101 protein-coding genes, 1 pseudogene and 1 other annotated feature (1 of these 103 running past the window's edge) are annotated in these 115,343 nt (G+C 55.1%); of the genes and pseudogenes, 29 read left to right on the top strand and 73 right to left on the bottom strand.

The features are described from left to right. The 3 genes from csm5 to WMO44_RS05805 all read left to right on the top strand — a co-directional run. A protein-coding gene (gene csm5 / locus WMO44_RS05815; RefSeq protein ID WP_349152040.1) for a type III-A CRISPR-associated RAMP protein Csm5 crosses the window boundary here: on the top strand, positions 1-673 show its 3' portion. 428 nt of this gene lie to the left of the window's left edge; the window shows 673 of its 1,101 coding nt (coding positions 429-1,101); the start codon falls outside the window, past its left edge; the stop codon is at positions 671-673. Next, entirely contained in the window at positions 670-1,422 is a 753-nt protein-coding gene (gene cas6 / locus WMO44_RS05810; protein ID WP_349152039.1) for a CRISPR-associated endoribonuclease Cas6, read from the top strand. Before csm5 ends, cas6 begins: the two co-directional genes overlap by 4 nt. 200 nt (positions 1,423-1,622) lie before the next feature. Continuing rightward, positions 1,623-1,882: a binding site (T-box leader), on the top strand. A 108-nt stretch (positions 1,883-1,990) separates the two neighbouring features. Next, positions 1,991-2,935, top strand: a complete 945-nt coding sequence (locus WMO44_RS05805; RefSeq protein ID WP_349152038.1) for a bile acid:sodium symporter family protein — start codon at positions 1,991-1,993, stop codon at positions 2,933-2,935. Positions 2,936-3,017: 82 nt separating this feature from the next. Here the strand turns inward: WMO44_RS05805 and WMO44_RS05800 are convergent, their stop codons facing one another. From WMO44_RS05800 to WMO44_RS05780, 5 genes are all read right to left on the bottom strand, one after another. Next, positions 3,018-4,583, bottom strand: coding sequence for an MFS transporter (locus WMO44_RS05800; protein WP_349152037.1), 1,566 nt, complete (start codon positions 4,581-4,583; stop codon positions 3,018-3,020). Positions 4,584-4,675: 92 nt separating this feature from the next. Further along, positions 4,676-7,702: a beta-glucosidase gene (locus tag WMO44_RS05795; protein ID WP_349152036.1), complete on the bottom strand. Its 3,027-nt coding sequence runs from the start codon at positions 7,700-7,702 to the stop codon at positions 4,676-4,678. A 112-nt stretch (positions 7,703-7,814) separates the two neighbouring features. After that, positions 7,815-9,734 carry a glycoside hydrolase family 2 protein gene (locus WMO44_RS05790; protein WP_349152035.1) on the bottom strand — a complete coding sequence of 640 codons (1,920 nt, stop codon included), beginning with the start codon at positions 9,732-9,734 and terminating at the stop codon, positions 7,815-7,817. A 263-nt stretch (positions 9,735-9,997) separates the two neighbouring features. Then, positions 9,998-11,281, bottom strand: a complete 1,284-nt coding sequence (locus tag WMO44_RS05785) for a GHKL domain-containing protein (protein WP_349152034.1) — start codon at positions 11,279-11,281, stop codon at positions 9,998-10,000. Beyond that, the gene (locus tag WMO44_RS05780) at positions 11,278-11,988 is read right to left on the bottom strand and encodes a LytR/AlgR family response regulator transcription factor (RefSeq protein WP_349152033.1); all 711 of its coding nucleotides are present in this window, start codon (positions 11,986-11,988) and stop codon (positions 11,278-11,280) included. The genes WMO44_RS05785 and WMO44_RS05780 overlap by 4 nt, the downstream gene beginning before the upstream one ends. A 618-nt stretch (positions 11,989-12,606) precedes the next feature. Between WMO44_RS05780 and WMO44_RS05775 the strand changes: the two genes are divergently transcribed. Further along, positions 12,607-13,413 (top strand): AIM24 family protein, encoded by an 807-nt coding sequence (locus WMO44_RS05775; RefSeq protein ID WP_349152032.1) that lies wholly within the window; start codon positions 12,607-12,609, stop codon positions 13,411-13,413. A gap of 85 nt (positions 13,414-13,498) precedes the next feature. Here the strand turns inward: WMO44_RS05775 and WMO44_RS05770 are convergent, their stop codons facing one another. Beyond that, positions 13,499-13,786, bottom strand: coding sequence for a putative endonuclease domain-containing protein (locus tag WMO44_RS05770; RefSeq protein ID WP_055185439.1), 288 nt, complete (start codon positions 13,784-13,786; stop codon positions 13,499-13,501). A gap of 17 nt (positions 13,787-13,803) precedes the next feature. Continuing rightward, on the bottom strand, positions 13,804-13,953 hold the full coding sequence (locus WMO44_RS05765; RefSeq protein WP_349152031.1) for a hypothetical protein: 150 nt from the start codon (positions 13,951-13,953) through the stop codon (positions 13,804-13,806). 13 nt (positions 13,954-13,966) lie between these two features. On the opposite strand from WMO44_RS05765, the pseudogene WMO44_RS05760 reads away from it, so the two are divergent. Further along, positions 13,967-15,680 (top strand): annotated as a pseudogene (locus WMO44_RS05760) (DUF3427 domain-containing protein); the annotation flags it as partial. Between the two features lie 191 nt (positions 15,681-15,871). Beyond that, positions 15,872-17,545 carry an AAA family ATPase gene (locus WMO44_RS05755; protein WP_349152030.1) on the top strand — a complete coding sequence of 558 codons (1,674 nt, stop codon included), beginning with the start codon at positions 15,872-15,874 and terminating at the stop codon, positions 17,543-17,545. Between the two features lie 340 nt (positions 17,546-17,885). Here the strand turns inward: WMO44_RS05755 and WMO44_RS05750 are convergent, their stop codons facing one another. The 21 genes from WMO44_RS05750 to WMO44_RS05650 all read right to left on the bottom strand — a co-directional run bounded on the left by WMO44_RS05750 (position 17,886) and on the right by WMO44_RS05650 (position 42,980). Further along, positions 17,886-19,430, bottom strand: coding sequence for a hypothetical protein (locus tag WMO44_RS05750; protein WP_349152029.1), 1,545 nt, complete (start codon positions 19,428-19,430; stop codon positions 17,886-17,888). A gap of 263 nt (positions 19,431-19,693) precedes the next feature. Continuing rightward, a complete protein-coding gene (locus WMO44_RS05745; RefSeq protein ID WP_348816665.1) occupies positions 19,694-20,056 on the bottom strand; it encodes a helix-turn-helix domain-containing protein in 363 nt (120 codons plus the stop codon). 114 nt (positions 20,057-20,170) lie between these two features. After that, complete coding sequence (locus WMO44_RS05740; RefSeq protein ID WP_349152028.1) at positions 20,171-21,580, bottom strand: hypothetical protein; 1,410 nt, start codon at positions 21,578-21,580, stop codon at positions 20,171-20,173. A 9-nt stretch (positions 21,581-21,589) separates the two neighbouring features. Continuing rightward, entirely contained in the window at positions 21,590-23,038 is a 1,449-nt protein-coding gene (locus WMO44_RS05735) for a hypothetical protein (RefSeq protein ID WP_349152027.1), read from the bottom strand. A 29-nt stretch (positions 23,039-23,067) separates the two neighbouring features. Continuing rightward, a complete protein-coding gene (locus WMO44_RS05730; RefSeq protein WP_349152026.1) occupies positions 23,068-23,997 on the bottom strand; it encodes a helix-turn-helix transcriptional regulator in 930 nt (309 codons plus the stop codon). Between the two features lie 177 nt (positions 23,998-24,174). Then, on the bottom strand, positions 24,175-24,339 hold the full coding sequence (locus WMO44_RS05725; protein WP_015537467.1) for a hypothetical protein: 165 nt from the start codon (positions 24,337-24,339) through the stop codon (positions 24,175-24,177). Positions 24,340-24,635: 296 nt separating this feature from the next. Continuing rightward, positions 24,636-26,111, bottom strand: a complete 1,476-nt coding sequence (locus tag WMO44_RS05720) for a potassium channel family protein (RefSeq protein ID WP_349152025.1) — start codon at positions 26,109-26,111, stop codon at positions 24,636-24,638. Position 26,112: 1 nt separating this feature from the next. Continuing rightward, on the bottom strand, positions 26,113-27,075 hold the full coding sequence (locus tag WMO44_RS05715) for a translation initiation factor 2 (RefSeq protein WP_349152024.1): 963 nt from the start codon (positions 27,073-27,075) through the stop codon (positions 26,113-26,115). A gap of 14 nt (positions 27,076-27,089) precedes the next feature. Beyond that, on the bottom strand, positions 27,090-27,527 hold the full coding sequence (locus tag WMO44_RS05710; RefSeq protein ID WP_349152023.1) for a DUF4869 domain-containing protein: 438 nt from the start codon (positions 27,525-27,527) through the stop codon (positions 27,090-27,092). 245 nt (positions 27,528-27,772) lie between these two features. Then, positions 27,773-29,011: a Wadjet anti-phage system protein JetD domain-containing protein gene (locus tag WMO44_RS05705; RefSeq protein ID WP_349152022.1), complete on the bottom strand. Its 1,239-nt coding sequence runs from the start codon at positions 29,009-29,011 to the stop codon at positions 27,773-27,775. Continuing rightward, a complete protein-coding gene (locus WMO44_RS05700; protein WP_349152021.1) occupies positions 28,971-32,354 on the bottom strand; it encodes an ATP-binding protein in 3,384 nt (1,127 codons plus the stop codon). Before WMO44_RS05700 ends, WMO44_RS05705 begins: the two co-directional genes overlap by 41 nt. Then, positions 32,305-32,952 carry a DUF4194 domain-containing protein gene (locus WMO44_RS05695; protein ID WP_129872673.1) on the bottom strand — a complete coding sequence of 216 codons (648 nt, stop codon included), beginning with the start codon at positions 32,950-32,952 and terminating at the stop codon, positions 32,305-32,307. Before WMO44_RS05695 ends, WMO44_RS05700 begins: the two co-directional genes overlap by 50 nt. Then, a complete protein-coding gene (locus WMO44_RS05690) occupies positions 32,949-34,349 on the bottom strand; it encodes a Wadjet anti-phage system protein JetA family protein (protein WP_015537460.1) in 1,401 nt (466 codons plus the stop codon). The genes WMO44_RS05695 and WMO44_RS05690 overlap by 4 nt, the downstream gene beginning before the upstream one ends. A 232-nt stretch (positions 34,350-34,581) precedes the next feature. Then, on the bottom strand, positions 34,582-35,439 hold the full coding sequence (locus tag WMO44_RS05685; RefSeq protein ID WP_316540442.1) for a YitT family protein: 858 nt from the start codon (positions 35,437-35,439) through the stop codon (positions 34,582-34,584). Then, the gene (locus WMO44_RS05680) at positions 35,432-36,859 is read right to left on the bottom strand and encodes a glycoside hydrolase family 1 protein (protein WP_113620791.1); all 1,428 of its coding nucleotides are present in this window, start codon (positions 36,857-36,859) and stop codon (positions 35,432-35,434) included. Before WMO44_RS05680 ends, WMO44_RS05685 begins: the two co-directional genes overlap by 8 nt. Before the next feature lie 56 nt (positions 36,860-36,915). Beyond that, complete coding sequence (locus tag WMO44_RS05675) at positions 36,916-38,514, bottom strand: PTS transporter subunit EIIC (RefSeq protein ID WP_349152020.1); 1,599 nt, start codon at positions 38,512-38,514, stop codon at positions 36,916-36,918. Positions 38,515-38,708: 194 nt separating this feature from the next. Then, a complete protein-coding gene (locus WMO44_RS05670; RefSeq protein WP_005920859.1) occupies positions 38,709-39,536 on the bottom strand; it encodes a PRD domain-containing protein in 828 nt (275 codons plus the stop codon). Positions 39,537-40,098: 562 nt separating this feature from the next. Beyond that, complete coding sequence (locus WMO44_RS05665) at positions 40,099-40,794, bottom strand: HNH endonuclease family protein (RefSeq protein ID WP_055185450.1); 696 nt, start codon at positions 40,792-40,794, stop codon at positions 40,099-40,101. Continuing rightward, positions 40,791-42,089, bottom strand: coding sequence for an AAA family ATPase (locus tag WMO44_RS05660; RefSeq protein WP_055185451.1), 1,299 nt, complete (start codon positions 42,087-42,089; stop codon positions 40,791-40,793). The genes WMO44_RS05665 and WMO44_RS05660 overlap by 4 nt, the downstream gene beginning before the upstream one ends. A gap of 109 nt (positions 42,090-42,198) precedes the next feature. Beyond that, positions 42,199-42,471: a hypothetical protein gene (locus tag WMO44_RS05655; protein WP_207642866.1), complete on the bottom strand. Its 273-nt coding sequence runs from the start codon at positions 42,469-42,471 to the stop codon at positions 42,199-42,201. A 65-nt stretch (positions 42,472-42,536) separates the two neighbouring features. Continuing rightward, positions 42,537-42,980 (bottom strand): DUF4869 domain-containing protein, encoded by a 444-nt coding sequence (locus tag WMO44_RS05650; protein ID WP_055185452.1) that lies wholly within the window; start codon positions 42,978-42,980, stop codon positions 42,537-42,539. A gap of 409 nt (positions 42,981-43,389) precedes the next feature. Between WMO44_RS05650 and WMO44_RS05645 the strand changes: the two genes are divergently transcribed. Together WMO44_RS05645 and WMO44_RS05640 are read left to right on the top strand one after the other, a co-directional pair. After that, the gene (locus tag WMO44_RS05645) at positions 43,390-44,493 is read left to right on the top strand and encodes a hypothetical protein (protein ID WP_349152019.1); all 1,104 of its coding nucleotides are present in this window, start codon (positions 43,390-43,392) and stop codon (positions 44,491-44,493) included. Positions 44,494-44,564: 71 nt separating this feature from the next. Then, on the top strand, positions 44,565-44,741 hold the full coding sequence (locus WMO44_RS05640) for a helix-turn-helix domain-containing protein (protein WP_005920908.1): 177 nt from the start codon (positions 44,565-44,567) through the stop codon (positions 44,739-44,741). A gap of 129 nt (positions 44,742-44,870) precedes the next feature. Here the strand turns inward: WMO44_RS05640 and WMO44_RS05635 are convergent, their stop codons facing one another. After that, positions 44,871-46,643 (bottom strand): hypothetical protein, encoded by a 1,773-nt coding sequence (locus WMO44_RS05635; RefSeq protein WP_349152018.1) that lies wholly within the window; start codon positions 46,641-46,643, stop codon positions 44,871-44,873. 257 nt (positions 46,644-46,900) lie between these two features. Here WMO44_RS05635 and WMO44_RS05630 point away from each other — a divergent pair, with 257 nt between their 5' ends. Beyond that, entirely contained in the window at positions 46,901-47,233 is a 333-nt protein-coding gene (locus tag WMO44_RS05630; protein ID WP_055185455.1) for a helix-turn-helix domain-containing protein, read from the top strand. A 63-nt stretch (positions 47,234-47,296) separates the two neighbouring features. Here WMO44_RS05630 and WMO44_RS05625 read toward each other — a convergent pair whose 3' ends face one another. From WMO44_RS05625 to ppdK, 13 genes are all read right to left on the bottom strand, one after another. Then, complete coding sequence (locus WMO44_RS05625) at positions 47,297-47,437, bottom strand: hypothetical protein (RefSeq protein WP_172679778.1); 141 nt, start codon at positions 47,435-47,437, stop codon at positions 47,297-47,299. Next, complete coding sequence (locus tag WMO44_RS05620) at positions 47,409-48,149, bottom strand: recombinase family protein (RefSeq protein WP_349152017.1); 741 nt, start codon at positions 48,147-48,149, stop codon at positions 47,409-47,411. Before WMO44_RS05620 ends, WMO44_RS05625 begins: the two co-directional genes overlap by 29 nt. 141 nt (positions 48,150-48,290) lie before the next feature. Further along, a complete protein-coding gene (locus WMO44_RS05615) occupies positions 48,291-48,644 on the bottom strand; it encodes an LPD28 domain-containing protein (RefSeq protein WP_349152016.1) in 354 nt (117 codons plus the stop codon). Positions 48,645-48,657: 13 nt separating this feature from the next. Next, positions 48,658-48,996, bottom strand: a complete 339-nt coding sequence (locus WMO44_RS05610; protein WP_055185458.1) for a DUF3846 domain-containing protein — start codon at positions 48,994-48,996, stop codon at positions 48,658-48,660. An 18-nt stretch (positions 48,997-49,014) separates the two neighbouring features. Then, a complete protein-coding gene (locus WMO44_RS05605; RefSeq protein WP_249236511.1) occupies positions 49,015-49,731 on the bottom strand; it encodes a Sak single strand annealing protein in 717 nt (238 codons plus the stop codon). A 55-nt stretch (positions 49,732-49,786) separates the two neighbouring features. Continuing rightward, complete coding sequence (locus WMO44_RS05600) at positions 49,787-50,719, bottom strand: YqaJ viral recombinase family nuclease (protein WP_349152015.1); 933 nt, start codon at positions 50,717-50,719, stop codon at positions 49,787-49,789. Then, the gene (locus WMO44_RS05595; RefSeq protein WP_112149172.1) at positions 50,716-51,054 is read right to left on the bottom strand and encodes a DUF3848 domain-containing protein; all 339 of its coding nucleotides are present in this window, start codon (positions 51,052-51,054) and stop codon (positions 50,716-50,718) included. Before WMO44_RS05595 ends, WMO44_RS05600 begins: the two co-directional genes overlap by 4 nt. A 10-nt stretch (positions 51,055-51,064) precedes the next feature. Further along, positions 51,065-52,000, bottom strand: a complete 936-nt coding sequence (locus WMO44_RS05590; protein ID WP_349152014.1) for a DUF932 domain-containing protein — start codon at positions 51,998-52,000, stop codon at positions 51,065-51,067. A 399-nt stretch (positions 52,001-52,399) separates the two neighbouring features. Continuing rightward, complete coding sequence (locus tag WMO44_RS05585) at positions 52,400-53,080, bottom strand: hypothetical protein (protein ID WP_349152013.1); 681 nt, start codon at positions 53,078-53,080, stop codon at positions 52,400-52,402. A 100-nt stretch (positions 53,081-53,180) separates the two neighbouring features. Further along, positions 53,181-53,693: a restriction endonuclease subunit S gene (locus WMO44_RS05580; RefSeq protein WP_349152012.1), complete on the bottom strand. Its 513-nt coding sequence runs from the start codon at positions 53,691-53,693 to the stop codon at positions 53,181-53,183. After that, entirely contained in the window at positions 53,690-54,238 is a 549-nt protein-coding gene (locus tag WMO44_RS05575; protein ID WP_349152011.1) for a restriction endonuclease subunit S, read from the bottom strand. Before WMO44_RS05575 ends, WMO44_RS05580 begins: the two co-directional genes overlap by 4 nt. Then, the gene (locus WMO44_RS05570) at positions 54,231-56,162 is read right to left on the bottom strand and encodes an HsdM family class I SAM-dependent methyltransferase (RefSeq protein WP_349152010.1); all 1,932 of its coding nucleotides are present in this window, start codon (positions 56,160-56,162) and stop codon (positions 54,231-54,233) included. Before WMO44_RS05570 ends, WMO44_RS05575 begins: the two co-directional genes overlap by 8 nt. Before the next feature lie 289 nt (positions 56,163-56,451). Further along, entirely contained in the window at positions 56,452-59,118 is a 2,667-nt protein-coding gene (ppdK, locus tag WMO44_RS05565; protein WP_349152009.1) for a pyruvate, phosphate dikinase, read from the bottom strand. Between the two features lie 417 nt (positions 59,119-59,535). On the opposite strand from ppdK, the gene WMO44_RS05560 reads away from it, so the two are divergent. The 5 genes from WMO44_RS05560 (at position 59,536) to WMO44_RS05540 (ending at position 66,554) form a co-directional block, all read left to right on the top strand. After that, on the top strand, positions 59,536-60,294 hold the full coding sequence (locus WMO44_RS05560) for a DapH/DapD/GlmU-related protein (protein ID WP_249253315.1): 759 nt from the start codon (positions 59,536-59,538) through the stop codon (positions 60,292-60,294). Between the two features lie 24 nt (positions 60,295-60,318). Then, the gene (locus WMO44_RS05555; protein ID WP_349152008.1) at positions 60,319-60,840 is read left to right on the top strand and encodes a hypothetical protein; all 522 of its coding nucleotides are present in this window, start codon (positions 60,319-60,321) and stop codon (positions 60,838-60,840) included. A gap of 145 nt (positions 60,841-60,985) precedes the next feature. Beyond that, a complete protein-coding gene (gene pth / locus WMO44_RS05550) occupies positions 60,986-61,564 on the top strand; it encodes an aminoacyl-tRNA hydrolase (protein ID WP_349152007.1) in 579 nt (192 codons plus the stop codon). Between the two features lie 320 nt (positions 61,565-61,884). Then, complete coding sequence (gene mfd / locus WMO44_RS05545) at positions 61,885-65,400, top strand: transcription-repair coupling factor (RefSeq protein ID WP_349152006.1); 3,516 nt, start codon at positions 61,885-61,887, stop codon at positions 65,398-65,400. A gap of 35 nt (positions 65,401-65,435) precedes the next feature. Then, positions 65,436-66,554, top strand: coding sequence for a foldase (locus WMO44_RS05540; RefSeq protein ID WP_349152005.1), 1,119 nt, complete (start codon positions 65,436-65,438; stop codon positions 66,552-66,554). A gap of 73 nt (positions 66,555-66,627) precedes the next feature. On the opposite strand, the gene WMO44_RS05535 is transcribed toward WMO44_RS05540, so the two are convergent. Beyond that, on the bottom strand, positions 66,628-68,397 hold the full coding sequence (locus tag WMO44_RS05535) for a glycoside hydrolase family 2 protein (RefSeq protein WP_349152004.1): 1,770 nt from the start codon (positions 68,395-68,397) through the stop codon (positions 66,628-66,630). Between the two features lie 187 nt (positions 68,398-68,584). On the opposite strand from WMO44_RS05535, the gene WMO44_RS05530 reads away from it, so the two are divergent. After that, a complete protein-coding gene (locus WMO44_RS05530; protein WP_118657849.1) occupies positions 68,585-68,974 on the top strand; it encodes a hypothetical protein in 390 nt (129 codons plus the stop codon). Between the two features lie 273 nt (positions 68,975-69,247). Here the strand turns inward: WMO44_RS05530 and WMO44_RS05525 are convergent, their stop codons facing one another. The 4 genes from WMO44_RS05525 to WMO44_RS05510 all read right to left on the bottom strand — a co-directional run bounded on the left by WMO44_RS05525 (position 69,248) and on the right by WMO44_RS05510 (position 74,573). Beyond that, the gene (locus WMO44_RS05525) at positions 69,248-71,167 is read right to left on the bottom strand and encodes an ABC transporter ATP-binding protein (RefSeq protein ID WP_348816675.1); all 1,920 of its coding nucleotides are present in this window, start codon (positions 71,165-71,167) and stop codon (positions 69,248-69,250) included. Then, positions 71,167-72,918 (bottom strand): ABC transporter ATP-binding protein, encoded by a 1,752-nt coding sequence (locus WMO44_RS05520; protein WP_349152003.1) that lies wholly within the window; start codon positions 72,916-72,918, stop codon positions 71,167-71,169. Before WMO44_RS05520 ends, WMO44_RS05525 begins: the two co-directional genes overlap by 1 nt. Positions 72,919-73,058: 140 nt before the next feature. Beyond that, positions 73,059-73,541: a MarR family winged helix-turn-helix transcriptional regulator gene (locus WMO44_RS05515; protein WP_118657852.1), complete on the bottom strand. Its 483-nt coding sequence runs from the start codon at positions 73,539-73,541 to the stop codon at positions 73,059-73,061. Between the two features lie 162 nt (positions 73,542-73,703). After that, positions 73,704-74,573 carry a phosphoribosylaminoimidazolesuccinocarboxamide synthase gene (locus WMO44_RS05510; protein WP_044959632.1) on the bottom strand — a complete coding sequence of 290 codons (870 nt, stop codon included), beginning with the start codon at positions 74,571-74,573 and terminating at the stop codon, positions 73,704-73,706. Between the two features lie 318 nt (positions 74,574-74,891). Between WMO44_RS05510 and WMO44_RS05505 the strand changes: the two genes are divergently transcribed. Both WMO44_RS05505 and WMO44_RS05500 read left to right on the top strand, forming a co-directional pair. Beyond that, positions 74,892-76,331: a 6-phospho-beta-glucosidase gene (locus tag WMO44_RS05505; protein WP_349152002.1), complete on the top strand. Its 1,440-nt coding sequence runs from the start codon at positions 74,892-74,894 to the stop codon at positions 76,329-76,331. An 80-nt stretch (positions 76,332-76,411) separates the two neighbouring features. Then, a complete protein-coding gene (locus WMO44_RS05500; protein ID WP_349152001.1) occupies positions 76,412-77,458 on the top strand; it encodes a glycerophosphodiester phosphodiesterase in 1,047 nt (348 codons plus the stop codon). An 87-nt stretch (positions 77,459-77,545) separates the two neighbouring features. Here WMO44_RS05500 and fabZ read toward each other — a convergent pair whose 3' ends face one another. The 22 genes from fabZ to rsmD form a co-directional block, all read right to left on the bottom strand. Beyond that, complete coding sequence (gene fabZ / locus WMO44_RS05495) at positions 77,546-78,016, bottom strand: 3-hydroxyacyl-ACP dehydratase FabZ (RefSeq protein WP_005921009.1); 471 nt, start codon at positions 78,014-78,016, stop codon at positions 77,546-77,548. Positions 78,017-78,019: 3 nt separating this feature from the next. Continuing rightward, positions 78,020-79,258, bottom strand: a complete 1,239-nt coding sequence (gene fabF / locus WMO44_RS05490) for a beta-ketoacyl-ACP synthase II (RefSeq protein ID WP_249253265.1) — start codon at positions 79,256-79,258, stop codon at positions 78,020-78,022. 12 nt (positions 79,259-79,270) lie between these two features. After that, positions 79,271-80,020 carry a 3-oxoacyl-[acyl-carrier-protein] reductase gene (fabG, locus tag WMO44_RS05485; RefSeq protein ID WP_349152000.1) on the bottom strand — a complete coding sequence of 250 codons (750 nt, stop codon included), beginning with the start codon at positions 80,018-80,020 and terminating at the stop codon, positions 79,271-79,273. After that, positions 80,017-80,949 (bottom strand): ACP S-malonyltransferase, encoded by a 933-nt coding sequence (gene fabD, locus WMO44_RS05480; RefSeq protein ID WP_349151999.1) that lies wholly within the window; start codon positions 80,947-80,949, stop codon positions 80,017-80,019. The genes fabG and fabD overlap by 4 nt, the downstream gene beginning before the upstream one ends. Then, positions 80,946-82,013 carry an NAD(P)H-dependent flavin oxidoreductase gene (locus WMO44_RS05475; RefSeq protein ID WP_349151998.1) on the bottom strand — a complete coding sequence of 356 codons (1,068 nt, stop codon included), beginning with the start codon at positions 82,011-82,013 and terminating at the stop codon, positions 80,946-80,948. The genes fabD and WMO44_RS05475 overlap by 4 nt, the downstream gene beginning before the upstream one ends. Next, positions 82,007-82,942 (bottom strand): nitronate monooxygenase, encoded by a 936-nt coding sequence (locus WMO44_RS05470; RefSeq protein ID WP_015537414.1) that lies wholly within the window; start codon positions 82,940-82,942, stop codon positions 82,007-82,009. The genes WMO44_RS05475 and WMO44_RS05470 overlap by 7 nt, the downstream gene beginning before the upstream one ends. 5 nt (positions 82,943-82,947) lie before the next feature. Further along, on the bottom strand, positions 82,948-83,898 hold the full coding sequence (locus WMO44_RS05465) for a beta-ketoacyl-ACP synthase 3 (protein ID WP_349151997.1): 951 nt from the start codon (positions 83,896-83,898) through the stop codon (positions 82,948-82,950). Beyond that, entirely contained in the window at positions 83,895-84,854 is a 960-nt protein-coding gene (locus tag WMO44_RS05460; RefSeq protein WP_118657862.1) for an acetyl-CoA carboxylase carboxyltransferase subunit alpha, read from the bottom strand. The genes WMO44_RS05465 and WMO44_RS05460 overlap by 4 nt, the downstream gene beginning before the upstream one ends. 14 nt (positions 84,855-84,868) lie before the next feature. After that, a complete protein-coding gene (accD, locus tag WMO44_RS05455) occupies positions 84,869-85,726 on the bottom strand; it encodes an acetyl-CoA carboxylase, carboxyltransferase subunit beta (RefSeq protein WP_097778494.1) in 858 nt (285 codons plus the stop codon). Positions 85,727-85,747: 21 nt separating this feature from the next. Beyond that, the gene (acpP, locus tag WMO44_RS05450) at positions 85,748-85,975 is read right to left on the bottom strand and encodes an acyl carrier protein (RefSeq protein WP_015537410.1); all 228 of its coding nucleotides are present in this window, start codon (positions 85,973-85,975) and stop codon (positions 85,748-85,750) included. Positions 85,976-86,218: 243 nt separating this feature from the next. Further along, positions 86,219-87,697: a UDP-N-acetylmuramoyl-L-alanyl-D-glutamate--2,6-diaminopimelate ligase gene (locus WMO44_RS05445; protein ID WP_097778493.1), complete on the bottom strand. Its 1,479-nt coding sequence runs from the start codon at positions 87,695-87,697 to the stop codon at positions 86,219-86,221. Between the two features lie 23 nt (positions 87,698-87,720). Then, complete coding sequence (locus tag WMO44_RS05440; protein ID WP_349151996.1) at positions 87,721-89,295, bottom strand: cell division protein FtsQ/DivIB; 1,575 nt, start codon at positions 89,293-89,295, stop codon at positions 87,721-87,723. Between the two features lie 34 nt (positions 89,296-89,329). After that, positions 89,330-90,457: an undecaprenyldiphospho-muramoylpentapeptide beta-N-acetylglucosaminyltransferase gene (gene murG / locus WMO44_RS05435; RefSeq protein WP_349151995.1), complete on the bottom strand. Its 1,128-nt coding sequence runs from the start codon at positions 90,455-90,457 to the stop codon at positions 89,330-89,332. Positions 90,458-90,512: 55 nt separating this feature from the next. Continuing rightward, positions 90,513-91,826, bottom strand: coding sequence for an FtsW/RodA/SpoVE family cell cycle protein (locus tag WMO44_RS05430; RefSeq protein WP_349151994.1), 1,314 nt, complete (start codon positions 91,824-91,826; stop codon positions 90,513-90,515). 28 nt (positions 91,827-91,854) lie between these two features. Next, positions 91,855-92,850, bottom strand: coding sequence for a glycosyl transferase family 4 (locus WMO44_RS05425; RefSeq protein WP_349151993.1), 996 nt, complete (start codon positions 92,848-92,850; stop codon positions 91,855-91,857). 28 nt (positions 92,851-92,878) lie between these two features. Next, entirely contained in the window at positions 92,879-94,261 is a 1,383-nt protein-coding gene (locus WMO44_RS05420) for a UDP-N-acetylmuramoyl-tripeptide--D-alanyl-D-alanine ligase (RefSeq protein ID WP_349151992.1), read from the bottom strand. A 106-nt stretch (positions 94,262-94,367) separates the two neighbouring features. After that, the gene (locus WMO44_RS05415) at positions 94,368-96,845 is read right to left on the bottom strand and encodes a penicillin-binding transpeptidase domain-containing protein (protein ID WP_349151991.1); all 2,478 of its coding nucleotides are present in this window, start codon (positions 96,843-96,845) and stop codon (positions 94,368-94,370) included. A gap of 114 nt (positions 96,846-96,959) precedes the next feature. Continuing rightward, positions 96,960-97,439, bottom strand: coding sequence for a cell division protein FtsL (locus WMO44_RS05410; RefSeq protein ID WP_349151990.1), 480 nt, complete (start codon positions 97,437-97,439; stop codon positions 96,960-96,962). 39 nt (positions 97,440-97,478) lie between these two features. Next, a complete protein-coding gene (rsmH, locus tag WMO44_RS05405; protein ID WP_055185495.1) occupies positions 97,479-98,444 on the bottom strand; it encodes a 16S rRNA (cytosine(1402)-N(4))-methyltransferase RsmH in 966 nt (321 codons plus the stop codon). Between the two features lie 37 nt (positions 98,445-98,481). Beyond that, the gene (gene mraZ, locus WMO44_RS05400; protein ID WP_112120925.1) at positions 98,482-98,901 is read right to left on the bottom strand and encodes a division/cell wall cluster transcriptional repressor MraZ; all 420 of its coding nucleotides are present in this window, start codon (positions 98,899-98,901) and stop codon (positions 98,482-98,484) included. A gap of 228 nt (positions 98,902-99,129) precedes the next feature. Further along, positions 99,130-99,591 carry an ATP synthase subunit B family protein gene (locus WMO44_RS05395; protein ID WP_349151989.1) on the bottom strand — a complete coding sequence of 154 codons (462 nt, stop codon included), beginning with the start codon at positions 99,589-99,591 and terminating at the stop codon, positions 99,130-99,132. Then, positions 99,588-100,163 carry a 16S rRNA (guanine(966)-N(2))-methyltransferase RsmD gene (rsmD, locus tag WMO44_RS05390; protein WP_097778484.1) on the bottom strand — a complete coding sequence of 192 codons (576 nt, stop codon included), beginning with the start codon at positions 100,161-100,163 and terminating at the stop codon, positions 99,588-99,590. The genes WMO44_RS05395 and rsmD overlap by 4 nt, the downstream gene beginning before the upstream one ends. Positions 100,164-100,351: 188 nt before the next feature. On the opposite strand from rsmD, the gene WMO44_RS05385 reads away from it, so the two are divergent. The 5 genes from WMO44_RS05385 to WMO44_RS05365 all read left to right on the top strand — a co-directional run bounded on the left by WMO44_RS05385 (position 100,352) and on the right by WMO44_RS05365 (position 105,824). Further along, positions 100,352-100,972, top strand: coding sequence for a flavodoxin family protein (locus tag WMO44_RS05385; RefSeq protein ID WP_349151988.1), 621 nt, complete (start codon positions 100,352-100,354; stop codon positions 100,970-100,972). 231 nt (positions 100,973-101,203) lie between these two features. After that, a complete protein-coding gene (locus tag WMO44_RS05380; protein ID WP_349151987.1) occupies positions 101,204-103,594 on the top strand; it encodes a glycoside hydrolase family 2 protein in 2,391 nt (796 codons plus the stop codon). A 157-nt stretch (positions 103,595-103,751) separates the two neighbouring features. Then, the gene (locus WMO44_RS05375; protein ID WP_055185500.1) at positions 103,752-104,147 is read left to right on the top strand and encodes a hypothetical protein; all 396 of its coding nucleotides are present in this window, start codon (positions 103,752-103,754) and stop codon (positions 104,145-104,147) included. A gap of 6 nt (positions 104,148-104,153) precedes the next feature. After that, the gene (locus tag WMO44_RS05370; protein WP_349151986.1) at positions 104,154-104,999 is read left to right on the top strand and encodes a DUF5685 family protein; all 846 of its coding nucleotides are present in this window, start codon (positions 104,154-104,156) and stop codon (positions 104,997-104,999) included. A gap of 87 nt (positions 105,000-105,086) precedes the next feature. Continuing rightward, entirely contained in the window at positions 105,087-105,824 is a 738-nt protein-coding gene (locus WMO44_RS05365) for a J domain-containing protein (protein WP_097778480.1), read from the top strand. 102 nt (positions 105,825-105,926) lie between these two features. Here WMO44_RS05365 and WMO44_RS05360 read toward each other — a convergent pair whose 3' ends face one another. Further along, positions 105,927-106,211: a hypothetical protein gene (locus WMO44_RS05360; protein ID WP_349151985.1), complete on the bottom strand. Its 285-nt coding sequence runs from the start codon at positions 106,209-106,211 to the stop codon at positions 105,927-105,929. Positions 106,212-106,255: 44 nt separating this feature from the next. Further along, positions 106,256-106,747, bottom strand: coding sequence for a cytochrome C (locus tag WMO44_RS05355; protein WP_349151984.1), 492 nt, complete (start codon positions 106,745-106,747; stop codon positions 106,256-106,258). A 342-nt stretch (positions 106,748-107,089) separates the two neighbouring features. Here WMO44_RS05355 and WMO44_RS05350 point away from each other — a divergent pair, with 342 nt between their 5' ends. Both WMO44_RS05350 and WMO44_RS05345 read left to right on the top strand, forming a co-directional pair. Further along, positions 107,090-107,647 carry a TetR/AcrR family transcriptional regulator gene (locus tag WMO44_RS05350; RefSeq protein ID WP_349151983.1) on the top strand — a complete coding sequence of 186 codons (558 nt, stop codon included), beginning with the start codon at positions 107,090-107,092 and terminating at the stop codon, positions 107,645-107,647. A gap of 192 nt (positions 107,648-107,839) precedes the next feature. Then, a complete protein-coding gene (locus WMO44_RS05345) occupies positions 107,840-108,514 on the top strand; it encodes a hypothetical protein (protein ID WP_349151982.1) in 675 nt (224 codons plus the stop codon). 115 nt (positions 108,515-108,629) lie between these two features. Here the strand turns inward: WMO44_RS05345 and WMO44_RS05340 are convergent, their stop codons facing one another. Both WMO44_RS05340 and WMO44_RS05335 read right to left on the bottom strand, forming a co-directional pair. After that, positions 108,630-109,304, bottom strand: a complete 675-nt coding sequence (locus WMO44_RS05340) for a GntR family transcriptional regulator (RefSeq protein ID WP_349151981.1) — start codon at positions 109,302-109,304, stop codon at positions 108,630-108,632. Between the two features lie 123 nt (positions 109,305-109,427). After that, positions 109,428-110,069: a phosphatase PAP2 family protein gene (locus WMO44_RS05335; protein WP_349151980.1), complete on the bottom strand. Its 642-nt coding sequence runs from the start codon at positions 110,067-110,069 to the stop codon at positions 109,428-109,430. A 123-nt stretch (positions 110,070-110,192) separates the two neighbouring features. Between WMO44_RS05335 and WMO44_RS05330 the strand changes: the two genes are divergently transcribed. From WMO44_RS05330 to WMO44_RS05310, 5 genes are all read left to right on the top strand, one after another. Next, on the top strand, positions 110,193-111,101 hold the full coding sequence (locus tag WMO44_RS05330; RefSeq protein WP_349151979.1) for a Cof-type HAD-IIB family hydrolase: 909 nt from the start codon (positions 110,193-110,195) through the stop codon (positions 111,099-111,101). Between the two features lie 237 nt (positions 111,102-111,338). Next, positions 111,339-112,301, top strand: a complete 963-nt coding sequence (gene eda / locus WMO44_RS05325; protein ID WP_097778473.1) for a bifunctional 4-hydroxy-2-oxoglutarate aldolase/2-dehydro-3-deoxy-phosphogluconate aldolase — start codon at positions 111,339-111,341, stop codon at positions 112,299-112,301. A 93-nt stretch (positions 112,302-112,394) separates the two neighbouring features. Continuing rightward, a complete protein-coding gene (locus tag WMO44_RS05320; protein WP_055185510.1) occupies positions 112,395-113,420 on the top strand; it encodes a sugar kinase in 1,026 nt (341 codons plus the stop codon). A 19-nt stretch (positions 113,421-113,439) separates the two neighbouring features. Further along, the gene (gene kduI, locus WMO44_RS05315) at positions 113,440-114,288 is read left to right on the top strand and encodes a 5-dehydro-4-deoxy-D-glucuronate isomerase (RefSeq protein WP_005921078.1); all 849 of its coding nucleotides are present in this window, start codon (positions 113,440-113,442) and stop codon (positions 114,286-114,288) included. 89 nt (positions 114,289-114,377) lie between these two features. Next, positions 114,378-115,178 carry a gluconate 5-dehydrogenase gene (locus WMO44_RS05310; RefSeq protein ID WP_349151978.1) on the top strand — a complete coding sequence of 267 codons (801 nt, stop codon included), beginning with the start codon at positions 114,378-114,380 and terminating at the stop codon, positions 115,176-115,178. Positions 115,179-115,343: the final 165 nt, after the last annotated feature.

Below are 115,343 nucleotides of genomic sequence, written 5' to 3'. Positions count from 1 at the left end.
CGATCAGAGCACTGGGCACAGCCTTGCGTCAGACGATAACGCCGCATTCCCGGAGGAACAATACGTCAATCAGCTGCATCTGCGCCTACAGAAGGACGGCAGCATCGCTTCCGATGCGGTCAACAGTCTATTCCGGGGGGTTCAGGTCTCCGACAGTAAGCCCATCCCGAATGAGCGGATGGCTCTTTGCGGAAAATTCGATGTACTTCCGGACGGTTCCTTTCCAAAGAACAGCAAGAAAGGCATTCCCCTGTTCCGGGAATGCGCGATTCCCGGCGCTGCGGTTCGTTTTAAGCTGACGCTGGATCAATCGGTGCTGAAGGGGCGTATCACCAAAGAGTCCCTTATAGATGCCATCCAGCAGTTTGACACTTATTACAAGCAGACATACCGCGCGCGCTTCAAAGCGCCAAGCGGTGCCGTCAACCTGCCGCAGCAGCCGCACCTGATCCTTGGCGGCGGCTCCGGCTTTTTTGCCAAGTCGCTGGCGTACCCCTATCTGGGCGAAGAAAAGGGGCTGCGCTGGACGGCAGAACAGATGACGCAAATGTTCTCCAACCACAAGCATCAGGATGACGTGAAGCCGTATGGCATCTCCCCGCACACCATGAAATACGCCCGCTTTCGCGGCCAGTTCTATCCCTATGGGTATTGCGAGGTGAGTATCCTATGATCCAGCAGTTTCAGCTTGTTTTAGCCCCGCCCACGGGGGTACGCGTCCCGCAGGCATGGGCCTACCGCCTGTATGGCTGGCTGATGGCACAGCTTCCGGCAGACGTTGGCGATGCCCTGCATCTGCAAGGGGAGCACCCCATTGCGCATTTCCTGCATTTTTCGCCGGAAAAGCAGGCGCTGATCTGGACGGTCAATCTGCTGAACGAAACCGTCCGGCAGAGCGTCTCTCCCCTTCTGACGTCCGTAAAGGAGATCCCGCTGCACGAATCGCCCCTGCCGGTCACAGAAGTCCGTGTTTCCCCGGCAGTCTCCGCCGCCGAGCTGATCCGCTTTGGTCGTTCCTACGGTGAAAGCCGCGCAAAGCTTGTTTTTCTGTCGCCCTGCGCCTTCAAGCAGTCCGGCCGCTATGCTATTTTTCCGCAGGAAACGCTGCTTTTGCAAAGCCTGACCGCGCATTGGAACGCCGCTTTCCCGGAATACGCCCTTACGGATGATGATGCGCTACTGGCTTTGCAGCAGGGGCTGCATATCGTGGACTACAACCTGCGCACCACACGTTATCCGTTGAAGGAAACGCGCATTCCGTCCTTTCAGGGCAGCGTAACGGTCGAAGCGCATCTTGCGCCGCCGCTTCTGGAGCTTTGGAACGCGTTGCTTTCTTTCGCGCCCTACGGCGGGGTCGGCATCAAAACGACCCTCGGTATGGGCGGCACAGTCTGCTCCATCGGGCGCACCGGTGCGCCATAAAAGCACGGTTTACCGCAAACAAAAAAGGTGAAGTGACCCACGGTCACTTCACCTTTTTTGCAGGAGCCATGCCCGGCAAAGCCAGCCGGACAGGCCTTGCCTGAACTGCTTTCACTCATGATATGAACCAGATGAAAAAACAGACGGGTCATATCCCTTGACTTCAGTCCCCGGGGGGAGTATACTCCGTGGCAGTGAAATATTCGGCTATGACGAGAAAGAGTACCCGGAAAGAATGTTACAGAGAGCTGCCGGCTGGTGCAAGGCAGTACAGGGCGTCCGCGGGAAGATCCTCTCCGAGCTTTCCGGCTGAATGGGCGGTGTCTACGCCCCAGTAAGCGGGAACGGCAGGCCCCCGTTATCACGGGCCGCGCATTGTTGGATGCGCACTGAGGGGCCGGGCTTTGCACCGGCAATAAGAGTGGTACCGCAGAGGAGTTTATACGCCTTTGTCTCTTACGAACCGTAAGGGGCAAAGGCGTTTTTGTTTGCGGGAAAGCCATTTCCCGGATGTTTCATTGCCTTTACATCCGCAAAGAATATTGTTCAGGAAAAAGGAGAGTTTATCATGAAAACATTGGAAAAAGTAAGCGACTTTGTGGGCAAGTACATGGCCGCCATCGTCATTGTGGTGGCGGCGCTGGCGCTGCTGTTCCCCGGCACCTTCAGCGTGGTAAAGACCGCATGGGTCAACACCTTGCTGGGCATCGTCATGTTCGGCATGGGTCTTACCCTGAAGCCGGAGGACTTCAAGGTGGTGTTCAGCCGCCCGAAAGACGTGATCATTGGCTGCATTGCGCAGTTCACCCTGATGCCCTTCCTTGCATGGGCGCTGACGCAGCTGTTCCACCTGCCCACCGAGCTGGCTATCGGTGTCATCCTTGTGGGTACCTGCCCCGGCGGCACCTCCTCTAACGTGATGACCTATCTGTCCAAGGGTGACGTTGCACTGTCCGTCGGTATGACTGCCGTTTCCACCGTGCTGGCACCCTTCCTGACTCCCCTGCTGACCCTGCTGTATGCCGGTCAGCGCGTGGATGTGAACCCTGTAAATATGTTCCTGTCCATCGTCAAAGTAGTGCTGGTGCCCATCGCACTGGGCTTTGTGGTCAACCACTTCTTCCACGCCTTCACTCAGAATGCTGTCCGCGTGCTGCCGCTGGTCTCCACCGCCGCCATCGTGCTCATCATCTGCGCCGTTGTTTCTGCAAACTCCGCCAAGATCATGACCAGCGGCCTGCTGATCCTTGCCGTGGTCATCCTGCACAACCTGCTGGGCTACCTCACCGGTTTTGGCGTGGGCAAGCTGCTGAAGCTGGATACCACCAAGTGCCGCGCGATCTCCATCGAGGTCGGCATGCAGAACTCCGGTCTGGCCACCTCGCTGGCCGCTGCTCACTTTGCACAGTATCCGCTGGCAACTATCCCCGGCGCTGTGTTCTCGGTGTGGCATAACATTTCCGGTGCTGTCCTTGCCAACTTCTTTGCCCGCACCGCAGAGAAGAAGGACTGATCTTATACAATCAATAAGGGGCTGCTGCACAAGGTTTCTTCCCTGTGCAGCAGCCCCTGTTTTGTTTATTGCAGGTAGCGTCTCAGCTCCGGTATTCCGTCGGCAGCTGCTCTATGGTCTGCCACTTGTCCATGGCATCTTCCAGCTTCATGCCCTTGGCCACTGCGTCGCGGCGGCAGGCGTTGACAGCCTGAATTTCCTTCATCTTGGCACCGGTCAGGGTGTAGCCCTTCATGGCGATGAGGGTAGCCGCCCAAGCCACCATGGGGATGATGCAGAACAACACGATGACCACCCAGTTCATGCCCGGGGTGTAGGGGTCATACTGAGTGGGCAGGCTCTGCAGACCCACAAAGCTGACCGCAATACCCACAACGGTAGCGGACAGGCTGGACACCAGCTTGTCCACCAAACTGAACAGGGTGCCCATGATGCCGGGGATATAGTTGCCGCTGCGGTAGGTCTCGTAGTCGGAGCAGTCGGCAACCATGGGGATGGGCATATCGGCGGTGGCGTAGTACGCGCCGTAGCCGATGCCAAAGAAGGCGATGAACAGGATGGTGTACAGGTTCAGGGACAGGCCGTTCTCCCCCAGAATGGACAGGGTAAAGGCATCGCCGCGGCCCCAGAGCAGCAGCAGCACAAGCACGCCCACATAGCACACCAGTGCCACGGTGACGTACTTCATCAGGCTGGCCTTCTGACCCTCCTTCTGGCTGGTGCGGACGGTGAGCAGGAAGAAGGGCACGCTGCACACATAGCCCAGCACCATCATGGGCAGGTACAGGCCGTCGTAGTTGCCCATCATGCAGCCGTACAGCATACACAGCACGGTGGTGTTGGTGGCGATGGAAAGTGCCAGCTTGCAGCCTGCACCGGCCACCATCAGTCGCTGCATGGGGTTATTGTTTTTGATGATCTGGAGGTACTCGCGCAGCTTGACCTTCTCGGCCTTGCTGCCGCTGACGCCGAAGTACTTAGGCTGATCCTTTTCCCAGATGCCGATAACGGCCAGCAGGGTGAGCAGAATGGAGATGACGATGCCCACGGGCGCCAGCGTGCGGAAGAACCCGGCAGAAGCGTAGCCGCCCTCATAGTTCTTGGCAAGGATGGGGGCAAAGAACTGCATAGCACCCATGCCCAGCAGGCTGCCCACGGTATTGAAGATGGTGAACAGCGGACGCTGCTTGGGATCATTGGTCAAAACGGTCTGGCCGGAGCGGGTGCAGCTGGTCTGGAAGGTGTAGCCGATGACCCACACGGCGTACAGTCCCACAAAGGCGGCGTAGCGCAGCCCTATGGCACTGGCGGGGATGAGCGGGGTGAGACAGTACAGCGCCAGTACACTGGCCGCCATGATGAGGTTGCCGATGACCATAAAAGGCCGAAACTTGCCGAACTTGCCGTTGGTGCGGTCCATGAGGGCACCGATGATGGGGTCGGTGATAGCGTCAAACAGACGCATACCGGTGACCATCACCGAAGCAAACAGCATACTCAGCGCCAGCACCTTGCTGCCGAAAGTGGCGATGTAGGAAAGCACCAGCACATAGTACACGTTCGTTGCGCCGTTGTTCAGCGGAAACAGCACCAGCTGGTAGGTTTTGGCGCGGTTCACACTCGACGCCGTTGTTTTTTGTTCGCCCATTGCGGTCTCTCCTTTTGAAAAAAAGAAGGGCAGCCCACCCCGCCTTCGGGGCAGGCTGCCGCTTGCGAAAGTCTGATTTTTCGGAGGGTTGATTATTCCTGATCTTCCGCCGGGGCAGTCAGAGCCTTTGCGGCCTTGCGTGCCTTGATGCGCTTGACCAGCATAAAGATGCTGACAGCCACCAGAATGCCCAGCACCACATCAACGCAGATCAGAGCAGTCTTCCACCACGGGGTCACCCCCACGATCTTGGTATCTGCGGTAAAGCCATTCATGGCATTGGAGTTGGCCACAGTGTACAGAATACGGTGGGTAGCCTCCCGCATGGCCTGGGTGATATCGGGGTCACCCTGATAGGTCTTGATCAGTTCGCTGGTCCACTGCTGTGCACTGGAATCCCAGCTGTCGGTGCCTGCCAGCAGACCCTGTGCCACGTCGAAGCTCTTCATGGTGATGCCGTAGTTTGCAAAGGCGGCATTGCCAGAGAAGTCGGTCAGGTTAAAGCCGGTCAGACCCCACTCGCCGCGCAGGATGTTGGTCTGCAGGCCCTTGTGTGCGCCGGACCAGATGCCTCCGATGCGGGCGAATGCGTTCATGACGCATTTGGCACCGCCCTCAGTGACAGCGGTCTCAAAGCTCTTCAGGTAGACTTCGCGGATGGCCTGCTCGCTGGTGAAGGTTGCAATGCAGCGGCACTTGGATTCCGTATCGTTCAGGGCAAAGTGCTTGATGTAGACATACACGCCCTTGGACTGGATGCCCTCCACCTCGGCGGCTGCAATCTTGCCGGAGAGGAACGGATCCTCGGAGTAATACTCAAAGTTGCGGCCGGAGTAAGCAGTGCGGTGGATGTTCATAGCAGGGCCGTACAGGCCGGAAGCGCCCAGATCCAGCATATCGTTGCCGATGCAGATGCCCACTTCCTTCATCAGGTCCACATTGAAGGTGGCGGCCATGATGTTTTCGTCGCTGTAAGCAGCATGACAGGTGGCTACACCGGTCAGGGTCTGGGTAAAGCCCTGCGGGCCGTTATCATCGGTAGTGGCAGGCTTGGAAACGCTCTGCACCATAGCGGTGTTGTGATATCCCTTGCCCACCAGTTCGGCCATTTCCTCATAGGTGACCTGATCCAGCAGCTTGTCCCAATCCGGATCATCGTAATCCTTGCCGATCATCATGCCCAGCGTCATGCCGTTGTCGGCACCCATAGTGGGCATCTCGGTGGTAGAGCCATCAATGCCCTTGTAGCTCTGATACGGGTTGATATCCACCAGCAAGGCATCGTTGGCCTCAATGGCGATCTTCTCCGGCCAGGTGCCGGTCCAGTTGGCACGGGTGAGCATATTCATCTCGTCATAACCGTAGTAGGTCATGTCGGCAGAATCCAGCTGGTTGGTGATCTTCTCGCCGGTCACAGCAGAGATGGAGTAGGTCTCGGTATCGGTCACACCGTTGGTGTAGGTGTAAGTGAAAGCGGCATCGCCGTTGGCGGTCATGCCGTTGGCAGTGGTGTAGCCCTTGGCAGCCAGAACATTGTTCACAGCATCGTGGGCATTGTGTGCGGCGGTCAGGTAGTAATCACCGGCCTCCAGAATATAGGTCTGTGCCACATTCTCGTCGTAGCAGGCCAGCTCACTGCGGGGCACGTTGATGGTAACAGTCTCGCTTTCGCCGGGGGCCAGCAGCTGGGTCTTGCCAAAGCCGCACAGCTCCACAGAAGCCTTCTCGATGCCGTTTGCCTTATCGTACTCGGTATAGGGGGACTGGAAGTAAGCCTGCACCACTTCCTTACCTGCCACAGAGCCGGTGTTCTTCACATCCACGCTGATGTTGAAGCTGTCGGTAGCGGCATCGTAGGAGGACTGGAAGTTGGACCAGTCAAAGGTGGTGTAGCTCATGCCGTAGCCAAAGGGATAGGCCACGGTGGAGGCGTAGTCGTACTCGCCCACGTTCTGGGTGCCCATGACCACATCCTCGTAGCGGGTCTCGTAGTAACGGTAGCCCACATAGATGCCTTCCTGATAGGTGGTGTAGTAACCGTTGCCGTCCAGACCGCCGTTTGCAACAGAATACCACTTGCTGGTATCCTTCTCGTCATAGTTGGTGTACTGGTTTGCATAGTAGTCCACCAGACCGGGTGCGGTGGTGTTGTCGTAGCAGTAGGTGTCCACCAGATGGCCGCTGGGGTTCACATTGCCGGCCAGAATATCTGCCACGGCATTCAGGCCGTAAGAGCCGGTGTAGCCGATCCACAGAGCGGCGTCCACGCCGTACTCGGGATCATTGAGGAAATCGCACTCCATGGCGTTGGTGGAGTTGATCAGCACGATGGTGCGTGCAAACTCCTCCTTGGCCATCTTCAGCATATCCTTTTCTTCGTTGGTCAGGGACAGCACATTGGTGCCATCCACAAAATCGCCGTACTCCAGATCAGCACCCTCACCGGCCACACGGGAGAGCATTACGATGGCGGCATCGCCGTAGGAGGCAAAGCTGGAGCGCACATCGGCGATGTTTGCACCGGCTGCCGCATCCGCAGCCTTGACGTTCGTGCTGTACAGGGAGACAGGCACTTCGTTGATGTGCCATGCAGAGCGGTCACCCAAACTGGTACCCTTGCTGGGAGAGCGGACATAGTCCTTGCCTGCACCGTTGGTGTAGAAGTCCCACAGCACCGGGTTCACGTCAAAGCCCACATCCTCCAGAGCCTGCTTCCAGGTGGGAGCCTTGGAGGTGTCGATATCGGCAGAGCCGGTACCGCAGGTCACAACGTCCACGCTGGAATGGCTGAGCGTAGACACCTTGCTGCCCGCAGCCAGAGGCAGGGTGTTGTTATCGTTCTTCAGCAGCACAGCACCCTCACCGGTAAGCTGCTCTGCAATTTCCTTATCGTGTGCTTCCAGCTCTTCCACACTGCTGAAATCACTCTCGTAATACACGGCACTGTCGTCCTTGCCCACGGTCTTGTGGGTGGGGGTCTTCAGTGCAATGTTCACGGCCTGTGCACTGGCAAATGCCAGATTGGAACCGATGCAGGCACCGGCGAATAGTACCGTAAAAAGCACCGTAAGGATGCTCCACAGTACAACGCCAGAGCCTTTCTTCTTGCCCTTCTTCATGTTGTTCTCCTTTTCTTGTGTGTGTCAGCGATCGCCGCAGGCTTTTTTATGGCCGCTGTGGCGCAGCCATTTTCCAAAGTGCGGCAATTTATTCCAAGGTGTGGACCGGTACTCAGACCCAGTTCGCACTCTTCGACTTGGTTTTTACCAGCTTGTAGCTGGGGTTCGGGGCCGCCACGCTGCGGAAGCAGGCGGTGTCGATGCAGTCGCCTGCAACGGCTTTCAGCTCCACCTTTCCGTGCAGCGGCACGCGGAACTTAAAGATATGCTCCCCGGTCTGCTCTGCCAGCTTTTTGCCGTCCGCATACAGGGTAACGGATTTCTGGTTGGAGTAGACCTTGACCTCGATCTCCTTCTCGGTGCGGTCGGTGAACCGCTTGGAGCAGATATGAACGAAGTTCTCCTCGCTCCACCACGCTTTATAGAGGTAAAAGCTGTCCTTTTTGGTCTTTCGGTCAAAGGTGACCAAACCCTTGTGGTTCATGCCCGGCTCGCCGCCCTGATCCCGGGCGTCTGCTGCAAAGTCGAACATATTCCAGACGTGGGTCGCCCACAGCCACGGGTGGCGGTCAAAGCACTTCAGCATGTACTCGTGGTACTTGGCCTGATACTCCTCGGTGTGGTCGCCCCGGCGGGGGTGGGCACTGTGGAGATTGGGCATACCCTCGGCACCGTACTCGGAAAAGCCCAGCGGACGGTTGGGGTATACCAGATGGAAAAAGCCCATCCACAGGTCATTCAAAAACAGCCCCGGCACATACCAGCCCAGATACAGGTTCCAGCTGACCAGATCGGTGATGTGCGCCACCGGGTTGAAGGGGCCGCACATGGCGTAGCAGGCCAAGGTGGTCAGGCGGGTGGGGTCCATCTTGTGGCACAGCTCGTTGAGCACCCGATGGTTATCCAGCATATCCGCCTTGTCCTTGGTGGAGATGGTGATCTCGTTGGACACACCCCAGCAGACGATGGAGGGGTGGTTGTAGTTCTGGTGGATCAGCTCTTTCATCTGGCTGATGGTATTTTCCCGGCCGTTAGGCAGATGCTCGGAGATATAGGGGATCTCTGCCCAGACCACCATGCCGTACTTGTCGCACAGGTCGTAGAAATACTGGTCGTGCTGGTAGTGTGCCAGACGGACGGTGTTTGCGCCCAGCTCCCGGATCAGCGCCATGTCCTCGTCGTGCATCTCCCGGGTGATGGCATTGCCCAGACCCTTGCGGTCCTGATGGCGGGAAACACCGTGGAGAGGGTAGGGTTTACCGTTGAGGAAAAAGCCTTTTTTTGCATCCACCGAGAAGCTGCGCAGGCCCACCCGGGTGGTCACTTCGTCCACCGGCTTGCCGTCCTGCATCAAACGGACGATACAGGTGTACAGGTAGGGGTCCTTCACGCCGTTCCACAGGTGGGGAGCATCCAGATGGAGGGAAGCCTTTGCGCCTTCACTCCGGGCAACCGAGTTGCCCTCGGCATCCAGCAGTTCCACCACAACCGTGCCCTCGCCTTCCACCAGTGTTTCCACCTGAATGTCGGCGCTGCCCTCTTTCAGATCGGGGGTGATTTTCACGCCGGTGTCGCCAAAGTGACCCAGTGCAATGTGGTTTTTGTTCACCACCAGCAGGCTCACATCCCGGTAGATGCCGCCGTAGAAGGTAAAGTCTGCTTTCTGAGGATAAACGCGGTCGTTGACGCTGTTGTCCACCCGCACCGTGAGCTGGTTTTCTGCCTGCAGCAGCTCCGTGATCTCTGCCCGGAAGGTGGAGTAGCCGCCGTCATGGGTGCAGAGCTGCTGACCGTTCAGCAGCACGGCAGCGCTGGAATTGACGCCCTCAAACTGCAGCCAGACCTGCTGCTGTGCCGGGTCAAAGGCCGGTGCTGCAAAGCTGGTGCGGTAGATGCAGGTGCCCCGCCAGTAATCGTTACCGCCGTCCTGTCCGTCCACGGCGTTCCAAGTATGGGGCAGTGCTACGGCAGCGGTCACGCCGTCCGGGCCGGTGAACTGCCAGTCCTTCATAAGCTTTGCAATACTACGCATCCGATTCCTCCTGTTTTTTTGCTGTGCTCCGGTAATTTTTCCGTACATTTTTCTTTCGTTGTTATTTTATCAAAGCAACCGCATTTCGCAAGATGCCCGCGAAAATCGGTCGTTTTGCGTGCGCATTCGGTTTTCGGCTCCCAAATGTGAACCGACATATTTGTATATTTTTCACAAACAGATGTATCCAACAACCTACAAAAAGAAAGCCGCCGCAGGACTTCCGTTTTCGGAAATTCTGCGGCGGCTGCCGTTTCCTTAACTTATTTTTGCAGCGGAAAGATGATCTTTTCCGCAAAGAATTCGCCCTGCTCTTCCAAAGTCAGCGTGCCTTTATATTTCTGTACGATACGCCGGATCACCTTCAGCTCATACTGTGCAGAACGGTTTGCCTGCTTTTCCGGCGGGCGCAGCGGACTGATGATATTCACCACCACAAAGCCCTGCCGCACACAGACCAGCAGGTCGATGACCCGGCACTCCGGGCGGGCGGTCTGCACTGCGCTTTCCACGGCATGGTCCAGCGCATTGGCAAACAGCGCGTACAGATCCCCTGCCTCGATAAAGCCAAGACAACTGCCGTTTGCCACGGCATTCAGTTGGATCCCCCGGGACTCGCACAGCAGGCTCTTCTCGGTCAGCACCACATCCAGCACCTCGTTGCCGGTGTTGCGGTTCGCATCATAAAGGCGGGCTGCGCGCTCGGCCTCCTCGATGCGTTCCTGCGGCACCGCTTCAGGCGACAGCTTGCGGAGATTGGCGATCTGCACCTTCAGTTCATGGCCGCGCTTATTGATGATCTGCACATTCTGCCGGGCGACCTGATACTGCTGGCGCTGGCGCTCGTACAGCAGGTTCAGGGCATTCATCTCTTTTTCCATGGCAGATTTCTTGAACAGCTCACTTTGAAAATACAGCAGGGTGATAAAATAGAACTGCCCGATCAGAATGGTGGCTATAACGCTCCGCGGAAACTGTTCCGCGCGGAAATTGTCCAGCACCGCTGCCTGCACCATAAACAGGATGCCGATAAAAAATGCGCTGAATAGCTGCCGGGGACCGATATGATACTCTCCTTTATAAGGCAGCTGCCGTGCCAGCAGGATGTACACTGCCGCAAAGAATACCGCCCCGGACAGCAATTGTACCAGAACCGCCCAAGGGGAAGCCATGTTCAGCGGGTGTCCATACCGGGCAAATTGCAGCTCTAGAAAGCACCAGCCCTCGTAGGCGCACTGCGCGATGAGCAAACTCCACACCGCACAGTACATGGCCCCTTTTTTATTGATATCCGTGCACAGGTAGATCATCCCACCCAGCAGCGCAAAAAAGGAAACATAAAGCACCAGCAGCAGAAGTTGCTGCTGCCACAGTGTTGTGGACTGCGCCAGCGGGTCCAGCAGCTGCGCCAGCAAAAGCAGCGGAAACAGCATCCCGCAGGCGCGCGCCCAGAAATGGGAGCGATGCCGCAAGGGCAGACAAAAGACCAGTGCTGCACCCCAGCGCAGCAGCGCCCGGAGCAGGCTGTTCAGCAGGGATGTGGTCACAGCACACCTCCCATGTAGGACGCCACCGCAGTAAGAAAGGCCGTGCGCTGCCGCCGGCTGATCTCCAGCCGGTCGTCTTTCACAAGGGCAAAGTCGCTTTCAATGCCCTTGACGTAGGCCAAGTTAACCAGATAGCACTGGTTGCAGCGGACAAAATGGTACTCTGCAAGCTGCTTTTCAGCGCTTTGCAGGCTGGCGCGCACCGCAAACTCCCCCTTAGAGGTGTGGTAGTACAGCATCCGGCTGTGGGTCTCCAGATAATAGATATCCGCCGTGTCCAGCAGCTGGATGCCGCCGCCCGCCAGCTGCAACACCACCTGCCCGCCTCTGCGCCGCTGTACCCGCTGAATGGCGCGGGAGAGCTTTGTGCAGAACTGATAATAATTCACCGGCTTCAGCACATAATCCAGTGCGTCCACCTCGTACCCTCGGATGGCATACTGCGCCATGTTGGTCACAAAGACCAGCACCACCTCCGCATCCACTGCCCGGATGGCTTCGGCAGCGCCAAAGCCGTCCAGCCTGGGCATCTCCACATCCATAAAAATGATGTCGAACCCCGGCGTATAGTGCTCTGCGATCTCAGAACCGTCTGCAATAAGGCTGATCTCCACCTGTACTCCCTGCTCCTCGGCATATTGCCGGACGAACCGGTTCAGGCATTCCCGTGTTTCATCCTGATCCTCCACGATCGCGATCCTGAACATCCTGCCCCCACCTTCTCTCTGCGTCTGATTGCCGTATCACTCTTTTTATTGAAACACACTTTTCCGTGAAATGCAATGGAAAACCTTGTTTGAAACAAGGCTGTTTTTAGACGCCTGTCTTGCAGGAAGCGGTCAGGCCCGCACAACGAAAGCTTCCTTCTGCAAAGCAAAAAGGCAGGATACCATCGCCGTGATGATGCCCTGCCTTTGATCGTTTACCGCTCCGTTGCGTAAACGCAAACCTCCGTAAACAAAAACGTACCCGAACCCCAGACCCCTGCGTGTGATGCATGATGACTTTTCGATTTTTAGAACGTTGATTCGTTAAATAGGCTCGATTTGCTACAGATCTGCTACAAACGGCAGTTTTTCGACTTGCATCAGTAACCTGTTTTTTTATATTCTCACTGGCCAAACTTTCAACTCCTATACTCTCCCCTCGCCAAAAAAGTCTCAAATGTTTTGTGTGGTTTGATGATAGTATTTTCAGTTGACGTATGATACACTGAATTTTAAGGAGTTATTCAGTTGTACTGTGACTACTTATCTAAGCATTTTTACGGACACCAAATCTTGCATACAAAAATGCGAAATCTGCTTTGAATGGGGTATTTGCTTATGTTTAAAATCAACAATCTGGCAAATCAGACAAGTCACATCGTCACCGAACAGAAGGGTATCTTTTCCATTGTTGAGCACAATGTCGATTTCTCCGTAGCGCCTTGCAATGCAATGGAAGAATACTATATGAGCCAGATGAATGTCAAACGGAAACAGGCCATTGCCAATCTCAACGGAAAAGTTGGGCTTGTTCTCCAAGCGGGCGCAATGCAGTACATTGTTGGCAACGTGCAAGCAACCACCGGGTTGAAGGGTGTTGGTGACTTCTTAGGCAAAATGGTAAAAAGTTCCGTCACAAAAGAAAGCGCAATCAAGCCGGAGTACGTCGGAACGGGTGTGCTCGTGACCGAACCCACCTATAAATATCTTCTGACCGAAAATGTCGGTGACTGGACAGGCGGTCTTGTAATGGAAGACGGCATGTTCCTGGCCTGTGAATCCACTGTCAAGTACGAGATTCAGGCACGCTCCTCGCTTTCTTCTGCAGCACTCGGAAATGAAGGACTCTTCAATCTACGGCTTGCTGGCAATGGTGTATGTGTACTGGAAAGCAATGTTCCCCGTTCGGAAATCGTAGAAATCGACCTTCAAGACGACGTTTTAAAAATTGATGGCAGCTTTGCGATTTGCTGGTCCGGCAGTCTCAGCTTTACGGTTGAACGTTCCGGAAAAACCTTGCTTGGTTCTGCCGCATCCGGTGAGGGTCTGGTAAATGTTTATAAGGGAACTGGCAAAGTATGGCTTGCTCCATTAACGCCTTCTCAATCACTGGTTAGCGCAACGCATGCAAAAAGTGCAAAGTAATTGAACACCTGTTCTTCTTGCTTTCACTGTTTTACTTCTTTACAGCATCATCTTTGCAAAAAGCTCTTGGCCTTTAATATAGAGGTCAAGAGCTTTTTTGCTTGCCGCTGAACTTCTGTTTCAGGAGGTCATCAGCATATTTGTTTTCGGACACCTTGCTGGGGTTGTGGTAGGTCTCGCCGTCAATTTCGATTGCGATTTTGGACTCAGGAGATTCCAACGCAAAGTCGATATAGCGATGCCGTCCATAGATGTCCACGCAGGGGTACTGGACCTGCAAATTTTCGGTCTTTTCTGGGCCAAAAGCCTCACAGAAAAGCTGTACAAACAGCTCCTCTGCACGGCTGTTGACACCGGTTGCTTTTGGCTCCATGATGGTCGCCTGTTATTTTAACCCTTATCACCTTTTAGAGGTTCTGACAATCTATAATAAATCACTTTTATTTTACTCCTGCAACCAACCGAAAGCCATGCAGATACAGTATATTTTCTGAGAACAAAAACTTCTTTTTCAATCAGATGCGGTTTATTCTCGATCATTGAATATTCTTCTCAGAAGCTGCTGGAATATTATCAACCGAAGGTCCTTCTGGGGCTGACTGCTACCCCGGAACGTATGGACGGCAAAAGCGTTCTGGACTATTTCGGCGGGCGCATTGCCGCCGAGATCCGTCTGCCGGAGGCCATCGACCGGAAACTGCTCTGTCCCTTCCAATATTTCGGCGTCACCGACGCCGCAGATCTGAGCAGCCTGAAATGGCGTACCGGCGGCTACGATAAAAACGAGTTATCTAACCTGTACACCCTCAGCGGCATGGTGGCGGAGCGCCGCGCTGACCTTGTGGTGAACTCCATCCTGAAATATGTCACCGATATCGACGAAGTGAAGGGTCTGGGCTTCTGCGTTTCCATCGCCCATGCCCAATTTATGGCGCGCTACTTTAATACCCACGGCATTCCATCTATGGCACTGACCGGCGATTCTCCTGACGAGGAGCGCAACGCTGCAAAGCAGCGGCTGGTTTCCGGGAAACTCCGTTTTCTCTTTGTGGTGGACATTTACAACGAGGGCGTGGATATCCCCGAGGTGAACACGGTGCTGTTCCTGCGTCCTACCGAGTCGCTGACCGTGTTTTTGCAGCAGTTGGGGCGCGGCTTACGTCTGGCAGAAAACAAGGATTGCCTGACCGTTCTGGATTTCATCGGACAGGCCAACAAAAAGTATAATTTCGAGGAGAAATTCGCAGCACTGCTCTCCAACACCACCCGCAGCGTCAGCCGGGAGCTCAAAGAGGGCTTTGTCTCTGCACCCAAAGGCTGCTATATTCAGCTGGAAAAAATTGCCGCAAAGTATGTGCTGGATAATATCAGCGCCTCCTATGGCCGCACCTCCGGGCTTGTGGCGCGGGCGGCTGCCTTCACAGAGGATACTGGTCTGTCCCTGACACTTGGGAACTTCCTCGACTACTATCATCTTGACCCGCGTGCGATTTACAGCAAAAAGGTCTGCTTCAGCAGGCTGTGCGTCCGCGCCGGGGCGGCATCCGATTTTGCAGAGCCTTTGGAAGAGACCATGACCAAAGCCCTTGCACGCTTTGCGGTCATTGATTCCCGCAGGTGGATACGGTTTTTGCTAGAGCTTCTGCCGAAATTGGATAACACCGACTTTGCAGCCCTGCCGCCGATAGAGCAGCGGATGCTGCAAATGTTTTATATGACCCTCTGGGGCAAGACCGCAGAAAGCTGGGAGGATGAGGAAGTTCTCGATAACCTGTATGCTCTCTCAGACAGTCCCGTTTTGCTGGGGGGAGCTGCAGGCACTTTTGCAGTATCAATATGACCGCATTGATTTTATTGACGAACCGGTGGATGTGGGCTTTGACTGCCCGCTGGACCTGCACTGCACCTATACCCGCGACCAGCTGCTGGTAGCACTGGACTTTTTGAAGCCTGCCACTGTCCGCGAGGGCGTGAAGTGGCTGCCGGAAAAGCAGCTGGACGTATTCTTTGTGACCCTGAACAAAGCGGATAAGGATTACTCCCCCACCACCATGTACAAGGACTATTCCATCAACGAAAGCCTGTTCCACTGGCAGAGCCAGAGCACCACCGCCGAAAACTCTGCCACCGGGCAGCGCTACATCCATCACCGGGAAAAAGGAAGCCGGGTGCTGCTGTTCATGCGCGAGTTCAAGGCAGATGCCCGTTTTGGCGGTGCAGGAGCGTATACCTATCTGCGCCCGGTGCAACCAGCCCATCAAGAGGGTCAAGCTGAAGGATGGCTCCATCATGCAGGCGGCAGAGTTTGCAGCCACCCATGAGGGAATGTGCGCAGACTGCTATAAGGCAACCAGATTGAACGTAGCATAATAACAGCTTCAATAATTCTTGGTACTTGTGCGGATTTGCACATTATGTTACATTTACAATAGTGAGTTTTCTTAGAAGGGAGCAGTACATGAGAAAGTTGAAATATCCGATTGGCATCTCGGATTTTGCCGAGATGCGCAACAACGGATACTATTATATCGACAAAACAAATCTGATCGTTGACCTCCTTGATAAAGGGCCGGTTGAAGTAACTCAAATTACTCGCCCTCGCCGCTTCGGAAAATCACTTGGTATGAGCACTCTCGCAAATTTTCTGGACATCACCAAAGACAGCAAGCAGATGTTTGAGGGATTGGCGATTTTCCAAAACACAGAACTTTGCAAAAAATGGATGAACCAGTGTCCTGTGGTATTTTTCTCTTTCAAGGACACGGACGGTCTGACCTTTGAAAGTGCCTATGGAATGCTGTGCATGAAACTGGCATTTGCATTTCAGGATTATCAGTTTCTTCTGGATGACGCTGCTATTTCCGACGATGACAAAGGCATCTTTAAGCGGATTCTGGGATGCACTGCATCCATGGATGAAACCAAAAGCTGCTTTTTGCTGTTGACCCGGATGCTGGAAATCCATTTCAAAAAGTCGGCGGTCGTCATTCTGGATGAGTATGATGTTCCCATTGCAAAAGCCAGCAGCAACGGATATTATTCGCAGATGCTGGACGTGATGCGGGCTATGATGAGCACCACGCTCAAAGACAATATCTCCCTCGACTTTGCTGTTGTTACCGGCTGTCTGAAAATTGCTAAAGAAAGCATTTTTACCGGGACGAACAATTTTGTTTCGGACACGATTCTTTCTCCCCGGTTGAGCGAATCCTTTGGTTTCACACAGACAGATGTAGATCAAATGCTGAAAGATGCTGGTCTTGAATCGCAGTCTGCTGAAATCAAGGCATGGTACGACGGTTATCATTTTGGCGATGCAGACATTTATTGTCCGTGGGACGTAATCAGTTATCTGCGAGATTTCCAGTATGGTGTAGCACAGAAGCCGAAAAGCTATTGGAAAAACACCAGTGATAACGCCATCATCCGTTCTTTCATCGACTATGCAGGCGACAATATCACCACAAAGCTTGAAACTCTGATGGCTGGCGGCTCTATTGTTCAGCATATTGAAGAAAACCTGACCTACGATTATCTGCACTCCTCTGAGGAAAATCTTTGGAGTGTGCTGTATCTGACAGGCTATCTGACCAAGGTGCGGGATAAGGATCTGACGGATTCGCTGCCGGATGGCTGCTCTGCGCTGATGATTCCCAATGCAGAGATTCGGGAAATTTTTGAAACCACTGTAAGCAAATGGTTTGATGACAGTGCAAAGGCATGGAACCGCAGCCCGTTGTTTGATGCAGTCTGGAGCGGAAACAGCGAAGCTTTGACAAAGGAAATGACCAAGCTGCTGCGCATGACCATCAGCTACCATGACTATCGGGAGGATTTTTACCACGCTTTCCTTGCAGGCATCTTTACTGGTGCTGGCTATGTGGTGGAATCCAACAAAGAGCATGGCGAAGGACGCAGCGATGTTATTGTAAAGGATATCCGCAATGGCCGTGTGGCAATTTTTGAAGCCAAGTATGCCAGAACTCTGGATGCTCTGCCGGATGCCTGTGATACTGCCATTCAGCAGATCAATGACCGGATGTATGCAGCGGACTTCCGGGATGACTATGATGACATCCTCTGTTATGGCATCGCATTCTTCAAAAAACGTTGCATGGTAAGAAAAAAATAATTATCTACTGGGGAGTATCTTCGGATGCTCCCTTTCACTTTTTACAGGACAATCCATTTGGATTGTCCTGTTTTTATTTGGAGGCACACAATGAAAGAAGAAAAAATCAAAGTCCTTGCGCTCCTGCCAATGGAACTGCCAAAGGAGATCGAGCTGGACAACACCCTTGAAGCCATGCAGAACTTTGTATGAGCCAATGTCAGTAAACCATATCCTTCGTTTAGGGCAAAAAGAATCCCGTTGGACTCCGCAGCAGGAATCCAGCGGGATTTAATCTTATTAATTTTTAATGCGTTCGTCCGACAAATTTCAAGAAGAACTTTTACGTCTTGCACTTACATCAAAACTGTATTCGGGCACCGTTGTTTGCTGCGATTTTCACTACTTCATCGACATAAGGCTCCGCTTCATCGTCCGTTTCCGCATAAACCGGCCCATTCATATAGACATCATAATAGTCCGAATAACCCGAAACCTTGTCAGTATCACCATCAATATGCGCATAGAAACAAATATAATTCACGAACCGATTCCACGCCCGTGCATAATCTGCCTGACTGGTGCATTCGTATATATCCGTATACATCGCATCCTGCCAAGCAATGGCAAGTTCATTTTTGTCAAGGCTTTGGAATCTTGTACGCTCGGACGCTGGCAGCACATCATTCTCGTAATATTCACGAGCTGCCGTCATAATCTCCTCTGTCAAAGCGGCACTTTCATTGCCTTCCGAATAGACTTCGTTCACCGATGCAGCCACAGGCTCTTCTGTCACGCTCTCCGGATCAGATACAGCACCGGGAACATCGTTTAGAGCATTATCAATCGCATTGCTGCTGGCAATACCATGATCTTTGCAATAGCTATCACCGATCTCAGAAAGTACTTCGTTCTGCTTTAATAAGTTCATCGTTTCGCCGTTCCAGGTCATTCGGTCAATTTCAAAAGAGGAATCATCATTCAACTTGAAATAGATACCAACGATGACTTTTTCTCCCGTTTGTGTGCTGACGCACTCACCGCTGTAGTGGACAAAAGTCACTCCGTCTTGTTCATAGTTTTCCCACTTGCCGTTTGCAAAAAAATCGTCCAGTACTTCATCTACCGTTGCCCCTGCTGGGAAAGTACTCAAGTATCCGTCCGAAATTCCTTTGGATCGGGCATTGTCTGAGTAAAGCGCAGGATATAACATATATACCGCAAACGCAACAAACGCCGCCGTAATCGCCAGCTCAATGACCAGAGGCATCTTGTGTGCGCCGAACAGCTTCCGGACTGCTGCCTTTTCTTCTTCCACCTGCTCCGCAGAAATTTTTTCAGGGTACAGGATGGCGATCACCTGCGACAGCAAAACGCTGCTGAACACCGCATATAAGTATTCTTTTTTGCTGCTTTTGGATGGTTTGGTCAGGATGGTCATTTTCAGGCCGTCGGCTGTGTTTTTCAGCTGATAGGTACCATGCTTTTTGCTGTAAAAGGTCATGGCATCCGCAGTATCCGTAACCTGTTCAACGTCCGGGTTGGCAAATCCGCGCCGGATGCGGTCTACGGCTTCTTCCCAGCTCATTCCTTCCGGCAAAGGCAGCTGGCCTCTGTCATGCTCCGGGCCATAGACTTTTTTATAGACATCATCCCGGAAGCCAAAATAGATCACTGCGGCGATCAGAAGTCCCAAAAGGACCGACACTGCTCCGGCACCGGTTGCAACACCTGTCACCACGCCCACAACGAACCCCAGCAGCAGCCAGATCTTTAAGGAATCCAGCGCGATGCTTCTGCGGGCAGATGCGGTAAACAGCGGATGAAAGCCGCTCAGATTTTTGGATTTTCCTTTGGCTTTTTTAGCTTCTGCACTGCCATCATAGATTTCAAATAGCTCTTTCATGTTTTTTCCTCCCATCTCAATGGATGCGTAACCTTTTCCGTTCGGAATGATTCCAATGAATCATTTTGATGCTTTTATTGTAAAGCGTTGATTGGACACCAATATTGTCCATCCGGCAAACTTCCATTCGGATTTTTCTATATAGCTTTGCATAGAAAAACCGCCCCGGCTTCCTGCTATGGAAACCGAGGCGGTTCGTTTACTTTATGGGTGCTTTTTCAGGCGCTCAACACCTACCAACTAGCGTTCCGTTTTTTGAAGTTTTAGTCATATCTGTATTTAGAGGACTTTCCATACACCTTCCGGAGCGATTTTTTCAGGTTGACCACCGTTTCTTTGATGATCTTTGCCTCATCGGCAGAGCAATCCGCAAGCTGTTCGGTCATCCAGCTGTCGAACACCGGCTTTGCTTTTTTGATTTCGATGCACAGCAGCTCGTCCGCCGAACAGTCCAGTGCGTTGATGATGTCGATCAGCGTTTTCAGGCTGGGCACGGAGTTTCCTGTTTCGATATGGCTGATGTGCGTGACCACCACGCCGACCTCATTGGCCAGCTGCTCCTGCGTCATGCCCTTTGCAAGGCGGCAGGCACGGATGCGTTTTCCGATGTCGGCGTAGTCCACCATAGTACAAGTACCCTCCGTTTTGTGAAGTGATACTTGTATTGTATGTGCAATCGACCGGGATTGTAATAATCCGAAAGTATAGTAGACTTTTAAGTTCAAGTCAGTTTTTGTAATTTAGAGAAACTCTTCCAAACACACAAAGAGAATCATCGCTCCGATCATCATAAGGATACGCTTCCAGACAGGCCGTTCCGGAGCCACTTTCGGACACAGAACGACCGTCCATACCACATAGCATATCGTCTCCCAGATTGGTGCGCCATACGCAATCATTAAAATTGTAGTCAGTCCCATCCACACACAGAAAATCCAGAGTATGATGTTTCGTACCTTGCGTATTATCCCCTGCGACTGTGCAGGGGTACCAGACGCAGGTTTTTTTGCGCTCCTTGTACGTCTCTTTCCCAAAGCATCTTTGACGAGATACAGCGGATCTTTTTCCTCCCCCTCAAGTAATACTTTCTGCGAGCCATAACCACCCTCTGGCTCTGCCGCCTCAACAATGCTAACTTTCTCTTTGAATGCAGGAAGTTGAGCTTTCATATCTTCAAACCCGCTTTCAGCTTCTTCTGTTAGCCCACTGGAGCCGTCATTTTTCAGCATGGGAGTATCGATGGCCGCTTTCATGGCTTTAGCAAGTGCGCCAGTAACAGCCATCAGACGCTTTTCATCCTTCGTAAAGTCTTTGCTTTGCAGTTTCTTATTTTTGTATTTCCGACGTTTAGATTCGCGCCGATCAACCATCTGCTCCATCATGCGGCTACATTCATCGAACATTTCGTTCAGTTGGTTAATTAGGCCATTAAACATTTTTGCCTTTTCGGTGATGCTCTCGCACAGAATGCGCGATGTTTCCATCTTGTCCACAGCCTCTTCTGCCTGCGACATCATTACCTGTGCCTTCTCCAGATTTTCGTCAGCCTTCATACTGGCAGTAAAGCCCGTAAACAACACAACCGGAGCAGCCACAGCCGCTAGCGGCGCAAAGGCAGCACCAACAGCACTGCCAGCAATGCTGGCCGCTGTGCCAACCTCACCGATTGAAAGCATGGTACCTGCTAAAGATGCGCCCTCTGCCAGAACTGGTAGCGATCCACCCGCCGCTAACAGAAGTGCTGCACCTGCGGCGGTATCCACAGCGTCAGTGGAAATTGCACTGGTATAAGCACTGTCCAGTTTCTGGATTTCCATAGCATCATCTGAACTGAACCGGAAATTTTCCAGCTCATCAATGCCATCCGAAAGTTCCATCTGTATTTCTTTAGTTTTTTCAAAGCTACGGATAAACCGCTCCATCGAGTTTTCCAGCACGGTCTGCTTGGTCGTACCCAGATTAACAAGAGCTTCTTGGGTTTCCTCACGGGTATGATCCAGCAGGTCTTTTGCGGCATCATAATAACTCTGCGCCATCTGCCGCGTTTTTTCCGCCTCCTCGTTCTTATCCTGCGCATCCAGATGTCCGCCTACACCAAGTACACCGGCTGCAAGAGCGGCTGCACCGCCCAGTAATGTTAAAAGCGGCATATTTCCTCCTCAGAGCACAAATGGCTCATCACTATCCAAAAAATCTTCAAATTCATCCACCGTTTCGTACTGGACCTTACCGCCCAGTTTTTCTGTAATTTTGTTAGCTGCGTGAATTACGCCATCTGCGTCACCGGTCTCATAGGCAAAGTGCATAGTAGAAAGAGTAGTATCGAAAAATTCGTGGCACTCTGCAAAATACTGATCACGATACTGCCGCAATTGCTCGTTAAACTGTCGAGTCTCTTCCGCCGCCTGCTCCGATTCAGCAATCAGACGCATCCGCTCCTGATGTTCTACTTCGCGGTCTTTCAGGATATGGATCAGTTCCTGATAATAGCCGCTGGTCAATGTAGAGCCTACCATAGCACCAATGGCACCACCCACAATGGGGATTGGAATCGCCGCTTGTCCAATGGCCATAAAATAGCCCATGGTTGCCATGTTCAGACCCTTATCACCCAACTCTATCATGCACTCCTGTGTAGTGATCTCACCGCTGCCCCACTTTGCCAGTGTGTCACCAGTGACCATGACCGCCGTGACCACCTTACCCGGAACATTTGCATCTGCCAAATTGCGGATAAATTTAGAAGACGAGCTAGACATCTGATGACCCAGAACAGTCAAACTGCTGCTCATCACATAACCGTCCACAGCAGCCTTTCCAGACTGCGCAACGGTATCCGCAATGGCTTCCTCTGCCGATTTTTCGCCGTTAAGAAGTGCTGTTACGTTGTTGATGCCAGACATGGTTAGTCCAGTTACACCAGCATACTCCGCGCCTGCCATACCCGCATTGTGACCAGTGCGGACTACATTTTCAATTCTGTCACTGCCAAGCTGCTTACCAATAGACTGCCTTGCGTATTCTTCATCTTCAATGGCGCGCCTCTTTCCTTCCTCCGTCATTTCAACGCCAGTTCTGTTGAGATACTCGTCATTTTCTACAAATTCTCTATTTGTCCTGCTTCGCTTAGCGTTATTGAAACTTCTGGACGTGACACGAAGATTGTCCTCACTGTTAGCAGCGTTTCGGACATTCTCGGTCTTGAGCCATGGATCATTGTGCGTTTGATTAAAAATTTCTTCCAGAGAAAACGCATGGTCAGTTTCTGCAAGGTGTTTTGTCCAATCTGCGCCATACTTAGCCTTGGCTGCTTTCTTGGTCAGCTCCAATTCAGCACCTGTATATGGGTCTATAGGTTTTTGTCCATTTGCAAATGCCTGCATTTTTGCATTTCGCTTAGCTGCACCGCTGTCAAACAAATTTCGATTGCCGGTGTATTGGCTTGGTTTTGCAAATGTCTGTGCAGCCTTCTGCATTTGAATCTGCGTTGCCTGATTGGAAGCCGTGCGTGCTGCAATATCCGCTGCACCATTATCGCTGCCGGTGTGCTCATCTTTTTCGATCAACGCCTCTGTTTGCTGCTTTTTCTTTTTGAATAAGCCAAACATACTAGTTCACTCTTTCTTCATTTTAGTCTCTATAATACTTTTACATAGTCGCCCTGACTACGTATCCACATCTGGATTCCTGTGCCAAATACCTCAGCCTCTATGAGCCAACCCTTTTCCGTCACCTGCAAAACCTTTGCAGTGGGCAGTCGGTCAAGCACCGATTCCAGACTTGGCCCGGTATACTCGAACCGAATGGTCTGCAGCTCGCCGCCGTACATAAACTGGATGCGCTTGCGCATCTCGTCCTCCTGAAAGCGGTCTGTGTACCGCTGGGCAAAGTGCCGGTCGAGCGTCTTATAGTTCTGGATGCGGTCGATGCGGTAAATCGTCGGGGAGTTATCCTGCGGATTCCGGAAGTGCTTGTCCTTGTCGATGCCCTCGATGAACGCTGCCAGATAGAAATAATACTCACTGAACAGGATGCCCACCGGCTCAATGGTGCGCACACGGGTCTCGCCGTCATGGGTGCGGCAGTAGGTAATCTCCATAACATTGTGATTTTCTACTGCCGTGCCGATCTCCCACAGGCTCTCGATGAACTTCCGGCCGTGCTGCGGCTCAACGTAATGGAAGCGCTCATTGCTGATGAGGTCTTTGACCTGATTCAACCGATCCAGCGGGGTGCACACCTGCACCAGCTTGTCCAGAATGGGGAACATTTCCTCCTTGACCATGGAACGGCTTTCCAGCAAAATCTTGCATACCGCCAGAATCTCGCTGCTGGTGAGGAAGCGTGAAAGCGTGTCATCCAGCAAATAGCCGCCCTTTGCGGAGTTGTATAAGATTTCCCGGCGCGGCTCGCTGTCTGCAAAATGATTGCGCAGGGTGTCAAGGTCACGCTGGATGGTTTTCTCACTGACACCGAAGCGATCAGCCGTTTGCTGTTTGTTCAGCACACCGCCCTGTACCAGCACCTGTTGGATATAGAGTATACGGTCCAATCTACTATTACGCACAGTTCATTCTCCTTCTCTGCTCATTGTAACACAGTGCAACAGCAGTCGCAATTCTTTGTGTGATTTTTGTCGTTTTACAGAATTACAAAAAAATTTTTGTCTCTTTTGCACAACTCCAGTATACAAAAAAAGATGGACAGCTTATCTGTCCATCCTCCAAAAAGCCAAGTGCTTTTCTCACAAATTCCATCTGCGGTTCAGCCGGTAGATCACATCCCATACATCATCCTTAAAAGTGTACATTACCTGACGCGGTGATGCACTTCTGCTTGCCATGCAGACAACCAGAAACAGTTCGGCAGCAAATGCCGCGCCCAGCAGAAACATCCATATTTTTTTCATTGTGCACTCTCCTTTGATGGCGTTTATGCCCTTTTGTCTGTCTATTATAACGATTCTGTTGAACAGTTTGCTTGTCCTTCCGTACAAAAAAGGATGTTTCGACTATTTCCGCTTTTCCCTGCAAGTTACAATGCAAAAACCGCCCCGGCTTCCTGTTACGGAAACCGGGGCGGTTCGTTTGTTTTATTGGTGCTTTTTCAAGCACTCACGCAATTACTTGCGGGGGTTCTTGATCGCAGCCTGGGCGGGTGCCAAAATTACAGAGCGTTCATTTTACTCCACCATGACATTAATCATTATCGAATGACCTTTCTCGAAAGAAGCACCAAGAAATAGCTTGTCATTGTCACTCCAGAGAACGCCTCTACCAATGAAACCATCTTCGTTGCAAGTGTAGCAGGAAAAAGATCGCCATAGCCTACTGCAAAAAAAGTAATGGCACTTGCATAAATGCACTCTAGCCATCCACTTACTCCTTGATATTGTAAACATGGTATTACATAATATGCCGTTCCGAATATTAAAATCAGAAGAATTATAGTTAAAAATGTTCGGCACGGTTTGGTTCCATATCCGCTAATCCAATCCAGCAGCCTGCGTAATCCTCTTATATAATATCTTTTTTCTTCTTTCGTTTTCGCTTTTTGATAATGAAGATGACAAATATCTTCATTATCATATTCCCCGAGCTGTCTAAAATTTTCCTTTAGCATCAAGAGTTGTTCATTCTTTTTTTCGGTAATCTTTTCAACTAGTTTAGGGAAGTCTTTAAAATAAATTCTCCCACTATTGATTGCATCCTCAAATGATACTTCTTCTGTATCTTCTAATGCAATCCTTAAAATATTTGTATTTATGCAATCATTAAATAGAAATCTTTTTATGCTTCCACTAAGATTACTTTTACCCAAAATTTCACAACGCAGCAATTCCAAGCAATCAAATCTTGCTTCTCTAATGTCTAATTCTTTTATTGACGCATTAGACAACTTCACTTGAGAAATATTTGATTTCACAAAACACAAATTTTCAAAAGTCTTCGGCAGCGGATCCAAGCAAACCTCTGTTTCTTCTGTTTTGGCACATAAAAAATCCAAACTTAAAGATTGCGTCATTAGCATCGTTAAAATTTTCGATTTGCGGGCTTTTATGTAACGAAATGATACTTCTGGTGTAAAATATCTACTTCCGCCACACTCAATTCCTCCTAATGAAATCTCCGTTTCTATAATATGAGCATCGCTAAATTCAACATTTCCATTTACAAGGGTAATATCGCCTATATCAAGATTTAGATTATAAAATCCTGCATATGAAAAATCCAAATCTTCACTTTGAATCTTTAACTGCATAAGATGAATCAGTTTTGGCTCTTCAGAATAAAAAATCGCTGCCCTAGCTGTTATTTTTTCATATTCTCTATAAGGATTTCCTTCTACTTCATAAGGTGCTTTATCTCCAAGCCACTCAAATTCATCTATATACGTATAATCCAAACATATCTCTTTTTCTTGCCAATAATACTCCTCCAATTTTTTATAATCTGGAATTTCTAGTTGTGCAATCTGTTCTTCCTTGCCACTCTCGCTTAGTTGGTATACCGCAACGCTTTTCCCGGATCCTACGTTCGTTGTATTATGAGGGTAAATTCGCCCATCTTGTTTATTTGTGATTTTTTCATCCCAAATCCAGAATTTTTTCTCAGGATTTGAAACTTCTTTCGTTATAAGTTTCATATTTTGCCTCGCACCTTTTTCATGTGCATCTTCCAATTTACTCCGGTTTCCCTTTCATCATCTGACCCAGAATCGCATTCTTCGTGCTATCACTCAAATAGGCCTTGTTTAGCGTTTTCTTAGTATAATTCAGATATGTCCCAGCCGATTTCTCTATCAAAAGTGCCGTAAAGTAGCGCTCCCAGCTAAAATATTCCTTGCTGTCGATGTAGTCAGACGGTGTCTGCAAAATCTGTGCAACCTCCGTATCTTTCAGGATCCCAGAAGAAAGTACTAACCATTCAAAAGATTCTGGCAAATAGAGTGCCAGATTCTCTCTTGTCAGCACCAACTGCAACACCCTATCCATTTCCGGACCAAAGGCAGCGCCATCTGCAATCACCAGAATCTTTTCATCCTTATGCGCCTTCAAATAGGAAAACACATTTGACTTTCCATTTGCAGTATCACACTGCATTTGATGCTCTGCACAGACCGCGTCAAAAAACTGATAACCCGAATTGCTGTCCTCGGTCAGAATTTTCTCCGGCTTAATATTCTCAGTCGTACTATCCGGGTAAATTCGATAGAACGAATGATAACTCTGTTTCAGTGCCCCATACTTTCCAGAGGTTCGGATACCATACACTTCTTCCACACTGTATGGCAAGGCAGACAACCCCTCTCTGGTCACGATAACGTAATAGTTGTCGGTCTGCTGAATCGCACGTGCAAAATCTTTGGTCTTGACAAACTCGTTTCCTTCGTCGATAAAAACAATGCTGTCCTGAATATTGTCAAGTTGTCCCTTCCAAAGATTCCCTTCTACCACATAGCAGTCTTTATCACAATTTAGCGTGACCGGCCCGCTTTCTCCATCGTTCATATGCGTACGAATCATATCCACGAGGGTCGTTTTACCCGTTGCGCTATCCCCGCGAATGATGGTTAAGTTGCGCCGCAGTTCAAACTCATATTTCAGGTACTTTGTGCCAACGACCACTTTATGAATGCCTTTCATTTCTGTCAGCCCCTTTACACAAACTCACCTGCGGACAAGATCAGTTCTTCCATACTGTGAACGATTTGATTCGTATTCAGCACTTTTATTGTAAACGGCTTTTTGCCAAAATCCATCAGGTGACGCAAATTCACCGTGCGATCCTCCTGCTCTGCAATTTTGAGCAGCCACTTTGCACAGTTGTCGCCACAAGTCGATACATTGAACACTTTCTCCGGCTCAAACTTTACCAAAATCAGGGTCTTTACGCCACCAGACAAACCAATCGGCGGAATTTTGCCCAAGACCGGGCTGTCAATGATACCACTGTCGATAACGGTAGACTTATCCACATCCTGAATCATTTCCTTGACCATCGGGTCAACGATCCAGCCCTCCTCGTAATCATATTTGAAATAAGAAGCCGTATTGTACACCGCTTCCTTCATATCACCGTAAAAAATGTTCAGCATCTTATCACCTCATCGATGTGCGTACTTCTGCTATCATTGTACCCTCTTTCAGCTTACAAAACAAGATGCAAAAAGCTCTTGGCCTCCATTACAGAAGCCAAGAGCTTTTATCTTCTTTGTCCTACCAGATTTTATTTCCGGAGAGACTTAATTGCAGCCTGAGCGGATGTCAAAATTGCAGAGCGTTGGAAAGAATAATAGTACGTTTTTATGGGGCAACAAGCGTTTTTATCTTCGCACGAATTCTACTCCAGAAATGTTTCTTGTTCGATTGTGACCCCATATTGCAAAATCTTATCAATTGCATCAACAAACAGCGCATGTCTTCCCGCATTCCGCTCTTCCTTCAGCTTCTTCAGATACTGCTCCGGCCGCTTCAGGCCATTTTTGTGGTACTGTTCCACAAAGCGCCCTTCCATACGCATGGGTTCAAGCTGTGGAAACACCGTTTGCAGGTTTTCAAACATACAAAAACCGCCCAGATCAATATCTGCCCAGAATCGAATTTGCATGGTTTCCCCTGCCGCAGCAGCCAGTTTTTCAAAAAGTTTTTTCTTCCGCGGGCTCAGAAAGCCGCCGTGATAAACAACAAGTTCTTCCGGCTGTTTTTCCGCCAGCAAATATTCATCATAGTTCGTTTTATTTTCGATAAAGGTAATGCAGCAGATGTTTTTCAGTTCAATGTCCACAATCTCTGACACAAGTGTACTGGGCAAAGCCAATCCATAAGGTTCTGCTGCGCTGAGCCGTAGTTCTCCCTTCTTCAAGCAGATTGCGCAATCGCCCGAGAGTTCGTAAAGCTCCGGGCGGGCATAGATTCCCAGAACTGCAAGCTGATCCCGCGCACCAAGTTCCGCTTCTGTACAGGCCGCCGCCAGTTGGGTATTGTACTTTCGTGCAATGGTAAGAAACAGCTCCCGTACATTTCGCTCAAAATACTTGGTATCGTGAAAACACTGGCTGCTGAATGCACGCATCGTCACACTGCCGGACAGCTCCGCATATCGTTGAAACGTGAGCAAAAGCTCCTGCAGCAGACCGTCGTTTCCCCTGCAATACGTCGGCACTTTCATGCTGTTCCGCACCTGAGCACATACAGCATCCCTCCATGCCGCGATCCATGGAACGGGATTGTCTGCCAGCTTCTGCATGATGATGTTTGCAACCTCTTCTGCCTTTTTTCGCGGATGCACTCTGTCGGCGCATTCATAGCACTGTGCGACCCGTTCCAGATCTAGCACAATGCAGGAGAGAACGCTCTGCTTTCTCGCCCATTCCAGACGCACCAAAGCCTGCTGCTCCAGCTCCCGCGCTGCAATATTGTAAGCATCCCGAACCACCGCATCTTCGTATTGATACTCCGGCAACTCCCTTTTATCAATGCGCAGCATTACCCAACGTCTGGATGTGTTGGGTTCAGAAAGATGCTTACTGTTTTCAAACTTATCCAGCAGACGATTCAGGATCACCTGTGCTTCCTTCATTCTGCATCTCCTTTCCAAATGGAATGATATGCATCCGGTATCCGGATTTGTCCACTAATAATGTGCGGTCTGCAATGGGCATAATGTCCGAGATCTTATCCGGCGGCGTACAGATGATCGCCTGCAGCCCCATCTTTCGGAGAAGGAGTACACTCTCCGTGATCCGGTCACTATCCATTTTATTGAAAGCTTCATCGAACACCACCAGACGCACCGTATTACCAAAACGGGTAGCATCGTTGACGCGGTACAGCTGGGCAAACGAGGCCAGCACCGCAATATAGAATGGCGTTTGTGTTTCGCCACCGGACTTCATATTCAGTGTTTGAGAAAGCAGCTGCTTGGAACCGTTCTGATCGGTCGTTTCCAAATCAAACTTCAGATACGTCCGGAAGTCTGTATAGCGGACGATATTCTCCTGCAGTTCGCTCTGTTTGCGGACATTGAGCTGCGTATCGTCTGCCATTGTGATCTGGCTGAACAGTTTTTCGATCAATGGGCCGTATTTTTGCTGAAAGGGCAGTGCGAATAGACCGGATTCGCCTTCCATCAGTTCATCTGCCGTGATCATGTTATAGTAATCCAGATAATCCGGGTTTGGCCCTACGCGGAATTGGTACTTGTCTGTGCCAAATTGTGCCTGGCGCAGGGCCTTGTTCAGATTGTGCACCTGGTCTTGCACCTGGTCGATGCTGGATTTCAGTTTGGCAAGGAAATCGTTCTGGAATTGCTCCATTGCGCTTTCCCGTGCCGCCCGGATCTTTTCTTTGTATCGGGGCAGCTCGCTTTCCTGCAGAGTACGCCGTTCTTCCTCGTATTCGGTGTTATCCATCACCTCGATCTGGAATGCACAGGGTTTGAACCGTTCTGCATATTCTCTGCGTGCTGCAAGCAGTTTCTTCTGAGCCCCGTCCATCGCCTTTGTGCTCTGCGCCAAACTGTCGCCGAAGTTCTTGCGGATGACATCTGCCTTTTTCAAGCGGACAAGCTCCTGCCGATAGCGGGGAACGCCGATGGTTTCTCGGTATTCCTTCGTGAACTCCTCGTTCAAAACATCTTCGATGGCCTCATACCGTTGGTATTTTTCCGGCAAGATCTCATATTCCATCTGATGGATGCGGTCTTCCAACTTCCCTTTTTGCACATTTTTCGCATCTTTTTCCTTATTGAATGCAAGGATTTCTTCTTTCAACTGTTCAATGATGCGTCGCTGCTCATCCAACCAGAACAGATTCAACTGGGAAAGCTGATTTTTGACTTCTGCGATTTCCTTGATGATCGTCTGGACGCGCTGGTAGTCCTCCTGCTTTTGCGCCACATCGATTCGGACGAATCTTTGGGTAAAAAGCGGCTCCTGCAGGCCGGTCAGCTGCTTCTGGAGCGGCTGCCAATGCCGCAGCTCTTCCTGCAGACAGGCCAGTTCCTTTTCCAGATGGTCGATGCGGAGCTGCACCGCACGCCGCCCGATGAAGGCGTCTTCCATCCAGCCCTTCCGAAGTGCGCGGGCCACATAGCCCTGATACAGCATTCCCTCTGCCGTAATTGCCGTCTTATAGCAGCGCAACTGTTCTGCCGTGTCGCAGCATATCACCCGACCCAGAAGATAGTCCACATAGCTGCGTGCCAGCTTGTTTTCTGTCTCCACCTTTTCTGCCAGACTGCCGGGCAGCGGTCGAAGTGTTTCTTTTTCCCGCAGTTTTCCGATATCTACCAGACCAAACGCACGGTACTCTGCTTCCTGCTTCAGCCGGTCGTAAATGTTAAGTGCATCCTGATAACGTCCCGGCTCCACCAGCAGATAATATTTCTGGTTATTTAGGTAGCCTTCTACCGCTCCACGCCAGCGCTCATCTGCCATTTCCAGCACATCAGCCAGAATATAAACGGGAACCGCATGCCCCGTTTTATCCGCCAGATCCTTTTCCAGCCGGTCTTTGAACAGCAGAAGCCCATGGGGATAATCTTTGATGTTCCTGCGCAGATTTGCAAGCACCGCACTTTTCTGGTCGGCTTGCTTCTTCAGCTCTACAATACGATCCTCTGTTTTATGAGCCGCACTGCGGACAGCATCCGACAATTCGGCCGCTGCCTGCTGCCCCGTTTCAAACAACTCCACAGGCCGGGCAAACAATCCCTTCTCGTCCCCAGTAAATACAGCATATGCTTTCTGCACAGTGTTCGCCGCTTCCTGCACCGGTATGAGAAGTTCTTCCGGTTCCAGTTCTTGTATCTCCCCACAGAATCTCTGCAAATGCCGTGCTTCCCGCTTAATCTCCACTTCAAGATTTTGCAGACCCTGTTCCAGCTTTTTCTGCTCATCTCTCAGAGCCTTTTCCGTGTTGAGCAGACGCTCTTCCTCCTGGAAAACGTTGCTCTGCCTACAGGCCAGCTCCAGCTCACTGCGGCGCGTTTCTTTCTGTTCGATCTGCCGCTCAAGCTCCTCCAGTTGCTCATTCACATTTGCAAGGTTCTCCTTGCATTCAGTTCGTTCCAATTCCCTCTGGTCGATCTCTGTCTGCGCAGCTTCTTTTTCGGCCCACCGTACCAGAAACTTCTGGATCTGGCAGCGGTCTATGGCTTGGTTCATCTCCTGATACAGCCTGCTGATTTGCTGCAGCGCATCCAGCTTTTCCTGCTGACGCTGCGCCAGCAATTCGTGCCGTTTATAATCCCGGATGTTTTGCTGCATCAGCTCAATATTGGGTTTATCCGGAATATCGCAGATGTTCTCCGTAATAAATTTTTGGATATCGACAATTGGCCGGAACGAAACAGCCTTCTTCATCATCCGTAAGACCTGCTCGTTGTGGACGTTCCACTTTGCAAGCATGTTGCGGCGATACTCTTTTTGAGTATCGTAAAATTCTGCCCGTGCATAGTTCTGCTTCAAAAAACGGCGAAGTGCAGAAGTCTCCATTGCCTCACCCTGCTCAATAAAGCAATTTTCCGGCAGTGTCCCCGTGTAAATAAAGAATGTATCACGGTAACTTCCATCGCTGCGGCAGTCAAAGGTAACACCCGTCACAAAGCTGCTGCCCTCCATCTCATCCTGAAATTCGCAGACAATATAGGTGGAAAAGTCCTTACCACGACGGGAATACGGGCTGTTATCATCCATGTCGGCGCGCAGATAGCCTTCCAGTGTGCGCTGCGATTTTTCGTTGGCCGCCTGATTAAAGTTGCGGGCGTTGGTCTCGCCCAGCAGTACGATCTGCAGTGCATCGATGACCGTTGACTTTCCGGCGCCGTTCTTGCCTGTCAGAAAATTGATGTCGCCCACTTCAATCAGTTCCTTACTGAAATAGAGCCAGTTGATCAGCAGGATCTTCTTCAGCTTCTTCATCTGTTTCCTCCTTTTTCAAAACAGACACCACCAAGTTCAGCTTTTCGCTGGAGACCGCAGAGAGAATGGTGGGCAATATTGCGATCCTGCAGCTGCCCTGGTTGAATTTTCCTTCCAGTCTTTGAATCACAGAATGGTTTTCCAGTACCGTAAACGCGCGTTTGACCTCTTCCATATTCGGCTTAGCCGGAAAAACGGGATAGTCGGTCACCACTTTTTCCAGCACATCCCGCACAGTACACACGGCATCCTGCTCCAAACCCAAACGCTCCATATTTTCTTCGTAGATCAGCCGTAATGCCAGCAAAATCGCCGTTTCTTTTTTATTGAGGTTGCAACGGTTAGCCTCGTCTGTGTTCAACACATAAAAGTATCCGTTCAGTTCATCCCTGCGCAAATCCCAGTCCAGCAGGCTCAGGTACTCCTGTACAGCCTCATAGTGCCGTGATAGAAAAAGATAGTCTGGGTTATCCACCCTGCCTTTTCCCAGCTGGTAGATGGTTCGCACAATGTATGTGCGGCTGAGCAGCTGATTGCAGACAGATTTGAACTGTTCCAGTTCTTTTGCCGTTGCATTGGTAACAAAATCAAAATTCACGGCTTCTTCTCCTTCCTCCGGATCTGCATTTGCGGGATCGAATAGACATTTTTGCAAAAAATGCCATCGAGTTCCTGGACCACATAACCGGCAGATGCATCCTTGCTTCCAAGGATTGCCAGTAAACTCATGATATAATCCTTGTCCTCTTCAAGCGAGAGCTCCTCCGAGCAACGAATGTCAGCGTCTCCCAGCCATCCCTGCACGTAAGCATTTACTGCTGCCCGGCCATATTTCGATTGCAGTAACTGTGCCGCTCTGACCTGTTCTTCCGTATTCGGTGCCTGATCATCTTGTATCAGCACCGACGCGGTTTTTGTCCGTTTTTCGGGGCGCTTACGGTACCACAGACTTTTTTCTGACAAAAAAGACTGCTCATACAATTGAAATGCCGGTTGTATCTGGTCCACCAGCTCAGACGCCCTGCGGTTTCTGGACAGTGCCGTCAGCAAAACATTCAAATTGCCGCGCACGCTTTGATCTCGGTTCGTCAGGTTCTCGATTTTCTGTGTTGCTGCCCTGGTATAGCGCCGGACCTGCGTATCAATTTCCTCAAGATAGTCCTTCTCTAAATTGTCATAGCGTTCTTCGATCCAGAAAATTTTCCTCAGCAGATCGGCACGGCAGTCTTCCAATGTCTTGCCCCGCTTATCACGCAATGCTTCATTTGCCATCGCCATCAGCAAGGTATCATCCTCTTCCCAGCGCCTAAGCACAGACTGAATGGGCACACGATACTTCGGCACTGAATCTTTGATTTTCAGCGGACGGATATATGCCTCCACAACCTTTTGTCCGAAGTCGTTAAAGTGTGCAGCCAGCACCTGGTTGACATCCTGCATATCGATCTGCGTCTGAAAATAATGCTTCACATTATGATAGACCATTTGCAACAAGCTAATCAGCGCCGTTGTGTTATCGTAGGCACTATAGAGAGCCGTCATTTTATCGTAAGCATTGTTGCTGTCGTCGGCGGTCTTTAAGACTGAGAAAGTTCCGAACACATAGGAATATCCACGAGCCGGGCTATCATCGCAGAGTTGGTGGAATAATTCCAGCAAACGGCTGCTGTAATTAGGAATCGTGATATACTCTTCAAAGTCGTCCCCGCGTTCTTTCTCAAACCACCCCTTACTACACAGCTTGCGGATCAAAAAACGAGCGCGGCCAGAGATATCCCTCAGTTCCTCTTCGTCAATGTCTTCATCTTCAAACGTAGCATCCGCCAGTTCCTGCTCCAGCCTGCCGCGCAGCATGGAATACAAGACATCTTCCCGTATTTTCAGGTTTTCTTGGTATGCTGCGTACAGTACGTCCAGTGCATCCGCATATAAAATACGGTTGGGCGAAGCCAGCGGCGAGAAAAGTTCGCTTGGAACCGCTTCAAAAAACTTCATAGGCCTACCACCTTATTCGACTGATATACGCTTTCTTTTCTATTATTGTAACCTCTTTCCTCTTACAAAACAAGATGCAAAAAGCTCTTGGCCTCCATTACAGAAGCCAAGAGCTTTTTGCATCTTTGTCCTATCAGATTTTATTTCCGGGGAGACTTAATCGCAGCCTGAGCGGGTGCCAAAATTGCAGAGCGTTCTTCGCTTCATTTGTTCTATGCGATTACCCTCAATCTCATAGCCTTTTTTCAAATCCGCCATGGATCAGAGGACCTACAAAGAATGTGACGAAGGCATTGGGATCCTGCTCGTGAATAATTTCCTGCAGCTCCCCGATTTCATACTTGTTCACGGCACAGAAAAGGATCTTCTTAGGGTGGTTGGTGTACGCACCGTATCCGTTCCAGAAGGTGACGCCGCGTCCCATCTTCTGCAGGATTTCAGTCTGCACAGTGGAAACATCCGTAAATATCAGGGCCGCCACATTGATGTTCTGGTCGTGAAATCTATCTGCCACCGTATACAGGATTGCCACAAAGATGATGGAGTACATCGTAGTTTCCAAATCAAAAAGGAATAGGCAGACCGAAAAGAGAACCGCATTGACATAAATAGAAAGCCGTCCGCTTTTAAAATCCGGGTATTTCTTTACCAGACACATGCATGCAATGTCCATGCCGCCGCAGCACCCACTGCCCCGCAGCGCATAGCCGACACCTACACCACAGAGAATAGCGCCGAAGATACTGTTTAGCAGCACATCCTCCACAAGGGGTGCTTTGAGCGGCGGAAGTACTGAGAGAAGCAACGTCTGCACTGCTACCGAGAGCATGGTTTTGATGCAGAACCTGCGGCTCATGACCCGGTATCCTATCAGGAACAGCGGTACATTGATGAGGAAATTGATCATACCAACAAGGTTTGCATCACTGCAGATTGCAATGAACCTACGCAGAAAAATCTCTATAATCTGAGCCAGGCCTATCACACCGCCAAAGTTGATACCATTGGGGGTGACAAACAGGTAGATACCCAAAGTCAGTAGTGTGGAGCCAAATATCAGATCAAAATACTGCTTATATGCTTTATTCATAGCACTCTTCCCGAATCTTCTGTGCATACCAACCAAAAGAATCTTTTTTGTAGCGGGCGAGGTCTCCGGTGCCGTCGTTATGTTTATTTACATAGACCAGTCCGTACCGCTTATCCATTTCACCGCCGCCCGCGCTGACCAGATCGATGATGCCCCAGACCAGATATCCCATGCAGGGAATGCCGTCTTCCAGAACGGCTTTTTTCATCTGGGTGATATGAGCATCGAGATACTCCACCCGGTAGGGGTCATGGACGGAACCGTCCACTTCCAGAGTATCCTCCACGCCCAAACCGTTTTCCACAATGAACAGCGGCTTGTGATAGCGATCATACAGATCATTCATGGTCACGCGCAGGCCGACCGGGTCGATCTGACGTCCCCATTTCGTGATCTGCAGATACGGGTTGCGCAGGGTAGTAATGGCGTTGCCATCCGCCACATTTTTCAGATGCTCCGGATCCGTGGAGATCAGCCTGGAGGAATAGTAACTGAATCCCAGAAAATCGCAGGTGTTCTGAGCCAGAAGTTCGTCATCACCCGGTTGTTCGTCCAGCGTGATGCCCAATTTTGCAAAGTAATTCCGGGCGAATCCGGAGTAACAGCCGTTCAATTGGACATCCGGAAAAATGTAATTTTTGTTGTTACTGATACGTGCTTCCATCACATCATTGGGGTTACAGGAATAGGGATAAAAGCTTCCGGCCGCCATCATGCATCCAATTCGGAAATTCGGGTTGATTTTTTTACCGATCCGCACCGCGCAGGCACTTGCCACCAGCTGGTTATGCGCGGCATTGTACACGATCTGGTTGAACTCCGGGTCGTCCTTGTCCACCAGCAGGCCACCGCCCAGATAAGGGATGTGGGTGATCATGTTGATCTCATTGAAGGTCATCCAGTATTTTACCAGATTCCGGTAGCGGTCAAACACGGTGGCAGCATATTTTTCATACAGTGCAATCAGCCTGCGGTCTGCCCAGGCACCATATTTCCGGATCAGGGCTTCCGGCACATCAAAGTGGCACAGGGTGACCACCGGCTCTATCCCGTACCTACGACACTCCGTAAACAGCTCCTCGTAAAAACGCAGGCCATCTTCGTTCGGGGCGTTCTCTTCCCCGGTCGGATAGATCCGCGTCCATGAAATGGACAAACGCAGCGCCTTGATCCCGCTCTCTGCAAGAAGGCGGATATCCTCTTTGTATCGATGATAAAAATCAATTGCTTCCCGACTAGGATAATAATCGTACCGCGTTTCCAGAATGTTTCCCGGATGCAGCATGGCATTCCATCTGCCGTGGGCTGCATCCGGCAGAAAGTCAGCAGACGCAGGCAGCCTGCCGTCTTCCTGCCAGGCACCCTCGCACTGGTTAGCCGCAAGTGCTCCACCCCACAAAAAATCGGACTTAAGTTTCATAATACCTCCAACGCCCCGGGACGCATGCGCTCCCCGGGGCGAACAAAATTTTGAGATCAGTGTTTCTTCAAGATTTCCTCGTCAAAGCCAAAGAGAATCGTAAGTACACAGGATGCTACGATCGTCACGATGATTGCAATAACCATAGCCACGATGGTATCCTCAAAGATCGGCAGGGCAAACAGGGAGGAAGAACCATACTCGTAGTTATGGGCACCCAGCAGAGCGGCCACGACACCACCGATGGCGCCACCGAGGGAAACAGCCCACATAGGTTTCTTCAGCGGCAGGTTAAAACCGTAAATGGCCGGCTCGGTCACACTAGCAAAGATGCAGCCCACTGCAACGGACAGTGCTTCGGATTTGATTGCCTTGTCCCTTGCCTTGATGGCGATACCCAGAGAAGCGCCGCCTTCTGCCATGTTGGACAGCAGCATACCGGGGCGGAACAGGGGATCAAAACCAGTTTCCGACAGCAGCTGGATCATGGGAGCTCCCAAGGTCATGTGCATACCGGTCATGACCATGTAGGGGAACAGAGCCGTAAACAGAGCAACCGTGATGGGGCCTGCAATGTTATACAACCACAGGATCGCGGCGGTGACATAGGTACCTGCCAGCTGACCCAGAGGCGCCAGTGCAAGGATCGAGACGGCATAGGTGGCGGCCATTGTCAACGTACCGACAAAGATAGGCTTGAACACGCCGGGGATCACTTTGTTCAGGAATTTTTCCACATAATACGCAACGATTGCCAGCAGCAGCGCAGGAAGCAGAGAACTGCCGTATCCTTTCAGGGCAACATTGATACCAAACATGGTGACTGGATCGCCAGCACTTACAATAGCCGTCCATTCAGGAGCGACCAGTGCACCGGCCACGACCATGGAATACGTGGGGGTCGCACCCAGTTTCTTAGCCGCTCCATAAGCGACCAGAATGGGCATGAAATAAAACACCGCATTGCCCACGATGCTCAGCAGCGTATAAGTAGAACTGTCCGCAAAGGGAGCATAAACCTTGGAGATCAGCAGCAGGAACACCTTGATCATACCGCCGCCGATCAGTGCCGGAACCATAGGCTGTACGGCAGCGGAAATGTAACCAATCACTGCCTGCCCAACCGAAATCTTTTCGCCTTTCAGGTCACCGTCCAGTTTTTCGTCCACAGCGCCGCCATCGCTGTAGCCCAGCTTCAGCACCTCTTCATAAACCTTCAGCAGATCCTTGCCGATGATGACCTGCAGCTGACCGCCCTGATAGGTAACGCCCAACACGCCGTCCAGATCATTGATAGCTTTCTGGTCTACCTTCTTGACGTCCTTGACCGTCATGCGCAGACGGGTCATGCAGTGAAATACGGAAGTAACATTTTCCTTTGCTCCAGCCAACGTCATGATATTCTGCGCCAGCTGTTTGAAATCTTTTGCCATTGTAACATCCTCCAAAAAATCTTCCTGGATGGTAACGGACAGAGTGTTCCGGTTCAGTTCCGTACCGGAAACCCCATCCAAACGGTTCAGTTCTTCTAGATCTGCCATACCGCTGTCTTTCACAGTGACATACAGGTGCTCTCCGTCAAAACGTTTTCGTGCAACATTGCCTTCACCACCGATGTGATGTATGATAGTTTGAAAGAATGCATCCTGTTTCATGGCTAATCCTCCTGATTTTTTATCTGAAAAACGATGCGGGCCCTGCACCGCTATTCATTCAATATGTAATAAAAGATCCGGGCACAAAGCGCCTTCAAACTACCTGAAAACGCTTGCGTTTTCAGGTAGGATGCGCTCTGTCCCCGGATCACGTCCCGCAAATGGCGAGTGCCGCTCCAAGCAACGGAAGCTGTTTATGTATTTTTCTGGCAGACGCGGTTGATATGCAACATCAAATAGAGAAGCTCCTCATCATTACAGCACCAATTCTCCTGCTTTTGCAAGAAAGCCGCAATTTTTTTAGCACAGATATATGTTTTAGGGTAATCATTGGCCAGCATCTTTACCATGCTGCCACTCCCCGTTTCGCTCTGAGTACCGCTCATCAGCCGTTGGATGAGATAGCGGATATGCATCGTGAACCGGTAGTAACTGTAGCTGTCCTTATCCAGTTTCAGGTTCATTTCCCGCTCCACAATGGACTCCACGCCTTCCTGAATCTCCAACGCCTTTACGAGGGAATGGATCTCGCTGTTTTCGATTTCAGCATTGATCAAATGCATTGCAATGCTGACCGCTTCGGAATCCGGAAGCGAGACCCCCGTGTATTCCTTCAGGATATCCAATGCTTTTACGCCCAGATCAAACTCATTGGGATACAGATGACGGATATCATAGGCAATGGGGATCGTCAGGTTCAACCCGCTGCGAAAACGCTCCACCGCAAAGTTCAGGTGGTCGGCCAGTGTCAGCGGCAGGTTGGAGTTAAGGGTCGTATTCAGTACGACCTGCGCATCTTCTGTAATGTCGGCACTCGCCAGAAGAATCTCCTGCGGAAGAGTACTGATCATCTCAAAATAACGCGGGTCGATATCGTAAAACGTACGGTCTATCCGCGACATATCCGTTAGTTCGTATGGAACCGCCGGAAACCCGATGCCCTTACCAATCACGATCAGTTCCTTCCCGCGGGAGTCCTGAGCAACAGCGGCACTGTTATTGATTTTCCGAACAATTCGCATAGCACCCACCCTCTCCGTTTCGGATAAAGAAAAAGCCTCGGACTGCAGTCATAATTATACCTGCAGGTATAGACACTCTACCGAGCACTATCCTTTGTTCACAAGTACAACTGACGCTTCCGAGGAATCACGTGTTGTAATAAGATGTTAACATAAAATTCATAGAGATTCCATTCGCCTTTTGTACAATTTTATCGATCATTTTTTGTGCATAAATACTTCTTCTTTTAACTTTAAACCATTCATAAATCCACCACCTTATTCGACCGATGTACGCTTTCTTTTCTATTATTGGAACCTCTTTCCGCTTACAAAACAAGATGCAAAAAAGCTCTTGGCCTCCATTACAGAAGCCAAGAGCTTTTTTCTTCTTTGTCCTATCAGATTTTATTTCCGGGGAGACTTAATCGCAGCCTGGGCGAGTGCCAAAATTACAGAGTATTGGGATTTACGGTGGTATGCCGTTTTTATTTCAAGCAGGCTATAAAACACATGATATTGAGCCTGGCAGCAGACTTTGTGTTTCAAGCACCGGTATAGCAGACTAACACTTAGCACGAAATCACTTCTTCATCCAATGCTTGAGCCAGTATTCATAGACCCCAACATATTCCCGATAGAGCCCTGTTTTGTCCGGCGTACAAAACAACTGCCATGCCTGCTGAAGAAATGGCTTTGACCATTCACCTATGGGCTTTTTGGCTTTCAGAAATCTTACCAACTGACTGTAAGCAGTTTCACGATTTTGCGGTAAGTAGGCCGCTTCACTGTTCAGGTTGAGCTTGTCGGAAAGTTCCTTGTTAAGTTCCGTGTCGGTTGATCCTATCTCACCATTTCTTTGGTAGAAGATTGTATCCATCTGAGCTTCATCCAGCGGATTCAAGCGCATTGTCTGCTGATCTTCTTCCAAGATTCCACGGTAGGCATCGCAAGTCTTTTTTGCATTTTCCGTAGAACTCCGATTTCCGGGACACACGCCCAGAAGATTTGAAAAATCCGTAGCTGCCTCATCCGTCAACTGATTTTGCGGATCAAGGTGTTCAATATTCAGATAGTTGAGTTGGTCTGCCGGATCAAGACTTACACGACGCATACAATATGCGCAAAGGTAACCTTGGTCTCGTGCCAACTGCTGCCGTGTACCGTCCTTCGGCATATCTTTATAGGTGATTTTTAACGGCGGGGATGCTTTGCGACAGTTCTTTTTATACTCTCGCAAGTCTCGCGGTTCCGTTTCTGACTTTTTGATATACCTCATTCCGGCCACTCCATTTGCTCGATTTCCAGACTGCTTCTGGCCTCATAGACGGACGGATCATCATATCCCAAAATCTGTTCCAGATTTTCCAGCACCTCTTTGGCTTTTGCGTAATCCTCCTTATGGAGAAGCTCCGAGAATTTATCAAAGAGCTTTTCAATTTCAATCGGACGATCTCCAACCAGCAGGATGCTTCGCAGAACAGTGTTTACATCCTTGCCATAGGCAGAATCGATTTGTGTTGCACTGCCCTCATGTTTCAGCAGAATAAGATTTGCATCCTTATAGGAAGTAATCACTTCCGGGGAATGCGTGGATACAATAAACTGAATATTGGGAAAAACCGTTGTCAAATCATTCAGGATTCGCTTTTGCCAGCCGGGATGCAAGTGCAATTCAATCTCATCAATGATGATGATACCGGGTGTTTCCAAAACAGAATCGCCGAGCTGAGGATTCAAAACAGCCATCCGGTGCGCAATATCTGCTACCATATTCAGCACAGACCGGTATCCATCACTCATCTCAGACATCGGATGAAGCTCATGTTCACCATTCCGATTAACGTATTCAACAACAATCGCCCGATACCTCTGGCGATATTCCACCTTAACGCGCTGCGTTTCATCATGGTCGATCAAATCCGCAAAGCAGCATTCCAACGCCCGCTGGACTGCACTCACCTGCGGAATAGGTCCTTCCTGACTGACAAGGAGAGTCATGTCGCTGAACCACTCCATAAGCTGCTTGTCCGTGGCCTGCTCTGCGATGCAGTCCTGATAGCCTTCAAAGCGGGACTTCAGCTTCTGTTTTTCCTTCTGCTTCGCCTGCTTTTGTGCCCACAGGCGACCCGTACCATAGTAAGCAATGAGTGGCAGTACCGTTTGCGAAGAAGGAAGTGCTGCTTCTTTTTGAAGTTCCGATGCAATTTTTTTCAGATCCGATGCAGCACCATAGGTAGTGTTGGATTTTGGTCCACTCAGAGAGCGAGACCATGTACAAGCACTACCGTTTACAACACCCTGACAGGACACTTCAACCGGATAAACTTCGCGCTGCTGGTAAATTTTATTGGTTTCATACGCCACATGGCGAACGTCTTCCGCTTTAATGCTGCGTGGAGAAGCATAGTCAATTCCAAGGAAGAAAGTGCTGGCGGCGGTCAATGCACCCATAAGCAGAGAACTTTTTCCGCTTCCGTTGTTGCCGATCACAATATTCATTTTAGGATTCAGCGGAATCTCGGCATTTTCAAAGTTCCTGAAATTCTTCAAGGTCAGATTGTCAATACGCATAGCTGCTTCCTTCCAAAATCCAGATTTCATGCGAATTGATAGGCCGAGCACCCGGTGATGGGCATAATCCCCTATCATAAGTTGATTTTATCACATATCTTTTGGTGTTTCAATCGAAATCAGGCTGATCTTCTTTGGCAGGCGGCGAAGTCTGATACGTGTTGGCAAAAACCATATCCTGAATCCACTTACAGAGTGCCGGGTTTTCGTTCACTGCCTTATACAGTTCAATCGTCGTACTCATGGAATCGAGAATCGCCTGCATCGTTGCACGGTCGCTTTCAACACGAGCATTCCGTGCATCTGAGTTTTTTATAGCATTCTGATAGGCTTCGTCTTTACTGACGATGGCGGGCAGATCAGCAACCTGCTTTTTTACCATAGCAACCGAAAAATATCAATCTCAGAATTTCATTTCAATTCGTCAAAAAAACTCACTTTCAGCTGTCACACAAACTGAAATGCAATCGGCATCAGTTCTTCCATGCTGTGCACCACATCACCGGTATTCAGTACTTTCACATCCACCGGGAATTTCTTCTTGCCGAAATCCATGAGATGCCGCAGGTTGATGGTCAAGTTCTTCTTTTTCGCCAGCTTCAGAATAAAAGGTGCACAGTTATCGCCACAAGTCGAGGCATTGAATACCTTTTCCGGGTCGTTTGCCATCAGCAAAAGCGTTTTCGTGCCGCCGGACAGTTTTTCCGGCGAGATGACACCCAGAACCGGGCTTTCCACCGCATGAGGGCCTTTGACATCGGACTTATCAATTTTCTTGATGACCTCTTTGGCAAAGTCAGAAGTCAGCCATTCATCCTCATAAGTGTAATTGAAATAGACCGAAGTATTGTAGACTGCCTCCGGCATATCTCCAAAGTAGATGTTCAGCATAGTATCACCTCGCAGATGTGAGTCACTTGTTATTATTGTACCTTCTTTCCACTCACAAAACAAGATACAAAATGCCCGCTGGCTTTTGATAAAGAAGACCAGACCTGTCTGATTGGACGAAAGCCATCCCAAATGTCGAAACTGGATTTACTGTGATCTGTAATGATTTTTTCATTTGTCACAATGAATTTGAAGTGCAAAGATAGAAAATACGCTGCCTTTGATCAAATCGCCCTATAAGAAAGCCCCAAAAAGCAGTTTATTATCATTCTATTAGATTTCGATCTATGGATAACAGTGTCATAAATCACCAGATAGAATGCTATGCGTTTTTATAGTAGTTGTTCCTCCCGATCAATTTCTATTTGATTCATAACATCCTGATAAATCACAAAATGAGGTGTTTTTTATGACAATGGCAAAGAAGCTCCCACTTTTAGCACCTTCCATTCATACGTTTGAAGTGAATGGAACGTACACGGATTGCGAAGCGAAGCGTACTGTATTTATGGCAATTCAAAAAATGGTATCCGCTGGAAAATACTATCGGATTCCGTATCATGGCTCCTCGAAAAAAGGCTACTCTTATAAAAGAAAGGATGGCGGTTTGACCATCACATTGGCAGATTATCCAGATTTTAAGAAGCGATACATAACGTTATCTGGTGTGAACCTCGCTCGGATTGCAGGTGATCCATCTCGTTTAAGTTTAACAGACTTATCACCAGAAGGTTTGGTCATGCAAGAGCAGGCATTTCTGGATGAATTGGAGCAGCTTGGACTCCTTGAAATTGAGGAGTCTGTTAAATGGAAAATGCATCGGTTGGATATTACACAAGACTTCTATGTGAAATGCGATCCCTCGCTGATGGTAAAAATTATTCGTTATGCAGGAAGCGTTGACCCGTACAGGAAAGGTCGCGCACTGCACTATAACCAGCACAATGAGATCCGAAGCTGTAAATTCGAAAAAACGTGGTACGATTTTGCACTCTATGACAAGCATCAGCAGCTCTTGAATTGTGAAAAGGAGAGCTATCCGATTTCTCCAGATGATTTGGAACGCTCAAAAAATCTGATTCGATATGAAATTCAATTAAAGCGCCCCAGTCTGAAAGAATTTGAACACGATAAGTTGGAATCTTCAAAACTCCGGTTTAGGAATCATGCGCTGTTTCATTATTTTGATAAAATCAGCGATGATATTCCGTTCTTTCTATATCGGTATGCCGTCGATTTTTTTGGCAAGCATTCGTGGTATAACGTTCCAACTGCTCTGAAAGCCGTACAAACGAGCAACCTTGATGACGATACCAAAGAACTTGTCGCTGCGTATATCGAAGCGCAGGATGAGCCGGAACTGACCGATAAGATACATCATAAAAAGAAAATCGCAAAGGCTTTGGAAAAATTAGAGATCAACGACGTGATCATCCCTTGCCGCATCCTGAATGATCGTCAATGCGGCAGATTTCCATGTGCGCCCTTATGCACAAGGGTACAAGGGCTTTGAGCGAACAAAAAATAATCCGTGCAAAACAGAACGAAAATTCATTAGAATCACAAGAATGGAGTTGATTTTCAATGCTAGACAACTATCCCGATGTCCTGAGCTTCCGGCAGGTCATGGAAATTACGCATGTTGGCAGAAATCTACTGCTTCGTCTTCTGAACAGCGGCGAAATTCCCGCCTTCAAGATGGGAAAACTCTGGAAGGTTTACAAACAAGACCTGATCCAGTATATGAGCCAATGTCAGTAAACCATATCCTTCGTTTGGGGCAAAAAGAATCCCGTTGGACTCCACAGCAGGAATCCAGCGGGATTCGATTCTATCGATTTTTAATGCGCTCGTCTCAAATTTCAAGAAGAATTTTACGCTCTTGTACTTTTACCAAATCTGGATTTCAGCACCGTTCTCTTCCGCAATTTGGATTACATCATCCACGCACAGGGCTGCTTCTTCCTCTGTGGCGGGGTCGTATGCGTAATATACGTCATAGAGTGCCGGTGCCGGTGCCAGCTCATTGTTATAATCCACCACCTCATCATAAAATACCATATACTCCGTAAAACGCTCCCACGCAACCTGATTGCTATACTTTCCGCTATACTCATATACGTCCGTATACAATGCGTTCAGCCATGCAGTATCAAAATCACTCCCATAGCTGAGATAGTATTCTTTTACATTTTCCGGCATTTCTCCGATTTCATAGTGGCTCACGTCCACAGAGATCTCGCCAGAAAGTTCCGAATAGGTATCCATTCCATTCGTGCTAACAACTTTACGGTCTGATCTGGTAGCCGTCTGGGCAGAATTGTCGGAATCCGCATCCTCTGTGTAGGTTTCGCTCTCAGGTTCTGCCACGCTGACGCTGGAAGATGAATCGGCAAGGGCATCATTCAGCGCATTTTCCAGCTCATCGAGACTGCCCTCCAGCGCATTGCTGCTGGCAAGGCCGTGATCTTTGCAATAGCTGTCACTGATCTCGGAAAGTGCGACGTTCTGCATTATCAGGTTCAGCGTTTCGCCGTTCATGGTCATCCGGTCGATTTCAAAAGAGCTGTCATCATTCAACTTGAAATAGATGCCAACGGTAGCTTTTTCTCCCGTTTGTGTACTGACGCACTCACCGCTGTAGTGGACAAAAGTCACTCCATCCTGTTCATAATTTTCCCACTTGCCGTTTGCAAAGAAATCGTCCAGCACCTCGCCTACTGTGGCTTCTGCCGGGAAGACACTCAAGTATCCGTCCGAAACTCCTTTGGAACGGGCATTGTCTGAGTAAAGCACAGGATACAACATATATACCGCGACTGCAACAAACGCCGCTGTAATCGCCAGTTCAATGACCAGAGGCATCTTATGTGCGCCGAACAGCTTCCGGACTGCCTCCTTTTCTTCTTCCACCTGCTCCGCAGAAATTTTTTCAGGGTACAGGATGGCGATCACCTGCGACAACAGAACGCTGCTGAACACCGCATACAGGTATTCTTTCTTGCTACTCTTGGATGGCTTGGTCAGGATGATCATTTTCAGACCATCGGCTGTGTTTTTCAGCTGATAGGTACCACGCTTTTTGCTGTAAAAGGTCATGGCATCCGCAGTATCCGTCACCTGTTCAACCTCCGGATTGGCAAATCCGCGCCGGATGCGGTCTACAGCTTCTTCCCAGCTCATTCCTTCCGGCAAAGGCAGCTGGCCTCTGTCATGCTCCGGGCCATAGACTTTTTTATAGACATCATCCCGGAAGCCAAAATAGATCACTGCGGCGATCAGAAGCCCTAAAAGGACCGACACCGCTCCGGCGCCGGTTGCAACACCTGTCACCACGCCCACAATAAATCCCAGTAGCAGCCAGATCTTTAAGGAATCCAGCGCAATGCTTCTGCGGGCAGATGCAGTAAACAGCGGGTGAAAGCCGCTCAGATTTTTGGATTTTCCTTTGGCTTTTTTAGCTTCTGCACTGCCATCATAGATTTCAAATCGTTCTTTCATGATGTTTCCTCCGATTTTCAATGGCTGCACAGCTTTTTCAGAATCGCCACCGGGATCAAAATCAGCCCCAGCAGCACACCAAGAACGAACCGTGTCAGGAAAACATCCTTCATTGACCCGATCTGAATTTTGTTTGCAAAGATGGTCTGCCCGACCGCCCAATAGCTCAGCACACAATACACGATAAAGACAACCATTTCCATCTTTTTTCCTCCAACCTTTCTCAAATGTACCGCCATACAGACTTGAACCCTTGCAACTTGCTGTTTTCGATTCATCCCCTTTTCCATAGCGCCCAACGCGCTGGCTTATAGTTTGATTTATCTTGTTAAAATTATACGATTTATATAATTACCTGTCAAGGCATCCATCCTTAAAATCGTAAGTAACACTACGATTTATCCAAGGAGGTCTATGACATGGAACGCGAGAAGCCGAACTTTGACATTCTGGGAAGGATCGACCGGGAGCGGTTAGCCCGTGGATGGTCCGAATATACCCTTGCCGAGAACTCCGGCCTGACGCAATCCACCTTATCAACGTGGCGCAGAAGGAACCTTCAGCCCAACGTCGCCTCCATTGAAAAGATCTGTCACGGCCTTGGCATCACGCTGTCGCAGTTTTTTGAGGAGGATGCCGCCGTTCACCATTTGACAGATGAGCAGAAATCCCTTTTGACCATCTGGGATAGACTTTCGCCCTCGCAAAGAATCGCTATTTTGGATTTGATTCAGGCATTTCTGCCTGAATAAAGTAAACCCTTACAAAAAAGAAGGGTGCCCAGCGACCATTGCGTCACCTGGCGCCCTTCTTCATTAGATAAAGGTCTTCAGAACTTTTTTCAGTGCTTCACGCTGTTCCGGGGTTATGTGATTCAACAAATTCAAAAATTCCTGTTGTTCTTCCTTCGTAAATTCACTATGGGGTTCATCTTTTACACATTTTTCGTTTTTCATAACAACTCTTCCTTTTTAAGTTTCCCTCGTCAGTCAACTCAGCCCGAATTTGCCTCTTATATTTATAATAAGTATTCCGGGCAAGTCCAGTCAATTTCATGCACTCCATGTCATCCAATGTGCCGCCAAACGCCTTACAATGGGCACGGATCTTCTCCTTGGCTGCTTTGGACTTTTTGGTTTCAAAGCCAATGCCTTTCTTACGGCCAACCTGCTTGCCGTTCAGCCGGGCGGTCAAAAGGCCCTCACGGGTGCGCTGGTGCAGATCGGCAACTTCTTTTTCGGACTGCTCAAAGGCCAGTTTGATCTGCTCCTTTGCCAAGGCCATCAGATACTCGTTGATGCCCTTCAAGATGAAGTCCACATTTGTCCCTGTCATGGCAATGCTGCCGGACAGGGCTTTTTTGTAGGTCTCGGTGTCGATGTGGTGCTCTTTCAAGAACACCAGCCGGATGCCCTTGTGGTAAAGGTCTTCGTACAGAGTAAAACCTTCTTCTGCATTTCTGGACATCCGGGACACCGAATCGAACACTACCACATCTCCGGCTCTCAGAATCCGGTAGAGCTTCAGCCATTCCGGGCGAAAAATGGATGTGCCGGTGTAGGCTTCCTGTACAATGTGGGCAGTCGGGTATTCTGCCTTGATGTTGCGGATCTGGCGGTCGATACTCTGTTTTGCAGTGGAAATTCTGCAATAGCCATAAATACTCATAACTTTTTTCTTTCTGTATCAAAAATGCCGTAGGTGCAGAAAAGTATCAATTACAGCGAGATTGGGCAATTTATCTTAGCAGATTGATAACGCTAAAATGACGAACGGCATTTTTAATACCTTTTCGGCACAAGTTTTCTGCTATTCCTGCTTCAAATAGGTCTCTATAAATTCTTCCACTGTGACACATGGCTTTTGATTGTTCTCTGTTCCTCCAAACGGAGCGTAGTTCCAGTCGGTGTCCTCGTCAATATATCGCCGCCCATCGTCCGGCAGTTCCAGCGGTTCCGCAAGGATGATGGTGCCCCAGTGGTTGACCATCACAAAGGGTGCGATCTCACACGGGATGCCCCGGCACTCGTCATCATGCCGAACATCGTAGGCGTACAGACCATCCGGGATGGTATCTCTCCTGATGCGGATGCTGGTGAACAGTGCAGGCTTTCCGCAAACCGTGATTTCTTCGTAACGTTCGGTCATTGCATTAAAGGTCATAAGGCGTTCCTCCTTAAATTTCAATGATAAAAGCTCTGAATTTCTCTTTGTAGAAATCCATTGCACTCTGCGGCAGAGAAGTCAGATTCCCTTCGTTGTCGCATCCGGCCAGAAATCCCGGCCCGGCAAGAACATCGGCTCCATCCCATAGCGGACGATTGAGAGGCAGGCCAAGCAGCTTGCCTTCATCATTGCAGACCAGTGTGACCTCTGAACCGGTGTCACTTAAGGCGATGCATTCGATCAGCCCGCCTACAAAGTTCTGCATGGCTTCAAGGGTGTTGTCCAGATCAATCTCCTTTGGCAGCTCCATTGGCAGTAGCGCAAGGACTTTGATTTTTTCTTCTTTCATCGTAAAATCTCCTTCTCCTTATGCTACGTTTAGTCTTGTAGCCTTATAGCAGTCAGCGCACATTCCCTCATGGGTGGCTGCAAACTCTGCCGCCTGCATGATGGAGCCATCCTTCAGCTTGACCCTCTTGATAGGCTGGTTGCACCGGGCACAGATGCAGGGCACAGGCGGCTGTTCCTGCTTCGGGCTAGCGGATCTCGGTTTCGGCTGCTTTTGCGGTTCTGCCTCCGGCTGCGGTGCAGCATCTTCCGGCAAATCCTCTCCGGCATAAACGTACAGGCCAAGGCCAAACATAGCAAGGTTCTTCACCAAGCACCGCATGATAGCTTTATTCACATCGAACATGGAGGCTGCTTCTACGGTACGCTCTTCCATGCCGATTTTTTCACGGCGGCGGGTCTGCGGATTGTAGTCCCATTTCGGGGTGGTGTAGGTATAAGGCACAGCTTTCATGGCTTTGTTTGCGCCATCCAGTACAGGCAGCCACATTTCGTGCGAAACGCCCTCAATCGTGACAGTGGTATACACCATGAAGCCGGTGATGGGGTCATAAACATAGGGCAGGCCGTTGAATTTCTTGACCTCATAGCTGGCAGCGGGATACAGTTTTTTCACCTCTGCCCAGGCATACGCCCAGCTTACATATTTCAGCTCGGTATTGCCGGACTTCTTGACTTCCAGATGATCTTTGAAGTCGATAGCGAATAATTTTACGAACGGATTTTCTGTAGCCATAATCAAACCTCCAAGAAAAAAGGCGGCAGAGAAGCTGCTCTCTGCCGCCATACAATTATGCCGCATGAACGATGGTAAACCTGCGGCTGCTTACATTTTTGCTGTATTGGTTGAAAATGGCCGGCTGCTCTTTCCGCAGTCGCTGAGAATCCACACGCTTACTTTCGGAGGATACCCACGACACCTTATAGCCCGGTGCCGTGCCATAGGCAGCATCCTGCATTTGCAGCTTGACCTGTTGCTCGATGGCCGTTTTCTCCTGTTCCATCTGCTCGATTTGGTCGGAAATCTCCTGCCGCTTATCCAGAAGTCCATGCAAGGCACTCAGGTCAGCGGTCTTGTCCCGGTTGTCCACCTCATACATCTGGTTGATCTGCTGGGTGTCACAATCGCAACCGTTGGGTGCAGGGGGAATCTGGGGCACAACATGATTCGTCCAGAAAAGCTCTTCCTTATCAATAAGGTCAGAAAGCACCTGCTTATCCGTCACGATCTTGTGAATCACCAGCTCTCTGCCGAAAATCAGAGCCGCCATATACCAGCAGTCGAAACCGCTGACAGCCAGATAGTGATTGACCTGAGCCATGTAATGTGCAGGGATTTTTCCATCAGCCCATTTGTCCGCAGAAAACGGCGAGACCGTTTTGCACTCCAATCCTGCTTTCTGCCCAACGATTAGACGGTCGAAGTCCGCCAGAAGCAGCGGGTGTTCCTCGCTCTGATAGATAGCGTTTGCACGGCGCACCTTAAAGCCCGTTTTTTCGGAAAATCGCTGCGCCACATAATCCTCCAAGTCACGACCCTGCCGCATGGCCTCGTTGTCGATATTTTCAATGGTATCGCTGATTTTATCGTAGTACACCTGAAATGCGGAGCGATAGGGATTCAGGCCCAGGATAGCCCCGGCATCCGTGCCGGTAATGCCGCATTTGCGGTAGCGGAGCCAATCTTCTTTGGACAGGTTCCGTGTAGATACAAGTCGTTTCATGCAATGTTCAACCTCTCTTTCATCTGTTCTTCCGCAATAGAGAAATCATATTCCACCAAGTCTTTGATAATGGTGGAAAATTCATCCACCAAGGTACGGTCATCGTCCAGCCACAGGGCATACAGGAAATCCAGAATATTTCGCTGCACCCGGAGATGGTTCCAGAAACGCTCGTCCATCTGCTTTTCGGTGTCCAGCGTGATTAAAGCACTGACAATGGTGCTTTTCATCGTGATCTCGTATGCCGTGGTGCAAGTCGGCTTCGGGAAATCGGCTTCAATGCTGTTCAGGAACTCAGAAAATTCCCGGACAGCCCGGTTGCTCACATCGTTCATACGTCCTCCTTTATGCTGCTGCCAGCACCATCTTGTAAGCCTTGTCGATCATGGGATTGCCCTCTGCGGTGCGCAAGAACAGATTTTCGTTGTAGTTGCGAGTTTTACGGATGGGGTCTGCATGGGTAGCAAAGTCCGAAACAGCGTTCACAAAACGCCAACCATTCTTTCCGACCCATTCCAAATCAGGTGCATTATAATAGCGAGCTTTCAAATCTTCCTGCAAGCGCAAGTTGTTTTTCCGCTGGCCATCGGTTAAGTCTTCCGTGATGGGGAAGAACTCGTTGATAAATTCCTGCACCTTGCGGTCAGACAGCTTGATGGTGGTCAGCTCATGGATACCCTTGCCCAGCTCCCCCATGTAGCTGTTGGCAAGCTGTAAGGTTTCACGGGCATCCTGCACCCGGAGCAGAACATTTTCGGTATGGCGAGCAGTCCAGATGCGCTTTGCAGTACCCAAAGCCAGATTCAGGGTATTCTGACAGACTACACGAACCGGGGTCATGGCAACTTTTACACCAGAACTGCCATCGTGACTGTTGAAGAACACAAGATAGGGGGTCACTTCATCTCCGGCGATGATGTACTTCTCCGGCAGCTTTGCCAGCATCCAGACCTTCTTGCCACCCTGCAAAGAACCAGCGGTTTCGTAAGTAACGCCCTCACCCAGCAGGTCATCGGTGAACTGGAATGCTTCTTCGTTCTGCACAATGCGGTAGCGGTCAGATACGACACCGAGTACGGCATTATCCATGCTGCGGACGTTAGCCCGATAACCGGGGATCATAGCACCTGTACCAGAATAGATATTACGGCTCTCTACCTGCCAATCCAGACCAGCCAGTTCCAAGGCTTCACGGCTTGCAGGGGCATCCATGATGATCCGGCCAAGGCCGTGCCAGGGGGTCTCACGGACAGAGAACATGGTTTCAACATTTGCGGACATAATCTTTACCTCCAAAATTTTTGATTGTCTTATTTCTTTTCAATCTGATGAGCCATCCAGACAATGATCTTCGCAGCACCTTTTCCGACTGCTTTCACCACCTCCACCAATACTTTTTCTAAGATTTCTGCCATTGATTTTTCCTCCGTTTTTCTGTAAAAATCAAAGACCAGTAAGCTGATGTGATTGCTTACTGGTCTTTCTATCCAAGGGTATAATATATCATTATATCTGCTTCAAATACGCCTAACCTGTACCAAGTGTGTCCGATGTGTCAGTGTTTTTGCGAATCAGTCTTATGTTTTCGTATCTTTCAGGTGTTTTATGGGTGGAGATATAAGGATATAAAAAACTTATTTTGAAAATCTCTGACACAACCGGCACAGCTGACACAGCCTCCTACTTCTGCGTTTTCGACCAGATTCCCACAACCACCGTGAGATCCTGCCATTCATTTTTGCGGATTCCCTGATTTCGGGATGCCTTAAAAGCCTTTGCCTCCTCAAAGGAAATCGAAAAGCGTGCCATCTCTACAAAGCCATCCATCGTATATGCTGCGGCGTTTCTCGCCTGTACCTCTGACATCTGAAAGTCGAGTGCCCAGCGAAATTCTTCATTTGTCAAAGGCGTGATTTGCGCCACACAGCTGTTGATAAGCTCCCGATCAACATCGTTCTTTGATGCCCGCTGCCATTCATCCAGCTTCTGCGAGATCAGCTTCATGTCCAGTGCTCCACTGCGTTCATCCTCCTGTTCTACGCTCTCATACTGGGATTGCAGATCAGCGATTTGGTTGTCTAAGCCTTTGCGGCGTTCCATAAGCTCCTGTTTGGTGATGATGCCGTCTGCACACAGGTCAATATACTTGTCCAGCCGCTCTCTCTGCTTAGCGATGCTCTTTTCCAGCATTGCCTTTCTGGAAATACGCACAGTCTTTTCCTCTGCCCTGCAGCGGTTCAGAATCCGGTATACCTCTTTGACGGTCTTGCCTTTGTCAAATGTGAGATGTTCAAACACCTTTGCCGCTATCAAATCCAGCTTCCACTCACTGATGGCCTTGATTTGGCAGCTGATGCTCAAATCAAGGCCATGTTCCTGCAAGTAGCTGATGCTCGGCCTGCGTGTACGGCGGTATACATATTTCCGTTGTTTTTCTGATTTTGTGGCAAAAAAATGGCGGTCAAACAATGACCGCCATTTTTCCTTGCAGATATTGTAATTTTATTGTTTCTTTCACCCGTTTCACATACTGTTCCATAAAAGCATAATCAGGATTTCCAGATTCATCAACAGGGAGCATCACCCCAGTATTTGCCATTCGTTCAGAATTGAACTTATACAAGTATCCAAACTTATTTTTTTGCTGTAAGATAGCAACCTTCATAAATAATAACACAAATTCATTATCTTCATGGTGCTTCAAGTGAAAGCGTTTAACATCATCGGAGAAAATACATTCATAAGGATGATAAAAGCCAATAACCATGCCGTTTCCATTATAATTGACTCCGAGTACATTTTTATCCAACGATTCATTCGTATCACTTACAAAACGAGCAACACCATTGTTGTTATCTAATGCACCAATAAACGGTCTATTTCCGGCAGTAGTATCTGCCGCAACCAACCGTTTTCCCGGAAAAATATCAAAGATATCGGAAATAAGGAAAGACTTCCATTCTTTTTCATTCAATGTCGGAAGCGCTCCCCCCCCATTTGGATATTTTCACTAGTATAATCAATGTAACTTTGTACTATCTGCCTTTCCCGTTCCTTAATGTACTGTTCCATAAAGGCATAATCAGGGTTGCCGGATTCATCAACGGGGAGCATAATTTTACTACGCCTTAAACGCGTCAATGTTGCACCGTTTCCGCCCCAACTAAAAATAGATAATGTGCTTTTTATTAGCGGAATAAGGAATTTTGCATTTATCGCATTCAATTTATCGTTCCTAAGCACCTGTATATTTTGTCCTGTATAGAAGGAATTTTCTTGATAAAATGCAGTTTGCGTATCTAATCCAACAGTAATACAATTACCTGTATCCATACCATAAGAAGGTTGTTCACATATGAAATCGTTGATTCCATTGTTTGTGTCCGTGCGTGTCACGTACGGATATTTACCGGATTGATATATCAATTTATTCTTATCTATTCCACTTGATGTGGATTTAATCGAAAAAACACTACTTAATGGAATTGCCAACCATTCTCTATCATGCAAATCAAGCATTGCTGTCACCACCTTTCTGTCCGAACAGATACCCTTTTCCGTGCGTAACCATATTAAACTCAAATGTCAGATAATCGGCAATACTGTTCATAAAGTCCGCTTCTGTTGGTATTTCATCATTGTAGTAGTAAAAGGAATGCAGCCATTCGTCTGTATCTTCAACGGTTGTTTCCACCATAAAACTTGACGGAAAATCCGCAACCTTACCGCGCCAGCAATCAAGAAGATACTGTCGTTTATCCTTTGCGCGTTCGGTTTCCACAAGCCCCAAATGCTTTTTGACTTCAAAGCCATCATCTTCAAAATTGATGAACTTTGCAATCTTATCTGCCGGATGCGATTCGCCCGCTGTGAAAACAGCAATGCAGGGAACAGTGCCGACCCGATAGAAAGTGTCCTTGTTCAGACTGATAACACCCTCTAAGGTATGTTTTTTCAAAATATCCTGCTTGACCGCTTTATCCTCTTTTGTCTTTCCAATCATAGCGGACACAGGTACAATCACAGCAGCACGCCCGCCTGTTGTGATTGAATTGAGCAAATGACGGATAAAGCACAGTTCTGAAAGGTTCGCAGTATCCTTGCCTTTTGCCTGTGAATACGGCGGATTCATAAAACCTACGGTAATGCCACCGCCCTTTAGCTGTAATTCGCCGGGGTCTTGTGCCAGAAAATCTTCGCAAATCAGGTTGCTTTGCCCGTCACCGCGCAGAATCATATTTGTTGTAGCGATTGAAAACATATCGTCACGAATTTCTATTCCGTGAATTTGCTGCTGCTTGATGTGCTTACGTTCTGTTTCATTCTTCGCAGCCCGGAGCATTTTGTGCATTCCCGAAATCAAAAAGCCCCCTGTACCGCAGCATGGATCAAATATAACATCTGTAGGCTTTAAATCCACCAATTCACAGAATAATTCCGTAATATGGCGAGGCGTAAGCACAACGCCCAAAGCCTGACCGTCCCCGCCCGAATAAGAAACAAATTCTCCGTAAAACCGTCCCAGATAATCTTCACGCCCGTTTGACACAATCGCCTGAAAAATATTGTCGTTGATATACTCCGTGAAGTATTTCAGAGGTGTTTTGTCGCCCAGATCCTGACGCTTTGTGTTTAACTGCGGTCTATCCTTTATCAGTGTGAATTGGTTCAAAACACGCTGTTTTTTTACTTCCGGGGCAATTTTTGCGCGTTGCAGATTCTTTTCAAGATACTGATACAAAATAGCGCCGTCCGTGTTGCTCTCCAGTGTGTCACCCGTCAACTGATTCAAATTAAAGCCGTATTCTTTTTCCCGCAATGCAAGAAGAATTGCAGATACAACAAGCGGCTTTTCATCTTCTCCAAGCCCGCCGTAATTCCGCAAATATTCGTGAAGTTCCTTTGCCTTCTTCAGAATGTCAGCAAGTTCAATATCTTCCGGCGGCGTTTCCTCAAGTACAATCTGCTTGTAATATTCCACAATATGTGCTGCTGAAAAATTCTCAAATGTCTGGACTTCTGGCAGCCACTTATAACCGTTCTTATCTACAAATAGCGGCTGTAAAGTATGGTGCTTGCTATCACCGGCATTGCCGAACGCAAAAACTTTTTTATAGGTAGTTTTCTGTAAGATGTGCTGTGCATAGTGCAACGCACCGTTGACGGCATAATCTGTTGTTGCCTGCACAGTCATAGAAATAGTGCCGTCCGCTTCTTTTAAGCAGAGGTTCGCACGGTCTGCCTTATCTTCCATGACAAGGACAAAATCACCCACAACCGCCGTATATTCTGGAAATCCTGCCTTGCCTGTCTGGTGCTTTGACGCTGTTTTCAGTGCATCATTGATAGGAACAATATTACTGCCTTGTGTGTCTGCCTGAATGCCAGCTTCAACCAACAAATCATGTAGGTATAAGTCAAAATTTGCTTCTTTCTTTGACATAGTTTCGCGCCCCAACTTTCTGTATGTATTTTAGGTGCAAAATCCAAATACAGGAATATCATAAATCGGAGGAAATCTCAATCCGGCTATCATGAAAATCCATGAATAAAATTTGTTGCTTACCCTATTCTTTCTATCACTTATCATTTTCCATCTTCCAGTATCTTACAGTCTGCATTGTTTTCAACCTGCTTCACACCTTACATAAGAAAAAACTCCCCCTGATCTCCTGTTACGGAAATCAGGGGGAGTTGATGCTTTACTTGTGCTTTTTCAAGCGCTCACGCAATTACTTGCGGGGGTTCTTGATAGCAGCCTGAGCAGCAGCCAGACGTGCGATGGGCACACGGAAGGGAGAGCAGCTGACATAGTCCAGACCGACGTTGTGGCAGAACTCCACGCTCGTGGGGTCGCCGCCGTGCTCGCCGCAGATGCCCAGACCCAGATCGGGGCGGGTCTCACGGCCGTCGTGAGCAGCCATCTTGACCAGCTTGCCGACACCGATCTGATCCAGATGCTGGAACGGATCGCTCTCGTAGATCTTGTTCTCGTAGTATGCGCCCAGGAACTTGGCAGCGTCATCACGGCTGAAGCCGAAGGTCATCTGGGTCAGGTCGTTGGTGCCAAAGCTGAAGAACTCAGCTTCCTTAGCGATCTCGCCGGCAGTCAGGGCTGCACGGGGGATCTCGATCATGGTACCGACCTGATACTTCATGTCAACGCCGGCAGCAGCGATCAGCTCGTCAGCAACCTTGACGACAACGTCCTTGACGAACTTCAGCTCCTTGACCTCGCCGACCAGCGGGATCATGATGTGCGGGGTGATCACATGGCCGGTCTCAGCAGAGACGTTCAGAGCAGCCTTGATCACAGCGCGGGTCTGCATAGCAGCGATCTCGGGGTAGGTAACAGCCAGACGGCAGCCACGGTGACCCATCATGGGGTTGAACTCGTGCAGAGAAGCAACCACGTTCTTCAGGTCTTCGTAGGTCATGCCCATGTCGGCAGCCAGCTCCTTGATGTCCTCGTCCTTGGTGGGCAGGAACTCGTGCAGGGGCGGGTCCAGATAACGGATGGTCATCGGGCGCTCACCCATGATGCGGTACATAGCCTCGAAGTCACCCTGCTGGAACGGCTCAACCTTGGCCAGAGCAGCCTCGCGCTCTTCCACGGTGCGTGCGCAGATCATCTCGCGGACAGCCTTGATGCGGTCCTCAGCAAAGAACATGTGCTCGGTACGGCACAGGCCGATGCCCTCAGCACCCAGATCCACTGCCTGCTGTGCGTCGCGCGGGTTATCAGCGTTGGTCATGACCAGCAGCTGACGAGCTGCGTCTGCCCAGCCCATGAAGCGGTTGAAGTTCTTGTTGCCGGTAGCTGCCACGGTTGCAACCTGCTCGCCGTAGATGTTGCCGGTGGAGCCGTCGATGGAGATCCAGTCGCCCTCGACGAACTTGTGGCCGTTGATCTCGAAGGTCTTTGCCTCCTCATCGATCTTGACCTCGTTGTCGTTGCCGCAGCCGGAGACACAGCAGGTGCCCATACCACGGGCAACAACGGCTGCGTGGCTGGTCATACCGCCGCGGACGGTCAGGATGCCCTGAGAGACCTGCATACCCACGATATCCTCGGGGCTGGTCTCCAGACGCACCAGAACGACCTTCTTCATCTTGCCGGACTTGACCATCTCCTCTGCCTCTTCAGCAGTAAAGACGATCTGACCGCAGGCAGAACCGGGAGAAGCTGCCAGACCCTTGCCAACGACCTCTGCAGCCTTCAGGGCAGCAGCATCGAACTGGGGATGCAGCAGGGTATCCAGCTGCTTGGGCTCCACGCGCAGGACAGCCTCCTGCTCGGTGATCATGCCCTCGTCCACCAGATCGCAGGCGATCTGCAGAGCAGCCTGTGCGGTACGCTTGCCGTTACGGGTCTGCAGCATATACAGGTGGCCGTCCTCAATGGTGAACTCCATATCCTGCATATCGCGGAAGTAGTTCTCCAGACGGGTAGCGATCTCAACGAACTGATCGTACACCTCAGGCATCTGATCCTTCAGGTGGCTGATGGGAGAAGGAGTGCGCACGCCGGCAACAACGTCCTCGCCCTGTGCATTGATCAGGTACTCGCCCATCAGCTTCTTAGCGCCGGTGGCGGGGTCACGGGTGAATGCAACGCCGGTGCCGGAACGGTCGCCGGAGTTACCAAAGGCCATCTGCTGCACGTTGACAGCGGTACCCCACTCGTAGGGGATCTCGTTCATCTTACGGTAGACGTTTGCACGGGGGTTATCCCAGCTGCGGAACACGGCCTTGACAGCCTCGATCAGCTGATCGCGGGGATCCTGCGGGAAGGGACGGCCTTCGTTCTCCTCGTAGATCTTCTTGAAGGTGCCGACCAGTTCCTTCAGGTCGTCAGCAGTCAGGTCCACATCGTTCTTGACGCCCTTGGCTTCCTTCATCTTGTCGATCTCGACCTCGAACAGGCTCTTCGGGACCATCATAACGACGTCGGCGAACATCTGCACGAAGCGGCGGTAGCAGTCGTATGCAAAACGGGCGTTGCCGGTCTTCTTTGCCAGACCCTCAACAGCGTCGTCGTTCAGGCCCAGGTTCAGGATGGTGTCCATCATACCGGGCATGGACTGACGTGCGCCGGAACGGACGGAGACCAGCAGGGGGTTGGTGTTGTCGCCGAACTTCTTGCCGGTGATCTCTTCCAGACCCTTGAGGTGCTCAAAGATGTCAGCAGTGATTTCGTCATTGATCTGACGGCCGTCTGCGTAGTACTGGGTGCAGGCATCGGTAGTGATGGTGAAGCCCTGCGGCACCGGCATACCGGCTGCGGTCATCTCGGCCAGACCGGCACCCTTGCCGCCCAGCGTGTTCTTCATGGTGACCTTGTCACCGCCGAAAGCTTCATTGCCTTCGCTGAAGTAGTACAGATACTTTTTGCTCATGCGTTGTTTACCTCCCATTCGTGACCGGCGGCATGGCAGCCGCGGTCTCATCGTTTGCCTTGTCTTGAACGTACGATGAACATTGTTTTATGAATGCTAAACTATTATACCAGAAAATCCATTCCTTTCCACCATGCAAAATCCCGAATTTGTCTGTTATTTTTTATGCAAATCCCTTGAAATTTGCTAAGTTTTAAGGTAGTATAGAATGGGAGAAAGTTCGAGAGGTTTTTTGTTTGTACACGCGATTTCTCGTCCTGTTGGATACAACTTTCTATCCCTGTAACTTTTCAAATTCTATTTTGTCGGAACAAAGCTTTCCGCAGCGGGGTGCTGGGGCGGACAGGCAACAATTTTCCGGTCGCCTTTCCCGTCTCTCTTCCGCCGCGCGCTTTGGTGGGAAGGGAGATTTTTTTCATGCAGAATCCTATTTCTGAGCAGGCCCGTGCCGCTGCTCTGGCACAGCTGGATGCCGCCGAGGCTGCCCGTGAGGACATCCTTGTGCAGCACATTGCAAACGGCGTGGTCATTGACAGCCGCACCGTGCAGATTGCCCCGGAGGTGGTCATTGCCCCGGGTGCTGTCATTCTTGCAGGCACCATCCTGCGGGGCAAGACGGTCATCGGCGCGGGCTGTGTCATCGGTCCCAACACCCTGATCGAGGACAGCACCGTGGACGAAGGCACCACCGTGAACGCCAGCCAGATCTACGGCAGCCATATCGGCCCGCACAACAACATCGGCCCCTTCACCCATGTGCGGGTGAACACTGTCACCGATTACGGCGTGCATCTGGGTGCCTATGTAGAGACCAAGAACTCCAACTTTGCCCGGGGCAACACCGTGAGCCACCTGACCTACATCGGCGACAGCGATGTGGGCAAATACTGCAACTTCGGCTGCGGCACCGTCACCTGCAACTACGACGGCAAGGATAAGTTCCGCACCCAGATCGGTGATTACTGCTTCATCGGCTGCAATACCAACCTTGTGGCCCCGGTCAAGGTGGGCGACGGTGCCTACACCGCCGCCGGCAGCACCATTACCAAGGATGTGCCCGCACAGGCACTGGGCATCGCCCGGGAGCGCCAGACCAATCTGGACGGCTGGGCAGAGCCCAAGATGGAAGCCTACATCGCCAAAAAGCAGAAGCTGGAAAACGAGCAGAGCAAGTAACGCTTTGTCGGAAGGGAGCTACGTATGAAGTCTGAAAGTTTTCGCAAGCAGGCGCTGAGCCTTGTCCTTTTTTTCGCGGCTGTTGCCGCCGTGTTTGCCCTGACCCGTCTGCGCAGCGACCCCGCCAAAAAGCAGGCCGAGTTCGTAGTGCAGCAGCTGCTCTCCTGCTCCTCTGCCGTAGAGCAGGCTGTGGATGCCGCCGCGCCCGCCGGCAGCGAACCGGGGCTTGCTGCTGTGGACACCGATGGGCTGTACGCCTTTCTTCAGGCGCAGCTGGGCGATGCCATGACAGCCGACTGCCTGAACAAAGTCATGGCAAACCGCCTGCCCACCCGCATCACCGCGCTGGCCGGGCAGTCCGGCGACAAGCTGGTGCCCGCCGACCTCACCCTGAAAAAGCGCGCCGGGGCAGAAAACTGCTACGACTTTTCTGCCGCCCTGCTGACCGCCACGGACAGCACCGCCGCCGCGCAGGTGTCCGGCACCATCACCATGGTGAAGGAGGAGGGCCGCTGGAAGGCCGCTGCCATCACGCTGAACCTGTAATATAATGCTTCCCTGCCCCTGTGCCCTGCGGCACGGGGGCATTTTTTTGCCCATTTTTCGCTTATAATGTATATCTTTTTGCGCGCGCGTATGTTATACTTAGATGTTGTATCACACTATTATCAGGAAAAGGTATTATCACATCATGAATGAAAACGATATCTGGCTCATTGCAGGGCTGGGCAACCCCGAAGCAAAGTACGATGGCACCCGCCACAACGCCGGTTTTGCCGCGCTGGACGCGCTGGCCGACAAGTGGCATATCTCTGTGTCCAAGACCAAGTTCCAAGGCCTGTGGGGACAGGGCGAGGTGGACGGCCACAAGGTGGTGCTGCTGAAGCCCCTGACCTACATGAACCTCTCCGGCGATTCCATCGCCCCTATGGCGGGCTTTTTCAAGATCCCTGCCGACCATGTGCTGGTGCTGTGCGATGACATTACGCAAGCACCCGGCAAGCTGCGCATCCGTCCCTCCGGCTCTGCGGGCGGGCACAACGGCCTGAAAAGCATCATTGCCCGGCTGGGCGGGGAGAACTTTCCCCGCATCCGCATCGGCATCGGCGCAAAGCCCCACCCGGACTACGACCTTGCCGCATGGGTGCTGGGCAAGTTCCCGCCGGAGGACGCCAAGGCCATCGCCGACCGCTACCCCGACCTTGAAGCCGCCGCAAAGCTTATCATGGACGGTAAGCTAAGTCTGGCACAGAGCAAGTATAACGGGTAAACGCCCTCTCAGGCGCTCCCGCGCCAGCTCCCCCAAAGGGGGAGCCAAGGTCTAAGGCTCGTTACTAAAGTATTAGGCAAAAAGAGAAAGTTCTCGGGCGCGCCAGAGGCTCCCTCCCCGAGGGAGCTGGCAAAACCGTCAGGTTTTGACTGAGGGAGTTTTGCCGTTTGCCTTTACGACCCCACCCGTGAAAAAGCAATTCAGGAAAATCCGCAGATTTTCCTGAATTGCAAAATATAAATCATTCTTCCGCTGATTATGCGCAGAGCAAAGCGGAGCGCATTTTCAATGGTCATCCCAGTAGGAAAGGAGGTTTTTCCATGTACGAAGCCTTACTCAAGGCCACACCGGAATATCAGAAGGTCGCCGCAAGCTTTGGCTCGGCAGGGCCGGCGGCGCTGTTCGGTCTGCCGCCCGCAGGCAGGGCGCTGTTGTATGCCGCCCTGCAAAAAGACCTTGGCCGGGTGCTGTGCATCGTGACACCCGGCGAGGCCGAGGCCACCCACTTTGCGGACGACCTCAAGGCGCTGGGGCTTACCGCAGCGGTGTTCCCGCCCCGGGACTTTATGCTGCGCCCGGTGGAGGGCGCAGGCCGCGAGTACGAGTACCGCCGCCTTTCGGTGCTGGGCGCACTGGCGGGCGGACGGCTGCAGGCCGTCTGCGTGCCCGCCGAAGCACTTTTGCAGTACACCGTGCCCCGGGCTGAGTTCATTCAGAATACCCTCACCTTAAAGCCCGGCATGGTGTATAACCGCGAAGCGCTGGTGGCGCGGCTGTTTGCCGCCGGGTATGTGCGCCGCAGTCAGGTGGACGGCCCGGGGCAGTTCAGTGTGCGCGGCGATATCGTGGATATCTACGCGCCGGATATGCGTCAGCCCGCCCGCGTGGAGTACTGGGACGACGAGATCGACTCCATGTCCTCCTTTGACCTGCTGACCCAGCGGCGGGACGGCGCACTGGAAAAAATATACCTCTCCCCTGCCCGCGAGGTGCTGTTCGGCAGCACCGCCGAGACTGCCGAGGCGCTGCGCAGCGCCATCAAAAAGGCGCGCGGCAAGCACCGCACCGCGCTGGAAAAGGCCACCGAAGCCGATCTTTCCCAGCTGGATTCCGGCCTGATGCCGGAGGCTATGGATAAATATTACGGCATCCGCTACCCCGCCCCCGCCACGCTGCTGGACCATCTGGACGCGCCGCTGTTCATTCTGGATGAAGTTGGCGGCATCCGGGATGCCCAAAAGGCCACTGAGTTCCGCCGCAGCGAGGAGCTGACCGGACTGCTGGAAGAAGGCGTACTCTGCCCCGGGCTGGATGTGCTGTACCAGACCATGGACGATCTTGTCATTGCCGCCCAGAACCACAGCACCCTGCTGTGCGAGAATTTCCTGCGCGGGATGAACGAGTTCAAGCTGAAAGACCTCATCAACGCCGAGGCTTTTGCCGCCCCCAACTGGAACGGCGACCTTGCCTCCCTGCGGGAGGACTTAGACCCGCTCATTGCCCAAGGCTACGCCATCACCCTGTTTGCCGGCACACCCAAGGGCGCAGCCGCTCTGACCCGCGACCTTGCCGACAAGGGCTACGCCGTGAGCATGAGCCGGGATGTGCGCCCCGCCAAGGGCATTTTGCAGGTGCTGCCCGGGCACTTGACCGCCGGGTGCACCTTCCCCTTTGCCCATGCGGCGGTGCTTTCCAGCCGCCGCCACGGGCTGGACGAGGAAGCCGCCGCCGAAGCCAAAAAGCGCAAGAAGAACAAAAACGCCCTGTCCAGCCTTTCGGACATCAAGCCCGGGGACTATGTGGTGCACCAGAGCCACGGCATCGGGATGTACGCCGGTATCCAGCGGCTGGAGGTGCAGGGCGCTACCAAGGACTACCTCAAGGTGCAGTATTCCGGCTCGGACGTGCTGTATGTGCCGGTGACCCAGCTGGATCTGCTCAGCCGCTACACCGCCCCCGGCGATGAGGAAAAGGTAAAGCTGGCAAAGCTGGGCGGCACCGAGTGGCAGCGCACCCGCGCCAAGGTGAAAAAAGCCACCGAGGAGATGGCGCAGGAGCTGATCGAGCTTTACGCCCGCCGCCGTCAGGCCACGGGCTACGCCTTCCCGCCGGACGGCGACTGGCAGCGGGACTTTGAGACCCGCTTTGACTACGACGAGACCGACGACCAGCTGCACGCCACCGCCGAGATCAAGCAGGACATGGAAAAGGGTTACCCCATGGATCGGCTGCTCTGCGGCGATGTGGGCGTGGGCAAGACCGAGGTGGCGCTGCGCGCCGCCTTCAAGTGCATCATGGGCGGCAAGCAATGCGCCCTGCTGGCCCCCACCACCCTGCTGGCGTGGCAGCACTACAACACCCTGCTCTCCCGCATGGAGGCCTTCCCGGTGAAGATCGGGATGCTGTCCCGCTTCCGCACCGCAAAACAGCAAAAGGAGACGTTACGCGGCTTACAGGCTGGCAGCGTGGATATCGTGGTGGGCACCCACCGGCTGCTGTCCAAAGATGTGAAGTTCCACGACCTCGGCCTTGTCATCATCGACGAGGAACAGCGCTTTGGCGTAAAGCACAAGGAAAAGCTGAAGGAAAACTTCATCGGGGTGGATATGCTCACCCTGTCGGCCACCCCCATTCCCCGCACATTGAACATGGCAATGAGCGGCATCCGGGATCTTTCCACCATCGAGCAGCCGCCCATTGAGCGGCAGCCGGTGGAGACCTTTGTGCTGGAATACAACGACGTTATTCTGGCCGAAGCTATGAAGAAGGAGCTTGCCCGGGGCGGGCAGGTGTACTACCTGCACAACCGGGTGGACAACATCGAAGCCTGCGCCGCCCATGTCAGCCAGATGGTGCCGGGCGCGCGGGTGGGCATCGCCCACGGCAAGATGACCGAGGAGGAGCTGAACCCCGTATGGCAGCACCTGCTGAACGGCGAGATCGATATTCTGGTCTGCACCACCCTTATCGAGACCGGCATTGATGTGCGCAACTGCAACACCCTCATCATTGAGGACGCCGACCGCATGGGTCTGGCGCAGCTGTACCAGATCCGTGGGCGGGTGGGGCGCTCCGGCCGCAAGGCCTACGCCTACTTCACCTTCCGCCGGGACAAGACCCTGACCGATATCGCCCAGAAGCGGCTTTCCGCCATCCGGGAATTCACCGCTTTTGGCTCGGGCTTCCGCATCGCCATGCGGGATCTGCAAATTCGCGGCGCGGGCAGTCTGCTGGGGCACAGCCAGCACGGCCACATGGAAGCCGTGGGCTACGACCTCTACGTTAAAATGCTGGGGCAGGCCATTGCCCGGGCGCGGGGCGAGCCCGTCCAGCGGGACAAGAGCGATTGTCTTGTGGACCTGCGGGTGGACGCCTTTATCCCGGAAAAGTATATCCCGGACGGCGCGGGACGTATCGAAGCCTACAAGCGTATTGCCGCCATCCAGACCCCGGAGGACGCCGCCGATGTGCTGGACGAGCTTATCGACCGCTACGGCGACCCGCCGCCCTCGGTGAGCGATCTGGTCAACGTTTCCCTTGTCCGCGTGCAGGCCGCTGCCGTGGGCGTGTACGAGGTGACCCAGAAGAAGGATACCCTTGTGCTGAATCTGGAAACGCTGGACCTTGCCATGATACGCGGCCTGTTACAGGCTTTCAATGGCCGGGTCACCGCCGGCGCGGGCACAAAGCCCTATCTCTCGGTGGTGTTACAGCCGAACGAAAAGCCGCTGGAACTGCTGCAAAACATCCTGAAAGCAATGGCAGATATCCTGACCGGCACCGAACGCGAAAAAGCGCCCCAAACAGGGGGAGCTGGCACGCGCAAGCGTGACTGAGCAGGTTTTATAAAAACAAACAAGGAGCAAAACGCATGAAAAAGAAACTGCTTGCGCTGGTATGCGCACTTGCACTGACCGTCAGCCTTGTGGGCTGTGCACTCTCCACCCCGGACACCGTAGGCAAGATCGGCGATTTTGAGGTGACCAGCGGCCTGTATCTGCTGGCGCAGTACGATGCCTACCAGCAGGCTGCGCAGCTGGCAGACTCTGAGCAGGACACCAGCAAGGTAAAGTCCTTCCTCAAGGCCACCATCACCACCGATGCCGACACCGGCGAGACCGCCGTGGTAAAGGACTATGTGGCACAAAAGACCCTTGAGACCCTGCAGACCCTTGCCGCCGTGGATGCCCGCTTTACTGAACTGGGCGGTGAGCTGACCGAGGAGCAGAAGTCCGCCGCCGACAGCTACGCCCAGCAGCTGATGGACAACTACGGCGATGCCTACACCGCCAACGGCATCGGGCTGGAGACTTTGAAGCTGTTCCAGCAGTTGCAATACAAGCACACCCTGCTGCTGGATCTTATCTACGGCAAGGACGGCGAGACCCCTGTGGAGGACGGCGAGCTGACCGAGCATCTGGACAGCACCATGTACGAGATCGGCTTTATCACCGTGCCTCTGTACAGCACCAGCACCTTCGCCTTTGCCAGTGATGACCAGAAGGCCGAGATGCTCTCCCTTGCCCAGAAGGCTGCGGACAACTACAACGCCAACGCTCCGGAGGACACCTCCAGCCAGATGGCCGCCTTTAACAGCATCGCAAGCAGCGCACTGACCGGGATCTGCGCCGTGTTGGACGCCGAGGTACCCTCCACCAGCACCCTGCAGACCGACCTGCTGGGCGAAAGCGACCTGACCGACGCCTTTACGCAGGAGGGTGCCGCCGATACCCTGCGCGGCCTTGCCTACGGACAGGCAGCTGCCATCCAGTACTCCGGCTATGCCATGATGCTGGCCGTCCGTCTGGATCCGCTGGGCGTTTCCACGCTGGATGCTCTGCGCAGCCAGATTTTGAGCGACATGAAGGGCGAGGAGCTGGACGACGCCCTTGCCGCCTACGGTGCTCAGATGGCGAGCAGCCTGAGCAGCTCTGCCATGGGCAAGCTGCCCGCCGCCAAGATCGTGAACGCCAACAGCGCCAACAGCTAATGGCTTTGTAAAAACAACACGCCCGGGTTTTCCACATCCTTTCTGCGGAAGGTGGAAAACCCGGGCGTTGTTTTTATTTTATTACTTTTGCAAACTCTGCGGCAAGGGCGGCGTTCACCGAACGGACGGCATTGGCGTCCGGCTTGATGGCGGTGCGATCGTAGGTGAACAGGCCGTTCACCTCGTCCTCCACGTCGGTCAGCTGGGTGTACACCAGCGCCGAAAGCCCCTTTTGCAGCTGCGGCAGCACCGTGCCCAGCTGCAATTTTTTGTAGCGGGCGGTCAGCTCCTCCCGGCTTTTGGCCGTGCCGTAGCCGTAGGTCTTGCGGGGCGGCTCGTGCCCGGGCATGGGCCATGCAATGCCGCCGTATTCGCTCAGGGCCACGGTGCGGGTCTGCGGGCGCACCCGCAGGGGGTAAAAGTAGTTGTGCAGGGAGTATACATCCCCGCCGCCCTGATCGTACCAGCCGCTGGCTTCGTCCACAAGGCGGGTGTCGTCCAGCGCACGGATGGCCTGTACTGCCCCGGCGGCATCGTACTGTCCCCACCCCTCATTGAAGGGCACCCAGCAGCCCACGCAGGGGTGACAGCGCAGCGCCTGCACCGTATCTTCCAGCTCCCGGCGGTATTCTTCCCGGCTGCTTTCGCTGCCCCGGCTCAGCAGTCCCCACAGCGCCGCCTTGTCCGGCAGGCGGCGCATAAGCGGCTGCAAAACATTGGTCAGGTAGGTGACGAACCACAGGTTATACTTACTGCCGCCGTTGACCATATCCTGCCAGACTACAAGCCCCAGCCTGTCGCAGTGGTAGTACCAGCGCTGCGGCTCGATCTTTGCATGCTTGCGCAGCAGGTTGTAGCCCAGCGCCTTTATCTCGCTCAGCTCCCGTTCCACCGCCGCATCCGAGGGCGGGGTGTACAGTCCTTCCGGCCAGTAGCCCTGATCCAGCAGGCCGTTGAGCAGAATGGGCTTATCGTTCAGGCAGAAGCGCAGCACGCCCCTTGCGTCCGGTGCGCAGCTCCACTTGCGCAGGGCAAAGTAGCTGTGTACGGTGTCGAACTGCTCTTCCTCTCCCTGCGTGGTGCCCACGGTCAAATCGTACAAAAAGGGCGTATCCGGGCTCCATGGGAAGAAATACTCGTCCGCAATATGCAGCGTCACCTCACCGTCCTGGTCGGCCTCATCACCGCCCCAGTCCTCGGCAATGGTCACGCCCCCGGCGCGCACCACCGCCCACAGGTTCGCCGCGCCGCCGGGTGCAGAGGTATGGGCTTTCACGGTCACGGTGCGGGCATCGTAGTCCGGCGTAACGGTGAGAGACTGGATGTAATTTTCCGGCACCCGCTCCAGCCAGACCGTCTGCCAGATGCCGCTCTGCGCGGGGTAGAACATCCCACCGGGCTGCAAAGTCTGCTTGCCCCGCGCCTGTGTGCCGTGGCCGGTGGGATCCTGCACCGCCACCCACAGGCTGTTGCGGCCTGTGCCGTTGAGCTGCGCGGTGATATCCAGCGTAAAGGGCCAGTAGCCGCCCCGGTGGCCGCCCACCAGATGGCCGTTCACCTGCACGGCACAGGCGTAGTCCACTGCGCCAAAGTGCAGCAGCACCCGTCCGCCCGTCCCGGCGGGCGGCGCAAAATATCGGTGGTAGTGCAGCCACTGCCCGGGCTGCAATGTGCGCCCCACCCCGGAGGCGCGGCACTCCGGCGCGTAGGGCACTAAGATCTCACCGTCCCAGCCCGCCGGGCGCTGTGCCGAGGCGGTGATGGCGTACTGCCACGGGCCGTTCAGGTTCTCGTAGCTGTCCCGGCGCATGGCGGGGCGGGGATATTCCGTCAAAGGATGCATACACTCACCAGCCTTTTTCTCGTTTGCTCCATTCTAGCACAGCCCGGGGCGTTTGTATACCGGGGAGCGGACGATTTTCACGGGAGAGGTCACAGCGGGAAATAGCAGACACAATGGGAAACAAGCGTCTGCCTTTACAGCCATATAAAATCATGTTATACTTTATTTTATCGACAATGACAGGAGCGTGGAGATAATAATTCTGACGGTTCTCGGTAATTTAGACCCTACTCCACTTATTTCAACATTTGGGCATCTACAAACCACAGAAGTCATTATAACAGACGAGAGAATCGCTCATATCAAGGAACGCCATCCAGAAGATTATAATTTGTTTGAACAGTACGGGCGTGACTCTATACTTTCTCCAGACATCCTGCTCCAAGACTTAAAGAACGCAGGCACGATATTTGCTGTAAAGAAGCTTCCTGACACAAATCTGAATGTCGTTATCCGTTTAGTCTTGGATACAGATAACCCGGATTTTAAAAATTCTGTTATGACATTTTATCGGATTCGCGATAAAAATCTGAAAAAACTCATGGAGCGGAACCCCATTCTTTACATCAAAGAATAAAAATGCTATAATAATCATAGGATAAGGTTGCATTTGAAGTAGAGAATGTGCTGCTACACGCCCATCGGGCCAAAAGAAATGTGGGAAGGGGCACACCCACCAAATGCCAATCGATGGGGAACGGTTTCAACGCCGTTCCCCGTTCCTGTTCATAGGCCTGTTTAACCACGATGCGCACCACGCACCGTGGTTTTTTCTTTTCTATAATATAAAAGAGAGCCGCCACACGGCGGCATGGCTGTGCGGCGGCTTTGTGAGAAGGTGGGAAATTGCTTAGTTCTCGGCCAGATTACCGGTATAAAGCTGGTAATACTTGCCCTTTTTGGCGATCAATTCGTCGTGGCTGCCGCGCTCGATGATGCGGCCCTGTTCCAGCACCACGATGCAGTCTGCATTGCGGACGGTGGACAGGCGGTGCGCGATGACAAAGCTGGTGCGGCCGTACATCAGGCCGTCCATGCCGCGCTGCACCAGCGCCTCGGTTCGGGTATCGATGGAGGAGGTCGCCTCGTCCAAAATCAGCACCGGGGGATCGGCAACGGCTGCGCGGGCAATGGCAAGCAGTTGGCGCTGTCCCTGCGAGAGGTTGGCGCCATCGCCGGTCAGCATGGTGTTGTAGCCCTCCGGCAGGCGCTTGATAAAGCCATCTGCGTTGGCAAGGCGGGCGGCGGCGATGCACTCTTCATCGGTGGCCTCCAGCCGACCATAGCGGATGTTCTCCATCACCGTGCCGGTGAACAGGTGGGTGTCCTGCAGCACGATGCCCAGCGAGCGGCGCAGATCGGCTTTTTTGATCTTATGGATGTTGATGCCGTCGTAGCGGATCTTGCCATCCTGAATATCGTAGAAGCGGTTGATCAGGTTGGTAATGGTAGTCTTGCCCGCACCTGTAGAGCCGACAAAGGCGATCTTCTGCCCCGGACGGCCATACAGGTTGATGTCATGCAGCACCGTTTTTTCCGGCACATAGCCAAAGTCTACGTCCGTAAAGGTGATATCGCCCGCCAGCTTGTGGTAGGTGGTAGTGCCATCGTGGTGGGGGTGCTTCCACGCCCACAGGCCGGTGCGCTCGGCAGTTTCCACCAGCTGGTCGTTGCGGTCGTACTTGGCATTTACCAGCGTCACATAGCCCTCATCGGTCTCGCTGGGCTCGTCCATCATCTTGAAGATGCGCTCGGCACCAGCCAGTGCCATAATAACGCTGTTGGCCTGCATGGACACCTGACTGATGGGCATATTGAAGCCCTTGTTCAGACTGAGGAAGGCCACCACGGTGCCAAGAGTCATGCCGCCAACGCCGCCCACAGCCATGGCTGCACCAGTCAGTGCGCAGATGGCGTAGCTGATGTTGCCCAGCTGGGCGTTGACCGGCATCATAATGTTGGAGAAGGCGTTGGCCTGCTTGGCGCTTTCCTTCAGCTGGTCATTCAGCGCACGGAAGCCGGCAAGGGTCTGCTGCTCGTGGGTGAACACCTTGACCACCTTCTGGCCCTCCATCATCTCCTCGATGTAGCCGTTCACCTTGCCCAGATCCCGCTGCTGCTGGATGAAGTACTTGGAGGAGCTTTTTGCGATCTGCTTGGAGCAGAACAGCATCAGCGCCACCATGAGCATGGTAACGATGGTCAGCTGCCAGCTGAGCATACACATGCTGAAAAACACGGATACGATGGTGATGACGCTGGACACCAGCTGCGGGATGCTCTGGCTGAGCATCTGGCGCAGGGTATCCACGTCGTTGGTGTACACGGACATGATATCGCCGTGAGGATGGGTGTCAAAATACCGGATGGGCAGGCTTTCCATGTGGGTGAACAGCTTGGTGCGCAGATTGCGCAGCGTGCCCTGCGTTACGTTGACCATGATGCGGGCGTTGGCCCATGCGGCCAGAATACCCACAAGGTAGATGCAGCACATCCGCACCAATGCACCGGCCAGCGGTGCAAAGCTGGGGTTCTGCTGGCGGGTCATGGGCACGATGTAATCGTCCATCAAAGTCTGCAAGAACAGGCTGGCCTGCACATTGGCCAGCGCGCTGACCACGATGCAGACAAGCACAAGGATGCAGTGGGGCAGATAGTTGCGGAACACTTCATCCATAATGCGCTTCAGCAGCTTGCCCGGGTTTTCCACCTTGGGGCGCGGCCCCCGTGCGCCCCGCGGGCCGGGGCCATGTACTTCTTTTACTGCCATTACTGCGCACCTCCCTGCTTGTCAAAATCGCCGCCGCCCTGCGTCTGGCTGTTGTAGACCTCCTGATAGATGGCGTTGGTCGCCAGCAGCTCCGCATGGGTGCCCAGACCGTTGATCTGGCCGTTCTCCAGCACCAGAATGCGGTCTGCATCCTGCACCGAGGAAATGCGCTGTGCAATGATAATCTTGGTCGTGCCTGGGATCTCCTCCCGGAAGGCCTTGCGGATCTTGGCATCGGTCGCGGTATCCACGGCGCTGGTGGAGTCGTCCAAAATCAGCACCTTGGGCTTGCGCAGCAGGGCGCGGGCGATGGTCAGGCGCTGCTTCTGGCCGCCGGACACGTTGGAGCCACCCTGTTCGATCCATGTATTGTACTTATCCGGGAAGCGCTGGATGAATTCATCCGCGCAGGCCAGCTTTGCCATGCGGATGCACTCTTCCTCGGTGGCGTTGGCATCGCCCCAGCGCAGGTTATCCAGAATGGTGCCGCTGAACAGCACATTCTTCTGCAGCACCATGGAGACCTCGCGGCGCAGAACGTCAAGGTTATAATCCCGCACGTCCACACCGCCCACACGCACAGTGCCGCTCTCGGCATCGTACAGGCGGGGGATCAGCTGCACCAGACTGGATTTTGCACTGCCGGTGCCGCCGATGATGCCCAGCGTCTCGCCGGGCCGGATGGTAAAGCTGATATCGTTCAGCACCGGCTGACCGCTGCCGTGCTTATACTTGAAGGTAACGTGGTCAAACTGGATGCTGCCGTCTGCCACCTGCTGCACAGGCTGCTTTGCCGGGGGCAGGTCGGTGTGCTCGTCCAGCACCTCCACGATACGCTTGGCAGAAGCGGCGGACATGGCGATCATGACAAAGGCCGTGCTCAGCATCATCAGTGCCATAAGGATGTTCATGATATAGCCGAACAGGGCGTTCAGCTGGCCGGTGGTAATGGCACCGTGCAGCACATACTTTGCGCCGAACCAGCTCAGCGCGATGTTGCAGCCGTACACCGCCACCAGCATAGCGGGGTTATTGAAGCTCAGACGGCTTTCCGCGTTGACGAACTGCTTGTACAGGCTCTCGCAGGCGGCGGTGTATTTTTCGTTTTCAAAGCCCTCGCGCACAAAGCTCTTGACCACGCGGATGGCAGAAACGTTCTCCTGCACCGAGGCGTTGAGGTTATCATAGTTCTTGAACACCCGGTCAAAGATGTGGAAGGTGGGGATCATGATGGCAGCCAGCACCGCCACCAGAAAAGCCATCGCCACCACGAACACCAGCGACAGCGGGCCGCCGATGACCACAGCCATGAACATTGCAAACACCAGATGCACCGGGGCGCGCACGCACATGCGCAGGATCATCTGGAAGGCGTTCTGCACGTTGGTCACGTCGGTGGTCATGCGGGTGACAAGACCCGCCGTGGAGAATTTGTCGATGTTGGAAAAAGAGTAATGCTGGATATTTTCATACATGGCATCGCGCAGATTTCCGGCAAAGCCGGTGGATGCCTCGGCGGCGTACTTGCCCGCCAGCACGCCCAGCACCAGCGCAATGGCTGCCACCAAAAAGGTAAGCAGGCCGTAGCGGATGATGGCGTTCATATCGCCCTTTTCAATGCCCTGATCGATGATAAAGGCCATGATGGTGGGCAGCAGCACATCCATAATGGCTTCCAGCGCAGCAAAGAGCGGTGTCTTGATCGAGGCGGCTTTATACTCGCCCAGATGCGACACAAGCTTTTTGATCATCTGAGTTCCCTCCTGTTGAATTTATTTGTTTGTTACAAAACAATTTTATACAAAACAATTTAAATGTCAATAGCTTTTGAAAAATGTTCATAATTGCTAATTTAACAAGTCCTTTTTCGGCGCTTTGACGGAAAACGGCGTTATTTCAACGCCTCCCGCAGCTTGTTCAGCAGCCGCAGCAGTTCTGCGTTCTCCTCCTCGGTCAGCAGTCCGGCCACATAATCGTCGGTCTGGTGGAAGGAAAGCAGAGTCTTTTCGTGCCGTTGGATGCCCTCCTCGGTCAAAACCAGCTGCTTGAGCCGGGCGTCCTGCGGCACACTCTGCCGCCGGATGTAGCCCTTGCGCTCCATCAGCTGCAAAATGTTCGTCACCGTGGAGCGGGTGATGGAAAACTCCCGCTCGATGTCCCGCTGGAACACCGGCTCGTCCCGGTGGCGGTAAAGATACTCGATGATCCACCCGTGCATGGGGGTGGTCTGCTCCACCCCGTTGGCGCGGGAAAACTGGTTCAGCCTGCGGAAGATCAGGTTATCCACCCGGCGCAGCTGGGCGGGGATGACCTGCGGCCCATCCCACGGCGGGTCCAGCTTGCAGTGCTCTTCAATAGGGTGCTGTGTACACATAATGGTTTTCCTCTGTTTCGGTCAAATTGTTTGCTGTGAAACTGTTCGATACGATACATATATTACTCATCTCCCCGCTCAATGTCAAGGGGCGGGGCGCAAAAAAGGCCGCTGCGGAAAATTTTCCGCAGCAGCCTTGATTTTTATGGATACGGGATATGCTTACAGCTTTTTGCCGGTCAGCAGCTCGTAAGCCTCCAGATACTTGGCAATGGTCTTGTCAATGACATCCTGCGGCAGGTCGTAGTTGCTGTCGGGGTTGGCCTTCAGCCAGTCGCGCACGAACTGCTTGTCGAAGGAGGGCTGGCTGTGACCCGGCTCGTAGCCCTCCAGCGGCCAGAAGCGGGAGGAGTCCGGGGTCAGCATCTCATCGCCCAGCACCACGTTGCCGTCCTCGTCCAGACCAAACTCGAACTTGGTGTCGGCAATGATGATGCCGCGGGACAGTGCATACTCGGCGCACTTCTTGTACAGGGCAATGGTGTAGTCCCGCAGCTTAGTGGCGTACTCCAGACCGTGGCCGGGGAACTTCTTCTCCAGCACGTCGATGCTCTGCTCGTAGGAGATGTTCTCGTCGTGGTCGCCGATCTCTGCCTTGGTGGAGGGGGTGTAGATGGGCTCGGGCAGCTTATCGGACTCCTGCAGGCCCTCGGGCAGCTGGATGCCGCACACCTTGCCGGTCTTTTGGTAGCTTGCCCAGCCGCTGCCGGTAATGTAGCCGCGCACGATGCACTCGATGGGCAGCATGGTCAGCTTGCGGCACATCATGCTGTTGCCGGTGAACTGGGGCTGGCGGAAGAACTCCGGCATATCCTGCACATCCACGCTCAGCATGTGGTTGGGCAGCAGATCGCGGGTGTAATCGAACCAGAACTTGCTCATCTGGGTGAGCACGGTGCCCTTTTTGGTGACCTTGTTTTTCAGGATGACGTCAAACGCAGAAATGCGGTCGGTGGCAACCATGATCAGGCTGTCGCCATTGTCGTAGATCTCGCGGACCTTGCCTTCTTTGATGGGTTTGAACTCTGTCATAATCAAACACTCCATTTTTCCATGTTCTCAGCAGCGCAGCAGCGCAGTTCTTACCCTATTATTTTACCATACTGCCGCGCGGTTTAAAAGGAACAGAATAAAAGAAAAACGGGCAAGTTTTGTGTTTTTATCGTGAAAAGTGCGCAAAAAACCGCAGGGAATTTCGGCGTTTTGACGATAAAAGTCGTACTTTATCCCCAAATGCACCCACCTTTGCAAAATGCAGTCATGGACAAGCGCCGCCGGTTGCGGTATCATAGTAGTATGAGTATATCTGCGCTCCGCAGGGGCGCAAAAGTAAACAAGGAGGTAAAGAGTATGGGCAAATTTCCCAAGGGCTTTTTGTGGGGCGGCGCTACTGCCGCCAACCAGTGCGAGGGTGCATGGCAGGCAGACGGCAAGGGTCTGGCAACGGTGGACGTGACCCCCTTCGGCCCGGACCGTTTTCCGGTGGCAACGGGCTCTATGGAAATGCTGGGCTGCGATGACGCACATTTCTACCCCAGCCACGAGGCCATTGACCTGTATCACCATTATAAAGAGGATATCGCCCTGTTTGCAGAGATGGGCTTCAAGTGCTTCCGGCTGTCCATTGCATGGACCCGCATCCTGCCCAACGGCGATGATGCCCAGCCCAACGAGGCAGGACTGGCTTTCTACGACAGCATTTTTGACGAGTGCCATAAGTACGGCATCGAGCCGCTGGTCACCATCTGCCACTTTGACACTCCCATTGCCCTCATCAAAAAATACGGCGGCTGGAAAGACCGCCGCATGGTGGACGCCTATGTCCACTACTGCGAGGTGCTGTTCGACCGCTTCAAAGGCAAGGTGAAGTACTGGCTCACCTTTAATGAGATCAACATGCTGCTGCACCTGTCCTTTACCGGCGCAGGGCTGGTATTCTACCCCGGCGAAAATGTGGAGCAGGTCAAGTATCAGGCCGCCCATCACGAGCTGGTGGCCAGCGCAAAGGCGGTAAAGCTGGCGCACGAAAAAATGCCGGACGCCATGGTGGGCTGTATGCTGGCGGCAGGGCAGTTCTACCCCCGCACCTGCGCCCCGGAGGATGTGCGGGCGGCGCAGGAGGCCGACCGGGACAACTACTTCTTTACCGACGTACAGGTGCGCGGCGCTTACCCCGTGTGGGCTAAAAAGCGGATGGAGCGCACCGGGGTGCAGCTGCACACACAACCCGAGGACGACCGCACGCTGCGGGAGGGCACAGTGGATTTTGTATCCTTCAGCTACTATTCCAGCCGCTGCATCACGGTGGATAAGGAGCTGATGGCGGCAGAGAATGCGGAAGGCAACGCCGTGTCTGCATCGGTGAAGAACCCCTACCTGAAAGTCAGCGAGTGGGGCTGGGCCATCGACCCGGTGGGTCTGCGGGTGACCCTGAACACCATTTACGACCGGTACGAAAAGCCTATGTTCATCGTGGAGAACGGTCTGGGCGCGGTGGATACCGTAGAGCCGGACGGCTCCATCCACGACAGCTGCCGCATCGACTATCTGCGGGCGCACATCGAAGAGATGGAAAAGGCCATCAACGAGGACGGGCTGCCCCTGATGGGCTACACCACATGGGGGCCCATCGACCTTGTAAGCGCCTCCACCGGCGAGATGAAAAAGCGGTACGGCTTTATCTATGTGGACAAGGACAACGACGGTAACGGCACCCTTGCCCGCAGCCGGAAGGACAGCTTTTACTGGTACAAAAAGGTCATTGCCTCGGACGGCGAGGACTTGGCTTGAGCAAGCGCCCCGGCACTGTTTGCGGTATGGTAGCGCCGGGGCGTAAACGTGTGAGGACGAACCGATAACGGAGAAAATTTATGACACCACAGATCATTGCACACCGCGGTGCTTCCTATCTTGCACCGGAAAATACCCTGACAGCCTTTAAAAAAGCCATGGAGATTGGCGCGGACGGCGTAGAAATGGACGTACAGCAGACCATTGACGCCGGGCTTGTGATCCACCATGACTATATGATCGATCTGCACACGGATATTTCCGGCAAGATCTACGATATGACCATGGGCGATCTGAAAGAGCTGGATTTCGGCAGCTGGAAGGACGCCATCTATCAGGACGAAAAGATCGCCACCCTGCAGGAAGCCATGGAGCTGTGCAAGCAGATGCCGGGATGCACCGTGCATCTGGAACTGAAATCCACCATGGACAACGACCCGGATTTTGTGCCCCGGGTGCTGGAAGTGCTGCGGCAGACCGAGATGGTAGAACAGGTGATCCTTGTTTCCTTCAACCACGCGCTGCTGCGGCAGGCAAAGCAGCTGATGCCCGAACTGCGGGTAGGTGCACTGGTATACGGCGAGCTGGAAAGCATGCTGCTGCCGCCACCCATCATCTGGAAGGATCTGGGACTGACCAATGGCATGGACGACATGGAAGCCATGGATGCCGCCCTGCCGGAGAGCGCAGCCGACGAGGAAAATTGCAGCTGGATGACCCGCTGGATGAGCGACAAGGTAAGTATGCTGCGGGCAAACTTTCCCGGCGAGAGCCTGAACGAGATCTACAAAAACCTGATGGCGCAGCGGGATCTGCCCGGCTATATCAGCAGTCTGGACTTTGTGCCGGAGTGGGTCAGCTGCGAGTACCACACCGCCTACAAAAACGCCGGTTTCATTGACAAACTGCACGAGATGGGCATCAAGGTGTCTTTGTGGACGGTGGATACAGAAGATTCCGTCCGCAGCCTGCTGCGCACCAGCGCCGATGCCTACATCACCAACCGCCCCGACCGTGTACGGGAGTGGATGGAGAAGGAGCAGGCGGCGACCGCCCCAACCGAAACCGCCACGGCAGAGTCTGCCCCCACTGCTGAAGCAGACGCCGGGACAGCCGCCGCAGAGTAAGCCAGCTTGGAATAAGCACAAATAACCCCAACAAAAAAGAGATAGGCTTTCCCGAAAGGGATCGCCTATCTCTTTTTGCATTTGTTTTTATTCTGCTGCTTCGGTCAGCACAAAGGTCAGCTCTGCGGTGACGGCACACTTGCCGTCCACCCATGCCGAGGCCTTGCCTACGCCCACAGCGCCGTGCTGCTGCACCAGCTCGCAGTGGAGGGTGAGCACGTCCCCGGGGGTGACCTGCTTGCGGAAGCGGGCACTCTTGATGCCGCCGAACAGCGCAAGCTTGCCCTTGTTTTCCGGCAGGCTCAGTGCCGCCACAGCACCGGTCTGTGCCAGCGCCTCCAGCAGCAGCACGCCGGGCATGACCGGCTGCGCCGGGAAGTGGCCGTTGAAAAATTCCTCGTTGCGGGTGACGCACTTGCGGCCGATGGCCCACTGCCCCGGCTCGTAGTCCAGAACACGGTCCACGAGGGCAAAGGGGTAGCGGTGGGGCAGAATTTCTGCGATCTGCACACTGCTCAAGGTGTTGGCGTTTTCACGCACGGTACGGGGCTCTGCCATGGGTCAGCCCTCCCATCTGCGCAGGGCGATGCAGGCGTTGTGGCCGCCAAAGCCCAGACTGTTGCTCAGCGCATACTGCATTTCCTGCTGCCGCCCGGTGTTGGGCACATAATCCAGATCACACTCCGGGTCAGGCTGGGCATAGTGGATGGTGGGCGGTGCAAACTGATCCCGCAGTGCCAGCGCGGTAAACACGGCTTCAATGCCGCCCGCACCGCCCAGCAGATGGCCGGTCATGCTCTTGGTGCTGACCACGGTCATCTCCTTGGCGTGTGCGCCGAACACGGCGTGAATGGCAGCAGTCTCGCAGGCATCGTTCATGTGGGTGCCGGTGCCGTGAGCGTTGATGTGGTCCACCTGCTCCGGTGCAAGTCCGGCGTCCGCCAAGGTCAGCTTCATGCAGTCGATGGCACCTGCGCCGCCAGGTGCGGGCGCGGTAAAGTGGTAGGCGTCGCAGTTGGCACCGTAGCCCACCACCTCGGCATAGATGTGTGCCCCGCGCGCTCTTGCATGCTCCAGCTCTTCCAGCACCAGCACACCGCTGCCCTCGCCCATGACAAAGCCGCCGCGGCGGGCGTCAAAGGGCAGGCTGGCAGCGTCCGGGTCGGTGGCGGTGGAAAGCGCCTTCATGCTGGTAAAGCCGCCGATGCCCAAGGGGCTGATGCAGCTCTCCGCGCCGCCGCAAACCATTACCGACTCGTAGCCGTCCCGGATGCGGTGGAAGGCGTCGCCCACGGCGTTGGTGCCGCCGGCGCAGGCCGTGACCGGACAGGTGCACATGCCCTTCAGACCAAAGCGGATAGCCACCTGTGCCGCTGCCATGTTGGCAATGGCCATGGGCACAAAGTAGGGGCTTACCTTCTCCATGCCCTTTTCCTCGCCGCGGGCGTGCTGCTCCTCGATCGTGGGCAGACCGCCGATGCCGCTGGACAGGATGACGCCAATGTCCTTGCCCTCGGCCTCGGTATCAAGACCGCTGTCTGCAATGGCTTCGGCGGCAGCGCCCAGTGCCAGCAGGGTGAAGCGCGCCATCTTGCGGACTTCCTTTTTGTCCACCACGGTCGCGGGGTCAAAATCCTTTACCTCACCGGCCAGCTTGCACTTGAAGTCGGTGGTGTCGAACTGGGTGATGGGGCCGATGCCGCATTTACCGGCACGGGCTGCTGCCCAGCTGTCGGCCACATTGTTGCCCAGCGGGTTCACCGTGCCAAGGCCGGTGATCACAACTCTGCGTTTTTCCATAAGGGTTCTCCTTTACATTGCCATGCCGCCGTCCACACAGAGCACCTGCCCGGTGAGATAGCTGCTTTGTTCTGCGGCAAAAAACGCCACTGCCTGTGCCACATCCTCCGGCTGGCCTGCATGGCCTGCGGGGATGCCCTGCGTCATGCCGGTGCGCACTGCCTCCGGCAGCACGGCAGTCATGTCGGTGTCGATAAAGCCGGGCGCTACCGCGTTCACGGTCACGTTCCGCGCGGCCAGCTCCCGGGCAAGGCTCTTGGTCAGGCCGATGAGCCCCGCCTTGCTGGCGGCGTAGTTGGTCTGCCCGGCATTGCCGCGCAGCGCCACCACGCTGGAAAGGTTCACGATGCGGCCATAGCGCTGGCGCACCATGCGGCGGGCGGCCTCCTTGCAGCAGAGAAAGGCGCTTTTCAGGTTGGTGTCCAACACCGCGTCAAAATCCTGCTCGGTCAGGCGCAAAATCAGGTTGTCCCGGGTGATGCCCGCGTTGTTCACCAGCACATCCACCCGGCCAAAGGCCTCGGCGGCGGCATCGAACAGCGCCTTGCAGCCCTCGGCGGTGGATACATCCGCCTGCACGGTCACCGCCTGCACACCCTCGGCGCGGCAGAGGGCTGCCGTCTGCTCCGCAGGCTCTGCGCCGTGGCAGTAGTTCACCACCACGTTGCAGCCCTGCTTTGCCAGTGCCACGCACACCGCGCGGCCAATGCCCCGGCTGCCGCCGGTAACAATGGCGGCGCGGGTCAGCTTTTCTTCGCTCATTCTGCTTCCTTCCATGCGATCAGCACCGCATCCAGCTGTTCCGGGGTCTCCACTGCGGTGCAGGCCACCCCGGGCAGAGTCTTTTTCACAAAACCGCTCAGGGCGCTGCCGGGGCCGACTTCCAGAATGTGGTCCACGCCCAGCTCGCCCAGACGGCGCAGGGTATCTTCCATGTAGACGCTGCTCTGCACCTGCTTTACCAGCAGCTGCGGGATGCTGTCGGTCTCGGCCTTTTCATGCCCCAGACAGTTGAACAGCACCGGCGTCTCCATGGTGCCGAAGTTTTCGCCCGCAAAGCGCTGTGCCAGCGCATCCCCTGCGGGAGCCATCAGCTTTGTGTGGAAGGGGCCGCTGACCTTCAGCGGGATACAGCGGCGGGCACCGGCTTCCTTTGCCAGCACGGCAGCCTGCTCCACAGCGGCTTTTTCACCGCCGATGACCAGCTGCCCCGGGCAGTTGTAGTTGCAGATCTGCACACAGCCCGTCTCTGCCGCCTGCTCGCAGCAGGCAGACAGTTTTTCTCTGTCCAGCCCCAGCACGGCGGTCATGCCGCAATCAAGGCCCTTTGCAGCCTCGGCCATGGCCTTGCCCCGGAAGGCGGTCAGCTCGATGGCCTGCTTTGCGGTGAACACCCCGGCTGCCTGCAGCGCGGAGTATTCGCCCAGCGAAAGCCCCGCCAGATAGGCGGGCTTTACGCCCTTTTCGGCCAGCACGGCGGTCACGCCGCAGGCAAAGGCCACCATGCAGGGCTGGGTGTATTCGGTCTGATTCAAAACGCCGTCCGGGTCCTCAAAGCAGACGCGGTGCAGGTCAAAATCCAGCGCTGCGCTGTCAAAGGCCGCCCGGAAGGCGGGAGATGCTTCGTAAAATTCCTTGCCCATGCCGGGGTGCTGCGCACCCTGGCCGGCGTAAAGTACGGCAAGCTTCATAAGTTCTGCCTCCATTCGGTCACAAGTTCGTCCATCAGCTCGCGCACGGTGCGCATCCGGTCCAGCCGGCCCACGTTTTCGCCGCAGAAGAAGAGCCCTTCCTCCACGTTGCCCTTCACCGCCTCGATGAGGGCGTGGGTGATGCAGTATGGCACAGCGGCGGGGTCGCAGGTCTTGAGACACCGGGCGCAGTGCTTGGGCGGGAAGCGCTTGCCCTCGGCCAGCGCCTGCACCAGCGGGGTGTTCAGAGCGCGACCGGGCATTCCCACCGGGCTGTGGATGATGCGCACATCCTCCGGCTTTGCCGCCAGCAGCACGTCCTTGTAGGTCTGGGAGGCATCGCACTCGTAGGTGGGGATAAAGCGGGTGGCAAGCTGCACGCCCGCAGCGCCAAGCTTTGTAAAGTGTGCCATGTCGGCACCGGTGTACACGCCGCCCGCCACAAACACCGGGATGGCGTGGCCGTATTGCTCCTCGTAGGGTTTTACCTCCGCCAGCACCCCGGGCAGAATCTCGTCCAAGGTCTGGCAGCGGTCTGCCAGCAGGTCCTCCTCGGCAAAGCCGAGATGTCCGCCCGCCTTGCAGCCCTCGATGACCACAAAATCGGCGGTGCGTTCAAACTCCTTTGCCCAGCGGCGCAGGATGAGCTTTGCCGCCCGGGCGCTGGATACGATGGGCGCAATGGCCACCTCTTTGGTGCCCACGATGCCCGGCAGCTCCAGCGGCAGACCCGCACCGGAGACCACGGCATCCACCCCCGCCGCCACGGCGGTGCGGATGGCGTCGGCATAGTCCCGGGTGGCTACCATGGCGTTGATGGCCACCAGACCCATGCCCCCGGCGATGGCCTTTGCTTTTTGAATCTCTGCGGTCAGGGCGCGGTGGTTGGCTGCCGCCGGGTCACGGGCAAAATCCGGCTCCCGGTAGCCTGCATCGGCGGTGGAGATGCACCCCATGCCGCCGCAGGCTGCTACCGCACCGGCCAGCCCGCCCAGCGAGACGCCTACGCCCATGCCGCCCTGCAAAATGGGTACTTGCAGGGGCTTGCCGCCAAGGGTCAGCATTCGGTGTTCAGCGCGGCAATGCGCTGCCTCCCGCCCTGCCACAGGTCGGCAAGGATGTCGGCCACGGGGCGTACCTCGTGCAGCATTCCGGCTACCTGACCGGCCATCAGGCTGCCGCTTACCGTGTCGCCCTCAAAGACGGCGCGGCGCAGGCTGCCCAGCGTGTATTTTTCCAGTTCCATCTTGTCCGCGCCCGCCTTTTCCTGACGGACATACTCCCGGCTCATGCGGTTTTTCAGCACACGCACCGGCGCACCCACGGTGCGTCCGGTGACGATGGTGTCACTGTCCCCGGCTTTGAGCAGCGCGGCCTTGTAGTTAGGGTGGATGGGGCACTCCTCGCTTGCCAGCAGGCAGGTGCCCACCTGCACACCGCAGGCGCCCAGCGCCAGCGCAGCCGCCAGCTGACGGCCATCGGCAATGCCGCCTGCAGCGATGACCGGCACGCTGACCGCGTCCACCACCTGCGGCACCAGTGCCATGGTGGTCATCTCGCCCACATGGCCGCCGCTCTCGGTGCCCTCGGCAATGACGGCGTCGATGCCCAGAGGCTCCAGATGCCGTGCCAGCACGGCAGCCGCCACCACCGGGATCACCTTGATACCGGCAGCTTTCCACATGGAAACGTACTTTCCCGGGTTGCCTGCGCCGGTGGTGACCACGGCGACCTTTTCCTCCACCACGATCTGGGCAAACTCATCTGCCTGCGGGTGCATGAGCATGATGTTCACGCCAAAGGGCTTGTCGGTCAGCTCCCGGCAGCGGCGGATGTTCTGGCGCAGGGTATCGGCATTCATGCCGCCCGCACCGATGATGCCCAGCGCACCGGCGTTGGAGCAGGCGGCGGCAAACTCGCCGGTGGCAATGTTTGCCATGCCGCCCTGAATGATGGGGTATTTCGTCCCCAAGATCTCGTTTAAAAGTTTCATGGTCTTTATCCTTTATACTCCACGATCATGCCGCCCCATGTCAGGCCGCCGCCAAAGCCGATGCAGGCAAGGGTCTGGCCGGGGTGCAGCTGGCCGCTCTCAGCCAGCTCGTTCAGCGCCACCGGGATGCTGGCAGCACTGGTGTTGCCGTGGCGATCCATGTTTTTGTAGAACTTTGCACCGTCGGCGTGCAGCGCCTTGACGCAGTGGTCGATGATGCGGCTGTTGGCCTGATGGCAGACCACCCAGTCCAGCCCGTCCAGTGTAAGGCCGGTCTCGTCCAGTACGGTGTGCAGGCACTTAGGCAGGGCGTCCACCGCAAAGCGGAACACTGCCCTGCCGTCCATGCTGATAGGTGCCGAGCCTGCGCGGCTGGGGCCGCCGGCATGGATGGCGGCATCGCCCCGGGCGCCCAGCGTGATGGCAAAGGGCGCGGAGGTGTCGGTCAGTTCAAACACCGCCGCACCGGCTCCATCGCCGAACAGCACACAGGTGGAGCGGTCGGCGGGGTCCATCAGGCGGGAGAGCGCCTCTGTGCCGATGACCAGCGCGTACTGCCCGCCCAGCGTAGCCAGCAGGCCGCGCGCCACCGCCGTGCCATACAAAAAGCCGGAGCAGGCGGCGTTCACGTCCAGTGCAGGGCGGTTTTCCGGCAGCGCCAGCGCCGCCTGCACCTGACAGGCCACGCTTGGGGTGGCATCCGGCGCGGAAAGGGTGGCGCAGACGCAGCAGGCAATGTCTGCCGGGGCAAGGCCGCTGCGCTGCAGCGCCTGCTTTGCGGCAGCAATGGCCAGTGTGGCGGCGTTTTCACCCTCGGTGCAGTAGTGCCGGGTGCGGATGCCGGTGCGGGTGGTGATCCACTCGTCGCTGGTATCCACGGTGCGGCTCAGCTCTTCGTTGGTGACCGTGCGGCCGGGCAAAGCCCCGCCGGTGGCGATCAGACGCAAACCCTTCATGCTTTCCTCATTTCTCCGATCTGACGGAATTTCTGGTAGCGCTGCTCGGCCAGCTGACGGCCATTCATGCGGGCAAGGCTGCGCAGCTGACGCCGCAGTGCCTCGTCCAGATCACCGAACAGTACCCCGTGGGCGCGCTGTGCGCCGCCCACCGGCTCCGGGATGATCTCCTCCACGATGCCGTCCTTGTACAGATCCTGCGCGGTCAGCTTCATGATCTCGCAGGCTTCGCCGCTGCGGGAGGAATCCTTCCACAGGATGCTGGCAAAGCCCTCAGGGCTCAGCACCGAGTAGACGGCATTTTCCAGCATGAGGATACGGTTTGCCACACCCAGCGCCAGTGCGCCGCCGGAGGAGCCCTCGCCGGTGACCACTGCGATCACCGGCACGGTCAGGCCGCTCATCTCCATCAGGTTGCGGGCAATGGCTTCGCCCTGTCCGCGCTCCTCGGCGTCCTTGCCGGGGTATGCGCCCGGGGTGTCAATGAAGGTGATGATGGGACGGTCAAACTTTTCGGCCTGCTTCATCAGGCGCAGAGCCTTGCGGTAGCCCTCCGGCCCGGGCATACCGAAGTTGCAGCGCAGGTTTTCTTCCAGCGTGCTGCCCTTGCGGTGGCCGATGACCGTGACCGGCTGGCCGTGGAACAGCGCCACACCGCCCAGAATGGCGGCATCTTCCTTGCACTGGCGGTCGCCGCACTGCTCAAAGAAATCGGTGAACAGTGCATCCACGATCTCGTCGATGTGGGGGCGCTCCGGGTGACGAGCCAGAAAGACCCTGTCCTCTGCGGTCAGCGCTCCGCAGCCGGACAGCAAAGCGTCCTCCTGTGCGGAAAGCTCTGCCAACTCGGCAGCGTGGTTGGTGATATCGGTCATGTTCTCGTCCGCCGGGTCGCCGCGCAGGGCGGCGATCTTTTCATCCAGCGGTGCGAGCTGTTGTAAGATGTCCTTGATCATAAGGCGCTCCCTCCTCAGGCGTGCAGACGCAGCAGCTGCGCCAGTGTTTCGCGCATCTCGGTACGGGGCACTACCTTGTCCACAAAGCCGTGCTCGTACTGGAACTCGCTGCGCTGGAAGCCTGCGGGCAGCTTTTCGCCGATGGTCTGTTCAATGACCCGGGGGCCCGCAAAGCCGATCAGCGCCCCGGGCTCTGCCAGCATAATATCGCCAAGGCTGGCAAAGCTGGCGGTCACGCCGCCGGTGGTGGGGTGGGTCAGCACGCTGATATACAGCCCGCCCCGGGCAGAGAACCGCTCGATGGCGGCAGAGGTCTTTGCCATCTGCATCAGGCTGAAAATGCCCTCCTGCATCCGGGCGCCGCCGCTGGCCGAGAAGATGATCAGCGGCAGGTGCTTTGCGGTGGCGTGCTCCACGGCGCGGGTGATCTTTTCACCCACAGTGGTGCTCATGCTGCCCATAAAGAACCGGCTGTCCAGCACTGCTGCCACCACCGGGGTGCCCTCGATGCGCCCCGTGGCGGTGATGACGGCTTCCTTCAGGCCGGTCTTGCCGGTCTGTGCTTCCAGCTTTTCCGGATAGCCGGGAAACTGCAGCACATCCTGCGGTGCAAGGTCGGCATCCAGCTCCCGGAAGCTGCCCTTGTCAAGGATCAAGCTCAGGCGGTAGTACCCGCCGATGGGCAGGTGCACCCCGCAGTTGGGGCAGACGTACTGCGCCTTGTTCCAGATCTGGCGGGTGGCGCGGCGTCCGCACTTTTTGCATTCCACGAACTGCGGGTCGTTCCACACGGCACCCGCATCCCGCCGGGCTTTCAGCTGGAAGGTGCGCTCCCGCATACTGCCCGGCAGCAGGTCTTTGATACTGTTCATCGCGTTTCGCCTCTGTCAGCCTCAGACATGGGCATTGATGTAGTTGAAGATATCGCCCACGGTCTTGAGGTTTGCCAGCTCCTCATCGGGGATGGACACGCCGCAGGCCTCTTCCAGCGCCATGTTCAGCTCCACAGCGTCCAGGCTGTCGGCCTCCAGATCCTCGGTCAGGCTGGCCTCCATGGTCACCTTGTCCTCATCGCAGCTCAGGGTATCGACAACGATCTTCTTCATTTCCTCGAAAGTCATGGTAGTATTCTCCTTTATGTTTACTGTTTGTGTTTAATTATTTACCTAAAATTTGTGAGGTATCGAACACGACCATTATAGCCAAACCGTCGGATAAGTCAATGGTTTTAGTTAAAGATTTTTATCTTTTACATTTTTGTCACAGTTTGCTTCCTTTTTATATAGCCCCCTGCACAGGGCGCAAAAAAGCCGCTGCACAGTGCTTTGTGCAGCGGCTTTTCCCGCAATAATAATATTATTTTCTTATTCCAGCCCGATCTGCTGGGCATATTCTTCCAGCAGCTCCCGCTCAAGGAAGGGGGTCTTGACGCCCTCGCGGTCGCGGTAGGTCTCATGCCCCTTGCCGATGACGGCGATCAGATCGCCCTCCTGTGCGTGATCCACTGCGTAGTGCAGCGCATCCAGACGGTCGGGGATCTCCACGAACTTTGCGTCCGGGTTGCCCTTGTTCATGCCTTCGCGGATGTCCGCAAGGATGTCCTCCACCTTTTCAAAGCGGTTGTTGTCCTCGGTGAGGATGGAGAAATCGGCCATCTTGGCGCAGATCTCGCCCATGCCGTAGCGGCGCAGTTTGGAGCGGTTGCCGCCGCAGCCAAACACCACCACCAGACGATGGGGCTTGTAGGCGCGCAGGGTGGTAAGCAGGCTCTCGGTGGATACCTCGTTGTGGGCGTAGTCCAGCAGGATAGTGAACTTTTTGCTGATGGGCACCAGCTCCACACGGCCCTTCACCACGCACTTGCCCAGACCGTCGTGGATGGCGGCATCCGGCAGACCCAGCACCTTGCCCACGGCCAGCGCAGCCAGCGCGTTGTACACGCTGAACTCGCCGGGCATATTCACCTTCACGTCCATCTCGTCCTTGCCGGTAACGTGGAAGGCAACGCCCAGAAAATCGTGGGTGCGCAGCAGTTTGTAGCCGGTCTCGCGGTAGTCGGCCTTTTCATCGCGGCCGTAGGTCACCAGCTTGCAGGTGTGGCCCTCCAGCAGGGCGGCGGTGTTCTCGTCGTCGATATTCACCACGCCCACGTCGCAGCGCTTGAACAGCTGTCCCTTCCAGCTGCGGTACTCCTCAAAGGTCTTGTGCTCACCGGGGCCGATGTGATCCGGCGAAAGGTTGGTGAACACGCCCACATCGTAGTGCACGCCCGCCACGCGATCCATCATCAGACCCTGACTGGATACCTCCATCAGCGCGGTGTCGCAGCCGGCGTCCAGAAACTCCCGGAAGGTCTTTTGCAGCTCGTAGCTTTCCGGGGTGGTGTTGGCGGTGTCCTTGTGGCGTCCCATATAGTAGATGCCGTTGGTGCCGATCATGCCCACCTTGCGGCCTGCGGCCTCCAGCACGCTTTTGATCATGTGGGTGGTGGTGGTCTTGCCCTTGGTACCGGTGACGCCGATCATGGTCATCTGGCGGGCAGGGTTGCCGAAGAGGTTGGCGCTCATCAGCGCCATGGCATAGCGGCTGCTCTCCACCTTGACCACGGTCACCCCGGGCATGGCGGAAAGGTCGATGTCGTGCTGGATGACCAGCGCGCTGACCCCCTTGGCGGCGCAGTCGGCGGCAAACGTGTGGCTGTCCCGCTGGGTGCCCACGATGCACACGAACAAAAGCCCCGGGGCAGCCTTGCGGCTGTCGTAGATGATATCCGCGATCTCAGTATCCAGACTGCCCTGCACAAGGGTAAAGGGCACGCCTTCCATCAGTTGTTCCAGCTTCATACAGTCTCCTCCAAAAAGCTTCTTTACATGGGGTTTTCTTCTTCGTTGGCCGTCATGCGGTCAGGGTGGGTCAGGGGCAGCTGCTCGGTGTCCGCGTCAGCTGCCGGTTCGGTGGTATCAGCAGCATCCGCGCTTTCCGTGCTTTCCGTGCTGTCGGCGGTGTCCTCTGCCGGGGCGGGTTCCTCGGCCTTGGGCGGCACCACATAGCCGGAGGGCAGAGTAGGCTCGCCCTGTGCAAAATAGATCTTGCGGGTGCTGCTGGCGCTGGTATGGCTGAAATCCAGCCGCCCGGTATCGGTGGGGCCGCAGCCCTTGCCATCGGCGTTGGTCAGCACATAGCGGGCACGGTCCAGCTTATAATCCAGATCGTTCAGCGTACCCAGCAGCACGCTGATGCGATCCTGATACAAAAATGCGAGCTGCTCGGTGTCTGCCACTTCCAGCCGCGTCACGTCCTGCGACAGGCCGTATTCCTCCAGCTTGCTGCGCAGTGTGCGCAGCGCTTCCATGCGGGCGGTCTCGGTGCTCACTGCACTTTCGCTTTCGGCGGTTTCCGACCCGGAGGCGCTTGCCGCGTCCGCATCGTCCACGAACCAGAAGCCCTGTCCCGGGGTGGTATCCTGCAGCTTTCCGCCGTACAGGGTGCAAAGCCCCTCGGGCTGGGTGCTTTCCTCGGACAGGATCTTCCATTTGTCCGAGATCACAAGCCATTTATTGCCGTTTTGCACCGCGTAGGCGGGCACGGCCTCGGTCACCTGCACCACCACGGTGTTGGGGTAGTCCCGAATCACCTTGATGGAGCCCAGCAGTGGGAAATTCTGCTCCAGCACAGCGGCCTTTTCGCCGGGTTCAAAGCTGAAGATGTTCTCTTCCAGCTGCACGCCCATCTGCTGTAAAATGCTGTCTGCGGAGTAGCCCGCGATCTCGGTCACCTGCTTGCCGTCCGGGGTCTGCACCTGAATGGAGTTGATGCGGAACAGCATGGTCATGGTCAGGTAGATACCCGCACCAATGACGCACAGCAGCATGGCAAAGGCGGTCAGGCGGCGCAGCATCCGGCGGCGGCGCAGGGTAGCGCGGGTCACCTTGCGCTTTTTGCGCTGCTCCCGCCGGGCAGGGCTCTGCTGCGGGGCGCTCTGCGCCGGGCGCAGGCGCTGATTTTGGCTGGCTGCCGGGTGCTGCCGGTTCGGATGGTTTTGCGCGTTCTGGTTTTTCCGGTTGTTCTGCCCGCTGCGGGCATTGTTTGCCGGGCGGCGCTGCTTGCCGCCAGACTTCGCGTTTTTGGGTCTGCTGCCCGCCGGGCGGCTGCCAGAGGGGTACTGGGTGGTATTGCTCCTCTGCCCCTGCGCCGGGCGGCGGGTCTGGGACTGAGTGGGGAACTGGATGCTGTTATCTGCCCGGGAGGAGCGCACGCCGCCGTTGGCGCTGCGGGAGGGCGGGCGGCTGAGCGGCTCGCCGTTGTAGCCGTAGCGGCTGCTGCCGGTGCTCCGGGGCGTAGGGTCCTGCGAAGGCGCAGAGGTGCGCGCCACATCCCGGTTCAGATCATAGGGTCTCGTGTTCCGGGGTCTGCCGTTGCGGTCACGGTTCTGCTGCATCATTCGCACCTTCCTTCTTGTTTATTCCACGTCTGCATCACGGGGTCTTGACCAGCTTGAGCAGCGCCGCAGTGATGCGGTCCAGACTGTCGTCCACCGACAGGCTGCGGGCGTTTTTGCCCATTTCGGCCAGCTTGCCGGGCTGTGTCAGCATAGTAGAAACAGTCTGCACCAGCTTTTCGCCGGTCAGGTCTTTTTCTTCAATGACCACAGCCGCCCCGGCCTTTTGCAGCTCCATGGCGTTGTAGTACTGGTGGTTCTCCGCCACATTGGGGCTGGGGATCAGCACAGCGGCGCGTCCCACGGCTTCCAGTTCGGCCAGCGTCAGCGCACCGGCGCGGCTGATGACGAGGTCTGCCGCTGCCAGCAGCTCCGGCATATTGTTGATGTATTCCTTTACCACAAGGCTGTCGCCGGGGGCAAAGCCCTTCTGCTTTTGCAGCTGCTCAAACAGCTGTACGCCGTACTGTCCGGTGGCGTGCAGGTGCAGCACCGGCTTGTGCTCGTGCTGCTCCCAAGCGCAGAGGTCTGCCACCACCTCGTTGACCCGGCGTGCACCCAGACTTCCGCCGAAGGACAGAATGACGGTGCGGTCGCCCGCACCCAGCTGTGCACGGATGGCCTCGCGATTCGCGGCCTGTACAAACACCTCCGGCCGCACGGGATTACCCACCACAAGGGTCTTGTCCGGTGCGCCCAGCTTTTCCACAGCGGCGGGCACAGCGGCAAATACGATATCCACATCCGGGGCCAGCAGCTTGTTGGTCACACCGGGAAAAGCGTTCTGCTCATGCAGAGCGGTGTGGATGCCCATTTTGGCGGCGCAGCGCACCACCGGGCCGGACACATAGCCGCCGCAGCCGATGACAAGATCCGGCTTTACCTCTTTCATCATGGCCTTGGCCTTAGGGCCGGAGAGGGCCAGATTCCACAGGGTAATGATATTGCGCTTGATGTTGTGCAGGCTGAGCTTGCGCTGGAAGCCGGTGATTTCGATATGGTGGAAGGGGTAACCCGCCTGTGTGACCAGACGGTACTCCATGCCCTCCTTACGGCCTGCAAAGTGGATCTCGGCGGTAGGGTCAGCCTTTTTCAGAGCACCGGCAATGGCCAGTGCGGGGTTGATATGTCCGGCGGTGCCGCCGGCTGCAATGAGAACACGCATGGTGATTCCTCCTTATAAACGCCCGGCCTGCGGCCGGGCGGGCTTGCGGTTTGTTTTACTGTTCTGTGCGGGCTGCACGGGCAGAGGCCAAGTCAATGGTCTTGCGGGCAAGTTCTGCTTCCCGCTCAGCGCGGGCGGCTTCCCGCTGGGCACGCATCTGCTCCCGCTGCTGCGCCACCCGCTCGCCGTTGCGGCCTATGTTCACCATCACGCCCATTTCTGCCAGCAGCAAAATCAGGCTTGTGCCGCCGGAGGAGAAGAAGGGCAGGCTGATGCCGGTGTTGGGCAGGGTGTTGGTGACCACGGCGATGTTGCAGAACACCTGCCACGCGATCTGTGCCATGATGCCGATGCCCACCATGGTGCAGTACAAATTCTCGGCCTTATAGGCGATGAGCAGACCCTGCACGATGAACAGCACGAACAGCACGATAATGAGTACTGCGCCGATGAAGCCCAGCTCCTCGCACACCACACTGAAAATGAAGTCGTTGGTGCTTTCCGGCAGCCAGAGCTGCTTTTCCACGCTGTTGCCCAGCCCCAGCCCCTTCAGCCCGCCGGAGCCGATGGCGTAAAGGCTCTGCACGGTCTGGTCGGTCATCTTGCTCAGATCCTGTGTCCAGCCGTCCAGACGCTTTTGCAGGTAGGGGATGGAGTCCACATGGGAGAGCAGCGTTTCCAGCAGGGCACCTGCCGTGATGGCACCCGCCCATGTCAGCACACCGCCGCTGCCGGACAGCAGCAGGATGGTGCCCACCACCGCCACCGTCAGCACGATGCCGGACATGTGCGGCTCCATCGCCAGCAGGATGACCACCGGTATAAGGGGCAGCACCGGCACCACCAGCTGCTTCCACACCCGCACCCGCAGCCACTCCCCGGGGGTAAGCAGGATGCGGCGCTCCGGGTCCAGCCGCTCCACCTGCGGCGCTTTTGCCGCAAGATGGGAGCTGAACAGGATCATTTCAAACTTTGCCACCTCGGAGGATTGCAGCGTAAGCCCGCCGAAGCGGATCCAGCGGCGGCAGCCGTTCAGAGGGGCCATGGTCAGGGTGACGGCCAGCATGGCCAGCACGATGATGTAGCCCGGCACCACCATCTTGCGCAGAAAACGGTGATCCATATAACTCATCAGAAACATACAGGCCAGCCCGATCATCATGCACAGCGCCTGCTGCTTGATGTAGTGGAAGCTGTCGCCCATGCGCAGGTAACCGGTGGTGTAGCTGGCGCTGAACAGCATCACCAGCCCAAAGATCATAATAACAGCCAGCGTAGCCAGCCAGTCGATCAGCAGCCGGGACCACGGGCCCGGGTCTCGCTGGAACACCGACACCGGCGCTCTGTGTTTTTTGCGGATAGTCGCCATCTGCGCTCCCTTCCCTCTCTGTGCCCGGTCAGCACCAGCGCAGCAGCGCCAGCGCCAGCACATAGCCGACAGCGCTCAGCGCAAAGCTGCACAGGAACACCGTCTCCGGGCTCATTTTATGCTTTTTTACCCAGCAGCGCAAAGGCTTGCCGGTGCGCTTTGCACACAGCAGCTGCGCTGCCAAAAGACCGCCCGCCACCCAGAAGGGCAGCGCCAGCGGCACGGTCAGGCTGGTCATGTCCAGACTGAGTGGGATACAGCCGACAGCACCCGCCGCCAGCAGACTGCCGCAGCAGCCCACCCCCAGCCTTGCCGGAGGGAACGCCCACAGCCCCAGTGCCACCAGTGCCCCGGCCAACGCTCCGGGCAGCACCGCCAGCCCGGAAACGCCCAGACCGGCTTCTACCATCATCAGCGCCAGCATGGCCACAAAGGCCGCACCGCACACCGCGCCCTCGTCCCGCTCGGCGATGCGGGCGCACTCGGCCAGTGCCACCATGAGCACCGCCCACAAAAAGGGCACGGCGCTGCCCAGCAGCACATACCCCGCCCCGGGCACGCCCATCCCCCGGGGCAGACAGCCCGCTGCCCGCAGCAGCAAAAGAACGAATGCCGCGGCCAGTGCTTCCAGCAAAAGCCGCACGTTCCGCCGCAGCCCCAGCGCCGCCGGGCTGCGCATCCGGGCAAGATCCTCTGCAAAGCCCACTGCCCCAAAGGCAAGGCTCCCAGCCAGCGCCGTGAGCAGCCGCGTCATCAACCGGCCTTCGCTGCCCAACAGCTCCGGCTGGCCTACGCAGGCGGCAAGCCAGCCCACGCCCACCGCAGCCACCGTGCCCGCCGCAGCACACAGCCCACCCCACAGCGGGGCGCGCAGGGGTGCAGGCCGGGGCTGCTCAGACTGTACCGGCTGCTGTTGTTGTTCGCGGCGTTCCAGCACCCGCCGCAGCGGAACAAACAGGCTGCACAGGGCTGCCGTAAGGGCAAAGCCCAGCACCACCGCCGCTGCCAAGGCGAAACGCTCCATAGATCAGACACTCCATTTCGCCAAATAGTTATACTTCCGTTTCTTTATGCTCTGCGTAGAAGATATCCAGCACTTTTTCCAGTGCCATGCCGTGGCTGGCCTTTACCAGAACGGCATCGCCGGGCTGCACCCGGCTCAGCAGGGCATCGGCAGCCTCGCGGTAGCTGTCCGCGTGCAGGGTCTCTACCCCCTTAGCCGCAGCCACCACAGCGGTGCGCTTGGCCTGCTCGCCGTAGGTGATCAGGCAGTACAGCCCGCTCTCGGCGGCAAGGCGTCCCAGCTCCTCGTGTGCTTCGCGGCTCAGCTCGCCCAGCTCCAGCATATCGCCCAGCAGGGCAAAGCGGCGCTTGCAGGGGAAATCTTTAAACATCGCCAGCGCAGCCTTCATGCTGTCCGGGTTTGCGTTGTAGCAGTCCTCGATGACGGTCACGCCCTCGCTGTCCACCACCTTCTGGCGGCGTCCGGTCTGCTCAAAGTTGGAAAGCCCATGGATGACCCTCTTGGCGTCGCACCCCAGACGGGTGGCGGCGCAGTAGGCAGCCAGTGCATTTGCTACATTGTGGCGTCCCATGGCGGGGATGTTCACCACAAAGGTGCCGTGCTCCTGATCCTCCAGCACAAAGCTCATGCCGTCGGTCTCCTGCCGGATGGACAGGGCGCAGACGTCTGCGTTTTCATCGCTCAGGCTGAACCACACCGGGCGCACATGGGCGGGGAGCGCTGCCTTGCGCAGGAAGGGGTCGTCGTAGTTCAGCACCAGCGGCGCACCCTCCGGCAGACCGTTGCAGATCTCCAGCTTTGCCTTGCAGATGTTCTCCTGACTGCCCAGATTGCCGATATGGGACACGCCGATGCAGGTAATGATGCCCACATCCGGCCGTGCTGCCCGCGCCAGACGGTCGATCTCGCCCGCGTGGCTCATGCCCATCTCGATGACCGCGTACTCGGTGCTGCTTTCCAGCCGCATCAGGGTGCGGGGCATGCCCAGCTCATTGTTCTGGTTGCCCTCGGTCTTGATGGTCTCGCCAAAGCCGCACAGGGCGGCGTAGGTCATCTGCTTGGTGGTGGTCTTGCCCACACTGCCGGTCACACCCACCATTTTGGGGTGGTACTGGCTGCGGTAGTTTGCGCCCATCACCATCATGGCGTGGTAGCTGTCCGGGCAAAGGATGGCCTTTTCCTCCGGCACACCGGGCACGGGATGGTTGACCACCACATACTCCGCGCCCTGCTCCAGCGCACGGGCGGCGAAATCATGGCCGTCGAACCGCTCGCCGGGGAAGGCCACAAAAATGCAGCCGGGCTTTACCTCGCGGCTGTCGGTGGTGACCAGTGCCACCTCCGGGTCACTGGTCAGTTTTCCGGCAGGCACCAGCCCTGCCAGAAGCTTGCTTGCATGGATCTTTTCCATTGTTCTATCCCCTCTCGTTCTATTGAATGCTGCACCCTCATCCGTCACCGCCTTGCGGCAGTGCTTTATGCTGAAAGCCTTGGGCGAAGATGCCGAAAAAGCTGTTTTACCCACAGGTCAGGGTGATGATGGTGCCGCGCTGCACGCTGGAGCCGGGCTCGGCGCTTTGCGCCTGCACCGTGCCGCTGCCCTCCACCACGCAGTTCAGCCCGGCGGCGCTCAGCATCTGGCGGGCAAAGTCCGGGCTCTTGCCTGTCACATCCGGCACCTCGGTGTGGCTGCCCTCGTAGGTATCGGTATACAGGTAGATGGTGGTGCCGTAGGGCACCTTTGCGCCCGCGTGGGGGTACTGGTAGGTGACCGGGGCAGCAGACTGGCTGCTCTGACTCTCCTGCAGCTGATGCTTCAGGCCCTGAATATTCAGGCTTACCTGCGCGTTGCTCCACTCGGTGCCCACAAGGTTCGGCACGGTAACGATGGTGCCGCTGCGGTCCTCGCCGTCGGTGGCGATGCCCAGATAGGGAGCCACCTCGCTGATGATATTGCCCGCCACAGGGGCTGCAAGGATGGAGGAGTAGTCCGTCCGGGCGTTGTTGGGGTCGTCCAGCATGACGTAGACCAGAATTTCCGGGTCGTTGGCGGGCAGCACCGCCACGAAAGAAGCCACCTTTTTATAGTCGCCATCGGCGCGGCGGTGCATATTTAGCTGCTCGGAAGTACCGGACTTGCCGCCGATGCGGTAGCCGGACACATAGGCGTTTTTGCCGCCGCCGGTGCCGTTGCCCACCTCGTACTCCATCATCTCCCGGATGACCTCGCTGGCGCTCTGACTGATGACCTGACGGCGCACGTTTGCGCCGATCTCCTGAATGACATTGCCGTTGGCATCGGTGATCTTATCCACCACATGAGGGGTGACCAGATACCCGCCGTTGACAGTGGCTGCAATGGCGGTGCACATCTGCAGCGGGGTGATGGCCATGGCCTGACCGAAGGAGGAGGAAGCCAGCTGCACCTCGCCCAGCTGATCGGCGCGGTAGTACTGCATAAAGTTGGTCTCGCTGGGCAGATCCACCCCGGTGCGGGCGGTAAAGCCGAAGGCATCGAAGTAGTTATAGAACTGCTGCGAGCCGACACGCTGCCCCAGTTGGATGTAGTAGATGTTGCAGCTCTTGCGCAGCGCCTCGGCCATATTGAGCAGGCCGTGCGCCTTGCGCCCTGCGCAGTGGTAGGTCTCCTTGGCAACACCGTAAGCGCCGGAGCAGGTAAAGGTGGTGTTCATGGTCGCCACGCCAGAGTCGATGCCCATGGCGGAGGTGATGACCTTGAACACAGAGCCGGGGTAGTACAGCTCGGTGATGGCCTTGTTTTTCCACAGGATATCCCGGTAGTAGCCGGAATAGTCCGCTTCCTCGTCCAGAATTTTGTTGCCCTGTTCATCGGTGATGTAGTTGCCGTCGGCGTCCTTTTTATAGACGCCGTAAAGCTCCGGCTCTGCGTGCACCAGCTCGTTGAGATAAGCCTCGTTGGCGGTGTAGTTCAGCGGGTCGTTGGGGTCAAAGTCCGGCTTGGAAGCCATGGCAAGGATAGCGCCGGTCTTAACGTTCATTACAATGGCGCAGCCGCGGTTTTCCACCGTATTGGCTGCAATAGCTTCGTTCAGGTACCGCTCCGCGATCTCCTGCACGTTCACGTCCAGCGACAGCACCAGATTGGAGCCGTCCTTGGCGGCAAAGGTGGTAGCGTTGGCGTCTGCAATGGCGTTGCCCACCGCGTTGCGCTGGGTGATGGTGCGGCCATCTACACCGGCCAAGGTGGACTGGTAGGATTTTTCCAGTCCGTAGGTGCCGACGCCATCCGCATCCGTAAAGCCCAGCACCGCTGCGGCAAAGGCACCGTAGGGGTAGTTGCGCTGAAAGCTCTTTTCCGAGGACACTGAGATGCGCCCCTTGCGGGAGGTATCGGTGGCCTTTTTGTGCGTCTTGTTGAAGCTGGTGACGTACTTTTCAATGGAAAGCTTCACCGCGTTGTTCACCTTGGTTGCAAGGGTGACGTAGGCAGAATCCAGCCGGGAAAGTGCATCGTAAACGGTCTGGTACTGCTGCTGATACTCTGCCGAGGAGGTGTCCACGCTGTCCATGCTTTCGCCGTCCCCGGAGAGCAGACGCAACGTCAGCTCCCGGCTCACCTCGGCACACATGGCGGGGTCCAGCGTTTTGGTCACGGTGTCGTCATCGTTGGTCTTGCTGGTATAAAGGATGCTGCTGTAACTGGGGTCTGCCCAGATGGTCCACACCACGCTGGTGGAGGCAAGGGTGATGCCGGAAGCATCATAGATCTCGCCGCGGGTGGCCTTGATGGTGGTATCCAGCAGCTGCTGCTGGGCGGCGTACTGGCGGTACTCTGCCCCGTGGATGATCTGGATATTATACAGGCTGCGGATGACGATGGCTGCTGCCACTACCACCGCAAGGATGCCCAGACGGCTGCAAATCCGCCGCACCCGGCTGTCCAGCCGATCCCGTCCGGTGGCCGGACGCAGGCGGTAGCCCCTGCTTTTTTTGTTACGGAAAGGTTCTTGCATTGGTTCTCTCCTGCGGGGCGTGCACTGCATTCCGCACGCCCTGCGCTGTTATTTGTTCAGACTGCGGTGTCCATAAACCGAAAAAAGCGTGCGCTGCCGCACGCTTTTTTCGGTTTATCTCACGGTGCCCAGAATGTTCACCGCACCGGTGTACAAAAAGTCGGTCCATTGCCGCACGGTGGATTCCCGGCGCACCAGTGCGCCGCTTTCGCCCAAGCGGATGTAGGTGATCTGGCTGGGGTCCACCTTCATCAGACCCAGCCGCCCTGCGGTCTCCTCCACGCTGGCAATATTGGTCTTGCTGTTCAGGGTGCTGTTGTAGTAGGTATACTGGCTCTGCTCGCTGACCAGCTGCGCCTTAGTGGCTTGGATCTGGTCGTTCAGCTCCACCAGCTGTGCCTCGCTCCACAGCAGACTGATGGCAAAGCCCACCAGCAGTGCTGCCGCCACCAGATTCATGGCGTTATGTACGGCAGCCTGCAGCGGGTTCAACCGCCGCTTGCCGCCCTTTGCTACCCGCAGGTTTGCTTTGCGCTGCGGCTGCGGTGCCCTGCGGCGGCGCGCCGCATTACGATCGTATGCTGGCTGACCCATGGTTTCTCTCCTCCTCACAATGCCGGTGCTTCCGGCATCTCAGCATTTTTCCAGTACACGCAGGTGGGCGGAACGGCTGCGCCGGTTCTCCTCCAGTTCCTGCGTATCAGCTTCAATGGGTTTACGGGTGATAAGCTTTGCCTTTGCCTTGCCGCCGCATACACACACCGGAAACTCCGGCGGGCAGGTACAGGCCGTGGACCAGCGGCGGAATTTGTTCTTGACCAGCCGGTCCTCCAGAGAGTGGAAGGTGATCACGCACAACCGGCCGCCCGGTGCAAGGTGATCGAAAATGGTATCCAAGCCCTCTTCCAGCGCGTCCAGTTCGTGGTTCACTGCAATGCGCAGTGCCTGAAAGGTGCGGCGGGAGGGGTTCTTGTTTTTGCGGCGCTCTGCCGGGGGCATGGCGCTTGCTACGATATCTGCCAGCTGCAGGGTGGTCAGGATGGGAGCGGTTTCCCGCGCCTCCACGATCTTTCCTGCGATCTGCCACGCATAGGGCTCCTCGCCGTAATCCCGCAGGATGCGGGCCAGCTCCTCGCGGCTTTCGGTGTTCACAAGGTCTGCGGCGGTCTCGCCCTGCTGGCTCATACGCATATCCAGCGGCGCATCCGCCCGGTAGGAAAAGCCCCGGGCGGCATCGTCCAGCTGGTGGCTGGAAACGCCAAGATCCAGCAGTGCGCCGTTGATCTTTTCAATGCCCAGCTGCTCCAGCGCCTGTCCCGCATAGCGGAAGTTAATCTGCACCACGGTGGCAGGCAGCCCGGCCAGACGGGAGCGCGCGGTCTGCACCGCGTCCGGGTCCTGATCCAGCGAAATGAGCCTGCCGCCCTTTGCGGCGTCCAGCCGCAGGGCGATCTGGCGGGAATGTCCCGCGCCGCCGGCGGTGCCGTCCAGATAGGTGCCCGCCGGGTCGATGGCAAGCCCTGTCAGGCACTCGTTCAGCAAAACGGGGATATGCTCAAACGAGGCCGGGTCAAAGGGCTGCTGTTCTTCAAAGGCCATTGGCACGGCCTCCTTTCTCGGTTTATTTTTTTTTGCATCAGAGGTGCAGCTTGCGCAGCCGCTCGGCGCGCTGGTCGTTGGTCACGGCGGCGCGGCGGGCGTTCCAGACTTCGGTGGCCCAGATCTCGGCGTGGTTGCGGTTGCCGATGATGGTCACGTCCTTTTCCAGTCCGGCGTAGGCGCGCAGCTCTGCGGGCAGCAGGATGCGTCCCTGCTTGTCCGGTGCCACCTCGCAGGCGGTGCTGAACAGGTCGCCGGAGATCGCCCAGCTGTCCATCAGTTCATCGCTTTCCAGCTTGTCCGCCAGCCGCTCCACTTCTTCCATGGGCAGTGCGAACAGGCAGCTGTCCACCCATTCCAGCACCACGAAGCTCTCGCCCATGGCATCGCGGAATTTTGCGGGGAAGTTCAGCCGCCCCTTGGCGTCGATGGTATAATCATAACGGCCAAAAAACACGCGCTGCTCCCCCTTTCAGGGGCGTTTTCAGGGCGTGTGCCCTACTTTTACCCACTTTGCCCCACCGATACATCTTTATTGTAGCAAATCAAGTTCGTGAATGCAAGGGTTTTTGGGCGGCTTTTGGCCGCAAAAATCCACAAAAAAAGTCCCTGTGAGCCGTCATTTTTGCTCACAGGGACTGCGTTTTCCGCAATATGTGGAATTTGTGTGGAAAGTTGGCCGTTATCAGCCGTTTTTCTTGGCATTCTGGCGCAGGCTGTTACGGATGTTTTTGACCTGTGCGGCGTTTTCCACCATGGTGTCCTCGGTGGTGCGCAGCATGTTCTCGCAGTAGTCGGTCACGGTCTGGCGCAGGGTGCGCGCCTCGGTCTGGGCTGCGGAGGTGATCTCAGAAGCGCGCTGCTGGGCGGCCTTGACGATCTCGGCGTCGCTGACCAGAATGCGGGCGCGCTCCTCGGCCTTTTTCACAATAGCCTGTGCCTGTGCGTTGGCGCTGTCCACGATCTGTGCCCGGTCGTTCACGATCTGCTGCGCCTGCCGCAGCTCGCCGGGCAAAGCCGCCCGCACATCGTCCAGATAATCCCGGATCTGTTCCACATTCACGATGCGCTTGCCGCCGGAAAGGGGCACGTTTGCGCTCTCTTCCAGTGCATCCTCAATGGTATCCAAAAGTTCGTTCACGTTCATAAGGCTTCTCCCTCCTGCTCAGCGGCGGGCTGCATGGGCTTTGTGTACTTCCACAGCAGCACCTTGCCGTATTTATACTGCTTCTGCAGGGTCAGACTGCCCGCCTGCGCGGGCAGCACGATGCCTGTTTCGCTCTCGCACAGCACGATGCCGCCGGGGGCAACGCACTTTTCCACGGCAGGCAGGATCTTTTCCAGCGTACCGCCACGGAAGGGCGGGTCCAGCAGCACCAGATCGAACTGCTCCCGGCAGGCCGATAAGAACCGCGCAGCCTCGCCGATATTCACCCGGCTGCGGTCGAACACGCCGCAGGCCTTGCAGTTGCGCATCACGATGCTTACGGCCTCCCGGTTCTCGTCCAGAAAGACGCACCGGGCCGCACCCCGGCTCAGCGCCTCGATGCCCAGCTGGCCGCTGCCGGCATACAGATCCAGCACCCGGGCCCCGGGCAGGTCGAACTGTACGATGCTGAACATCGCCTCCTTCACCTGCGAGAGGGTGGGGCGGGTCACATCGGTGCCGGGCAGTGCTTCCAGCCTGCGGCCCCGGGCTTCTCCTGCGATCACGCGCATGATGTTACCTCCTTGCCGTAGCTGCCGCCCCCGCGGCAGCCGGTTTGAACTCTTTCGTATCCTTTATTATCTCCCAACTGCATAGCATTGTCAAGAGCCCGCATTGCGCTGCGGACGGCTTTGTGCTACAATCATAGCAGCAATCTTGCGCATTTTACGGCGCATTTCAGTAAAGGAGAGTATACAGCATGAAAGTTCTGCTCATCAACGGCAGCCCCCACGAGAAGGGCTGCACCTACACCGCCCTTTCCCTCATCGCCGGGGAACTGAAGGCGCAGGGCATTGAAACCGAGATCCTGCACGTCGGCGGTCAGCCTGTGGGCGGCTGCATCGGCTGCGGCGGCTGCCGCAGCGGCAACGGGTGCGTGTTCGGCGGCGTGGTCAACGAAGCCATCGAGAAGGCCAAGACCGCCGACGCCTTTGTGTTCGGCAGCCCGGTGCACTACGCCTCCGCTGCGGGCAACATGGCCAGCTTTATGGACCGTCTGGCCTATGCGGGCGGCAAGTATCTGGCCTACAAGCCCGCCGCCATCTGCTGCTCTGCCCGCCGCGCCGGTACCACCTCCACCCTTGACCAGCTGGTCAAATACCCCCAGTTCTTCCACATGCCGCTGGTCAACGGCTCCTACTGGGCCATGGTGCACGGCTCCAACCCCGAGCAGGTGCTGCAGGACGCCGAAGGCTGCGCCGTGATGCAGGAGCTGGGCCGCAACATGGCATGGCTGCTGCACTGCATCGAGGCCGGTAAGGCCGCAGGCATCGACCACCCGCAGAACCCGCCCCGCCCCATGACCAGCTTTATCCGCTGAGGTATGAATAAATTTGGAGCCCCGAAACGCCGCTGGCGTTCCGGGGCTCCATTTCTATGGGCGATTTTATACAATTTTTCCAAGCATTTCTTGGGCAACCTGCCAGCGGCAGCTTCCGCGCACTACAAAATTTCTGCTGAACCGGCGCAAAAGGGGCGTGAATGCTTTTTTCGTTCATAACTTTGTGATACCATACCTCTATAAGCCTATCACTCAGACGGAGATCCTGCTATGGAACACTACGATTGGAACGAGGGCTGGCTGTTCGCCCCCACCTTTGACCCGGCGCTGGTGCGCCCGGAGTGCCCGGAGCTTTCCCTTACCCCGGTGCGGCTGCCGCACACGGTCAAGCCCCTGCCCTATAACTACTGCAATGAAAACGACTACCAGCGTCTGTGCGGCTACCGGCGGGAGTTTTTTGCGCCCAAGGAGTGGCTGGGCCGCACCGTGCTGCTTACCTTCGGGGCGGTGGCGCACGATGCCACCGTGTTCTGCAACGGGCGGCGGGTGTTCCACCATGGCTGCGGCTACACCGCCTTTACGGTAGACCTGACCGGTGCGCTGCAACTGGGGCAGAAAAACGTGGTGGCTGTGCGCTGCGACAGCCGGGAGGATCTGAACATCCCGCCCTTCGGCGGGCAGCTGGATGCGCTGACCTACGGCGGCATCTACCGCGCCGTCAGTCTGGACATCAAGGAGCCCGCCTACCTGCGGGACGTGTTCATTGAGGCCAAGGCCGAGGGCGATTTCCGCATCTACACCGCCACCGTGGGCGAGACGGTCGGCTGCACCCTGCAGGCCGAGATCCGCAGCCCCGCCGGGAGCCGGGCGGTGTACAGCGGCGAGCTTTCCCTGCCCATCACCGGCACGCTGAACAACGTGCACCCGTGGAGTCTGGAGCACCCCACCCTGTACACCCTGACCGTGCGGCTCATCCGCCCCGGCACCGGCGGTCTGCCCGACCGGGTGCTGGACGAAAAAACGGTGCGGTTCGGCTTCCGCACCGTGCAGTTCGTGGCGGGCGGGCTGTACCTGAACGGTCAGCGGGTGGAGCTGCGCGGCCTTGACCGGCACCAGAGCTACCCGTATCAGGGCTACGCCATGCCGGACAGCATCCAGCGGCTGGACGCCCAACTGCTGAAAAAGGAACTGGGCTGCAACGCCGTGCGCACCTGCTATGCGCCCCCCAGCCCGGCGTTTCTGGACGCCTGCGATGAACTGGGTCTGCTGGTGTTCCCCGAAATGCCCGGCTGGCAGCACATCGGTGACGAAGTGTGGCAGGCGCAGGCGCTGCAAAACTGCCGGGAGATGGTGTGCCAGTACCGCAACCATCCCAGCATCTTTTTGTGGGGTGCCCGCATCAGCGGCAGCCCCGACAACGAAGCCTTTTATAAGCGCACCAACGAAGCCATCCACCGGCTGGACCCCACCCGCCCCACGGCGGGCACCCGCAGCGCCCGCAAGAGCCAGCTGCTGGAGGACGTGTACGCCTACAACGATTATTCCTACGCCGGGCGCGGTACAGGCTGCGAGAATCGCGCCGCCGTGACCCCCGACACTCGCAAGGGCTACCTCATCAGCGAGTTCGGCGGACAGAACTTCCCCGCCAAGCCCTTTGACGATGAACCTCACCGTCTGGTGCAGGCGCTGCACCACGCCGCCGTGCTGAACGACAGCATTGCCCAGCCGGGCGTGGCGGGCAGCTTTGGCTGGTGCATGACCGACTACAACACCCACCGGGAATTCGGCAGCGGCGACCGCATCTGCTACCATGGTGTGATGGATCTGTTCCGCAACCCGAAGCTTTCTGCCGCCGTCTACGCCAGCCAGAAAACGCCCCGTGCGCCCTCCGACATCGTGCTGGAGGTCTCCTCTGCCATGACGCTGGGCGACCTGCCCGGCGGCGCAGCCGCCGCCTGCTGGGTGTTCACCAACGCCGAGAGCGTGCGGCTGTACCGCGGCAATGACTTTGTGGCCGAGTTTGGCCCCGACCGCCGGGGACGCTTTGCCGCCCTGCCCCACCCGCCCATCGAGATCAACGATTTTGTGGGCTCGCTGCTGGAAAAGTACGAGGGCATGGATCACGCCACCGGCGCACAGGTCGCCGCCATCCTCAACGAGCTGCGGCGGGACGCCATGGCGCTTTCGCCCCTTTCCAAGGCGCGGATGCTCTCGCTGCGGCTGAGCTGGAACGAGCTGCTGCGGATGTATTATAAATACATCGGTGTGCTGGGCAGCTCCGCGCCGGTGTACCGGTTCGAGGCGGTGTGGCATGGCCGTGCCGTGCGCACTGTGGTGCGGGAGCCGGTGCAGAGCGTCCGGCTGGAGTGCACTGTGCACAACCCCCTGCTGACCGATGGCCCCACATGGGACTGTGCCGCCGTCAGCCTGCGCGCCATCGACCAGAACGGTAACCTGCTGCCCTACTGCGGCGAGGCCGTCTGCCTGTCCGTGGAAGGGCCGCTGAAAATTCTGGGGCCTAGCGTGGTGCCCCTGCGGGGCGGCATGGCGGGCACCTACCTTGCCACCACCGGCGAGGCCGGACGCGCCGTGCTGCACTGCCGCATGGAAGGCGCGCTGGACACCGAAGCAGTGCTCACTGTGCGCAGCCGGGAAGGGTAGACTCACCTAAAGTCCGTCCTTTCATGATAGATTTGCAGTCTGTTCAAAATTTTATCATGGTTGGCTGATATTCTAGAGGTACAAAGTATTCCGCAGGGCGGCGATGCTGCCCTGCGTTTCCATGTGTAAAGCCCCAGAGAAGAGGATGCGAAAACCTATGAGAGAAAAATTCCGTCAATTCATGATCGGGCGCTACGGCACCGATGGCCTGAACCAGTTTTTGAGCATGAGCTCCATCGTGATGCTGCTGGTATCGCTGCTCACCCGCGTTTCCCTGTTCACATGGCTGGGCGCGGCACTGCTGATTTTGTGCTACTACCGCAGCCTGAGCCGCAATATCTCCAAGCGCACCGAGGAGAACTACCGCTTTTACAGCCTGAAGGATCGGTTCAACAACAAGTTCCGCAGCCTGAAGGAGCAGTGGGCCAACCGCAAGCTGTACCACTACTACCGCTGCCCCCAGTGCCGCCAGAAGCTGCGGGTGCCCCGGGGACGCGGACGCATCCAGATCTCCTGCCCGCGCTGCGGCACCCAGTTCATCAAAAAGAGCTGAGCCGCCATGTTTGGATATGTGATCCCGGATCGGGCCAGCCTCAGCCCCGAGGCGCAGAGCCGCTACCGCTCGGCCTACTGCGGGCTGTGCCGCCGCATCGACGCCTTGCACGGGCTGCGGGGACGGTTCAGCCTGAGCTATGACCTGACCTTTTTAAATATCCTGCTGTGCAGCCTGTACGAGGGCGAGACCCCCGCAGACAGCGGCATCGACCGCTGTCCCGTCCACCCGGTACACGGTGTACTTTGGCGCAGCGCCGACCCCACCGACTACTGCGCCGACCTGAGCGTGGCGCTGCACTACTATAATGCGCAGGACAAATGGCAGGACGACCATAACCTGCTGGCGTTGGGCTACAGCGCCCTGCTGGACAACAGCACCGCCGAAGCTGCCCAGCGCTGGCCGCGGCAGTGCAATGCGATCCGCGCTTGTTTGTCAAAGCTTGCTGAGTACGAGGCCGCCGGCAGCACTGATCTTGACGCGGTGTCCGGCTGCTTTGGCGCGCTGATGGCAGAGCTGTTCGACTACCGGCAGGACCGCTGGGCACCGGAGCTGCGCAGCATCGGCTTCCATCTGGGCAAGTTCATCTACCTGCTGGACGCCTACGATGACCTGCCCCGCGACAAGCGCCGGGGCGCGTACAACCCCCTGCGGGAGCTGAGCACCCACCCGGACTACGAGGAAGAGATGCTGGACATCTTCGAGCTGCTGCTGGCACGCTGCGCGCAGAGCTTTGAGCGTCTGCCCTGCGTGGAGGACGCAGATCTGCTGCGCAACATCCTGTATTCCGGCGTGTGGCTGAAATACAACTGCAAAAACGCAAAACGCACCGGAAAGCCCGATGCGTCTTGATTTTGTGCCGATGTTCCGGTAAAATAAAACGGATGCGGTGCAGCGGTGCTGTACCGTCAGTATAATGAGTGAGGAAGTATACCGAGCATGAGAGATCCCTATGAGGTGCTGGGCGTTCAGCGCGGCGCAAGCGACGACGAGATCAAAAAAGCATACCGCGCCAAGTGCAAGCGCTGGCACCCGGATTTGAACCCCAACGACCCCACGGCTGAGGAGCACTTCAAGGAAGTGCAGGCCGCCTACGACGCCATTACCAAGGGCGATACCGGCCCCCAGATGGGCGGCAACCCCTACGGCGGCTACCAGCAGCAAAGCTATAACCGCCAGAGCTATGGGCAGCAGAACTACGGTTACACCGGCTTTGATGGCTTTGACGGGTTTGAGGGCTTCGACCCCTTTGGCTTCGGTTTTGGCTTTGGCGGCTACCAGCAGGCTGGGCCCAGTGCCTCCGGCACCGACACCCCGGAGATGCAGGCCGCCCGCAACTTTGTGGCCAGCGGCCGCTACGCCGAAGCGCGCCGGGTGCTGGACGGCATGACCGGTCGCAATGCGCGGTGGTATTATCTCTCCTCACTGGCCAATCAGGGGCTTGGCAAAAGTGTGGACGCTTTGCAGGACGCCCGCCGCGCCGTGCAGCTGGACCCGAACAACACCGAGTACCAGATGCATCTGCGCCGGATGCAGAACCCCGGTCAGACCTACCGCACCCAGACCACCTACGCCCAGCCCGGCGGGCTTTTGCGCTGGTGCTGGAGCATGATTTTGCTGAACCTGCTGTGCAACTGCTGCTGCGGCGGCTGGGGCTTCCGTGGCTTCAGAATGTAACGGAAAGAGAACGATTTAAATGCGCTCCGCGATGCTCTGCGCATAATTAGCGGAAAGAATGTTTTTATTTGTAAATCGGGAAAATCTGCGGATTTTCCCGATTTACTTTTTCACAGGAGGGGTCGTGGCGGCAAACAGCATTTGCAGCGCCGCTTTCTGCGAAAGCGCGGCGCTGCGGGTAGTGTCCTCGCCCTTTTTCATGGGGAAGAGCGCAACGATTGACAGGCAGTTTTCCTCCACGACCCCTTCTGTGAAAATGGGATATCGGAACGCCCGCAGGCGTTCCGATATCCCGAAATTTAAAATAATTTTCCGCTGAAAATGGCTAGAGCGCAGCGGAAGCCATTCAAAACCGTCCACTCTGCCAAAAAAGGCTGCTGCACGCACGGTGCAGCAGCCTTTTTACGTTTTGCGGATGTAAGGGTTTGCTCTTACTTCTGGGGAGCCTCGAAAGCAATAGCGGTAGCACCGGCAGCGGCGTCCACGCTCTTCAGAGAGATGGGAGCCACCTCATAGTGCAGGGTGTCAAAGCTCTGGGTGTTGCCGTCCTCGGTGGTGAACTCCAGAACGTAGACAACGTCAGCCTGCTTGTCAGCCTCGACATCGCGGGTGATGACGACGCTCTCGCCGTCAGCCAGACCCTCGCCTGCCAGGTTCTCGCCCTTGTCCTCAGAGCCTGCATCGTACAGGTACAGCTCGGTCACCTTGCTGCCGGTGGTGTTGTACACGGTGTACTCGGCAGAAGTAGCCTCGGCCTCAGAGGAAGCAGCCTCGGAAGAAGCAGCCTCGGAAGAGGCAGCAGCAGAGGATGCAGCAGAGGATGCGGTGGAGGATGCAGCGGTAGAGGCAGCACCGCCGCAGGCGGTCATGCCGACAGCCAGTGCCAGAGCGGCAGCGGCAATTGCAACAGTCTTGAGCTTCATAGGGATATCTCCTTTTTTCTTATGTTGGTGTCAGGCCTCCGGCAGCATACCAACTGCCTTGGTTGGGCTGATGTTCTCTTATTATACGCACATTGACAAAAAAAGCAAGCTTTTTTCGTCAAAAATCAACGATGAAACAAGAACTGTTACCATTTTGACATGAATTTGGTACATTTTAGGTGGCAGAAACATGAAACAGGTTGCATATATGCAGCTTTCGTTTCCTGCCGCTGTGCAGACGGCGAAATAGAGCTACAAAAAATTTTATTTTCCCCTTGACAACAGCCCACCGCCGCTGTATACTATGCATCGTGAACGTTGTTCATGTTGGAGGGTGAGTGTATGAATCCAATGGCAACATCCAAGGCGGACATCCTGAAAACCAGCCGGGAGCTGATCCAGCAGAACGGCTGGGCAGCGGTCAACATCCGTGCGGTCGCGGCAGCCTGCGGGGTCTCCGTAGGCTGCATCTATAACTACTTCGGCTCCAAGACCGAGCTGGTAAGCGCGGCCGTGGAAAGCATCTGGAACGACATCTTCCACCACCCGGAGGATGAGACTGTGTTTCAGGACACCCTGTCCTGCATCCGGTGGATGTACCGGCAGATGGAATACGGCTGCCAGCAGTATCCCGACTTCTTCACCCACCACGCGCTGGGCTTTGTGCAGCAGGACACTGCCGACGGCAAGCAGCAGATGCGGCAGACATGGCAGCACATTCTGGATGCTTTGTGCAACGTGCTGTGCCACGATGCCAAAGTCCGTCCTGACGCCTTTACCGAGCAGTTCACCCCGGAACAGTTTGCGGGCATCCTGTTCTCCCTGATGCTGTCCGCGGTGGTGCAGCAGAGCTTTGACCCCTCTGCGGTGCTGGAGATCGTGCGCAGAACCATTTATTAAACAAAAACATCCCACAAGCCTTGTGGGAGTTTTTTAAGTCCGAATATGAACATGGTTCAATTTGGCTTCTGCGCCCCGCAGAGCATACGATCACCAGCCCTTTTCCCTACGATGCCTCCGGTACGGCTCTGCCGCGCCGGTTCGCTATAAAATCAAAAAATTGCAATCAAAACAAATAAAGGAGAAAAACGTATGAGAGCTGTTATTGAAACTGTTTTCGACATCTTCTATCTGGTCACCGTGCTCACGGTGGGCATCCGCATGATCCGCAGCAGCAAGGCTGGCACCCAGTTCCGCCTGTTCGGCCTGATGGCCGTTGTGCTGGGCGCGGGCGACTCCTTCCATCTGGTGCCCCGCGCACTGGCACTGTGCACCACCGGTCTGGAAAACTACGCTGTGCCGCTGGGTCTGGGCAAGTGGATCACCTCTGTGACCATGACCGTGTTCTATGTGCTGCTGTACTACGTCTGGCGCAAGCGCTACCAGATCGAGGGGCAGAAGAACGTGACCGTCGCCGTGTACGCCCTGTCCGCTGTGCGCATCGTGCTGTGCATGATGCCGCAGAACCAGTGGCTCACCAACCACACCCCGCTGGCATGGGGCATCCTGCGCAATATGCCCTTTGCCCTGCTGGGTCTGCTGGTCATCGTGCTGTTCTACCGCAGCGCCAAGCAGAACAACGATAAGGCTTTCCGCTGGATGTGGCTGACCATCGTGCTGAGCTTCGGCTTCTATATCCCCGTTGTCCTGTGGGCAGACGTAAACCCCATGATCGGTATGCTGATGATCCCCAAGACCTGCGCCTACGTCTGGACCGTGCTCATCGGCTACAACGCCATGAAAGCTGAAGCCGACAAGCAGAACTAACCTTTTTCCCTGCTGCTTAACAGAAAACCCGCCGACAGACAGCAATGTACTGCTCTGCCGGCGGGCTTTTTATATTGTATAAATAAATGTGGCTCCACATTTAAACAATTTCTTTTCACTCCTCGGTGAAATACTCCGGGTGGACGCTGCGGGCCTGCTCCACCGAGAGCTTATAGCGGTTCAGGTGGCTTTCCAGCGCCTCGCCCAGTTCATCGGCGGTGCCATGCAGCAGCATTTCCAGAATGCGGGTGTGGGCAGCGCAGACGGATTTGTTCTCGTTGGTCTGCAAGCTGAACTTGCGGATACGCTCCACATGCTGCAGCTCACTCAGCATGTGGTCAAAATGCGCCTCCATGCCGGTGATCTCAAAGGCCTTGCGGTGGAACTGGTTGTCCAGCTCCAGCAGATGGGTCTCCCGGTTCGGCTGAGTCAGGTCGGCTTCCAGCAGGCGGTAGTTCTCGATGACCTGCCGGTACTCCTGCTCCTGCTGGTCTGTCAAGCGGCCGCGCACGCGGTTCAAGATCTCTTTTTCCAGCGTAAAGCGGGCAAACTGCTCCAGCTCCATCCGCTTCAGGTCGATGGGAGCCACATGGGTACCGCTTTGCGGCTTGATGTCCACCATGTGGGCAATGTTGAGCATGATCAGCGCCTCCCGCATGGGGGTGCGGCTGATGCCCATCTGCTCCGCAAGTTCCCTGTCGTTCAGGGGGTCGCCGGGCTTCAGCTCCATGGTGATGATCCGGCTGCGGATGGTCTGATACGCCTGTTCCCTCGCACTCAAAGATGCCATTGCAGTGTTCTCCCTTCGGGGTCAGTTGGTGATATACTAGTATATGACCATATTACCCAACTGCCGGGTAACTGTCAATAGCAGGAGCGACCGAAAATCAAGGGCAATTTTTTGCTATTTTGTTCAATGAAGTGCCCGCGCCGGGCGGTACACCACCGGCAGCCACACAAAAGCCACCGCCAAGCCGCAGGCCACATCAATGACCGAATGCTGCTTGGTGAACACGGTGGACAGGCAGATGAGCGCCGCCCACGCCCATGCCAGCACCTTGCGCAGAGGCTTGCCCTCTGCCAGCTTGCTGTGGCTGAAAGCCATTGCCATGCAGGCAGAGCTCTGGCAGTGGATGGAGGGGCAGACGTTCACGGCGGCGTCCGCCTTCCACAGCAGCTGCATGATCCGCAGCGCCGGGTTATCCCGGCCAAGAGTCTCCACGGCAGGACGCAGTTCCAGCCCGTTGGGCAGGATCATGTACACGATCAGGCAGAAGGTCATGCCGGAAAACATGGTCAGGCAAAGCTTATCGTAGCTGGCGGTATCGCACCACCACAGTGCCGCCGTCACCCCCGCCAGCAGCAAAAACCAGCTGCAATAGGGGATCACGAACCACTCGTTGAAGGGGATCAGATCGTCCAGCGGGCTGTGCAGGATATATTTCGGGGCAGTGACGGTGAGATCCAGCCAAAAGAACCAGATCAGATACACCACCCAGTACAGCTGGTACCACAGGTGCGGGCGGCACCAGCTGCGCAGTTGGTCAAGCTTCATGTCGTTTCTCCTATTTTTTATGTGAATTGACGTGTTATTATAGCACATTCCATCCACTTGCGCAAATGCCGCCCCTGCGCTACAATAAAAACAAGCTGTATCTTATTATAAAAGGAGTACGTCATGCCACAAGAATTTCCCGTCATCCGTCTGGTCGCGCTGGATCTGGACGGCACCCTGCTGAACCGCGAGGGGCACGTCACCCCCCGCACCCGCGCCGCCCTGCAAGCTGCTGTGGATAAGGGCGTGTACATCGTGCCCGCCACCGGCCGTCCGCTGGCCAGTCTGCCGCCGGAGGTGGCGCAGCTGCCCGGCATCCGCTACGTTATCACCTGCAACGGTGCCGCCGTGTGGGACTTGGGCAGCGACCCCGTGGGCGCAGTGTACAGCCGCTATTCCAACGCAAAAGAGCACCGCACCAGCACCCCGGTCTGCCTGCTGCACAGCCTGATGCCGGTGGAGACTGCCCGTGAAGCCTTTGCCGTCTGCGAGAGCTGCCACGCCGACCTGCGCATTTTCTCGGACGGATACGCCTGCACCGATGCCCGCAGCATTGCGCTGGCCGCCGCCCGGGCAGCAAAGAAGGACGGCACCGAAGCGTGCCAGCCCAACGATGGCCGCTTTACCATTCTGCGGGACGCAGCCGAGTGGATGAGCCGCAACGCCTTTGCCATTGAAAAGCTCTGCGTGTTTTTTGAAAACCCGCAGCAGGCTGCGGCTGCTTTGCCCCGCTTTCATGCCGTCCCGGGCGTGGAGATCGTACAGGGGTCGCCGAAAAACGTGGAGGTGACCGCCGCCGGTGTGGACAAGGGCGAGGCGCTGCGCGCACTGGCCGACCGGCTGGGCGTCCCGCACGCGTGCACTCTTGCGGTGGGCGACAGCGAGAACGACCGCGCCATGCTGCAAAAGGCCGGGGTGGCCGCTGTGATGGCCAACGGTATGCCGGAGATCCGGGCGCTGGCGCACCTTGTCAGCAAGGCCGACTGCGACCACGACGGCGTGGCCGAGATACTGGAAACCCTTGGCATCTGAGCCAGTTTTTGCAGCAATTTTCCAGCATTTTTACCGGCTTCTGCCCCAATTTTTCGGGTCATTCGTCATTTTTGTGCAATGTATACAAGCTATTATGCCAAACATTGTGCTTGTTGAGCATTACCAAAGACGGGCTGTTCGTTTATACTAGTATCATAAGCGCGTATGGGGGTATTGCGCCCACAGGAGCAAACCCGACGCACCGAGAGAGTTCAAATATAAAAGGAGAAATGCGTTATGAATCCCATCGTAGAAAAGGTCTATCAGATCGGCATTATCCCTGTTATCGCTTTCAACAGCGTTGATGAGGCCCTGCCCCTGTGCAAGGCTCTGTCTGAGGGCGGTCTGCCCGCAGCTGAGGTCACCTTCCGCACTGCCTGTGCTGAAGAGTGCATCCGCAAGATCCACGAGGAGATGCCCGAGATGCTGCTGGGTGCCGGCACCGTTCTGACCTGCGAGCAGGCCGACCGTGCTATGGCTGCCGGTGCTTCCTTTATCGTTGCTCCCGGCTTCGACCCCGAGGTCTGCAAGCACGTCATCGCCAAGGGCGGCATCATGATGCCCGGCACCTGCTCCGCAGGCGAGATGCAGCAGGCCATGAACATGGGCTGCGAGGCTCTGAAGTTCTTCCCCGCTGAGGCAAACGGCGGCGTGGGCATGCTGAAGAACATCGGCGCTGCCCTGAAGGGCGCTCGCTGGATGTGCACCGGCGGTGTCAACGCCAAGAACGTCAACGATTATCTGGGCTATGACCAGATCTTTGCCGTGGGCGGCACTTGGATGTGCAAGAGCGATGTGATCAAGGCCGGCGACTGGGCAAAGATCACCGCACAGAGCAAGGAAGCTGTTGACACCATGCTGGGCCTGAAGCTGCTGCACGTCGGCATCAACACCGGCAACGAGGAAGAGGCCATGAAGGTGGCTAACCTGATCGGCGCTATGCTGAACATGAAGGTTGCTCCCGGCAACTCCAGCATCTTTGTCGGCAACAAGGAGTTCGAGATCATGAAGAAGCCCGGCCGCGGCACCAATGGCCACATCGCCATCGGCTGCAACAACGTGGACCGCGCCATCTACCACCTGTCTCAGCGCGGCGTGAAGTTCGATCTGGACAGCAAGAACGTGAAGAACGGCAAGACCGTTGCCTGCTACATGGCAGACGAGATCGCCGGCTTTGCCTTCCATCTGGTGCAGGCATAAGCGCCTGTCCCCTTTTACCCGTAAAAGCCCCGCCGCAGCGGGTATGCCCTGCGGCGGGATGAATGAAACACCTGATATAAAGGAGAATAACCAATGAAAGTCGTTACTTTTGGCGAACTGATGGTTCGTCTGCAGCCCTTCAACTACGAGCGTTTCGTTCAGGCTAACAGCCTGGAGTTCAGCTTCGGCGGCGGCGAGGCTAACGTTGCTGTTTCTCTGGCCAACTACGGTCTGGACGCAGCCTTCGTCACCAAGCTCCCCGCACACGCCATCGGTCAGGCCGCTGTCAACAGCCTGCGCCGCTACGGCGTTGATACCAGCATGATCACCCGCGGTGGTGACCGTGTGGGCATCTACTACAACGAGAAGGGCGCTTCTCAGCGTGGTTCCGTCTGCATCTATGACCGTGCCAACAGCGCCATCCAGCTGGCTCAGCCCTCCGACTTTGATTGGGATAAGATCTTCGAGGGCGTGGATTGGTTCCACTTCACCGGCATCACCCCGGCTCTGGGCGAGAACGTTGTCGAGATCTGCCGCGAGGCCTGCAAGGCTGCTAAGGCTCATGGCGTGAAGATCAGCTGCGACCTGAACTACCGCGGCAAGCTGTGGACCCGTGAGCAGGCCCGCGCTGCCATGACCGATCTGTGCCAGTACGTTGACGTCTGCATCTCCAACGAGGAGGACGCAAAGGACGTGTTCGGCATCGAGGCCGAGGCTACCGATATCTACGGCGGCAAGCTGAACGCTGAGGGCTACAAGAGCGTTGCCAAGCAGCTGGCTGACAAGTTCCACTTCGAGAAGGTCGCCATCACCCTGCGTGAGAGCCACAGCGCATTCGACAACGGCTGGAGCGCTATGCTGTACGATGTTGCTTCTAACGAGTACTGCTTCTCCAAGAAGTACGACCTGCACATCATCGACCGCGTTGGCGGCGGCGACTCCTTCGGCGGCGGCCTGATCTACAGCCTGCTGACCGGCAAGAGCACCCAGGAGGCTGTGGAGTTCGCAGTTGCAGCTTCCGCTCTGAAGCACTCCATCGAGGGCGACTACAACATGATGACCGTGTCCGAGGTCGAGAAGCTGGCCGGCGGCGATGGTTCCGGCCGTATCCAGCGCTAATTGCAGGAGGGAGTCCGCTATGGATATCCGTTATTCCTGCAACCAGAAGGATTTTAAGCGCTATACCACCGAGGAAATGCGGGACGAGATGCTGATCACCGGCCTGTACAAGGCAGATGAAGTAGTGGCCGTTTACAGCCATGTGGACCGTATGGTCACGCTGGGCTGTATGCCGGTACACGAGACCGTGTCCATCGACAAGGGCATCGACATCTGGGCCAACTTTGGCACCCACTACTTCCTGGAGCGCCGCGAGATCGGCATGTTCAACATCGGTAAGGATTCCACCGGTATCGTGGTGGCCGACGGCGTAAAGTACGAGCTGGGCTATAAGGACTGCCTGTACATCACGCAGGGCACCAAGGAAGTCACCTTTGCTTCCGCCGACCCGGAGCATCCCGCCAAGTTCTATATGGTCTCTGCTCCGGCACACTGCGCTTACCAGACCCGTCTGATCAAGATGGCTGATGCAAACCACCGCCCGCTGGGCAGCGTGGATACCTGCAACAAGCGCACCATCAACCAGTTCATCCACCCGGATGTGCTCAAGACCTGCCAGCTGAGCATGGGTATGACCGAGCTGGCACCGGGTTCCAACTGGAACACGATGCCCAGCCACACCCACGAGCGGCGCATGGAGATCTATACCTACTTTGAACTGCCCGAGGGGCAGGTGGTGTTCCATATGTGCGGCGAGCCTACCCAGACCCGCCACATCGTGATGCACAACGAGGATGCTGTCATCAGCCCCTCCTGGAGCATTCACAGCGGCGTAGGCACCTCGAACTATACGTTTATCTGGGCAATGGGCGGCGAGAACATGGAGTTTGACGACATGGACAACATCGCCACCACTGACCTGCGCTAAAAGCACCAATCAAACGCCCCGTACCGGGTTGCCGGTACGGGGCGTTTTGCTAAAAAATTAACTTGGATACTGTAAAAAAGGAGAACCTCATGGATCTGTCTGCATTCAACCTGCAGGGCAAGGTAGCCCTGATCACCGGCGGTGCCCACGGCATCGGTTTTTCCATTGCAGAGGGCATGGCCAAGTGCGGCGCCGTCATCTGCTTCAACTGCTCCTCTGAGGCCAGCTTAGAAAAGGGCATGGCTGCCTACAAGGCTGCCGGCATCGACGCCCACGGCTATGTGGCAGACGTTTCCGACGAGGACGCCGTAAACGCCATGGTGGCAAAGATCAAGGCCGAGGTCGGCTCTGTGGACATTCTGGTGAACAACGCTGGCCTGATGAAGCGTGTGCCCATGATCGAGATGAGCCACGCCGACTTTATGCGGGTGATCGACGTCCATGTGGGCGGTGCCTTCAACTGCTCCAAGGCCGTGCTGCCCGACATGATGGAAAAGCGCGAGGGCAAGATCATCAACATCTGCTCCATGATGAGCGAGCTGGGCCGCGAGACCGTTTCTGCCTACGCCGCTGCCAAGGGCGCCCTGAAGATGCTGACCAAGAACATCGCCTCTGAGTACGGCGAGTACAACATCCAGTGCAACGGCATGGGCCCCGGCTACATTGCCACCGCCCAGACCGCGCCCCTGCGCGAGATCCAGCCGGACGGCAGCCGTCATCCCTTTGACAGCTTCATCGTTGCCAAGACCCCCGCAGGCCGCTGGGGCGACCCGGAGGACATGGTTGGCCCCTGCGTGTTCCTTGCCAGCCACGCATCCGACTTTGTGAATGGCCAGATCCTCTACGCCGACGGCGGCATTCTGGCTTATATCGGCCGCCAGCCTAAGTAAATCCTGAAAAAAATCCCCCCGGCGAGCAGCGCCGGGGGGATTTTTATAGGCAAATTAGACGATTTTGAATGCGCTCCGCTTTGCTCTGCGCATAAATAGAGGAATTACGATTTATATTTCGCGTTTGTCGCGCTCTGCGGAGCGCGACAAACGCATTTTCACGGG

Origin of the sequence: Faecalibacterium tardum (assembly GCF_040096515.1) — a bacterium.
In the GTDB taxonomy this organism is placed as follows: Bacteria; Bacillota; Clostridia; order Oscillospirales; family Ruminococcaceae; genus Faecalibacterium; species Faecalibacterium tardum.
The sequence above is the reverse complement of the archived record's forward strand: the minus strand, read 5'-3'. Positions and strand labels throughout refer to the sequence as shown.

Excerpts from the sequence above, each read along its gene's own strand:
- WMO44_RS05805 (WP_349152038.1), top strand. The coding sequence starts at position 1,991 with ATGAAAACATTGGAAAAAGTAAGCGACTTTGTGGGCAAGTACATGGCC.
- rsmD (WP_097778484.1), bottom strand. The coding sequence starts at position 100,163 with ATGCGCGTGATCGCAGGAGAAGCCCGGGGCCGCAGGCTGGAAGCACTG.
- WMO44_RS05440 (WP_349151996.1), bottom strand. The coding sequence starts at position 89,295 with ATGATGCAGCAGAACCGTGACCGCAACGGCAGACCCCGGAACACGAGA.
- WMO44_RS05345 (WP_349151982.1), top strand. The coding sequence starts at position 107,840 with ATGAGAGCTGTTATTGAAACTGTTTTCGACATCTTCTATCTGGTCACC.
- WMO44_RS05645 (WP_349152019.1), top strand. The coding sequence starts at position 43,390 with ATGACAATGGCAAAGAAGCTCCCACTTTTAGCACCTTCCATTCATACG.
- WMO44_RS05795 (WP_349152036.1), bottom strand. The coding sequence starts at position 7,702 with ATGAAGAAGGGCAAGAAGAAAGGCTCTGGCGTTGTACTGTGGAGCATC.
- WMO44_RS05425 (WP_349151993.1), bottom strand. The coding sequence starts at position 92,850 with ATGGAGCGTTTCGCCTTGGCAGCGGCGGTGGTGCTGGGCTTTGCCCTT.
- WMO44_RS05460 (WP_118657862.1), bottom strand. The coding sequence starts at position 84,854 with ATGATCAAGGACATCTTACAACAGCTCGCACCGCTGGATGAAAAGATC.
- WMO44_RS05660 (WP_055185451.1), bottom strand. The coding sequence starts at position 42,089 with ATGCGTATTGACAATCTGACCTTGAAGAATTTCAGGAACTTTGAAAAT.
- WMO44_RS05350 (WP_349151983.1), top strand. The coding sequence starts at position 107,090 with ATGAATCCAATGGCAACATCCAAGGCGGACATCCTGAAAACCAGCCGG.
- WMO44_RS05640 (WP_005920908.1), top strand. The coding sequence starts at position 44,565 with ATGCTAGACAACTATCCCGATGTCCTGAGCTTCCGGCAGGTCATGGAA.
- WMO44_RS05380 (WP_349151987.1), top strand. The coding sequence starts at position 101,204 with ATGGAACACTACGATTGGAACGAGGGCTGGCTGTTCGCCCCCACCTTT.
- WMO44_RS05540 (WP_349152005.1), top strand. The coding sequence starts at position 65,436 with ATGAAAAAGAAACTGCTTGCGCTGGTATGCGCACTTGCACTGACCGTC.
- WMO44_RS05395 (WP_349151989.1), bottom strand. The coding sequence starts at position 99,591 with ATGAACGTGAACGAACTTTTGGATACCATTGAGGATGCACTGGAAGAG.
- WMO44_RS05500 (WP_349152001.1), top strand. The coding sequence starts at position 76,412 with ATGACACCACAGATCATTGCACACCGCGGTGCTTCCTATCTTGCACCG.
- rsmH (WP_055185495.1), bottom strand. The coding sequence starts at position 98,444 with ATGGCCTTTGAAGAACAGCAGCCCTTTGACCCGGCCTCGTTTGAGCAT.
- WMO44_RS05335 (WP_349151980.1), bottom strand. The coding sequence starts at position 110,069 with ATGAAGCTTGACCAACTGCGCAGCTGGTGCCGCCCGCACCTGTGGTAC.
- acpP (WP_015537410.1), bottom strand. The coding sequence starts at position 85,975 with ATGACTTTCGAGGAAATGAAGAAGATCGTTGTCGATACCCTGAGCTGC.
- WMO44_RS05670 (WP_005920859.1), bottom strand. The coding sequence starts at position 39,536 with ATGCGAATTGTTCGGAAAATCAATAACAGTGCCGCTGTTGCTCAGGAC.
- WMO44_RS05630 (WP_055185455.1), top strand. The coding sequence starts at position 46,901 with ATGGAACGCGAGAAGCCGAACTTTGACATTCTGGGAAGGATCGACCGG.
- ppdK (WP_349152009.1), bottom strand. The coding sequence starts at position 59,118 with ATGAGCAAAAAGTATCTGTACTACTTCAGCGAAGGCAATGAAGCTTTC.
- eda (WP_097778473.1), top strand. The coding sequence starts at position 111,339 with ATGAATCCCATCGTAGAAAAGGTCTATCAGATCGGCATTATCCCTGTT.
- WMO44_RS05445 (WP_097778493.1), bottom strand. The coding sequence starts at position 87,697 with ATGAAGCTGGAACAACTGATGGAAGGCGTGCCCTTTACCCTTGTGCAG.
- WMO44_RS05370 (WP_349151986.1), top strand. The coding sequence starts at position 104,154 with ATGTTTGGATATGTGATCCCGGATCGGGCCAGCCTCAGCCCCGAGGCG.
- WMO44_RS05385 (WP_349151988.1), top strand. The coding sequence starts at position 100,352 with ATGAAAGTTCTGCTCATCAACGGCAGCCCCCACGAGAAGGGCTGCACC.
- WMO44_RS05470 (WP_015537414.1), bottom strand. The coding sequence starts at position 82,942 with ATGAAACTTTTAAACGAGATCTTGGGGACGAAATACCCCATCATTCAG.
- WMO44_RS05690 (WP_015537460.1), bottom strand. The coding sequence starts at position 34,349 with ATGAAGTTTTTTGAAGCGGTTCCAAGCGAACTTTTCTCGCCGCTGGCT.
- WMO44_RS05620 (WP_349152017.1), bottom strand. The coding sequence starts at position 48,149 with ATGAGTATTTATGGCTATTGCAGAATTTCCACTGCAAAACAGAGTATC.
- WMO44_RS05475 (WP_349151998.1), bottom strand. The coding sequence starts at position 82,013 with ATGCTGACCCTTGGCGGCAAGCCCCTGCAAGTACCCATTTTGCAGGGC.
- WMO44_RS05595 (WP_112149172.1), bottom strand. The coding sequence starts at position 51,054 with ATGAACGATGTGAGCAACCGGGCTGTCCGGGAATTTTCTGAGTTCCTG.
- WMO44_RS05610 (WP_055185458.1), bottom strand. The coding sequence starts at position 48,996 with ATGAAAGAAGAAAAAATCAAAGTCCTTGCGCTACTGCCAATGGAGCTG.
- WMO44_RS05665 (WP_055185450.1), bottom strand. The coding sequence starts at position 40,794 with ATGAGGTATATCAAAAAGTCAGAAACGGAACCGCGAGACTTGCGAGAG.
- WMO44_RS05600 (WP_349152015.1), bottom strand. The coding sequence starts at position 50,719 with ATGAAACGACTTGTATCTACACGGAACCTGTCCAAAGAAGATTGGCTC.
- WMO44_RS05310 (WP_349151978.1), top strand. The coding sequence starts at position 114,378 with ATGGATCTGTCTGCATTCAACCTGCAGGGCAAGGTAGCCCTGATCACC.
- WMO44_RS05755 (WP_349152030.1), top strand. The coding sequence starts at position 15,872 with ATGAGAAAGTTGAAATATCCGATTGGCATCTCGGATTTTGCCGAGATG.
- WMO44_RS05700 (WP_349152021.1), bottom strand. The coding sequence starts at position 32,354 with ATGAAGAAGCTGAAGAAGATCCTGCTGATCAACTGGCTCTATTTCAGT.
- WMO44_RS05340 (WP_349151981.1), bottom strand. The coding sequence starts at position 109,304 with ATGGCATCTTTGAGTGCGAGGGAACAGGCGTATCAGACCATCCGCAGC.
- WMO44_RS05650 (WP_055185452.1), bottom strand. The coding sequence starts at position 42,980 with ATGCTGAACATCTACTTTGGAGATATGCCGGAGGCAGTCTACAATACT.
- WMO44_RS05655 (WP_207642866.1), bottom strand. The coding sequence starts at position 42,471 with ATGGTAAAAAAGCAGGTTGCTGATCTGCCCGCCATCGTCAGTAAAGAC.
- WMO44_RS05625 (WP_172679778.1), bottom strand. The coding sequence starts at position 47,437 with ATGAAAAACGAAAAATGTGTAAAAGATGAACCCCATAGTGAATTTACG.
- WMO44_RS05560 (WP_249253315.1), top strand. The coding sequence starts at position 59,536 with ATGCAGAATCCTATTTCTGAGCAGGCCCGTGCCGCTGCTCTGGCACAG.
- WMO44_RS05330 (WP_349151979.1), top strand. The coding sequence starts at position 110,193 with ATGCCACAAGAATTTCCCGTCATCCGTCTGGTCGCGCTGGATCTGGAC.
- pth (WP_349152007.1), top strand. The coding sequence starts at position 60,986 with ATGAATGAAAACGATATCTGGCTCATTGCAGGGCTGGGCAACCCCGAA.
- WMO44_RS05525 (WP_348816675.1), bottom strand. The coding sequence starts at position 71,167 with ATGGCAGTAAAAGAAGTACATGGCCCCGGCCCGCGGGGCGCACGGGGG.
- fabZ (WP_005921009.1), bottom strand. The coding sequence starts at position 78,016 with ATGGCAGAGCCCCGTACCGTGCGTGAAAACGCCAACACCTTGAGCAGT.
- WMO44_RS05355 (WP_349151984.1), bottom strand. The coding sequence starts at position 106,747 with ATGAAGCTCAAGACTGTTGCAATTGCCGCTGCCGCTCTGGCACTGGCT.
- murG (WP_349151995.1), bottom strand. The coding sequence starts at position 90,457 with ATGCGTGTTCTCATTGCAGCCGGCGGCACCGCCGGACATATCAACCCC.
- WMO44_RS05375 (WP_055185500.1), top strand. The coding sequence starts at position 103,752 with ATGAGAGAAAAATTCCGTCAATTCATGATCGGGCGCTACGGCACCGAT.
- WMO44_RS05615 (WP_349152016.1), bottom strand. The coding sequence starts at position 48,644 with ATGACCTTTAATGCAATGACCGAACGTTACGAAGAAATCACGGTTTGC.
- WMO44_RS05710 (WP_349152023.1), bottom strand. The coding sequence starts at position 27,527 with ATGCTGAACATTTTTTACGGTGATATGAAGGAAGCGGTGTACAATACG.
- WMO44_RS05680 (WP_113620791.1), bottom strand. The coding sequence starts at position 36,859 with ATGAAACTTAAGTCCGATTTTTTGTGGGGTGGAGCACTTGCGGCTAAC.
- WMO44_RS05790 (WP_349152035.1), bottom strand. The coding sequence starts at position 9,734 with ATGCGTAGTATTGCAAAGCTTATGAAGGACTGGCAGTTCACCGGCCCG.
- WMO44_RS05570 (WP_349152010.1), bottom strand. The coding sequence starts at position 56,162 with ATGTCAAAGAAAGAAGCAAATTTTGACTTATACCTACATGATTTGTTG.
- WMO44_RS05715 (WP_349152024.1), bottom strand. The coding sequence starts at position 27,075 with ATGAAAGGCATTCATAAAGTGGTCGTTGGCACAAAGTACCTGAAATAT.
- WMO44_RS05745 (WP_348816665.1), bottom strand. The coding sequence starts at position 20,056 with ATGGTGGACTACGCCGACATCGGAAAACGCATCCGTGCCTGCCGCCTT.
- WMO44_RS05430 (WP_349151994.1), bottom strand. The coding sequence starts at position 91,826 with ATGGCGACTATCCGCAAAAAACACAGAGCGCCGGTGTCGGTGTTCCAG.
- WMO44_RS05575 (WP_349152011.1), bottom strand. The coding sequence starts at position 54,238 with ATGCTTGATTTGCATGATAGAGAATGGTTGGCAATTCCATTAAGTAGT.
- mfd (WP_349152006.1), top strand. The coding sequence starts at position 61,885 with ATGTACGAAGCCTTACTCAAGGCCACACCGGAATATCAGAAGGTCGCC.
- WMO44_RS05555 (WP_349152008.1), top strand. The coding sequence starts at position 60,319 with ATGAAGTCTGAAAGTTTTCGCAAGCAGGCGCTGAGCCTTGTCCTTTTT.
- WMO44_RS05505 (WP_349152002.1), top strand. The coding sequence starts at position 74,892 with ATGGGCAAATTTCCCAAGGGCTTTTTGTGGGGCGGCGCTACTGCCGCC.
- WMO44_RS05410 (WP_349151990.1), bottom strand. The coding sequence starts at position 97,439 with ATGGGTCAGCCAGCATACGATCGTAATGCGGCGCGCCGCCGCAGGGCA.
- WMO44_RS05510 (WP_044959632.1), bottom strand. The coding sequence starts at position 74,573 with ATGACAGAGTTCAAACCCATCAAAGAAGGCAAGGTCCGCGAGATCTAC.
- WMO44_RS05420 (WP_349151992.1), bottom strand. The coding sequence starts at position 94,261 with ATGGAAAAGATCCATGCAAGCAAGCTTCTGGCAGGGCTGGTGCCTGCC.
- WMO44_RS05320 (WP_055185510.1), top strand. The coding sequence starts at position 112,395 with ATGAAAGTCGTTACTTTTGGCGAACTGATGGTTCGTCTGCAGCCCTTC.
- WMO44_RS05800 (WP_349152037.1), bottom strand. The coding sequence starts at position 4,583 with ATGGGCGAACAAAAAACAACGGCGTCGAGTGTGAACCGCGCCAAAACC.
- accD (WP_097778494.1), bottom strand. The coding sequence starts at position 85,726 with ATGAACAGTATCAAAGACCTGCTGCCGGGCAGTATGCGGGAGCGCACC.
- WMO44_RS05675 (WP_349152020.1), bottom strand. The coding sequence starts at position 38,514 with ATGAAACAGGATGCATTCTTTCAAACTATCATACATCACATCGGTGGT.
- WMO44_RS05725 (WP_015537467.1), bottom strand. The coding sequence starts at position 24,339 with ATGAAAAAAATATGGATGTTTCTGCTGGGCGCGGCATTTGCTGCCGAA.
- WMO44_RS05765 (WP_349152031.1), bottom strand. The coding sequence starts at position 13,953 with ATGATCGAGAATAAACCGCATCTGATTGAAAAAGAAGTTTTTGTTCTC.
- fabG (WP_349152000.1), bottom strand. The coding sequence starts at position 80,020 with ATGAGCGAAGAAAAGCTGACCCGCGCCGCCATTGTTACCGGCGGCAGC.
- WMO44_RS05770 (WP_055185439.1), bottom strand. The coding sequence starts at position 13,786 with ATGGAGCCAAAAGCAACCGGTGTCAACAGCCGTGCAGAGGAGCTGTTT.
- WMO44_RS05365 (WP_097778480.1), top strand. The coding sequence starts at position 105,087 with ATGAGAGATCCCTATGAGGTGCTGGGCGTTCAGCGCGGCGCAAGCGAC.
- WMO44_RS05515 (WP_118657852.1), bottom strand. The coding sequence starts at position 73,541 with ATGTGTACACAGCACCCTATTGAAGAGCACTGCAAGCTGGACCCGCCG.
- WMO44_RS05520 (WP_349152003.1), bottom strand. The coding sequence starts at position 72,918 with ATGATCAAAAAGCTTGTGTCGCATCTGGGCGAGTATAAAGCCGCCTCG.
- WMO44_RS05775 (WP_349152032.1), top strand. The coding sequence starts at position 12,607 with ATGTTTAAAATCAACAATCTGGCAAATCAGACAAGTCACATCGTCACC.
- cas6 (WP_349152039.1), top strand. The coding sequence starts at position 670 with ATGATCCAGCAGTTTCAGCTTGTTTTAGCCCCGCCCACGGGGGTACGC.
- WMO44_RS05535 (WP_349152004.1), bottom strand. The coding sequence starts at position 68,397 with ATGCATCCTTTGACGGAATATCCCCGCCCCGCCATGCGCCGGGACAGC.
- WMO44_RS05685 (WP_316540442.1), bottom strand. The coding sequence starts at position 35,439 with ATGAATAAAGCATATAAGCAGTATTTTGATCTGATATTTGGCTCCACA.
- fabD (WP_349151999.1), bottom strand. The coding sequence starts at position 80,949 with ATGAAGCTTGCCGTACTTTACGCCGGCCAGGGTGCGCAGCACCCCGGC.
- WMO44_RS05415 (WP_349151991.1), bottom strand. The coding sequence starts at position 96,845 with ATGCAAGAACCTTTCCGTAACAAAAAAAGCAGGGGCTACCGCCTGCGT.
- WMO44_RS05735 (WP_349152027.1), bottom strand. The coding sequence starts at position 23,038 with ATGTTTGGCTTATTCAAAAAGAAAAAGCAGCAAACAGAGGCGTTGATC.
- WMO44_RS05605 (WP_249236511.1), bottom strand. The coding sequence starts at position 49,731 with ATGGCTACAGAAAATCCGTTCGTAAAATTATTCGCTATCGACTTCAAA.
- kduI (WP_005921078.1), top strand. The coding sequence starts at position 113,440 with ATGGATATCCGTTATTCCTGCAACCAGAAGGATTTTAAGCGCTATACC.
- WMO44_RS05740 (WP_349152028.1), bottom strand. The coding sequence starts at position 21,580 with ATGCCGCTTTTAACATTACTGGGCGGTGCAGCCGCTCTTGCAGCCGGT.
- WMO44_RS05780 (WP_349152033.1), bottom strand. The coding sequence starts at position 11,988 with ATGTTCAGGATCGCGATCGTGGAGGATCAGGATGAAACACGGGAATGC.
- WMO44_RS05750 (WP_349152029.1), bottom strand. The coding sequence starts at position 19,430 with ATGAAAGAGCTATTTGAAATCTATGATGGCAGTGCAGAAGCTAAAAAA.
- fabF (WP_249253265.1), bottom strand. The coding sequence starts at position 79,258 with ATGGAAAAACGCAGAGTTGTGATCACCGGCCTTGGCACGGTGAACCCG.
- WMO44_RS05465 (WP_349151997.1), bottom strand. The coding sequence starts at position 83,898 with ATGAAGGGTTTGCGTCTGATCGCCACCGGCGGGGCTTTGCCCGGCCGC.
- WMO44_RS05590 (WP_349152014.1), bottom strand. The coding sequence starts at position 52,000 with ATGTCCGCAAATGTTGAAACCATGTTCTCTGTCCGTGAGACCCCCTGG.
- WMO44_RS05705 (WP_349152022.1), bottom strand. The coding sequence starts at position 29,011 with ATGAAGGAAGCACAGGTGATCCTGAATCGTCTGCTGGATAAGTTTGAA.